This is a genomic window from Lysobacter sp. CA196 (assembly GCF_052078695.1).
In the GTDB taxonomy this organism is placed as follows: Bacteria; Pseudomonadota; Gammaproteobacteria; order Xanthomonadales; family Xanthomonadaceae; genus Lysobacter.
Genome location: NZ_JBQJIN010000007.1, coordinates 57,672 through 170,949, shown reverse-complemented (window position 1 = coordinate 170,949; position 113,278 = coordinate 57,672). Strand labels below are relative to the sequence as shown.

General features: G+C 67.7%; 101 protein-coding genes and 2 pseudogenes (2 of these 103 only partly in view). 37 read left to right on the top strand and 66 right to left on the bottom strand.

Annotated features, from left to right (window positions below; genetic code table 11):
• A protein-coding gene (locus ACTOWK_RS09270) for an MFS transporter (RefSeq protein ID WP_441329883.1) crosses the window boundary here: on the top strand, positions 1-607 show its 3' portion. 941 nt of this gene lie to the left of the window's left edge; the window shows 607 of its 1,548 coding nt (coding positions 942-1,548); its start codon lies off the left edge, out of view; it ends in the stop codon at positions 605-607.
• A gap of 169 nt (positions 608-776) precedes the next feature.
• On the opposite strand, the gene ACTOWK_RS09265 is transcribed toward ACTOWK_RS09270, so the two are convergent.
• Positions 777-1,700 carry a hypothetical protein gene (locus tag ACTOWK_RS09265; protein WP_441329882.1) on the bottom strand — a complete coding sequence of 308 codons (924 nt, stop codon included), beginning with the start codon at positions 1,698-1,700 and terminating at the stop codon, positions 777-779.
• A 282-nt stretch (positions 1,701-1,982) separates the two neighbouring features.
• Between ACTOWK_RS09265 and bla the strand changes: the two genes are divergently transcribed.
• The gene (gene bla / locus ACTOWK_RS09260; RefSeq protein ID WP_441329881.1) at positions 1,983-2,879 is read left to right on the top strand and encodes a class A beta-lactamase; all 897 of its coding nucleotides are present in this window, start codon (positions 1,983-1,985) and stop codon (positions 2,877-2,879) included.
• A gap of 72 nt (positions 2,880-2,951) precedes the next feature.
• Here bla and ACTOWK_RS09255 read toward each other — a convergent pair whose 3' ends face one another.
• The 5 genes from ACTOWK_RS09255 to ACTOWK_RS09235 form a co-directional block, all read right to left on the bottom strand.
• Entirely contained in the window at positions 2,952-3,818 is an 867-nt protein-coding gene (locus ACTOWK_RS09255; RefSeq protein ID WP_441329880.1) for an alpha/beta fold hydrolase, read from the bottom strand.
• Between the two features lie 2 nt (positions 3,819-3,820).
• On the bottom strand, positions 3,821-3,976 hold the full coding sequence (locus ACTOWK_RS09250) for a hypothetical protein (protein ID WP_169795662.1): 156 nt from the start codon (positions 3,974-3,976) through the stop codon (positions 3,821-3,823).
• 108 nt (positions 3,977-4,084) lie between these two features.
• Positions 4,085-4,915, bottom strand: a complete 831-nt coding sequence (locus tag ACTOWK_RS09245) for a helix-turn-helix transcriptional regulator (protein ID WP_441329879.1) — start codon at positions 4,913-4,915, stop codon at positions 4,085-4,087.
• 95 nt (positions 4,916-5,010) lie between these two features.
• Positions 5,011-6,153 carry a M23 family metallopeptidase gene (locus ACTOWK_RS09240; RefSeq protein WP_441329878.1) on the bottom strand — a complete coding sequence of 381 codons (1,143 nt, stop codon included), beginning with the start codon at positions 6,151-6,153 and terminating at the stop codon, positions 5,011-5,013.
• Between the two features lie 676 nt (positions 6,154-6,829).
• Positions 6,830-8,002, bottom strand: a complete 1,173-nt coding sequence (locus ACTOWK_RS09235) for a WD40/YVTN/BNR-like repeat-containing protein (RefSeq protein ID WP_441329877.1) — start codon at positions 8,000-8,002, stop codon at positions 6,830-6,832.
• Positions 8,003-8,386: 384 nt separating this feature from the next.
• Between ACTOWK_RS09235 and ACTOWK_RS09230 the strand changes: the two genes are divergently transcribed.
• The 3 genes from ACTOWK_RS09230 to ACTOWK_RS09220 all read left to right on the top strand — a co-directional run bounded on the left by ACTOWK_RS09230 (position 8,387) and on the right by ACTOWK_RS09220 (position 12,873).
• The gene (locus tag ACTOWK_RS09230; RefSeq protein WP_441329876.1) at positions 8,387-10,381 is read left to right on the top strand and encodes a sulfatase-like hydrolase/transferase; all 1,995 of its coding nucleotides are present in this window, start codon (positions 8,387-8,389) and stop codon (positions 10,379-10,381) included.
• 263 nt (positions 10,382-10,644) lie between these two features.
• Entirely contained in the window at positions 10,645-11,700 is a 1,056-nt protein-coding gene (gene glsA / locus ACTOWK_RS09225) for a glutaminase A (protein ID WP_441329875.1), read from the top strand.
• A gap of 366 nt (positions 11,701-12,066) precedes the next feature.
• On the top strand, positions 12,067-12,873 hold the full coding sequence (locus ACTOWK_RS09220) for a MipA/OmpV family protein (protein WP_441329874.1): 807 nt from the start codon (positions 12,067-12,069) through the stop codon (positions 12,871-12,873).
• A 177-nt stretch (positions 12,874-13,050) separates the two neighbouring features.
• Here the strand turns inward: ACTOWK_RS09220 and ACTOWK_RS09215 are convergent, their stop codons facing one another.
• Positions 13,051-13,590, bottom strand: a complete 540-nt coding sequence (locus ACTOWK_RS09215; protein ID WP_441329873.1) for a hypothetical protein — start codon at positions 13,588-13,590, stop codon at positions 13,051-13,053.
• Positions 13,591-13,895: 305 nt separating this feature from the next.
• Here ACTOWK_RS09215 and ACTOWK_RS09210 point away from each other — a divergent pair, with 305 nt between their 5' ends.
• Positions 13,896-14,402 carry a hypothetical protein gene (locus tag ACTOWK_RS09210; protein WP_441329872.1) on the top strand — a complete coding sequence of 169 codons (507 nt, stop codon included), beginning with the start codon at positions 13,896-13,898 and terminating at the stop codon, positions 14,400-14,402.
• A 179-nt stretch (positions 14,403-14,581) separates the two neighbouring features.
• Here the strand turns inward: ACTOWK_RS09210 and ACTOWK_RS09205 are convergent, their stop codons facing one another.
• The 12 genes from ACTOWK_RS09205 to ACTOWK_RS09150 form a co-directional block, all read right to left on the bottom strand.
• Entirely contained in the window at positions 14,582-15,394 is an 813-nt protein-coding gene (locus tag ACTOWK_RS09205) for a hypothetical protein (protein ID WP_441329871.1), read from the bottom strand.
• A gap of 247 nt (positions 15,395-15,641) precedes the next feature.
• Positions 15,642-16,454 (bottom strand): hypothetical protein, encoded by an 813-nt coding sequence (locus tag ACTOWK_RS09200; RefSeq protein ID WP_441329870.1) that lies wholly within the window; start codon positions 16,452-16,454, stop codon positions 15,642-15,644.
• Positions 16,455-16,694: 240 nt separating this feature from the next.
• Positions 16,695-17,318 (bottom strand): hypothetical protein, encoded by a 624-nt coding sequence (locus ACTOWK_RS09195; protein ID WP_441329869.1) that lies wholly within the window; start codon positions 17,316-17,318, stop codon positions 16,695-16,697.
• Positions 17,319-17,348: 30 nt separating this feature from the next.
• Positions 17,349-18,137 carry a DUF899 domain-containing protein gene (locus tag ACTOWK_RS09190; protein ID WP_441329868.1) on the bottom strand — a complete coding sequence of 263 codons (789 nt, stop codon included), beginning with the start codon at positions 18,135-18,137 and terminating at the stop codon, positions 17,349-17,351.
• 300 nt (positions 18,138-18,437) lie between these two features.
• Positions 18,438-19,118, bottom strand: a complete 681-nt coding sequence (locus tag ACTOWK_RS09185; RefSeq protein WP_441329867.1) for a Vgb family protein — start codon at positions 19,116-19,118, stop codon at positions 18,438-18,440.
• A 46-nt stretch (positions 19,119-19,164) separates the two neighbouring features.
• Positions 19,165-20,385: a helix-turn-helix domain-containing protein gene (locus ACTOWK_RS09180; protein WP_441329866.1), complete on the bottom strand. Its 1,221-nt coding sequence runs from the start codon at positions 20,383-20,385 to the stop codon at positions 19,165-19,167.
• Positions 20,386-20,507: 122 nt separating this feature from the next.
• Positions 20,508-20,876 carry a hypothetical protein gene (locus tag ACTOWK_RS09175; RefSeq protein WP_441329865.1) on the bottom strand — a complete coding sequence of 123 codons (369 nt, stop codon included), beginning with the start codon at positions 20,874-20,876 and terminating at the stop codon, positions 20,508-20,510.
• Between the two features lie 95 nt (positions 20,877-20,971).
• Entirely contained in the window at positions 20,972-21,874 is a 903-nt protein-coding gene (locus ACTOWK_RS09170) for a DUF6929 family protein (RefSeq protein WP_441329864.1), read from the bottom strand.
• 541 nt (positions 21,875-22,415) lie between these two features.
• Positions 22,416-23,684: a delta-60 repeat domain-containing protein gene (locus ACTOWK_RS09165; RefSeq protein WP_441329863.1), complete on the bottom strand. Its 1,269-nt coding sequence runs from the start codon at positions 23,682-23,684 to the stop codon at positions 22,416-22,418.
• Between the two features lie 588 nt (positions 23,685-24,272).
• Positions 24,273-25,061, bottom strand: a complete 789-nt coding sequence (locus ACTOWK_RS09160) for a TSCPD domain-containing protein (protein ID WP_441329862.1) — start codon at positions 25,059-25,061, stop codon at positions 24,273-24,275.
• 157 nt (positions 25,062-25,218) lie between these two features.
• On the bottom strand, positions 25,219-25,758 hold the full coding sequence (locus tag ACTOWK_RS09155) for a hypothetical protein (protein ID WP_441329861.1): 540 nt from the start codon (positions 25,756-25,758) through the stop codon (positions 25,219-25,221).
• Between the two features lie 269 nt (positions 25,759-26,027).
• The gene (locus tag ACTOWK_RS09150) at positions 26,028-28,181 is read right to left on the bottom strand and encodes an adenosylcobalamin-dependent ribonucleoside-diphosphate reductase (protein WP_441329860.1); all 2,154 of its coding nucleotides are present in this window, start codon (positions 28,179-28,181) and stop codon (positions 26,028-26,030) included.
• A gap of 832 nt (positions 28,182-29,013) precedes the next feature.
• On the opposite strand from ACTOWK_RS09150, the gene ACTOWK_RS09145 reads away from it, so the two are divergent.
• From ACTOWK_RS09145 to ACTOWK_RS09095, 11 genes are all read left to right on the top strand, one after another.
• Positions 29,014-30,450, top strand: coding sequence for a Do family serine endopeptidase (locus ACTOWK_RS09145; RefSeq protein ID WP_441329859.1), 1,437 nt, complete (start codon positions 29,014-29,016; stop codon positions 30,448-30,450).
• 166 nt (positions 30,451-30,616) lie between these two features.
• Positions 30,617-30,979, top strand: a complete 363-nt coding sequence (locus tag ACTOWK_RS09140) for a hypothetical protein (RefSeq protein WP_441329858.1) — start codon at positions 30,617-30,619, stop codon at positions 30,977-30,979.
• A gap of 2 nt (positions 30,980-30,981) precedes the next feature.
• Positions 30,982-31,539, top strand: a complete 558-nt coding sequence (locus tag ACTOWK_RS09135) for a phage holin family protein (RefSeq protein ID WP_441329857.1) — start codon at positions 30,982-30,984, stop codon at positions 31,537-31,539.
• Complete coding sequence (locus ACTOWK_RS09130) at positions 31,536-31,973, top strand: hypothetical protein (RefSeq protein WP_441329856.1); 438 nt, start codon at positions 31,536-31,538, stop codon at positions 31,971-31,973. Before ACTOWK_RS09135 ends, ACTOWK_RS09130 begins: the two co-directional genes overlap by 4 nt.
• On the top strand, positions 31,970-33,121 hold the full coding sequence (locus ACTOWK_RS09125) for an AI-2E family transporter (RefSeq protein WP_441329855.1): 1,152 nt from the start codon (positions 31,970-31,972) through the stop codon (positions 33,119-33,121). Before ACTOWK_RS09130 ends, ACTOWK_RS09125 begins: the two co-directional genes overlap by 4 nt.
• A gap of 151 nt (positions 33,122-33,272) precedes the next feature.
• Positions 33,273-33,989: an HAD family hydrolase gene (locus ACTOWK_RS09120; RefSeq protein WP_441329854.1), complete on the top strand. Its 717-nt coding sequence runs from the start codon at positions 33,273-33,275 to the stop codon at positions 33,987-33,989.
• Positions 33,986-35,371: a leucyl aminopeptidase family protein gene (locus ACTOWK_RS09115; RefSeq protein ID WP_441329853.1), complete on the top strand. Its 1,386-nt coding sequence runs from the start codon at positions 33,986-33,988 to the stop codon at positions 35,369-35,371. Before ACTOWK_RS09120 ends, ACTOWK_RS09115 begins: the two co-directional genes overlap by 4 nt.
• Positions 35,372-35,663: 292 nt before the next feature.
• Complete coding sequence (locus tag ACTOWK_RS09110; RefSeq protein ID WP_441329852.1) at positions 35,664-36,929, top strand: efflux RND transporter periplasmic adaptor subunit; 1,266 nt, start codon at positions 35,664-35,666, stop codon at positions 36,927-36,929.
• Positions 36,930-37,021: 92 nt separating this feature from the next.
• Positions 37,022-37,714: an ABC transporter ATP-binding protein gene (locus ACTOWK_RS09105; protein WP_441329851.1), complete on the top strand. Its 693-nt coding sequence runs from the start codon at positions 37,022-37,024 to the stop codon at positions 37,712-37,714.
• 16 nt (positions 37,715-37,730) lie between these two features.
• Positions 37,731-38,897 carry an ABC transporter permease gene (locus tag ACTOWK_RS09100; RefSeq protein WP_441329850.1) on the top strand — a complete coding sequence of 389 codons (1,167 nt, stop codon included), beginning with the start codon at positions 37,731-37,733 and terminating at the stop codon, positions 38,895-38,897.
• Positions 38,898-38,907: 10 nt separating this feature from the next.
• On the top strand, positions 38,908-40,233 hold the full coding sequence (locus ACTOWK_RS09095) for an ABC transporter permease (RefSeq protein ID WP_441329849.1): 1,326 nt from the start codon (positions 38,908-38,910) through the stop codon (positions 40,231-40,233).
• A gap of 334 nt (positions 40,234-40,567) precedes the next feature.
• Here ACTOWK_RS09095 and rarD read toward each other — a convergent pair whose 3' ends face one another.
• The 3 genes and pseudogenes from rarD to ACTOWK_RS09080 form a co-directional block, all read right to left on the bottom strand.
• Positions 40,568-41,470, bottom strand: a complete 903-nt coding sequence (rarD, locus tag ACTOWK_RS09090; RefSeq protein WP_441329848.1) for an EamA family transporter RarD — start codon at positions 41,468-41,470, stop codon at positions 40,568-40,570.
• 89 nt (positions 41,471-41,559) lie between these two features.
• A pseudogene (yedA, locus tag ACTOWK_RS09085) lies at positions 41,560-42,450 on the bottom strand (drug/metabolite exporter YedA); the annotation flags it as partial.
• A gap of 132 nt (positions 42,451-42,582) precedes the next feature.
• Positions 42,583-43,068 carry a GNAT family N-acetyltransferase gene (locus ACTOWK_RS09080; RefSeq protein WP_408952422.1) on the bottom strand — a complete coding sequence of 162 codons (486 nt, stop codon included), beginning with the start codon at positions 43,066-43,068 and terminating at the stop codon, positions 42,583-42,585.
• A 166-nt stretch (positions 43,069-43,234) separates the two neighbouring features.
• Between ACTOWK_RS09080 and ACTOWK_RS09075 the strand changes: the two genes are divergently transcribed.
• A complete protein-coding gene (locus ACTOWK_RS09075; protein WP_051884961.1) occupies positions 43,235-43,738 on the top strand; it encodes an Lrp/AsnC family transcriptional regulator in 504 nt (167 codons plus the stop codon).
• A gap of 227 nt (positions 43,739-43,965) precedes the next feature.
• On the opposite strand, the gene ACTOWK_RS09070 is transcribed toward ACTOWK_RS09075, so the two are convergent.
• From ACTOWK_RS09070 to ACTOWK_RS09050, 5 genes are all read right to left on the bottom strand, one after another.
• Entirely contained in the window at positions 43,966-44,793 is an 828-nt protein-coding gene (locus ACTOWK_RS09070; protein WP_441329847.1) for a bifunctional transcriptional activator/DNA repair enzyme AdaA, read from the bottom strand.
• A gap of 305 nt (positions 44,794-45,098) precedes the next feature.
• Positions 45,099-47,312 (bottom strand): carboxy terminal-processing peptidase, encoded by a 2,214-nt coding sequence (locus tag ACTOWK_RS09065; protein WP_441329846.1) that lies wholly within the window; start codon positions 47,310-47,312, stop codon positions 45,099-45,101.
• Between the two features lie 381 nt (positions 47,313-47,693).
• Positions 47,694-48,764 (bottom strand): lipoyl synthase, encoded by a 1,071-nt coding sequence (gene lipA / locus ACTOWK_RS09060; RefSeq protein ID WP_441329845.1) that lies wholly within the window; start codon positions 48,762-48,764, stop codon positions 47,694-47,696.
• A 126-nt stretch (positions 48,765-48,890) separates the two neighbouring features.
• A complete protein-coding gene (gene lipB, locus ACTOWK_RS09055) occupies positions 48,891-49,571 on the bottom strand; it encodes a lipoyl(octanoyl) transferase LipB (RefSeq protein WP_408953753.1) in 681 nt (226 codons plus the stop codon).
• Positions 49,571-49,849 (bottom strand): DUF493 family protein, encoded by a 279-nt coding sequence (locus ACTOWK_RS09050; protein ID WP_031372063.1) that lies wholly within the window; start codon positions 49,847-49,849, stop codon positions 49,571-49,573. The genes lipB and ACTOWK_RS09050 overlap by 1 nt, the downstream gene beginning before the upstream one ends.
• A gap of 484 nt (positions 49,850-50,333) precedes the next feature.
• Here ACTOWK_RS09050 and ACTOWK_RS09045 point away from each other — a divergent pair, with 484 nt between their 5' ends.
• Positions 50,334-51,263: a hypothetical protein gene (locus ACTOWK_RS09045; protein ID WP_441329844.1), complete on the top strand. Its 930-nt coding sequence runs from the start codon at positions 50,334-50,336 to the stop codon at positions 51,261-51,263.
• 315 nt (positions 51,264-51,578) lie between these two features.
• The gene (locus ACTOWK_RS09040) at positions 51,579-53,327 is read left to right on the top strand and encodes a hypothetical protein (RefSeq protein WP_441329843.1); all 1,749 of its coding nucleotides are present in this window, start codon (positions 51,579-51,581) and stop codon (positions 53,325-53,327) included.
• A gap of 107 nt (positions 53,328-53,434) precedes the next feature.
• Here the strand turns inward: ACTOWK_RS09040 and ACTOWK_RS09035 are convergent, their stop codons facing one another.
• The 6 genes and pseudogenes from ACTOWK_RS09035 to ACTOWK_RS09010 all read right to left on the bottom strand — a co-directional run bounded on the left by ACTOWK_RS09035 (position 53,435) and on the right by ACTOWK_RS09010 (position 60,024).
• Entirely contained in the window at positions 53,435-54,679 is a 1,245-nt protein-coding gene (locus tag ACTOWK_RS09035) for a D-alanyl-D-alanine carboxypeptidase family protein (protein WP_441329842.1), read from the bottom strand.
• A 188-nt stretch (positions 54,680-54,867) separates the two neighbouring features.
• Positions 54,868-56,490 (bottom strand): septal ring lytic transglycosylase RlpA family protein, encoded by a 1,623-nt coding sequence (locus ACTOWK_RS09030; RefSeq protein WP_441329841.1) that lies wholly within the window; start codon positions 56,488-56,490, stop codon positions 54,868-54,870.
• 143 nt (positions 56,491-56,633) lie between these two features.
• Positions 56,634-57,761: pseudogene (mltB, locus tag ACTOWK_RS09025) on the bottom strand (lytic murein transglycosylase B); the annotation flags it as partial.
• Between the two features lie 87 nt (positions 57,762-57,848).
• Positions 57,849-58,400, bottom strand: coding sequence for a hypothetical protein (locus ACTOWK_RS09020; RefSeq protein ID WP_441329840.1), 552 nt, complete (start codon positions 58,398-58,400; stop codon positions 57,849-57,851).
• A 120-nt stretch (positions 58,401-58,520) separates the two neighbouring features.
• Positions 58,521-59,345 carry an agmatinase gene (speB, locus tag ACTOWK_RS09015; RefSeq protein WP_441329839.1) on the bottom strand — a complete coding sequence of 275 codons (825 nt, stop codon included), beginning with the start codon at positions 59,343-59,345 and terminating at the stop codon, positions 58,521-58,523.
• A gap of 88 nt (positions 59,346-59,433) precedes the next feature.
• Positions 59,434-60,024, bottom strand: a complete 591-nt coding sequence (locus tag ACTOWK_RS09010) for a DUF1989 domain-containing protein (protein ID WP_441329838.1) — start codon at positions 60,022-60,024, stop codon at positions 59,434-59,436.
• A 105-nt stretch (positions 60,025-60,129) separates the two neighbouring features.
• Between ACTOWK_RS09010 and ACTOWK_RS09005 the strand changes: the two genes are divergently transcribed.
• A complete protein-coding gene (locus tag ACTOWK_RS09005; protein WP_441329837.1) occupies positions 60,130-61,035 on the top strand; it encodes a LysR family transcriptional regulator in 906 nt (301 codons plus the stop codon).
• 61 nt (positions 61,036-61,096) lie between these two features.
• On the opposite strand, the gene ACTOWK_RS09000 is transcribed toward ACTOWK_RS09005, so the two are convergent.
• Both ACTOWK_RS09000 and ACTOWK_RS08995 read right to left on the bottom strand, forming a co-directional pair.
• Positions 61,097-61,504, bottom strand: a complete 408-nt coding sequence (locus ACTOWK_RS09000) for a type II toxin-antitoxin system PemK/MazF family toxin (RefSeq protein ID WP_441329836.1) — start codon at positions 61,502-61,504, stop codon at positions 61,097-61,099.
• 87 nt (positions 61,505-61,591) lie between these two features.
• Complete coding sequence (locus tag ACTOWK_RS08995) at positions 61,592-62,065, bottom strand: hypothetical protein (RefSeq protein WP_441329835.1); 474 nt, start codon at positions 62,063-62,065, stop codon at positions 61,592-61,594.
• 310 nt (positions 62,066-62,375) lie between these two features.
• Here ACTOWK_RS08995 and ACTOWK_RS08990 point away from each other — a divergent pair, with 310 nt between their 5' ends.
• Both ACTOWK_RS08990 and ACTOWK_RS08985 read left to right on the top strand, forming a co-directional pair.
• A complete protein-coding gene (locus tag ACTOWK_RS08990) occupies positions 62,376-62,876 on the top strand; it encodes a hypothetical protein (protein ID WP_441329834.1) in 501 nt (166 codons plus the stop codon).
• Between the two features lie 117 nt (positions 62,877-62,993).
• The gene (locus ACTOWK_RS08985; RefSeq protein ID WP_441329833.1) at positions 62,994-63,803 is read left to right on the top strand and encodes a type I restriction enzyme HsdR N-terminal domain-containing protein; all 810 of its coding nucleotides are present in this window, start codon (positions 62,994-62,996) and stop codon (positions 63,801-63,803) included.
• 131 nt (positions 63,804-63,934) lie between these two features.
• Here the strand turns inward: ACTOWK_RS08985 and rodA are convergent, their stop codons facing one another.
• The 5 genes from rodA to ACTOWK_RS08960 all read right to left on the bottom strand — a co-directional run bounded on the left by rodA (position 63,935) and on the right by ACTOWK_RS08960 (position 70,104).
• Positions 63,935-65,050, bottom strand: a complete 1,116-nt coding sequence (rodA, locus tag ACTOWK_RS08980) for a rod shape-determining protein RodA (protein ID WP_441329832.1) — start codon at positions 65,048-65,050, stop codon at positions 63,935-63,937.
• Complete coding sequence (mrdA, locus tag ACTOWK_RS08975; protein ID WP_441329831.1) at positions 65,047-67,266, bottom strand: penicillin-binding protein 2; 2,220 nt, start codon at positions 67,264-67,266, stop codon at positions 65,047-65,049. The genes rodA and mrdA overlap by 4 nt, the downstream gene beginning before the upstream one ends.
• A complete protein-coding gene (gene mreD, locus ACTOWK_RS08970) occupies positions 67,266-67,751 on the bottom strand; it encodes a rod shape-determining protein MreD (protein WP_441329830.1) in 486 nt (161 codons plus the stop codon). Before mreD ends, mrdA begins: the two co-directional genes overlap by 1 nt.
• Positions 67,748-68,884, bottom strand: coding sequence for a rod shape-determining protein MreC (gene mreC, locus ACTOWK_RS08965; protein WP_441329829.1), 1,137 nt, complete (start codon positions 68,882-68,884; stop codon positions 67,748-67,750). Before mreC ends, mreD begins: the two co-directional genes overlap by 4 nt.
• A 173-nt stretch (positions 68,885-69,057) precedes the next feature.
• Complete coding sequence (locus ACTOWK_RS08960; protein ID WP_441329828.1) at positions 69,058-70,104, bottom strand: rod shape-determining protein; 1,047 nt, start codon at positions 70,102-70,104, stop codon at positions 69,058-69,060.
• 355 nt (positions 70,105-70,459) lie between these two features.
• Between ACTOWK_RS08960 and ACTOWK_RS08955 the strand changes: the two genes are divergently transcribed.
• Complete coding sequence (locus ACTOWK_RS08955; protein ID WP_441329827.1) at positions 70,460-71,392, top strand: carbohydrate kinase family protein; 933 nt, start codon at positions 70,460-70,462, stop codon at positions 71,390-71,392.
• 710 nt (positions 71,393-72,102) lie between these two features.
• Here the strand turns inward: ACTOWK_RS08955 and ACTOWK_RS08950 are convergent.
• From ACTOWK_RS08950 to ACTOWK_RS08930, 5 genes are read right to left on the bottom strand one after another with little or no spacing between them, the layout of a single operon-like run.
• The gene (locus ACTOWK_RS08950; RefSeq protein ID WP_441329826.1) at positions 72,103-72,831 is read right to left on the bottom strand and encodes a glycoside hydrolase family 25 protein; all 729 of its coding nucleotides are present in this window, start codon (positions 72,829-72,831) and stop codon (positions 72,103-72,105) included.
• Positions 72,832-72,857: 26 nt separating this feature from the next.
• Positions 72,858-73,589, bottom strand: a complete 732-nt coding sequence (locus tag ACTOWK_RS08945; RefSeq protein ID WP_441329825.1) for a hypothetical protein — start codon at positions 73,587-73,589, stop codon at positions 72,858-72,860.
• Positions 73,586-74,563 carry an alpha/beta fold hydrolase gene (locus ACTOWK_RS08940; RefSeq protein ID WP_441329824.1) on the bottom strand — a complete coding sequence of 326 codons (978 nt, stop codon included), beginning with the start codon at positions 74,561-74,563 and terminating at the stop codon, positions 73,586-73,588. Before ACTOWK_RS08940 ends, ACTOWK_RS08945 begins: the two co-directional genes overlap by 4 nt.
• A 10-nt stretch (positions 74,564-74,573) precedes the next feature.
• Positions 74,574-76,535, bottom strand: coding sequence for a M1 family metallopeptidase (locus tag ACTOWK_RS08935; protein ID WP_441329823.1), 1,962 nt, complete (start codon positions 76,533-76,535; stop codon positions 74,574-74,576).
• A 35-nt stretch (positions 76,536-76,570) separates the two neighbouring features.
• A complete protein-coding gene (locus ACTOWK_RS08930) occupies positions 76,571-76,774 on the bottom strand; it encodes a hypothetical protein (RefSeq protein WP_441329822.1) in 204 nt (67 codons plus the stop codon).
• Here ACTOWK_RS08930 and ACTOWK_RS08925 point away from each other — a divergent pair.
• The gene (locus tag ACTOWK_RS08925; RefSeq protein ID WP_441329821.1) at positions 76,773-77,513 is read left to right on the top strand and encodes an SDR family NAD(P)-dependent oxidoreductase; all 741 of its coding nucleotides are present in this window, start codon (positions 76,773-76,775) and stop codon (positions 77,511-77,513) included. The two genes, ACTOWK_RS08930 and ACTOWK_RS08925, sit on opposite strands and share 2 nt — an antisense overlap.
• A gap of 225 nt (positions 77,514-77,738) precedes the next feature.
• Here the strand turns inward: ACTOWK_RS08925 and ubiE are convergent, their stop codons facing one another.
• On the bottom strand, positions 77,739-78,500 hold the full coding sequence (gene ubiE / locus ACTOWK_RS08920) for a bifunctional demethylmenaquinone methyltransferase/2-methoxy-6-polyprenyl-1,4-benzoquinol methylase UbiE (RefSeq protein WP_057916687.1): 762 nt from the start codon (positions 78,498-78,500) through the stop codon (positions 77,739-77,741).
• A 163-nt stretch (positions 78,501-78,663) separates the two neighbouring features.
• Between ubiE and ACTOWK_RS08915 the strand changes: the two genes are divergently transcribed.
• From ACTOWK_RS08915 to ACTOWK_RS08905, 3 genes are all read left to right on the top strand, one after another.
• The gene (locus tag ACTOWK_RS08915; RefSeq protein WP_441329820.1) at positions 78,664-79,134 is read left to right on the top strand and encodes a GNAT family N-acetyltransferase; all 471 of its coding nucleotides are present in this window, start codon (positions 78,664-78,666) and stop codon (positions 79,132-79,134) included.
• Positions 79,135-79,223: 89 nt separating this feature from the next.
• Positions 79,224-79,679, top strand: coding sequence for a nucleoside deaminase (locus ACTOWK_RS08910; protein ID WP_441329819.1), 456 nt, complete (start codon positions 79,224-79,226; stop codon positions 79,677-79,679).
• Between the two features lie 83 nt (positions 79,680-79,762).
• Positions 79,763-80,233 carry a GNAT family N-acetyltransferase gene (locus tag ACTOWK_RS08905; protein ID WP_441329818.1) on the top strand — a complete coding sequence of 157 codons (471 nt, stop codon included), beginning with the start codon at positions 79,763-79,765 and terminating at the stop codon, positions 80,231-80,233.
• On the opposite strand, the gene ACTOWK_RS08900 is transcribed toward ACTOWK_RS08905, so the two are convergent.
• The 15 genes from ACTOWK_RS08900 to ACTOWK_RS08830 all read right to left on the bottom strand — a co-directional run bounded on the left by ACTOWK_RS08900 (position 80,234) and on the right by ACTOWK_RS08830 (position 95,903).
• The gene (locus tag ACTOWK_RS08900; protein ID WP_441329817.1) at positions 80,234-80,698 is read right to left on the bottom strand and encodes a DUF2269 family protein; all 465 of its coding nucleotides are present in this window, start codon (positions 80,696-80,698) and stop codon (positions 80,234-80,236) included.
• Positions 80,699-80,700: 2 nt separating this feature from the next.
• Entirely contained in the window at positions 80,701-81,987 is a 1,287-nt protein-coding gene (locus ACTOWK_RS08895; protein ID WP_441329816.1) for a DoxX-like family protein, read from the bottom strand.
• 144 nt (positions 81,988-82,131) lie between these two features.
• A complete protein-coding gene (hslU, locus tag ACTOWK_RS08890) occupies positions 82,132-83,478 on the bottom strand; it encodes an ATP-dependent protease ATPase subunit HslU (protein ID WP_441329815.1) in 1,347 nt (448 codons plus the stop codon).
• A gap of 144 nt (positions 83,479-83,622) precedes the next feature.
• Complete coding sequence (hslV, locus tag ACTOWK_RS08885; RefSeq protein ID WP_441329814.1) at positions 83,623-84,174, bottom strand: ATP-dependent protease subunit HslV; 552 nt, start codon at positions 84,172-84,174, stop codon at positions 83,623-83,625.
• 91 nt (positions 84,175-84,265) lie between these two features.
• Complete coding sequence (locus ACTOWK_RS08880; protein ID WP_441329813.1) at positions 84,266-84,793, bottom strand: hypothetical protein; 528 nt, start codon at positions 84,791-84,793, stop codon at positions 84,266-84,268.
• Between the two features lie 292 nt (positions 84,794-85,085).
• Complete coding sequence (xerC, locus tag ACTOWK_RS08875) at positions 85,086-85,976, bottom strand: tyrosine recombinase XerC (protein ID WP_441329812.1); 891 nt, start codon at positions 85,974-85,976, stop codon at positions 85,086-85,088.
• Between the two features lie 46 nt (positions 85,977-86,022).
• The gene (locus ACTOWK_RS08870) at positions 86,023-86,709 is read right to left on the bottom strand and encodes a DUF484 family protein (RefSeq protein WP_441329811.1); all 687 of its coding nucleotides are present in this window, start codon (positions 86,707-86,709) and stop codon (positions 86,023-86,025) included.
• Entirely contained in the window at positions 86,706-87,587 is an 882-nt protein-coding gene (gene dapF / locus ACTOWK_RS08865; protein ID WP_441329810.1) for a diaminopimelate epimerase, read from the bottom strand. Before dapF ends, ACTOWK_RS08870 begins: the two co-directional genes overlap by 4 nt.
• A complete protein-coding gene (lptM, locus tag ACTOWK_RS08860) occupies positions 87,580-87,909 on the bottom strand; it encodes an LPS translocon maturation chaperone LptM (protein WP_441329809.1) in 330 nt (109 codons plus the stop codon). Before lptM ends, dapF begins: the two co-directional genes overlap by 8 nt.
• A gap of 99 nt (positions 87,910-88,008) precedes the next feature.
• Entirely contained in the window at positions 88,009-88,473 is a 465-nt protein-coding gene (locus ACTOWK_RS08855; RefSeq protein WP_441329808.1) for a YbaN family protein, read from the bottom strand.
• Between the two features lie 141 nt (positions 88,474-88,614).
• Positions 88,615-90,780 carry a S9 family peptidase gene (locus ACTOWK_RS08850; RefSeq protein ID WP_441329807.1) on the bottom strand — a complete coding sequence of 722 codons (2,166 nt, stop codon included), beginning with the start codon at positions 90,778-90,780 and terminating at the stop codon, positions 88,615-88,617.
• A gap of 127 nt (positions 90,781-90,907) precedes the next feature.
• A complete protein-coding gene (locus tag ACTOWK_RS08845; protein ID WP_441329806.1) occupies positions 90,908-93,028 on the bottom strand; it encodes a prolyl oligopeptidase family serine peptidase in 2,121 nt (706 codons plus the stop codon).
• 265 nt (positions 93,029-93,293) lie between these two features.
• On the bottom strand, positions 93,294-93,629 hold the full coding sequence (locus ACTOWK_RS08840; RefSeq protein WP_441329805.1) for a hypothetical protein: 336 nt from the start codon (positions 93,627-93,629) through the stop codon (positions 93,294-93,296).
• Positions 93,630-94,008: 379 nt separating this feature from the next.
• Positions 94,009-94,935 carry a patatin-like phospholipase family protein gene (locus ACTOWK_RS08835; RefSeq protein ID WP_441329804.1) on the bottom strand — a complete coding sequence of 309 codons (927 nt, stop codon included), beginning with the start codon at positions 94,933-94,935 and terminating at the stop codon, positions 94,009-94,011.
• Positions 94,935-95,903, bottom strand: coding sequence for a helix-turn-helix transcriptional regulator (locus ACTOWK_RS08830; RefSeq protein ID WP_441329803.1), 969 nt, complete (start codon positions 95,901-95,903; stop codon positions 94,935-94,937). The genes ACTOWK_RS08835 and ACTOWK_RS08830 overlap by 1 nt, the downstream gene beginning before the upstream one ends.
• Positions 95,904-96,478: 575 nt before the next feature.
• On the opposite strand from ACTOWK_RS08830, the gene ACTOWK_RS08825 reads away from it, so the two are divergent.
• The 5 genes from ACTOWK_RS08825 to ACTOWK_RS08805 all read left to right on the top strand — a co-directional run bounded on the left by ACTOWK_RS08825 (position 96,479) and on the right by ACTOWK_RS08805 (position 102,341).
• Positions 96,479-99,412, top strand: coding sequence for a molybdopterin oxidoreductase family protein (locus tag ACTOWK_RS08825; protein WP_441329802.1), 2,934 nt, complete (start codon positions 96,479-96,481; stop codon positions 99,410-99,412).
• Positions 99,413-99,469: 57 nt separating this feature from the next.
• Positions 99,470-99,691, top strand: a complete 222-nt coding sequence (locus ACTOWK_RS08820; protein ID WP_441329801.1) for a hypothetical protein — start codon at positions 99,470-99,472, stop codon at positions 99,689-99,691.
• On the top strand, positions 99,688-100,506 hold the full coding sequence (locus ACTOWK_RS08815) for a 4Fe-4S dicluster domain-containing protein (RefSeq protein WP_441329800.1): 819 nt from the start codon (positions 99,688-99,690) through the stop codon (positions 100,504-100,506). Before ACTOWK_RS08820 ends, ACTOWK_RS08815 begins: the two co-directional genes overlap by 4 nt.
• Before the next feature lie 31 nt (positions 100,507-100,537).
• Entirely contained in the window at positions 100,538-101,482 is a 945-nt protein-coding gene (locus tag ACTOWK_RS08810; RefSeq protein ID WP_441329799.1) for a dimethyl sulfoxide reductase anchor subunit family protein, read from the top strand.
• Positions 101,483-101,708: 226 nt separating this feature from the next.
• On the top strand, positions 101,709-102,341 hold the full coding sequence (locus ACTOWK_RS08805) for a DUF481 domain-containing protein (protein WP_441329798.1): 633 nt from the start codon (positions 101,709-101,711) through the stop codon (positions 102,339-102,341).
• Positions 102,342-103,364: 1,023 nt separating this feature from the next.
• Here the strand turns inward: ACTOWK_RS08805 and hemC are convergent.
• The 5 genes from hemC to ACTOWK_RS08780 all read right to left on the bottom strand — a co-directional run bounded on the left by hemC (position 103,365) and on the right by ACTOWK_RS08780 (position 108,623).
• Entirely contained in the window at positions 103,365-104,300 is a 936-nt protein-coding gene (hemC, locus tag ACTOWK_RS08800; protein WP_441329929.1) for a hydroxymethylbilane synthase, read from the bottom strand.
• A 718-nt stretch (positions 104,301-105,018) separates the two neighbouring features.
• Positions 105,019-105,759 (bottom strand): LytR/AlgR family response regulator transcription factor, encoded by a 741-nt coding sequence (locus ACTOWK_RS08795; protein ID WP_441329797.1) that lies wholly within the window; start codon positions 105,757-105,759, stop codon positions 105,019-105,021.
• A 17-nt stretch (positions 105,760-105,776) separates the two neighbouring features.
• On the bottom strand, positions 105,777-106,832 hold the full coding sequence (locus ACTOWK_RS08790) for a sensor histidine kinase (RefSeq protein ID WP_441329796.1): 1,056 nt from the start codon (positions 106,830-106,832) through the stop codon (positions 105,777-105,779).
• A gap of 13 nt (positions 106,833-106,845) precedes the next feature.
• Positions 106,846-107,541: an alpha/beta hydrolase gene (locus tag ACTOWK_RS08785; RefSeq protein ID WP_441329795.1), complete on the bottom strand. Its 696-nt coding sequence runs from the start codon at positions 107,539-107,541 to the stop codon at positions 106,846-106,848.
• 122 nt (positions 107,542-107,663) lie between these two features.
• Complete coding sequence (locus ACTOWK_RS08780) at positions 107,664-108,623, bottom strand: TonB family protein (RefSeq protein ID WP_441329794.1); 960 nt, start codon at positions 108,621-108,623, stop codon at positions 107,664-107,666.
• 354 nt (positions 108,624-108,977) lie between these two features.
• Between ACTOWK_RS08780 and ACTOWK_RS08775 the strand changes: the two genes are divergently transcribed.
• From ACTOWK_RS08775 to ACTOWK_RS08760, 4 genes are all read left to right on the top strand, one after another.
• On the top strand, positions 108,978-109,337 hold the full coding sequence (locus ACTOWK_RS08775) for a hypothetical protein (protein WP_441329793.1): 360 nt from the start codon (positions 108,978-108,980) through the stop codon (positions 109,335-109,337).
• Between the two features lie 124 nt (positions 109,338-109,461).
• Positions 109,462-110,850, top strand: coding sequence for a TolC family protein (locus ACTOWK_RS08770; RefSeq protein ID WP_441329792.1), 1,389 nt, complete (start codon positions 109,462-109,464; stop codon positions 110,848-110,850).
• Positions 110,847-111,869, top strand: a complete 1,023-nt coding sequence (locus ACTOWK_RS08765) for an efflux RND transporter periplasmic adaptor subunit (RefSeq protein ID WP_441329791.1) — start codon at positions 110,847-110,849, stop codon at positions 111,867-111,869. Before ACTOWK_RS08770 ends, ACTOWK_RS08765 begins: the two co-directional genes overlap by 4 nt.
• Before the next feature lie 34 nt (positions 111,870-111,903).
• A protein-coding gene (locus tag ACTOWK_RS08760; RefSeq protein ID WP_441329928.1) for an efflux RND transporter permease subunit crosses the window boundary here: on the top strand, positions 111,904-113,278 show its 5' end (the start). The gene runs 1,850 nt beyond the window's last position; only the first 1,375 of its 3,225 coding nucleotides appear in the window; it begins with the start codon at positions 111,904-111,906; its stop codon lies off the right edge, out of view.

Below are 113,278 nucleotides of genomic sequence, written 5' to 3'. Positions count from 1 at the left end.
GGCGATGCCGCCCCTGGCCGAGCGCTGGTCGGCGCGTTATCGGCCGGGTCGGATCATCCCGCTGGGCCTGTTCGCGATCGGCCTGGGCTTCATCGCGATGCGTTACGGCAGCGCCGTGCCTGGGGCGAGCTGGATGACGATGCTGCCGGGCGCGCTGTTGGCCGGCTGCGGCCTGGGCCTGACCAACACGCCGGTCAGCAACACCACCACCGCGTCGGTGCCGGCGTCGCGCACCGGCATGGCCTCGGGCATCGACATGAGCGCGCGCTTGATTACCCTGGCGATCAACATCGCACTGATGGGTCTGATCCTGATCGCAGGCATCGCCGCGCATCTGCGCTCGGCGTATGGTGCCGCGCTCGATGGCGCGCAACTGCGGGCCCTGGCCGGACGCGTGGCGGCCGGCGACGTCGGCGCGCTGCACAGCGCTGCGCTGTCGGGCGATGCGCAGACGCTGGCGCGCGAGGCCCTGGTTCACGGCTTCGCTTGGGTGCTGTGGTACGGCGGCATCGGCGTGTGCGTGCTCGCCGCATTGAGCCTGATCATCTTCGCGCCCCTGCGCACAGCCGGCGCAGCAACGACGCCGGCCGAGGCCTGCCGCGGCTAGGCCGGCGAAGCCGGCCGTTGCAGACGTTAACCGGCGAAGCCGGCCGTTGCAGACGTTAACCGGCGAAGCCGGCCGTTGCAGGCGCTGACCGGCGAAGCCGGCCGGTGCAAGCGCTAACCGGCGAAGCCGGCCGGTGCTGCCGCTAGCCGGCGATGCGCAGTCGGTGCATTCAGAAGAACGCGATGCCCGGCCGCAACACCAGTTGGAAGATCAGCAACAAGGCCAGCACGGCGATCAGCGGCCCCCACGACGAACGCGGCGGTGCCACCACTTCGCGCAGACGATACGTCGTGCACCAGGCACTGGCCTGGATCCAGAACAAGCCGATCACGAACTCGGCGACCGGCACGATCGCGACCTGGCCGAGACTGCCGGGGACACGCATCGCGACGATCAGCGGCAAGGCGAGCAGCGCCGGCAAGGTGGCCATACGGAAGATGAAGCCGCTGCGCCGCCCGGGCGTGGCGATCTCGGCCGGCTCCTGCGCCAAGGCCAACAGGGGCGCGACGAAACCAATCGCGATGCCGGCGATGACGACCAGCGCGATCAGGCCGGCGACGAATTTACTGGTATCGGCCAACTGCAGATAGCCGAAGGCCATGCCGACGTCGTTCTGCGGCAGGACCGAGCCGACCACCACCTGCGGCAAGGACTGGAAGAAACCATGGAAGGCCATCCAGATCGCGAACAAACGCCAGGTCGCCGTGCGCGGCGGGCGCAGCCTGAGCCAGGCGACGAAGCCCAGCGCAGTCAGCAGGATCGCCAACGCACCGGTGCCCTGGAACAGATGGGCGAGCGGGTGGTCGCCTTCCCAGTTGTGATTGTTGTGGTACAGCGTCGCCTGTAAACCCGGAGTCAGCGCCTTGGGCACGACCAGGAACAGTTCCTGGATGAAGAAGATCAGACTGAAACAAAACGCGTACAACAGGCCGGAGTGCAGCGTACGCTGCCAGCGCCAAGGGCCGGCCGGACTTGCAGGCGCGCTCGAAGCCGCGGCGCGGCTGCGCCACAGGCCGATCAACCCCAGCAGGATCGGCGCGGCGATCGTGGTGACCAGGGAGGCGATGAAGATGGGTTGGGCGTAGGGGCTCATGCGATGGGTTCCGGTGCCAGCCGCTGTAGATACGGCCGATGCACGCCCGGTTGCAAATGAACGGGGCAACGCGCCACGACAGCACCTCACCGGGGTAGGAGCGGCGCAAGCCGCGACCACGCAGCCCCGGTCTCGCCGCGCGAAATGCTCACTCGCAGATCCGCGCACCGCGCCACGGCGCCGCCACCACTGTCGCAAGAAAATCTTGTACCAGCCCTTAGAAAACTTCGTTTGTCGGCACGGCCCAGGCTTTCAATAATCGGTGACCCACAGGAGACCCCCATGCATCGACGCGACTTCCTGCACTGCGCCAGCGGCGTGCTGCTGACCGCCGGCCTCGGCCCTCATCTGAACGCATTCGCCAAGACGGCGGTCACCGCTCCGACCAGTCGCTGGAGCGCGCAGTTGCGCGTACTGGAAAAGAACAGCGGTGGGCGCCTTGGCGTCGCCATGCTCGACACCGGCAGCGGCCAGCAGTTCGATTGGCGCGGCCGCGAACGCTTCCCGATGTGCAGCACCTTCAAGTTCCTGCTGGCCGCAGCGGTGCTGCGCGAGGTCGAGCGCGGCAAGTTCGACCTGCAGAAGAAAATACCCATCGCCCAGAGCGACCTGATCGCTTACTCGCCGGTGACCGAGCCGCTGGCAGGCTCCAGCGCCAGCCTCGCCCAGTTGTGCGAGGCGACCATGACCCTCAGCGACAACACCGCGGCGAATCTGTTGCTGCCGCTGGTCGGCGGCCCCGCCGGCCTGACCGCGTTCCTGCGCGGCATCGGCGATCCGACCACGCGCCTGGACCGCAAGGAGCCGGAACTCAACAGCGCCATCCCCGGCGACCTGCGCGACACCACCTCGCCGTTGGCGATGGTCGCGACCATGCGCAAACTGTTGTTGCAGGACGGCTTGAAACCGGCGTCGCGGCAACAGCTCACCGCCTGGCTGGTCGCCAACCGCACCGGCGACAAGCGCCTGCGCGCCGGCGTACCGAAGGACGCGCGAGTCGGCGACAAGACCGGTACCGCCGACACCACCAGCAACGATCTGGCGATCATTTGGTTGCCGGAACGCGCGCCGATCCTGCTCACCTGTTACCTCACCGGCTCGACCCTCGACGGCGCAGGGCGCGATGCGATCCACGCCTCGGTCGCACGCCTGGTATTCGGCCCGGTCGAGCCGCGGTAACCCGCCGGCGCGACCCGAGCGCCCGCCGTCGTGCCGTTCGGCGCGACGGCGGGCGACAACGGGCAGATAGGGTCAGGCGGCGGCCTGCCAATGCGCGCGCAGTTCTTCGTTGAACTCGGCCCAACGCTCTTCCGGGAAGAAGATCCGCGCGCCTTCGAACTCCACGCGCTTGCGGGTGCCGGGAATCGCATCGGCCAGCCACTGCGACCAGCGGGTCGGGAAAAACACGTCGTCGGTGCCCCAGGCGATCAGGGTCGGCGCCTGCAGACGCTTGAGCTGGCTCTCGATGGCGAGGGTATGCGCATTATCGAACGCAGCGAGGAAACGCTGCAGATCGCGGGTGCGCTGTTCGCTACGCAACAACGGGCGCAGATAGGTTTCGATGCTCTCGTCCGACAGGGATTGCGGGTCTTCATAGGCCAGGCCCAGGGCCTGCGGCGAACGGTAGACGCTTTTATCGGCGAGCATCGCCTTGAGCGCATCGCCGAGTCCGCCACCGGCCGCCATCGCCAGGAACGGTTTGAACGCTTCGGGCGGCCAGTTGTCGTGGGTATCGCAGTTGGTCAAGGCGAAGCTGCGCACCCGCTGCGGATGCAGGGCGGCGAAGATCTGGGCGATGCCGCCACCGCTGTCGTTGCCGACCAGATCGACCTGGTCGATGCCCAGGGCGTCGAGAAACTCGGCCAGCATCTGCGCATTCGCGGTGACCGACACATCTTGACCAGGCGCGATCTCGGTATCGCCGTGCGCCAGCAGGTCGACGGCGATGCAGCGGCGCCGGTCGGACAGATGCGCGAGCTGGTGCCGCCACAGATGGCCGTTGAGCAGCACGCCGTGGACGAACAGCGCGACCGGGCCGGTGCCTTGCTCGCGGTAGGCGATGCGGCCCGACGGCGTCTGCACGCTGGCCTGAATGGGGGAGGAAAGATCGCCGTCCATGCTCAACCCTGGCTCGGCGCAGCGGCGGAGCCGTAGGCTTCTTTGAGTTTGCGTGCGCAATCGTCGCAGCAGACTTCCACCGCTTTGCCGCCGATCTTGACCTGGTAGGAATTCTCGTCGAGCGGGCAGTCGCAGGCCGCGCAGGTTTTTTCCGTCATGACAGCTTCTCCGAATCGCCCGAACGCCGGGCACTGTCAGTAGGCCACGAGGGCCCGCCGGGGCGCTGTCAGAATCTTTAGCGACTTGCCGCGCCCGCCTGCGGAGCTTTAGCGCTGCAGGGCCGATTGGCGGAACTCGGTCGGGCTGCGGCCGTAGGCCTGTTGGAACGCCGCGCTGAAATGGCTGTGGCTGGAAAACCCCAGCTCCAGGCTCAGCTGGGTCAGATCGTCGTACTGCGCCAGCAGGTCCAGCGCACGCGCCAGGCGCAGGCGCAGTTGGTAGCGATACAGCGGCAAGCCTTCGACCTGCTTGAACACCTGGGTCAGATACACCGGCGACACCCCGACCTCGGCGGCGATCTCGTCCAGCGCCCAGCGTCGCGACAGATCGCTGGCGAGGACCAGCTTGGTGCGGTCGACCAGGCGCTGGCGTCCGAGACTCGCGCCGGCGGCGTGCGATGTGCGCGGCCCGAGCGAACGCTGCACCAAGGTCAGGGCCAGGCTTTCGGCCTCCAACGACTCGGCGATGTCCTCGCGCAGGCTGTGGCGCAGCAACGCCACCAGCGCCTGCGCGCGCGGGTCGATGCGCAGGCGCGGTTGCCGGAACGCCAGCGCCGCGCCTTCGCGCAACAAGGCCGGCGGCGCGAGCTCGCGCAGCATCTCTTCTTCGACCCACACCGCCAGGCTGGCGTCGCCGCCGGGCACCGGGTGGGCGATGCGGCCGTCCTCGCCGGCGTTGAAGAACAACACCTGCCCGGCCTCGGCCACCGCCGCATCGTCGCCGACCTGGCGCACGTACAGGCCGCGGTAGGGAAACATCAGATGAGTGACGCCGACGCAGCCCTCCGCATGCGCATGCTCGCCGCTGCCGGGACAGCACAAGTCCCAGACCGCGACGGTCGGCGTCTTCAGCAGCGGCGCTACGGTGAATTCAGACATGACTGCGTGGTCGTGGTCCCGGCCGGGGATCGATCCTGGCGCCTGGGCGCGGATCGAGGCCGGTCAGGATAACGCCCGCAGCGGGCGAACAGGCTTCAACGCGGAAACTCGACCACCGTGTTCGAGCCCGGCTGCTCGCCCTTGCGCTCGGCGGCGACGCCTTCGGCGAGCGGTTGCCAGGGCTCCTTGCCGAGCCGGTCGAGGCGCTCGTAGCGCCCGAGCAGGCGGAACCCGGTCAAGCCGTAGGGCAGGCCTTCCGAGGACAAGGGCGTGGTGCCGTCGGCGACGTGGAAGTGCAGGTGCGGCCCGGTCGAATCGCCGGTGAAGCCGAGCGCGGCGATGGTCTGGCCGCGGCGGACGCTATCGCCCACGCGTACTTTGAGGCTACCCGGCCGCAGGTGTTCGTAAGCGACGTGGCGGCCGTCGTCCAGCGCCAGCACCACGTAGTTGCCGGGCGCTTCGTCGAAATCGTGCTTGGGGTTGTCGGAAACGCGCGCAGCCTCGACCGCGTCGTCGCGTACCGCCGCGACCCGCGCATCGGCGACCGCAAGCACTTCGGCGCCGTAACCCAGACTGGTCGCCACCAGGTCGGGGTCGCCATCGATGGTTTTTCCGGACGGGTCGACCCGCACCCAATCGATCGCATGCCGGCCCGGCAGTCGCGCGCGTCCGTCCATGGTGTAGAACACCCGGCGGTGGCCACGCGGCCAATCGGGCGAATGGATCGCGACCCAAGGGCCGCCGCGCAGGGGCGGCCCGAGCAATACCGGCGCCGGCTGGCCGACCTCGACGCGCGCGCCTTCGACCGAGTTCGCCGCTGCCGCTGCGAGCCTGCGGAAGCCCAGCGCATGCCGCAGCGTGCGCGGCGCGCGCGTGCCGACGTCGAGTTCGAGGTAGATCACGCCGCGCTCGCCGGGCCGCAAGGCCGCCAGGCTGGCGCCGGCGCGACCGATGACCCGGGAGCGGTCTGTAAGGTCCTTGCCGGCGAAGCGCTGGATCACCGCGCCGCTGGCATCGTCGATCACCCGCAGTTCGTCCACCGCCAGCTCCGCCTCACTGAAGCTGCTCAGGTGCAGTTCGTAGTACAGCCGTTGCCGCCCGTCCTGCGTCACCGGTATCGGCGCCTGCGGAATGGTCAGGTCGAAGGAATCGACCAGGGCCGCATTCGCGGCACGCGCAGTCGCCGGCAGCGCCAGCAGGGAATACAGCGCAAGGCAAAGAGCGAGCGGTCGCAACATCGCAGGGAGTCCTGTCGAAAGCCTGGGCGGTAGCGCTCGCGCGGGCGGTGGCCGTCGACGCGGGCGCAGTGGTCGACGTCGCGACGCAGGTGGCTGTCCCGCATCCGTCGTGTCGCGTGACCGGCATCATCCCACGCCGGATCGGCCGGCATGGGCATGACTCTCGACCTAGATTTGTATGCGGTGTGTTCGCGCGAGGGCGATGGCCTCGGCCGGGAATACGCATCGCCGGTCGCATCCACCTCGCCTGCATCGCTTGCGCAGCACGCCGTGGTTCGCAGTCGCGGCTTGCGCCGCTCCTACCCAGGAGCCGCCGCGAAGCCGCCAGCCGCCAGCCGTTGCCGTTGCCGTTGCCGTTGCCGTGAAAGCTTGGCGCAGTACCGAACTCGCGAGAACGACCGTAGACCCGGAGGGCGGCGCACAGGACGTGCGCCGTTTTTCGATAGGACAAGGATGTCCTATCGAAAAATCCCGGCGACAGCTGCGAGCTCGCAAGGGAGCTTCGTCAAGGAAGGCCTTTTCTTTGGTTAGCTTTCTTTTGGGCCAGCAAAAGAAAGTAACCCGGCCGCGTTAGCGGACGGAAGCTTTGCTTTGGCTGTTGCCCATCAAGCTCTGCGGCAAGAAACGCCGCAACCGGACACAACGCGGTCGCGGCTTGCGCCGCTCCTACCCTGGTTCAGCGAGCAACTGCCGGCAGGTCGAGCTTGTAGACCTCCGGCCCAATCGCAAACACGCTAACGCCCTTCGCATCGCGCACGATGCGGAACTTGTTGCTGGTGGCGCCGAAGCGGCCGGGCGTCCAGGTCTTGCCGCCGTCGCGGGTCTCGAAACCGTTCGGCGTGGCACCGACCCAGCCGTGCAGTTCGTCGACGAAGCCGATGCCGAATTCGCGGACCTTGTGATCGGCGACCAACGGCAGCTCACTCCAGGTCTCGCCGCCGTCGACAGTCTTGGCCACGTGGCGCTGCACCACCGCGCTATCGGGGTCGTAATTCTGCACGGTGACGTAACCGACCTGCTCCGACGGAAACGACATCTTCCAGGTGACTTCGTACGGGCGCTGGCTCTCGTACACCGTGCGCCAGCTGCGTCCGCCGTCGCCGGTCTTGAGGATGCGCGCATGCGACTGGGCGACGTCGGAATGGCTGGCGCCGGCGATGAAACCGACCTGCTCGTTGACGAACTTGACGTCGAGGATCATCGCTGTGTGCGCGCTCATGTCGACCGAGGTCCAACTGCGGCCAAGGTCGCGCGAGGTGGCCAGGAACGCCGGCCCGCCGACACGGCCGCCGGCGCGCAGGGTCGTGCGCCGGTCGAGTACGCCGGCGTTGATGTACTCGCTGTGCAGGACGTCGATCGCGCAGATGCCGACCGGCGCCGGGCCGTCGATGCGCTCGACCGGTGTCCAGCTCGCGCCGCCGTCGGTGGTGCGATACAGCGGCAACGGATCGGTCGCGCCCGGGAACGAGTCCGGACCGATGTTGCCGAGAATGCCGACTTCGGAGTCGACGAAACCGAGCGCACGCACGAAGGTGCCGGGCCGCTCCCACTGTTTGCTCCAGGTCTCACCGCCGTCGACGGTCTTGTAGACCAGGCCCTTGCCGTTGCCGTACCAGCCGGTCGAACGATCAACGAAGTAGATATCGTCCTGCTTGCGCGAAAACGCTTCGGTGTTCAAACGCCGCCAGGTTAGGGCGGTGTCCGCGACGGTGCCCGATGCCGCCTTGGGCCGCGTTGCGCTGGGCGACGACTTCGGCGCCGGCGCGACCTCGGCCATGCCTTGGCAGGCGCTGAACAACAACGCAGCCGCCAACGCCGTGCGCAGGCGGGCGGTATCGATTCGGGACATCGCAATGATCCTGTTCGCTGAGTGGACGCACGCACTCCGGCGGCGTCGATCGCCCAGTCTATCGAGACCCCTGCGCGAGTCGAGCCCGGCGACGGCCGCGCCGTCCGGTCGCGGGCTCGCATGATCGCCCGCCGGCGCATCCGAAGCTGTAGCGAAACTGTTCGGGTGGCCCGCACAGACCGTGTCGTATCTCTGCATGGAGCCTGCCCGCCGAGGCGACGATGTTGTGACCGGCGCCACATTCCCCGGGGCGATAAAGCGCGCGATGGCCGCCGTGGACTGTGAGCCGCGTCTGTTGCTTATGTCGCCGCCGCAGCGCGACCGCTCGAATCGACCCGACCCGGGCGTCCCTCCCGCCATCCGCAAGTTCGCCACGAGGACGTCATGCCCCACTCGCCTACCCCGCCTACCCCGCCCGGCCAGCCGAACCTGCTCGTCATTCTCGTCGACCAGTTCCGCTTCCCACGCTTCGCCTATGGCCCCGACGGCGGCTTCGCGCCCGGCCTGAAGGAGATCGTCGGTTTCCAGGGCGAGCCCGGCGCCGACAATCCCTATCGCGAGTTCTTTCCCGGGCTGTGGTCGCTGCGCGAGCATTCGGTGGTGCTGCGCCGCCACACCATCGCCTCCTCGGCCTGTATCCCGAGCCGCACCGCGCTGATGACCGGCCAGTACGGCGCGCGCACCGGCGTGACCCAGACCGATGGTTTGTTCAAGAACGGCGATGCCGCCGAGTTTCCGTGGCTCGCCGCCGACGGCATTCCGACCCTCGGCCATTGGTTCCGCGGCGCCGGTTACAAGACCCATTACTTCGGCAAGTGGCACATCAGCAATCCGCCCGGCCACAGCCTGCAGGAATACGGCTTCGACGACTGGGAACTGTCGTGGCCCGAGCCTCACGGATCGAGCGTCAACAACCTCGGCGCCTATCGCGACATCGGCTTTTGCGATCTGGTCTGCGGCTTCCTGCGCGGCCAGGGCCTGGGCCTGCCGTACAACCGTAAACTCGCGCAACACGATCAAAGCCATCCGCTCGCGCCCGACCCGAGCACCGACCCGAAGCCCTGGCTCGCGGTCGCTTCGTTCGCCAATCCGCACGACATCGCGACCTATCCGGGTTTGCCGCGCGGGCTCGACCCGAACGCGCCGCCGCTCGGTCCGCTGCCGGTGCCTGCGCAAGGTACGCGCAGCAATCCGCCGACCGCCGGCAGCCTGCAGTTCGAACTCAATCCGCAGGGGTTTCCGCAGGACAATGCGAACCTGCCGCCGAGCCTGGACGAGGCGCTGCTCAACAAGCCGAGTTGCCAATTCGACTACGCCTACAAAATGGGGCTCGCGCTGGCGTCCAAGAGCGGACTGGCCGCGCAGGACCAAGCCGGCCTCGACGCGGTCAATGCCGCGCTGGCCGCGGGCATTCCGTTCCAGCTGACCCGCGACCCCGAGCTGGCCGCGCTGCGCTTCATCCAGTACTACGCCTGGCTGCAGCACCTGGTCGACGGACACATCAAGCGGGTGCTCGACGCGCTCGACGAATCCGGGCAGCGCGAGAACACCATCGTCGTGTTCCTGGCCGACCACGGCGAGTACGGCGCCGCGCATGGCTACATGATCGAGAAATGGCATACGGCCTATCAGGAAGCCCTGCACGTGCCGGTGGTGATCCACTCGCCGCGGGTCAATACGCAGGCCGACATGCGCCAGATCGACGCGCTGACCAGCCATGTCGACATCGTGCCGACCCTGCTCGGCCTGGCCGGGGTGCGCGAGCACGAGGTCGCGCAAATCCGCGAAACCCTGCGCCAGACGCGGCCGGTGCCGCCGTTCCCCGGCGTCGACCTGAGCCCGGTGATCCATGGCCGCGAAACCGTGCCGAAGGAACCCGACGGCCGTCCGCGTGAAGGCATCCTGTTCGCCACCGACGACGAGATCACCGAGCGCCTGCGCGGCCACCTCGACCCGCATCAGCTGCATTCCGACCGCGAGTTCAAGACCTTCCTCGAGATGGTCGAGGTGGTGCGCGACGGCAGCAGCCCCCTGCCCTACAACGGTCCGGTGCCGCAGCTCGCCCCGGGCCCGGTGCGCCAGCCCAACCATGTGCGCTGCGTGCGTTCGGGCGAGTGGAAGTTGGCGCGCTATTGGGACCCGAGCGGCGTCGAAGCCGATCAGTGGGAGCTCTACGATCTGGAACACGACGGTTGCGAGCTGACCAATCTGCTGGTCACCGATGCCAGTTTCCCGACCCCGATCCCGGCGCTGCCGCCGCCGTACACCGATGCGCAGATCGTCGACACCGCCGAGCGCCTGTACCGGCTGATGCAGCGCTACGAAAAGGAAATGTTGTCTACGCCGGAGCAGGACACCGTGGCCGCAGCGGTCGCCTGAGCGAACGGCCGGCAGCGCCCAGATCGCTCCGGTCCGGCGGACCGGAGCGGGAAGTCCGCAAACGCCGCTAACACGGCCAGGCTGCCGCACTCGATCGCCGGCCGATGCGCCGCGGCCGATCGGTTCGACTACCCTGTGCCCAGCCCGTGCGGCCGGGCCTGTGCCCGCAAGCGCAAGGCACCGCCATCCCGCACCTGCCGCGCATCGACCGAGCCCAGGCTTCGCGTTGCCGCGTTCCGATCGCTCAGCCCCAAGGAAGCCGCATGACCGCTTACGTTCGCCCCGCAACGCGCGCCCGTCGTATCCGCACCGCGCTCGTCTGCGCATTGGCCTTGCTGACCGGGCCGTGGTCGGCATACGCGGCATCCGATATTCCGTCGCAGGCGCGGATCAAGGCCGCGGTCGACAAGGCCTATGCGGCGGCCAAGGACAACACCGCGGGCAAGAACGCCGACTACATTCCGGCCCTCGCCGAAGTGCCCTCGGGCCTGTTCGGCATCGCCGTGGTCACGGTGGAAGGCAAGGTCTACACGATCGGCGACGCCGGCGTCGATTTCGCCATCGAATCGGTGTCCAAGCCGTTCGCCGCGTCGTGGGTGATCGAGAAGAAAGGCGAGCAGTGGCTCGAGGACAAGATCGGCGTCAACCAGACCGGCATGCCGTTCAACTCCATTCTGGCGCTGGAAACCCACGCCCAGACCAAGCCGGCGATGAACCCGCTGGTCAACGCCGGCGCGATCGCCATCGACAGCTGGATCGAACCGGCCGAACCGGCGGCGCGCTGGGCGACGATCTCGCAGCTGATGAACGACTACGCCGGCCGCACGCTCAGCCTCAACCAAGTCGTCTATGAATCCGAAGCCAGCAGCAACGAACACAACCGCGCGATCGCGCGCCTGTTGAAAGGCTACGGCACGCTCGACGGCGATCCGGAAGTCGCCCTCGACCTGTACACCCGCCAGTGTTCGATCAACGTCACCGCCCAGGACCTCGCGGTGATGGGCGCAACCCTGGCCAACGGCGGCAGCAACCCGGTCACCGGCAAGCGCATCGTCGCTTCGGACACCGCCGAGAGAACGCTCGCGGTGATGTCGACCACCGGCCTGTACGAAACCACCGGCGCCTGGACCTGGAACGTCGGCCTGCCGGCCAAGTCCGGCGTCGGCGGCGGTATCGTCGCAGTCGCGCCGGGCAAGTTCGCCATCGCCACCTTTGCCCCGCCGCTCGACGCCGCCGGCAACTCGGTCAAGGGCCAGCAGGCCATCGAATCCATCGTCCGCGACCTGATCGGCGCCGGCGTGTTCGAAACCGGGCATTGATCGCGACCATCGAACACTCCGTTCGGCAGTAACCGCCTCACCTCGCCAAGCACACGCGCATCCGGGCCGGCCCGATCCGTCATCGAACGGATCGGGCCGCCTGCACCTGAGCGGCCGCGACCGCGCAGCCATACGATCGACGACGGAACCCCCGCCTGCATGGCGCACCGTCGAAGGCCAACGCAGCGTTCGCCGTACACCGCCGCATCGCGACTCGCGCCTGAGCAATGCCTCCGCGCCCGCGACCCAGAGTGCACCGCATCCAGGCCGGCGCGCTTAAACAAGTCTTAACCCCGGGCCGCTACGGTTTCGGCGCTCGGCCTGTCGCGCCGCGCCCTCCCCCACGCCTCCCCAGGACTTCTCGTCATGCGCATCGCCCGGATCGCTTCGTCGCTCGTGCTGCTGCTTCCGTTCGGACTGTACGCCCAGGTATCCCAGGTCGACGGCGAACAACGCGCCGACGTACCGCCTTCGCGCTGGAGCGTCGGCATCGCCGCCGGCGTCCGCACCGAGGTCTACGCCGGCGAAGGCAATCACAGCCGGGTGGTGCCGTTCGCCGGCTATGAAGGCGAACGCTTTTACTGGCGCGGCCTCGACGCCGGCTACCACTTGCTCAAACGCGACGGCTTCGTGCTCGACGGTTTCATCGCCGGCCGCCTCGATGCGATGGACGCCGACGACTTCGGCGCCGCGGCGTTGGCGCGGCGCGGCATCGACCGCAACCTGCTCGAAGACCGCGACGACAGCATCGATGCCGGGCTCGCCGCCAGTTGGCGCGGCGCCGCGGGCGAGGTCACCCTGGCGTTGAAGGCCGACATCGCCGACAAAAGCGGCGGCTACGAAGCCGACCTCAGCTACAACTACCCATTCCAGGCCGGCGGCATGCTGTTCACGCCGAGCGTGGGCGTCTCGGTCTGGTCCAAGGACTTGGCCAACTACTACTACGGCACGCTCGATGAGGAAATCGCCCGCGGCGTGGTCAGCTACCGCCCCGGCAGCGTCGCGATTCCGCACGCCGGCATCATGCTCGCCAAGCCGTTCGCGAAGAAATGGCGATTCATCGCCAACCTGAGCTACCAGGTACTGCCCGACGAAATCCAGGACAGCCCGCTGGTCGAAGACGGCACCGAAGGCGTCGGCAGCGTGTTCATGGGCCTGTCGCGAAACTTCTGAGCGGCATCCGGCCGGACCGCTCTGCATCGGTGCGGGAGCGTTCGCCAGCGATCGCGCTTAGGGAACGTTCGATCTCAGGGCGCTACCGAAAAACGAAGGGCTCCCATGGGAGCCCTTCGCATGAGGAGTCGGGAGTCGGGAATCAAAAATCGACGACCGCTCTTCCGCGCCGACGACTTACTCGTCTGCCACCCTCGCCAGTTCCTTGAACACGCTCTCGCCGACCGAGGCAGAAAGGTGGTTGAGGCCCATGACGATATTGGCCGAGGTGTCGGAGACTTCGAACTCCTTGCCGCCGTGCCGCACCCGCAGGCCGAGCCGGTCGCGGCCTGCCATGACCCCGAACATCACCCGCACCCCGGGCGGACGCTGGCGGATGTCGACGATGGCGACCTCGGCCACGTCGGTCTTCGACACGCTCATCCAATGCTCGGCCGCCTGCTCGGCGTAGGCCTGCTCGATCAGTGGCGGCACTTTGTCGTTGTGCTCGCACTCGCCGCAGTCCCAGCGGATGTTCAACTTCGGAACGCTGGGATAGGACGCGGCGGCAGCGGCTTCGGCGGCGGCGATCGCGGCGTTCCTGGCCGACTCCGCGGCGGCGGCAGCCGCCGCGGCAGCCGCCGGGCCTTCGGTGTCGCTGCGGTCCTGCGCCATCGCGCAAGGCGACGCCGTCGCGGCGACGAACCACATCAAGGAAAACAGAACGTCCCTGCTCATACAGTCTCTCGTCTGAATAGTCCGGCCCGGGGCGGCCATGCTGCAGGCCGCACTCGCGCCCGTGCATCGACTTCCGAAGCGCCCGCACCCCCGCGCGGATCATAACAGCCGGTCTTGCGCCGCTGAGGCCGCGGCAAGTCCACGGGCGGGGCATCGCGAATGCCTCCCACGGGCATCGCGGCGAGCGATGGATTAGGCTCTCATCGACGCCGCCCGGCCTGCCAGCGGATACGGCGCCGCCTGCCTTCGCCCGCGTTCACGCACGAAGGCGTAAACAAGACGCCTGCTTCGATGGATGCCGCGCCATGCCCAGAAAATTAGCCTGCCTGTGCCTGCTCGCATTGTCGCTCGCGGCTTGCCGCACCGGCCCGGACGAACGCACGCCCGAGAAGACGCTGCCGATCGAGGCGCCCCTGCCGCCGAGCGTCACGACCGGCGAGTTCCTGATCGAGGCCGACAAGCTCGACACCTGGAACGCGCTCGGCCAGATCGCGGTTCGCACGCACGGCGTCGAGTACGAAGGCCGGGCGCAGATGATGGATCTCTACAGCCTGCGTTATCGCGGGGTCGCGTTCATGGCGCTGACCAAGTCGATGCTGTTGTCGGACACGATCAAACGCACCACCACCCGGGTCACCGCGACGACCCTCGACGGCAAGCCGATCGACAGCAAACCGGTGACGGAGTTTCTCGCCCTGCTGCAGCGCGAGCTGCCGGCGGAGATCGCAAGCGTGCGCGCCAAGCAGGCGGCGCAGAAGAAGGCCAAAGCCGCCAAAGGCAAGTCGAAGGCGAAGAAGAAAAAGAAGAAGTGAACGGCCGGGCCAAGCCCCGGCCGCACCTGGCCCAGCGACGCTCATTGCAGGCGCGCGCGCTGTGCGGCTCCATTCCGCCTTTAGCGTTGTAGGGCGATGCACGGCATGCCGCCGCCCGAGCCGTTGCCGCAATCGCAGACACCTGCGGCGCCACCGTCTACCCAGTCGCCCGCGCTTACTCAGTCCTGGTGGATCTCGATCTCGCCATCGAAGCCATTCGCCTGCGCAGCCGGGACGTTGCCCGGAAGCGCGCCGAGCACGGCGCCACCGGCCACCTTGCCTTGCGGCAACGCCCTTGCACCGTTCATGGCGGCAGGCAGTTCGGGCCGTAGGAAGCCCGGCGGAAACGACGGCACCGCGCTCATCGGATACGTACTCAGGTCGGCCGCTACCGATGCGGACGACACGTTGACCGGTTTCGTTATCCTCACCGCACGCCAGACAATGCGAACGAATTCGGGCGCGTACGAATACAGGTTCTGGTTGTTGGTCGCCGTCGCATTCGAGAACGGCTTCGCCGAGCTCTGCACGCAATAATAAATGCCATACCAAACATTGCTCTGGCCGCCCATTTCGAACCGATAGCTCGCGGCAAGAAAAGCGTCCATATAGCCTTCGACTGTCGCCCGATTCGCATACGCCGGCGAGATCAGCGGCACGAGGTTCTGCCAGGTATTGCCGGCGCCGCCCCAACGCCCGTTGATGAGGTGCGCGCGGATCCAGGCGCGCGTCGGGTCCTGCACGAAGGTCAGCGGCGGTCCGCCGGCGAGCAACTCACTCCACGGCGCACCGAGCGCCGTCGCGATGTTGTTGCCCTGTTGCCCGGGCATGATCAAATCGGGGCCGAGTATGGCCGTGGCCGATGAGGCACCGAAGTTGGTGGCTTGGCGGGTCGCTACCGGTCCGGTTAGATACTGGGTCGCGATGAAAATGGGCTGGTTGGTGGTCCAGTGTGGGTTGTTGGGCGCACCGGTAAAGACGATCCTGCTCATGGAGGCTTCCTGTCGGTCATGCACCCGGCATCGGCACCGGATATCACGAACGACACATTACTCCCACACTGGGCGAGTGTGCGCAGCGGAGGTCGTCCTCGCAGATGGACGCAAGGCCGTCGCGCGGCGACGGCCTGCCCGGATGCGCACGCATCGGGCGCGGTGTCCTGATTCGGCTGCGCCTTGCATTTACGTGATCGCCTCCGCAGGTGCACGGCGTGACCGCCGCCTTCGCACGCCGACGAACTCAGTTCTGGTGGATCTCGATGCCGCCGTCGAAGCCGTTCGCCTGCGCGGCCGGAAAGCCGGCCGGTATAGCGCCGAGCACCGCTCCGCCGGCGGCATTACCCGGAGGCAGCGTGGCATTGCCGTTCATCGCGTAAGGCAAGGCAGGCACCACGAATCCCCCCGGAAAGGCGGCCACCGCATTCATCGGATAGGCGCCGATATTCGCCGCCGCCGTCGCGGTCGACACGTTGACCGGTTTCACTATCCTTACGGCGCGCCAGAGGATGCGGATGAACTCGGGCGCATACGAATACAGGTTCTGATTGTTGGTCGTCGTCGGATCCGAGAACGGATTCGCCGAGCTCTGCACGCAGTAGTACAGGCCGTACCAAGCATCGCGCTGGCCGCTGGTCTCATACGCGTAACTCGCGGCGAGGAAGGCATCCATATAGCCTTCGACCGTCGCATGGTTGGCGTTCGCGGTGGCCGTGAGCGGCACCAGGTTCTGCCAGGTATTGCCCGGGCCGCCCCAGCGTCCATTGATCAGATGGCCGCGAATCCAGTTGTTGGTGTTGTCCTGGGTGAAGGTCAACGGCGGTCCGCCGACCAGCAACTGGTCCCAGGGCGCTCCGCCGGCGGTCGGCACGTTGTTGCCCTGCTGCCCCGGCATGATCAGGTCGGGCCCGAGCACGGCCGCAGCCGAAGAGGCACCGAAGTTGGCGATCTGCCGGACCGCCACCGGGCCGGCCTGATACTGCGCGCCCAGGAAGATGGGCTGGTTCGTGCTCCAGCGCGGATTGGCGGGCGCGCCGGTGTAGATGATTCTGCTCATGATGGGTACCTGTCGGGTCTGTGGAATCGGCGATCGAAACCGGATACCGCACAGGACACATCGCTCTCACGGTGCGCAGCGGTCCGAAGCGGCCGCCGTCGCACCGTCCCATCGCGGAGGGACTGGAATACGGAGTCGTACGACGGCACAGGCTCGTCCGGTAGAAACGCGGAGGCCGTCGCGTTGTGAAATCGACGCAGCGCAGCGGCTGCAGGCGAACCTGCAGCGCGCCTGCTCGAATCAACGCATCACGATCAACAACACGCCGGTGATCGCCATGACTGCGGTCCAGGCCCGGTTGGCCGCAGCACTGCCGAGCCGATGGGCTTGGCTCGCGACGCCGCGCGACACCGCGGCGGCAATGACACCGGTGGTGGCCAGGGTCGCCGCCATGTGCAGGGCGACAGCGGCGAACGCCAGGATCAACGAACCCGATGCGGTGATCTCACGCGCCGGGCTACCGGACAGACACATCGGCACCAACGCCGGCACCAGCATCAAGCCGCTGCCGTGCGTGGTCGCCATCAGGAACGACCAGCACGCAATGCCGACACGGCCCGCGTTCGCCCACTGCGGCGCGGGCCGTCTGTCGCCACGCAAACAACGGTACGAGGCCACGCAGACCAGCAAGGCGCCGGCGACGCCCTGGACTTGCGCACGGTCCATCTGCAGCCCCTGCGCGAACGCATAGGCCACGATCGCGATCGACACGACGTGGCCGATCGCGATCGGCAGCAGCGTGCGCCGGACCTGGGTCCTGTCGCGCACGCCGCAGGCGGCGGCGAACATCCAGCCGGTCGCCGGACTCAGCCCGTGCAGGGCACCGAGCCCGGCGACCACCATCCACGGCCACAGACTCGCCATGACGCCTCCCTCGAAGTGGAGCGGATCGGCTCAGTCGTGCGTCTGGCAGCACGAACCGGGCGCGGCCGCCGGCGTCGCCGCCGCTGCGGGCTCGTAGCGGTCGTGATGCCGCACCCATTCCATCGGATAGCTCAAGGCCTCTTCGTTGCGACCCTTGGGCGTGAGATCGATCAGCGGATACGCACCCATCATCACTTCCACGCCACGTCCGAATCGCGAATAGGTGTGGAAGACTTCCCCGGCCTCGTCCTTGTAGAACACGCTGACGCCGGGCGCTTCCACGTGCGGGAACGGCTGCACGGTGTAGTTGTAGGGCACCTCGCCGCTTGCGACTTCCTCGGCGGTGAAGCTGACGCCGAAATCATGATTGAAGTCGTTGCCGTGCGACGACACCCAAGGGAACTGCCAGCCCATGCGCTGGCGGAAGCGTTCGATATCGGCCAGCGGCGCGCGCGAGACGACCACCAGGGTGACGTCGCGCTGCGCGAGGTGCGGGTTCGCGCCGTCGTTGTGGTCGGCCATGTAGGAACAGCTCTTGCAGCCCTGCTCCCAGCCCGGCGCGAACATGAAATGCTGCACCAGCAACTGGCGGCGGCCGTCGAACAGTTCGGCGAGGCGGCGCGGGCCTTGCAGGGTATCGAAGACATAGTCCTTGTCGATGCGCACCCAGGGCAGCGCGCGTCGCGCGTTGGCGATCTCGTCGCCGAGGCGGGTCAGTTCCTTCTCGCGCGCCAGCAACTTCATGCGTTCGTCCATCCAGCGGTCCCTGGATACGACGGGATGATGGATTGCATTCAATTCGGCAGTGACGGTGTTCATGCTGTGCTCCCAGGCTCGAAGAGCCGTTGATTTCGGCCAATGCTCCGCCACACCGCGTGGCATGGCGGTTGCGTCCAATACTCGATCGTCGAGGCGAACCCGTCCATCGGCACAGGCGGGTTCGCCGGCTCGCGGAATTCGTTTCATTGGGTTCGCTTCGTTGAGTTCGTTTCGCTGAACTCGTTACGAAGGTTCGCTACGGCTATGGCTTGGCCGCTGTCGCGTATTCAAGACCGGCCAAGCGAGCGATGCCGCTTCGCGGTCCGCCGCCTGTGGCGACGGCGGATGAGCGGCCCGCGATCAGGCCGCGGCGCGTTTCGGGCGCCGCACGGCGCGGACTTTTCCGCTGCCTCCGCCGCCGCAATAGAACAGGTCGGCGCCATCGGATTCGAGCCCGCTGACGTTGATGCCCGGCGGCATCTCCAGTCGCTCCAGCACGGTGCCGTCGGCGGGGTCGATGCGGCGGAGCTCGCTGTCGTCGCCTTCCCAGGTGGCGTGCCACAGCTCGCCATCGACCCAGGTCACGCCGGTGACGAAGCGGTTGGACTCGATCGAACGAATCACCGCGCCGGTTTTCGGATCGACCTGGTGGATCTTGCGATCGCGGTACTGACCTACCCACAGGCTGCCCTCGGCCCAGGTGAGCCCCGAATCGCCGCCGTTGCCCGGCGCCGGAATCGAGGCCACGACCTTGCCGGTGGCAGGCTCGATCTTGTCGATGCGGGCCTCGGCGATCTGGTACAGGTAGGTGCCGTCGAAGGCCGTGCCGGCATCGCAGGCGACGTCGAGCGAGTCCATCGGCTCACCGCTCGCGGGGTCGAAGGCGACCAGTTTGGTGCCGGTGGCGGCCCAGACCCGACGGCCGTCGTGGGTCACGCCGCCTACGCGGTCGGAACCGCCGAACGGGCCGTACTCGCGCACGATCTCCGCCGTGCGCGTGCCGACCTTGGAGCTGTGCAGTGGTTGGGTCTTGCTGCTCATGGCTGACTCCTCGTGGCGCAACACGGATCGGCGCCGTGGAAAGACTCTATTCAATCGGCAACCCAGCAGGGAGTAACAAGATCGTCGTGAATCCGGCCAGGGGTGGCGCCAGCCAACGCTGGGCCCGCGCCCGGCCGATCGAGCGCACCCGTCCGGTGGCTTCGAGTTCGGCCAGCGCGCGCTGGACGGTGCGCTGACTGGCCCCCAACGCCAGCGACAGCGCCGAAGTCGACCAGGCCGCTCCGTCGGACAGCAACGCCACCAGCGAGGCCTGTTCGCCGTCGATCGGCGGCGCCAGCACCACGACCTCGCGCGCCTCAAGCGGCTTGAGGACGAAGCCGCGCGTCGTCGCCTCGATCTGCGCCAACGTCCCGAGCAAGGAACGCAGGCGGCCGATCTCGACCCGCAGCCGCGCGCGATGGGTTTCGTCGGGACGGCGGGTGTGGAAGGCCCGTTCGATCAGGACTTCCCGCTCGACATCGCCCGGCCAGGCCTCGGCGAGCGCGAGCGCCAAGGCGAACAATACCGGCCGCCGCGTCAGCGCTTGCCATGCGCCTGCGGCGCGAATGCCGCGGCGGCAGGCGTCGACCACCAGCGCATCCGATTGCAACAGCGCGGCGACTTCGTCGAGACGCAGCGCCTGCTCGCCGTCGGCGGAAAGCCGGCGAGCGGCGGGACGATCCAGCGCCCGCCTCGCTTCGGTTACTTCGGCCAACAAGGCCGGCACGCCGGCGCGAGCCGCGGCGGTCTGCGCGCGATCGAGTGCCGCGCGTGCGGTCTCGGTCTGCAGCGACCGCAGCGACAACTCGGCGGAAGTGAGTTCGGCCATGGCCACCAGCGAGGGCGGCAGCGGCTGCGCGTCGAGCTTGGCCAACGCAGCCGCGGCCTCATCGAGCCGGCCGAGCAACAACAGACGGCGCGCCGCGATCAACCACGCCTGCAAGGCATTGGCATGATCGGCGCGCGCTTCCAAGATTGCCGCCGCGGCCGTCAGCGCCCGCGGCGAACCGCCGAGATCGCGCATCGCCAGCGCCACCTCGGCCTCGGCCACCACGCAGCGCGCCCGCGCCAATTCCTCATGGCTGCCGAAACCGCGCACCGCGCGCCGCAACAGCTCACGGGCGCGAGGATGCTCCCCAAGCTGGGCCATGGCGATACCGCGCAGGGCCAAGGCCGGCGGATCCTCGCGCAACGCCACCCGCTTGAGCGCACCGAGCGCATCGCCGGCGGCGAGGGCGCGTGCGGAGGCGGCGATCAGGGAGTCCATGAGGACAGGCTACCTCGCCGCGGTCTCCGGCGTTTGTGACTGCTTCGGTGCGGGGAGCCGGCCGTTCGGAGTGGCCATATGATCCGCGACTAGCGAACCGCCAGGCCATCGACACCGATCCATCAGAAGCTACTGGCGAGCTTCGGCAGCACGAAGAACCCGACCGCCACGGCCCCGAGCAGGAAAACGCCAACGTGATAATTGACGATGGCGAGCGACGAAACCCAATACAGCTTCGACTCGCGCGACTTGGCGCGAAGCAAGGTCACCAGCGCCAGCGCGGCCGACATCAGCAGCGCGCCGAAACACAGCCACGCGCTGTTCTGCATCAGCGACACGGCCGTGACCGAGAACGCGGGCGCATGACTTCCGAGAGACGCCGGATAAGCCGAGCTATAGCTGGCCAGTACGCCGGACGCGATCGTGTGGGCCGCAAACAGGACGGCACAACTGGCGAGGTAGAAGAGCGTGGTGAGGGTTACCTTGAACATTCATTGCACCTCATGTCCGGGTCGAGTCGCGCATAGCGCCATCCTGCCAGGCGTTTGCGACCTCGTCGATCGAGCTGTCGATCGAGCTATCGCGCCTACAGGCAGTACCCGGGTGGGGGCCATCGCAGACGACGGAGTCCTGATGGCACGCCGGGGTCGTCGGCATCGGTCGTCAGCCAAAGCGTGCCTTGCTCATCGAAGGCGATTCCCTCCACCTTGAAGCCGCCATCCAGCTGTCCCGTCCATGCCACCTTGCCGCTCGGGTCGCAGGCCACCAACACAGCCCCAGCGCATCGGCCGTCGTCGTAGGCGCTCGAGGTATTTTCCGCCACGGCGCTGAGCAGCCAACCGCCGGCCTTGAGGAGCGTCGCATCGGTAATGCCGACAGGCACTTCGCCGATTCGGCCCAGACCGAGTTCGGTGAAACGCACCGGGGGCACCTCCACCGCGTCTTCATCGGCCAACAGGAAATTGATCGCCAGGCCCAGGTCGAGGCGAAAGCAGCCGTTTACCGGCACGCTCCGGTTTGCCCGGCTGAACAAGTACAAGTCATCGCCCCGGACGAGTCCGGCCTCGATGTTCAGCTCTCCGACGTGACTGCGCAGCACGTCGTGCAATCGCGTCAGGGAAACCGCTCGCGCGGCGCTGGCAAGGCTGCCGTTCGCGCTGAGATCGACGACATAAGCGAAGTCGCGTTGCGCACGCGAACCGGAGCCCCAGGCAACCAACATCGGCGGACGGTCCTCGTCCCCAGGCACGTGGACGAGCGCCTCCAGGTCTCTCTTCCGGCGCTTTCGCTCTGCGGGATCCGTCGGCAGCCGCGCCTCCAGGAGCGGCTGCATCCGCAACGCTCCGGCTTCCACATCGTTGCTTCGCAATGCGACCAGGTGATTCTCGTCGTCGGCGACGATATAGAACCAATCGCCCACGATCGTCAGGCCGCTGGCCGAGCTGATATGCGGCTGCCCCCGGGGATGCGAGGCCGGGTCGATGTCCAAGGAGCGAACTAGCGTCGAGAGGATCATTGCCGGAGGGAGTACGAGGTCTCGCATTATGTCCATTTGGGGTCGTGGACGGTGCTGGTTGGGCCAATGCCCTGTGTAACGGCCACGATACGTCGCTGCACCGACGCACCTGCTTCTCTCATCCAGGAGTGAGGAGGCTATGAAGACAGGCACCGTCGGTTCTGCGGAACGCCTCAGCCACGCTCAAGCATATGGGGATCTGATCAATCCGACATCGACTTCAGTTGGCGGGTCCGCTTCCGGCCGCCACCTCGAAGTCGAGGCGGATGATGCCTTCGACATGGCTGGACAAACCGGGGCTTGCGAGACTGCTCTTCAGTCGCAAGTCGTCTGCCGGAAGGGGAAATGGGGCTCCACAGAGCCCCATCTGGTTACCGACAACGGCCGTGCGCCCAATTAGCGCCTTCAGGGACCCACACAGAATGGGTTTTCCCAGGAGGCCCCCTCCCCCCGCTGTGGGCGAGAGGGAGCTTTGCCGATGCTGCCGTTGAGGCTGGCGATTTCGAGCGACAGCTTATTGGTAGCGCGCAACAACGAAGGTCACCGGCGAGTTGCCATAGCCCGCTACGACGACTTTGCCGTCGCCTTGTAGGGCGAGCCCTTGAACAGCGGCATTCGCGCTACCGACGGTGGTGGCGACAGGCCCGAAGCTGACGTCCTGGTTGCCGAACTGGTCGTAGCGATTCAAGGTCAACTGCCGGTAGCTGCTCGCAGTGGAGTAGCCGCCGATAATGATTCCTCCGTTGGCGTCGATGGCGACATCGCTACCGATCGCATCGCCGCTACCGATGGCGGTAAGGACCTTGCCGGTGCCGGATCCAAAGTAGCTGTCCAGCGCGCCGGTGCTCGTGTAACGAACGGCAGCAAATCGGTAGTAGCCTGCGCTCGTGCTTTTCGCGTAGCCAGCGGCGACGATGTTGCCATCGCTTTGAATCGCCAGCGAAGTGGCGATGGCGGAGTTGCCGGTGGAAGTGCCGCCCACATTGGTCAGAACTTTACCGCCGGCGCCGAACGTGGTGTCCAGCGCGCCATTCGTGGTGTAGCGCGTCAACGCGAATACAGTGCCGCCGCTCGACGCGTAGCCGGCCAACACGGGTTTGCCGTCCGCCTGGATGGCCAGGCTGTTGGCGAAGGCAGAGCCGGTGCCGACCGCCGAGGTCACGGTACCGGAACCGCTGCCGAAGCTGTAATCCAAGGTCCCGCCGCTGGTAAGGCGCGCCAGCGCAAAACCGGAACCGGCATAGCCCGCAACCCAGATCGAGCTGCCCTGTACGGCAACGGCATAGGCTTCCGAAGCCCCCGCGTAGAAATTGACGGTCGCCTTGCCCGAGCTGCCGAAGGCGGTGTCCAGCGAACCATCCGTGTTGTAGCGATACACGGTGAAGTTGCGGCTGGAGGTGAAGTTCGGACACGAGGTACCTGCAACGACGATCTTGCCATCCGCCTGCAGGGCGAGTGCGCGCGCCTGTCCCGAGCAGCTGCCGGACGGCGTGGTGGCGACCTTGCCGGTGCCATTGAAGCTCGTATCCAGCGCACCAGCGGTCGTATAGCGCGCCAGTGCGAAGTCGCCGAGGGCGTCCTGCCCGGCGGCGACGATCCGTCCGTCCGGTTGGATAACCACCCGCGCGGCGGCACCGTAATTGCCGAATGCGGTGGAGGTGGTGCCTGCCGAACCGAACGTGGGGTCCAGCGATGCGGCCTGTGCGGGCGTTGCAAATGCGCTGATGGCGCTGATGGCGCTGATGGCCATGCCAAACGATACCTTCATCGTGTTGCTGATCACTGCGGGCTCTCCTTGTTGAATGTGGTCGAATCCATTTGGGGTGTAGCGACGGTGTACTGAGTGCGCATGATTTTGAAGGCGGCTATGAGGGTCGCGTCCCTTGCCGGAGGTATCCGTGCCTGAGTACAGGTATCGCGCAAGTAGCCGGGCAGCGCGGCATGAAGTCGGTCTTAAGGTGCAGCGCTCAAAAGTAGCGCCACAATTCCATCCGCGGCATGTACTGGACCAGGGCCACCCACTGCCCTGTTTCTCGGTCCAGGACATGCTTATGTTTGCAATGGTGCGCAGGTTCCAGGTTCTGCGCGGACATTCAGCGGATACCCCCGTTGCCTAGTGTGCCCCAGGCAAATCTCCGTCGTTGAGACGTTCCGGAGACATGGGCTACCCAGCGCTTGAGAGCACCGAACCCAAGCTTTCGTAGCCGTCACGGTCCGCTTTGGGCAGCGTTTGTCAAAAAGAAAATGGGGCTCCGGAGAGCCCCACAGGTACTAACAGCTTCTGCCGTACTAGCGACTTCCGGGCGCCCAACTAGCGGTTTTAAGGCGCCCGCAACATCGGGCTATGCCGTTCGAAGCGCGAGGCGATGCCTCACCCGCACTTCGAATACCCGCAATTCAAGCAGGTCGCACAACCGTCCATCAGGACCAGGGCCTTGGTGCTGCACTTGTGGCACAGGGTCGCGGTCGGCGGGAACGAGGCGCCTTCGCCGGTTACCGCGACGTCTTCGCTGCGCGGTTCGACTGCGCCGAGCGAGGCGGCCGGGATTACCTCAGAGTTTTTTTTTGAGCCGCGCTGCTCGTAGGCGGCGCGCTTTTCGGCGATGAGGGCGCGCTGGGCGTCGCTCATTTCCGGGTCGTGGATCATGCCGATCGACTTGAGGTGGTCCTCGACGATGGCGCCCATCTCGGCGACGAGGGACGGCATGTAGACGCCGCCGGCCTTGAAGTAGCCGCCACGCGGGTCGAACACGGCCTTCATTTCGTCGACCAGGAAGGTGACGTCGCCGCCCTTGCGGAACACCGCGGACATGATGCGGGTCAGCGCGACGATCCACTGGAAGTGGTCCATGTTCTTCGAGTTGATGAAGATCTCGAAGGGACGGCGCGACTCGTGCTCGGTGCCGGCGTTGAGGACGATGTCGTTGATGGTCACGTACAAGGCGTGCTCGAACAGCGGCGATTTGATCTTGTAGGTGGAGCCGATCAGGATCTCGGGGCGCTCGATGCGCTCGTGCATCTGGATGACGTCGGCCACCGGCAGTTCGTCGGCCTTGGCGGCGGCGCTGGCTGCTGCGGAGGCCTTCGCGGCTTCCTTGGTCTTGTCTTCCAGGCTGACGACGCTGTAGCCCTTGATTTTCTTTTCGATCTTGACGGCCATGGGCCCGACTCCTGGTGCTTCGTGCTTGTTCTTGTGTGGTGGCGCTGAACGGGTGACGCGGATACCTACTCGGGGACCGGACCGTTCCGGCCGGCGGCCGTCGCCCCGACCCCCTCCCGCGGCGCGGGAGAGGGCGGAAACGCGAGGCGCCTATCGATCAACGCTTCTTCGCGGCTTTCTTCGCGGCTTTCTTCGCCGGCGCCTTCTTGGCGGCCTTCTTCACCGCGCCCTTCTTGGCGGGGGCTTTCTTGGCCGTCGCCTTCTTGGCTGCGGCCTTCTTCGCCGGAGCCTTCTTGGCGGTCGCCTTCTTGACGGCCTTGGCTGCCTTCTTCGCTACCTTCTTGACCGCCTTGGTCGCCTTCTTCGCGGCCTTCTTCACGGCTTTCTTGGCGGTAGCTTTCTTGGTCGCTTTCTTGGCGGCCTTCTTCGCCGCCTTCTTGGCCGGCTTCTTGCCGGTGGCCTTGGCCTTCAGCGCGGTCGCTTCCTTCTTGGCCTTGGCGCTGGCGGTCGCGAGCTTCTTCTTGGCCGTGCCGACGGCCTTCTTGGCGGCCTTGCGGGCCTTGGTCGCGGTCTTCTTGACCGAAGCCACGGCTTCCTCGGCGCGGTTGGCGATGGCGCTGCCGATGTTGGACGCCGTTTCTTTGACGTTCTCGGCGGCCTGGGTCAGGGTCGCCGTCACTCCATTACCGTTGCTCATGGTGCCCTCCTGGTGGGCGTTTTTTCTAATGGGCGGTACGTACGCGGTACGTGTAATCGGGGTCTTGCCGGAGCGATGCTATACCTGCTGCGCGGGCGTAGACAGGGGTCGGCTTTTCGCGCCCGAGGCCGTCGCGGCGAAACCTGGCGGAGGAACGCGGAATCGGCCTGAATTCCGCGTCCGGCGTAACGGCCGCCGTGCCCGTACTGCGTATCGTACCCACCTGCCGCGCGCGCCCGGCGGACCGGGCGGGCGCTCAAGTGCGCCGATCAGAACTTGCCGTAATAACCTTCCTTGAGCGCGTCGAACAGGTTCGCGGCGGTGTGCATCTCGCCGTCGTACTCGATCTGCTCGTTGCCCTTGACCTCGATCACGCTGCCGTCTTCGAGCTCGAAGCGGTAGGTGGTGTTTTCCAGGTCGGCTTCCTTGACCAGCACGCCCTGGAAGGCGGCCGGGTTGAAGCGGAAGGTGGTGCAGCCCTTGAGGCCCTGCTCGTGGGCGTAGCGGTAGATGTCCTTGAAGTCCTCGTACGGGTAGTCCGTGGGGACGTTCGCGGTCTTGGAAATCGAGCTGTCGACCCACTTCTGCGCGGCCGCCTGCACGTCCACGTGTTCCTTCGGGCTGATGTCGTCGGCGGAAATGAAGTAGTCGGGCAGCTTGGCCTCGGCTTCCTCGCTGAACGGCATCGCCTTGGTGTTGATCAGCTCGCGGTAGGCCAGCAGCTCGAAGGAATAGACGTCGACCTTTTCCTTGGACTTCTTGCCTTCGCGGATCACGTTGCGGCTGTAGTGGTGGGCGAACGAGGGTTCGATGCCGTTGGAGGCGTTGTTGGCCAGCGACAGCGAAATGGTCCCGGTCGGGGCGATCGAGCTGTGGTGGGTGAAGCGGGCGCCGATGTCGGCCAGTTCCTCGACCAGCTCCGGGGCCACGCCGGCCACCCGCTGCATGTAGCGCGAGTACTTGGCGTGCAGGACCTTGCCGGGGATCTCCTGGCCGATCTTCCAGCCGTCGGCCTTCATCTCCGGGCGCTTGCGCAGCATCTCGGCGGTGACGGCGAAGCGCTCTTCCATGATCGGGGCGGCGCCCTTCTCCTTGGACAGGGCCAGGCCCATTTCCCAGCCGGCCACGGCCATTTCGCGGGCGATGCGCTCGGTGAACTCGCAGGACTCGGCCGAGCCGTACTTCATGCGCAGCATGGTCACGGTGCTGCCCAGGCCGAGGAAACCCATGCCGTGGCGGCGCTTGCGCATGATCTCGGCGCGCTGCTGTTCCAGCGGCAGGCCGTTGACCTCGACCACGTTGTCGAGCATGCGGGTGAACACGCGCACGACTTCCTTGTATTCCTCCCAATCGAACTCGGCCCGCTCGGTGAAGGCGTTGCGGACGAACTTGGTCAGGTTGACCGAACCCAGCAGGCAGGCGCCGTACGGAGGCAGCGGCTGCTCGCCGCAGGGGTTGGTCGCGCGGATGGTCTCGCACCACCAGTTGTTGTTCATCTCGTTGACGCGGTCGATCAGGATGAACCCGGGCTCGGCGTAGTCGTACGTCGAGACCATGATCATGTCCCACAGGTGGCGGGCGCGGATGTGGCCGTAGATCTTGCACGCGACCAGGCCGTCCTCGCGGACCACGTAGTTGCGGGTGGTCGGCCAGTCGCGCCAGACCACCTGGTTCGGGTCTTCCAGGTCGACGTCGCCCTGTTCCTTGATGTTGACCGGGAACACCAGCGGCCAGTCGGCATCGGTCTTGACTGCGTCCATGAAGCCGTCGGTGATCAGCAGCGACAGGTTGAACTGGCGCAGGCGGCCGTCTTCGCGCTTGGCGCGGATGAAGTCCTTCACGTCCGGGTGGCTGACGTCGAAGGTGCCCATCTGGGCGCCGCGGCGGCCGCCGGCCGAGGACACGGTGAAACACATCTTGTCGTAGATATCCATGAAGGACATCGGACCGGAGGTGTAGGCGCCGGCGCCGGCGACGAAGGCGCCGCGCGGTCGCAGGGTGCTGAATTCGTAGCCGATGCCGCAGCCCGCCTTGAGGGTCAGGCCGGCTTCGTGGACCTTCTCCAGGATGCCGTCCATCGAGTCTTCGATGGTGCCCGAGACCGTGCAGTTGATCGTCGAGGTGGCGGGCTTGTGCTCCAGCGCGCCGGCGTTGGAGGTGATGCGTCCGGCCGGGATGGCGCCGCGGCGCAACGCCCAGACGAAGCGCTCGTACCAGTACTGCTGCTTCTCGGCGCTGGGCTCGGCATCGGCGAGGGCGCGTGCCACGCGCTGGTAGGTGGCGTCGATATCGCTATCGACTGCTTCGCCGCTCTTGGTCTTGAGGCGGTATTTCTTGTCCCAGATGTCCTGGGACGCGGGTTGCAGGGCGATGTCTTTATCTGCCACCGCGTTCTTGACCGCCTCGAGGCGCACCGTGCTCATGCCTGTTTCGTCTCCTGAATCTTGACGGCGGGCCGTTCGGTTGCGCCCGCCATCGGTGGTTTCTTATGTACGTGGTAACCGGGGTTTATCTAAAGCCGGTGTCTGTCTGGGGTCGTGCGTGTTGCGGGTGGAGCGGGTCTTCGTCGAGACCTGGGTCGAATCGGTAACCGGGGCATTGCGTTCGCTCTACTGCCGTCAGCTGATCCATGTAACGAGTCGCGCGTGTACAGCGTGTTGCGGGTACTGCCGCCTGGCGCCGGCGAACCGAAACCGGGGGTCGGAGCCGCCGCCAGCCCCCCGCCGACGGCGACGCACGCGTTCGCGTTGGTTACGCGCCACGTGCGGTATTTGGCTGGTCTTTGCGGTTCGCGCCTGTTCCCGTCATGCGCCCGCTCGCTATCAAGGCTACGCACCGACCGACCCAAGCTGAACCCCTACGCTTGGGCTCCTTCTACGAAGCCGACCACTAGATGTTGTGGCGTCGCAGAGACTTCAAGCTACGCCCGGTGTTTCTGGAAGTCAACGGCTTTTTGATGGCTATCACGCTTTGTCGGTGTCGGCGCGGTCACGCATTCCAATTTCGGCGCGATCGGATGCAGCGCCCCCGCGCAGCCCCCGTGCCAGCCGCGGCGAGGCGACGACGAGACGATACGCGCGGGTACTTCATCGGCTATTTATTCGCATTCTCCGACACTGGCCGCGACACTGAACGAGATCGCGACGCCGCGGTCCAAGCCCCGTGCCGGCGCGCAGGCTTGATCGTCCGCGCGACCGCCTCGATGTCTGTATTGCCCTCTCCTTCCCTTCCACCGTTGACCGGAACAGCGACTCGATGCGCCCCTTGCCGACCCTGCTGACCCTTGCCCTCGCCGCCGCCTTCGGCGGCTTCGCCGCCACCGCGATCCGCGAGGGGCTGCAAACGCCGGCCGAGGCCTCGCCGGCCGCGGCCGCCCTGCCGCTGCCGACCACCGGCGCATTGCCGGCCTCGGTCGGCGGCCAGCCGGTGCCGTCGCTGGCGCCGATGCTGCAACGGGTCACCCCGGCGGTGGTCAGCGTGCACACCAAGCAGACCGTGCGCATCCGCAACCCGTTCGCCAACGACCCGTTCTTCCGCCGCATGTTCCCGAACATCCCGCAGGAGCGGATCAACGAATCGCTGGGCTCGGGCGTGATCATCGACGCCAAGAACGGCTACGTGCTGACCAACCACCACGTCATCGAAGGCGCCGACGAGGTCTCGGTGACCCTGGCCGACGGCCGCACCATCAAGGCCGACTTCGTCGGCTCCGACCCCGACACCGACATCGCCCTGATGCGGGTGCAGGCGCAGAACCTCAGCGCGATCAGCCTGGCCGACTCGGACGCGCTGCGGGTCGGCGATTTCGTGGTCGCGGTCGGCAACCCCTTCGGCATCGGCCAGACCGTGACCTCGGGCATCGTCTCGGCGGTCGGCCGCAGCGGCCTGCGCGGCCTGGGCTACCAGAACTTCATCCAGACCGACGCCTCGATCAACCCGGGCAATTCGGGCGGCGCGCTGGTCAACCTCAACGGCGAGCTGATCGGCATCAACACCGCCAGCTTCAACCCGCAGGGCAGCATGGCCGGCAACATCGGCCTGGGCTTCGCGATCCCGGCCAACCTGGCGCGCAACATCAAGGACCAACTGATCGCCAACAACGGCGTCGTGCGCCGCGGCAGCCTGGGCCTGGAATCGCAGGACGTGACCCCGCAGCTCGCCACCGGCCTCAAGCTAGGCGAGCCGCGCGGCGCCCTGGTCTCGCGCGTGTTCGCCGGCAGCGCGGCGGCGGCGGCGGGCCTCAAGCCCGGCGACGTGATCCTGACCGCCAACGGCCAACGCGTCGACGGCCGCGACGCCCTGCGCAATTTCGAAGGCCTGCAGGCGATCGGCAGCAAGATCGCCCTGGACGTGCTGCGCGACGGCCAGCCGCTGCAGCTCACCGCCAGCCTGCGCGAACAAGCCAAGGCGGTGGCCGGCGGCGAACTCGATGCGCGCCTGGGCGGCGCTACTTTCGCCGAGTTGCCCGAACGCCTGCGCCAGTCCGGTTTCTCCGGCGTGGTGGTCGAAAGCGTGGCCCGCGGCAGCCGCGCCGAGAAGAACGACTTGCGCAAGGATGACGTCATCGTCGCCGCCACCAGCGGCCAGTTCGACGATCTTCCGGGTTTCCGCGCTAGCTTCACGCGGGCTCCGGCACAGTTGGTACTGCGAATCGTGCGCGGCAATCGTCGCGGCGATCTGCAGATGCAGTAACGTCGCGGGAGCATCCTGCGCCGTTGCCATCGGCATGAATGCGCGTCGCAACGCGGCGCGATCCGATCAATGCCGCCGAGGGCCGGGACAGCCCGGCACGTCGACGGCCCGCTAGAACCCTGGACTCGTTCAGCGGTTCATCCATGCAGCACGGAGGAACACCACGATGACCCCCACTTCGACCGACGCCATCAAGACCAATCTCGGCCAGGCCGGCACCCACCTCAAGCAGGCCGCCAGCGACGCAGGCGAAGCCATCCGCAGCGCCGCCGGCGTCGCGGGCGACGAGCTCAAGCTCGGCAAGGCCAATGTGAAGTCCGACCTCGCCGACAGCGCGCTGGCCGGCATCGCCGCCGCCGAACATGCCGGCGGCGCCGCGCGCGAACAGGTCGATGCGCTGATGGACAAAGGCCGCGACCTGATCGAAAGCGCCGCCGAACTCGTGCGCGAACGGCCGCTGGCTTCGTTCGGCGTCGCCTTCGCGGCCGGCTTCATCATCGCCAAACTCGCCCGCAGCGGCGACAAGTAAGCGTGAGCGATCCGAGCCGCAACGCTCCGGACCCCGCTTCAGGCGGCGACGACGGCCCCGACCCTGCCGGGCAGGGGCGGGGGCCGTCGATCGAGGACTCGTATCGCGAGATCCGCGACGCCGGTCGCGAAGGCCTGTCGGCGGCGATCGACACCGGCCGCGCCCTGCGCGGTCTGTTCATCGCCGACTTCGCCCTCGCCCGCAGCGCGCTCGGCCGCGCCCTGCTCTGGGTCAGCGTGGCGATCGTGTTCGGCGCCTCATCCTGGCTGCTGCTGATGGCCGCGCTGATCGCGCTGCTGCAGGGCGTGCTGGGCTGGTCGTGGCTGGCCTCGATGCTGGCCGCGGCCGGGCTGAGCCTGGTCGTGACCGCGCTCGGGGTGTGGCAAGCCATGCACTACTTCGAATTCACCCGCTTGCACGCGACCCGGCGCCAGTTGCGGCGCCTGGGCATGGGCGATCTCGACGACGAAGAACTGCAGGCGCATCTGGCCGCCGACGCGGGGCACTCCGCCCGCTATCACGGCAAGGACCACCCGAAGGATCACGAGAACGCGCCATGAGCCGGTTCGAACGACTGCAACGACGCGTGCACAAACGCGAGCACCTGCTCGAAGGCCGCTACGAGCAGGCGCTCGAACGCAAGGCGATGCTGAAGGCGCGTTGGCACGAGGCCTGGACGCCGGGCCGGATCGTCATCGCCGGTTTGGTCAGCGGTTTCCTGATGGGCCGCGCCGAGCCGGTCAAGATCGCGGCCAAGAGCAGCAACCTGATGCAGATCATCACCATGCTGTCGGGGCTGTTCGCCGGCAGCAGTGCGCAGAGCGCGGCCGACCAGGCGGGCCGTGCCGCCGGCGAGGCCGGACAGGCCGCCGACAACGCCGAGGCCGTCGCCGAAGCCAGCGGCTCGGTCGCGCCCGGGCTGACGACAGTGGCGCCGCCGCGGACGACGGCGCACAGTGCGCGCAACGACCGCACAGAATCGATCGAGCCTTGAGCGCCTCCGCACCGCCGCAACCGCCCACTTCGCCGGACTCGGCCGAACCTCCGCCGGGCGAGGCCGAACCCGAGCCCGCCCCTGCGGCGGCGCCCGCCCCTGCACCGCGGCCGAAGGCGCCGGTGCCGCTGTATGTACTCGCCGTGCTCGCGGTCGGCTTCACCCTGTGGGCCGCCCAGGAACTGATCCTGCCGATCCTGCTGGCAGCGTTCTTCGCCTTGGTCGGCAACCCGATCCTGCGCCTGCTGCAGCGGCTCTATCTGCCGCGGGTGATCGGCGCGGTGGCGGTGATCGTCGGCGGGCTGGCGATTTCCGGCGTGCTCGCCCTGCAACTGGTCGAGCCGGCCAGCGAGTGGGTGCGCCAGGTGCCGCGCGAGATGAAACAGCTGGCGCCGAAATTGCGCGAGATGACCAAGCCGATGCAGGAAGCCAACCGCGCCGCGCAGAACATCGCGCGCGCCGCCGGCGGCGAAAGCACCAGCAAGCCGGTGCAGGTGATCAAGACCGAACTCAACGATCCCTACCGCGCGCTGACCTCGACGCCGAAATACGTCGCCCAGGTGCTGGCGGTGGTGCTGCTGACCTTCTTCTTCATGGTCTATGGCGAGTCCCTGCAACGCAATGCGATCGCGCTGCTGCCGGGACCGCAGCAGAAAAAACTGACCATCGACATCCTGCATTCGATCGAGCGCGAGATCTCGCGCTACGTGCTCACCATCAGCCTGATCAACACCGGCCTCGGCCTGGCCCTGGCCGGCGCGTTGTACGCGCTCGGGGTGCCGCTGCAGGAGTCGTTGCTGTGGGGCACGATGGCGGCGATCCTCAACTTCGCCCCGTTCGCCGGCCCGCTGATCGGCATGCTGATCATGCTGATGACCGGCCTGGTCGCGTTCGACGAATTGCTGCCGTCGCTGCTGCCGGCCGGCGTCTATCTGCTGTTGCACGCGATCGAGTCGCAGGCGGTCACCCCGATCGTGCTGGGCCGCAGCATGCGGCTGTCGCCACTGGTGCTGATCCTGGCGCTGATGTTCTTCGGTTGGCTGTGGGGGATCATCGGCCTGCTGCTTGCCGTGCCGATGCTGGTCTGCGTGAAACTGGTGCTGGCGCGCATCGAGGGCCTCGAAGGCTGGTCGAAGCTGCTGGAGTGATGCTTCCGCGGTCCATTCGATCCGTAGATGGGCTTTCCTGAGTGCTGTGGGCCCGCAGCGGCCGCCCACAGCACATTCCCTCGCCCGCCCGATCGGCGTTTCCTGCGCGGCATCGCCCAAACCCCGTGCCGCGGCGCGCTAAAATGGCGGCATGAGCTTTCCCGTACGCGCCATCACCCTCGACCTCGACGACACCGTCTGGCCGATCGCTCCGGTCATGATCCGGGCGGAAAACATCCTCGGCGACTGGTTGCGCGAACACGCGCCGCTCACCGCCGAGCGCTACCCGGCCCAGGCCATGCGCGAGCTGCGCGACCGCATCGCCGCCGAGCGCCCGGACCTGGCCCACGATTTCACCCAGCAGCGCCGGCTGACCCTGGAGCACATGCTGCGCGAGGCCGGCGAAGACATCGCCCTGGTCGCACCGGCCTTCGACGTGTTCTTCGCCGCGCGCTGCGAGGTCGAGCACTACGCCGACAGCGAGCAAGCGCTCGCGCGCATGGCCGCGCGCGTACCCCTGGCCGCGCTCAGCAACGGCAACGCCGACCTGCAGCGCATCGGCCTGATGCCGCTGTTCCGCTTCCAGCTCGGCGCACGCGAACACGGCCGCGCCAAGCCCGACGCCAGCATCTTCCACGCCGCCTGCGCCCGCCTCGACGTCGAACCGGCGCAGGTGCTGCACGTCGGCGACGACATCGAGATGGACATCGTCGGCGGCGCCCGCGCCGGCCTGCGCACCTGCTGGATCAACCGCGAAGGCCGCAGTTGGCCGCACGCCCAGCTGCGCCCCGACCTGGAATTCACCACCCTAGCCGCACTGGCCGACTGGCTGGACACGGCGCATCGCACGGATACCGCTGCCGCATGACTTTGCCCCTGGGTTTCACCGACGACGCCAGCGACGCTCTGCCGCTGGTCCTGGTCAGCCGCGCCTCGCTCAAGACCTGGCGCGAAACGCTGGCCGATTCGGCCGTGGCCTGGCTCGACGCGCAAGGCTTCGACGGCACGCCCGGCAGCGCGGTGATCGTGCCCGGCGGCGACGGCCGCATCGCCGCGGGCGTGCTCGGGGTCGGCGATCCGCTCGATCCGTATTCCTACGGCCATGCGCCGTTCGGACTGCCGGCGCGCACCTGGCGCGTCGAAGGCCAGCACGACGCCGCCACCCTGGACGCGCTGCGCCTGGGTTGGGGCATCGGCAGCTATCGCTTCAGCCGCTACAAGGCGCCGCCGCGCGTGCCGGCGCAGTTGCTGGTCGACGCGACCCCGGAAGGCGGCGACGAGGTCTTCGACCTGATCGCCGCGAGCTGGCGTGTGCGCGATCTGATCAACACCCCGACCGAGCACATGGGCCCGGCCGAGCTCGAAGCGGTCGCGCGCGAGATCGCCGCGCGCCATGGCGCCGCCATCGAGGTCGTGACCGGCGATGAGCTGATCGCGCAGAACTTCCCGGCGATCCACGCGGTCGGCCGCGCCTCGCACCGCGCGCCGCGTTTGATCGCGCTGCGCTGGGGCGACCAGGCGCATCCGCACATCGCCCTGGTCGGCAAGGGCGTGTGCTTCGACACCGGCGGCCTCGACCTCAAGCCGGCCGAGGGCATGCGCTGGATGAAGAAGGACATGGGCGGCGCGGCGCACGCGATCGCCCTGGCCGAGCTGATCATGGCGCGCAAGCTGCCGCTGCGGATCACCCTGCTGGTGCCGGCGGTCGAGAACGCGGTCGGCCCGGACGCGTTCCGCCCCGGCGAAGTCATCGCCACGCGTCAAGGCGTCAGCGTGGAGATCGACAACACCGACGCCGAAGGCCGGGTGATCCTGTGCGACGCCCTCACCTATGCCGGCGAGCAAGCGCCGGAACTGCTGCTGGATTTCGCCACCCTGACCGGCGCGGCGCGCATCGCGCTCGGCCCGGACCTGCCGGCGCTGTTCGCCAATCGCGACGAAGTCGCGGCCGAATGGCTCGATGCCGGCATCCAGCAACGCGACCCGCTGTGGCGCATGCCGCTGTGGCGCCCTTACCTGCGTTACCTGACCAGCCACATCGCCGACCTCGCCAACGGCGGCCCGTCGAAGATGGCCGGCTCGGTCACGGCCGCGCTGTACCTCGAACGTTTCGTCCCGGCCGAGCTGCCGTGGGCGCATCTGGACGTCTACAGCTGGAACGATGCCGACCGCCCCGGTCGCCCGGCCGGCGGCGAAGCCCAGGGCCTGCGCGCGGCCTACGCCATGCTCAAGGCGCGCTCGGCGCGCTGAGGCTGCAGCGAATGCGGCGGCCGCCTCCCTCCGCATTCGCATCCCGCCCATTCGCATCCCGATCTCGGGATCGACGCTCGTCCCGACGCGAATCCGCAAGCCTTGCACAACACGCATCGGTGCCGGAGCCGCGCCGGAATTCGCGCACTGCAACACCCGCAAAGCCCGAAAGCATGACGTTTGTCATGAAAAACCGCCGACACCGGCGCTGACAAAAACTGACTTTCTGCACGTTGGCGTGCAAGGGCTACCACGGTCACACTAGCCATTATCTGGTGTCTTGGTTGTGACCATGAGTGCATCCGCTGATCTGCTGAAAGAACTCCGTATCGATCGCAATCGCCCGCCCGAGCGCTCCGGCCCGGGTCGTGGCCTGTTCATCGGCATCGCCGTATTGGTTCTCGCGCTGCTCGGCGTCGGCGCGTGGTTCCTGTTGGGCCGCAACGCGGGCCCACGTGTGGAAACCGCCACGGTCACCGCGATCGGCGGCGGCAACGGCGCCGGCGCCTCGGTGCTCGACGCTTCCGGCTACGTGGTCGCACGGCGCATGGCCACGGTCTCGGCCAAGATCACCGGCAAGGTCCGCGAGGTCATGATCGAGGAAGGCCAGCGCGTCGAGGCAGGCCAGATCATGGCCACGCTCGATCCGATCGACGCCAACGCCCAGCGCGAACTCAGCGCCGCTCAGCTCGGCGCGGCGCAGAGCGAGACCGCGCGCGTGCAGGCGCAGCTCACCGAAGCCGAGGCCAACGCCCGGCGCTTGTCGACCCTCGCCGGCCAGCAGCTCGTGTCCAGGTCGCAGTACGACCAGGCCGTGGCCACGCGCGATGCCTTGCGTGCGCAGTTGCTGACCGCGCAGCGCAACGTCAAGGTCTCCGGCGACGGCTTGCGCATCGCCGACATCGGCGTCGACAACACCATCGTGCGCGCGCCGTTCTCCGGCGTGGTCACCGCCAAGGCCGCCCAGCCCGGCGAAATCGTATCGCCGCTGTCGGCCGGCGGCGGCTTCACCCGCACCGGCATCGGCACCATCGTCGACATGGATTCGCTGGAGATCGAGGTCGATGTCGGCGAAGCCTTCATCGGCCGCGTGCAGCCCAAGATGCCGGTCGAGGCGGTGCTCAACGCCTACCCGGACTGGAAGATCCCGGCCGAGGTGATCGCGATCATCCCGACCGCCGACCGCGGCAAGGCCACGGTCAAGGTGCGCGTGGCGATCAAGAACCGCGACCCGCGCATCGTCCCGGACATGGGCGTGCGAGTGAGCTTCCTGGAGGCGGCCAAGCCGGCCCAGGCCGCCGCGCGCAAACCCAGCGCGATGGTGCCGGCCGCGGCCATCGTCCAGCGCGACGGCAAGGACAGCGTGTTCGTGGTCGCCGACGGCAAGGCCGCGCAAACCGCGGTGACCCTGGGCCGCAAGCTCGGCGACGACCAGGAAGTGACCCAGGGCCTGAGCGGCGGCGAGACCGTCGTGCTCGCCCCGCCCGATTCGCTCGCCGACGGCGGCCCGGTGCGTGTCGAAAACGACGCCGCTGGTTCGTCGGATAGCAAAGACTGAGCGAGCGCGAGCCGCTCGCCTGCCAAACCCGCGAGCCGCGCCGCCTCCGGCGCCCTCGCTCCTTCACCGATCCACGTTCGAGGAAGTCGAAGATGGACACCCTGGTTTCGATCAACCACCTCACCAAGACCTATCAGCGCGGCCCGGAAAAGGTCGAAGTGCTGCACGGCATCAACCTGGACATCGCCAAGGGCGATTTCGTCGCCCTGATGGGACCCTCGGGTTCGGGCAAGACCACCTTGCTCAATCTCATCGGCGGCCTCGACAACCCCAGCGGCGGCGAGATCTCGATCGAAGGCGAGCGCATCGACCGCATGAGCTCCGGCCAGTTGTCGCAATGGCGCAGCCGCCACGTCGGCTTCGTGTTCCAGTTCTATAACCTGATGCCGGCCTTGAGCGCGCAGAAGAACGTCGAACTGCCGCTGCTGCTGACCCCGCTGAGCGGCGCTCAGCGCAAGCGCAACGCCGAGATCGCCCTGACCCTGGTCGGCCTGGCCGACCGCGGCAAGCATCGCCCGAACGAATTGTCCGGCGGCCAGCAGCAGCGCGTGGCGATCGCACGCGCGATCGTTTCCGACCCGACCTTGTTGATCTGCGACGAACCGACCGGCGATCTCGACCGCCATTCGGCCGAGGAGATCCTCAACCTGCTGCAACTGCTCAACCGCGAGCACGGCAAGACCATCGTGATGGTGACCCACGATCCGAAGGCGGCCGAGTACGCCACCCACACGCTGCATCTCGACAAGGGCACCCTGGTCGAGCAGCAGTCGCACGCGGCCTGAGCCGGGAGCGGCCCTCATGAAATATTTCCATCTGATCTGGGCGGAGCTGATGCGTCGCAAGACGCGCACGCTGCTGACCCTGCTGTCGATCATCGCCGCGTTCCTGCTGTTCGGCCTGCTCGACGGCGTGCGCGAGAGTTTCGAGCAGGCCGGCAACAGCGCCAACGGCGCCAAGCGCCTGCAGACCGGCTCGCGCCTGTCCTTCATCCAACCGCTGCCGATGTCGCTCAACGACCGCATCGGCCTGGTGCCGGGCGTCAGCCAGGTGTCGTACGCGAACTGGTTCGGCGGCGCCTACCAGGACCCGCACAACCAGATCTTCAGCTTCGCGGTGGCGCCGAATTACCTGGACCTGTACCCGGAAATCGCCGTCGACAAAGCCCAGCGCAAAGCCTTCGAGGCCACCCGCACCGGCGTGCTGGTCGGCGAAGGCCTGATGAAGCGCTTCAACTGGAAGGTCGGGCAGAAACTGCCGCTGCAATCGACGATCTTTCCGAACCGCGACGGCAGCAAGAACTGGATTTTCGACATCTCCGGGGTGATCTCGGCCACCGACAAGAAATCCGGGGCCTGGTTCGACCAGATGATCCTGCTGCACTGGAAGTACTTCGACGATTCCACGCCCTACAACACCGGCCAGGTCGGCTGGTACGTCACCGAGGTCAAGGACGTGAACCAGGCCGACCGCATCGCCAAGGCCATCGACGCGATCTCGGCCAACTCCGACCACGAGTCCAAGACCCAGACCGAAGCGGCGGCCTCGGCCAGCTGGATGAAGCAGATGGCCGACATCGGCCTGATCGTCGGTTCGATCATGGGCGCGGTGTTCTTCACCTTGGTCCTGCTGACCGGCAACACCATGGCCCAGGCGGTGCGCGAGCGTACCTCGGAGCTGGCAGTGTTGAAGACGATCGGCTTTTCCAGCCACAGCGTGCTGTGGCTGGTGTTGGCCGAATCGGTGCTGCTGATGTTGATCGGCGGCGTCATCGGCGTGGCCATCGCCGGCGTGCTCGGCCCGATCGTCAGCACCGCCAGCGGCGGCGCGATCAGCGTGCCGCCGATCGGCCTCAACAGTTGGTCGCTGGGCCTTGGCCTGATGATCGCCATCGGCCTGCTGGTCGGCGCCTTGCCGGCGATCCGGGCGATGCGCCTGAACATCGTCGATGCATTGGCCGGACGCTGAGGAGAATGCAATGAAGAGACTCAAATCGTTCGCGCGCGGCCTGGCCGTATTCGTGGCCCTGGTCGCCGGCCTCGTCGCCTGGTCGATGCTGCCGTGGCCGGCCCTGCTCGGCCTGGCCGCGCTGTTCGCACTGTGGATGTTCCTCGCTCGCAGCGGCCGCCAGGCCGCCTCGGTGGCCGGCGTCGGCATCAGCACCCTGAGCCAGCGCCTGGGCTCGTCGTCGGTGGTGGTGATCGGCATCGCCGGCGTGGTTGCGGTGCTGGTGGCGATGCTGTCGATGGCCGAGGGCTATCAGCAAACGCTGCGCCGCACCGGCAGCGACGACAGCGTCATCGTCCTGCGCGGTGCGTCCGCGGCCGAGGTCATGTCGACCCTGAGCCTGGACAGCATCAACGTCATCCAACAAGCGCCGGGCATCGCCCGCAGCGCCGACGGCCGTCCGCTGGCCTCGGCCGAGACGGTGGTCGCGGCGAACCTGCCGATCAAGGGCGGCGCGCCCGACGAGGACGGCAGCGTGCAGTTGCGCGGCGTCGGCGACCGCGCCTTCGACGTGCGCCCGCAGCTCAAGATCGTGGAAGGCCGCAAGTTCGAATCCGGCAAACGCGAAGTCGTGGTCGGCAGCGGCGCGGTGCGCCAGTTCAACGGCATGCAGGTCGGCAAGCAGATCCGCCTCGGCAGCGAACTGTGGACCGTGGTCGGCGTGTTCCGTTCCGGCGATGCGATGGACTCGGAGCTGTGGGCCGACGCGGAGATGGTCGCGTCGACCTACCGTCGCGGCGCTTCGCGCAACTCGGTCATCGCCAAGCTCAGCGACGCCAAGCAGTTCAAGAGCTTCAAGGCGGCCCTGGCCGGCGACCCGCGCCTGCAGGTCGACACCACCACCACCGCCGAGTATTTCGCCAAGCAGTCCGAAACCATGACCAAGGTGATCCGGGTGATCGGCATCGTGGTCGGCTCGATCATGGCGATCGGCGCGGTGTTCGGCGCGCTCAACACCATGTTCGCCACGGTGGCGACGCGCGCGAGAGAGATCGCGACCCTGCGCGCGATCGGCTTTCGCGGCGTCCCGGTGGTGGTGGCGGTGATGCTGGAAACGATGTTGCTGGCCTTGCTCGGCGGAGTGATCGGCGGCGCCTTGGCGTGGCTGATCTTCAACGGCTACACCGCCTCGACCATCGCCGGCGGCGTCGGCCAGCTGACCTTCGACTTCCGTGTCACCGGCGAACTGCTGTGGAGCGGCCTGAAGTGGGCGCTGGCGATCGGCTTCGTCGGCGGCTTGTTCCCGGCGTTGCGCGCAGCCAATCTGCCGGTGACCTCGGCTTTACGCGCGCTGTAGGTTTCGCGCCATCGTTTGGCGAAGACCAAGCCCCCTTCTCGCGAAGGGGGCTTTTTGTTGGTGCTGGTTCGTTGGTGAGGGTTCGATCGCTGGCGAGCGAGAGCAAATCCCCCCTGCCCCCCTTCCAAAGGGGGGAATGCTTCGGTCGGTTTCGTGGAGTCGTGGCGTTTCGATAGCCGATGGCTGCCCAGAAGCAGCACCCTTGAAGCACTCCGTTACTTCGAGGTGGAGCCCCCCCTTTGAAAAAGGGGGGATGGGGGATGTGCTCTTAAGCGAAAAAGATTCGCCCTTGAGCGAAATCGCCCTTCGCGACATCAAACCGCCCAGCCAGCCCTCAAGCCGTAGCCACCGCCACCCGCCGCGAACGCAGCACGCCTTCGCCGGCGAAGATCATCAGGCCGACCCAGATGATGACGAAGCCGATCGCGCGCTCGGCGTTGAACGGTTCGCGCAGGATCAACACGCCGATCAGGAACTGCAGGGTCGGGGCGACGTATTGCAGCAGGCCGATCGCGGTCAGCGACACGCGCCGTACCGCATAGGCGAAACCGATCAGCGGCAGCGCGGTCAGCGCGCCCGCAGTCACCAGCAGCAACGCGGTACCGAGCCCCCAGCCGCCGATGAAGCTGCCCTGGCCGTGGGTTTCGCCCCACAGCATCAAGGCCAGGGCCGGAACGAACAGATAGACGTTCTCCACGCCGAGGCCGGTCACCGCCTCGACCGCGACCAGCTTGCGGATCAGCCCGTACAAGGCGAACGACACCGCCAGGCCGATGGCGATCAACGGCGGCCGGCCGTAATCGAAGGTCAGCCAGGCCACGCCGGCGAAGGCGAAGACGATCGCAATCCATTGCGCGGTGCGCAGGCGCTCGCCGAGAAAGACCACGCCGAGCATCACGCTGACCAGCGGGCCGATGAAATAGCCCAGGCTGGTCTCGATCACATGCCCGGCGTTGACCGCCCAGATGTAGAGGCCCCAATTGAAGGCGATCAAGGCGCCGCTGACCCCGAGCATGGCGGCCTTGCGCGGCTGGCGCAGGACCTCGCGCAGCCAATGCCGGCCGAGGGTCCAGCCCAGCCAGGCAGCGACCAGCAAGGTGCTCCAGACGACACGGTGGGCGACGATCTGCAGCGACGGCACCGCCTTGAGCAGATGCCAGTACAACGGCATCAGGCCCCACAGGACGAACGAGGCGACCGCGATCCAGAGCCCGCGGCGGTCGGTGGCGGCATTCATGCGCGTACTTCCTTTTCTGTCGCGGCGATCGGTTCGACAGGATCCGGCGGGCCGATCGCCTCGGCCGCCGCCGCAACCGGCTTGGCCGTGCGCGCGCGGGCCAGGGTAATGATGACGACGCCGACCAGGATCACCGCCATCGCGCCGAGGTCGTGCGAGGTGAAACGCTCGCCGCCGAGCAAGGCGCCGAACAACACCGCGATCGGCGGATTGACGTAGGCATAGCTGGTCGCCAGCACCGGGCGCACGTGGTGCAGCAGCCAGATGTAGGCGGTGAAACCGAAGATCGAACCGGCGACGACCAGGTACAGCATCGCGCTGGTCGCGGCCCAGGTCGGCATGGTGGTGATGCGCTCGCCGGTCACCACCGCGGCGCCGAGCATCCACAGGCTGCCGGTCAGCATCTGCGCACTCGCGGCCATGAACGGCGACGGCAGGTCCTGGTCGCGGCTCCAGATCGAGCCCCAGGCCCAGGCGATCGGTGCGACGGTCAGGCAGACCAGGCCGAGGGTCGAGGCCGACAGCTTGCTGCCGGCGTTGAGCCAGATCACCCCGAGAAATCCGATCGCCAGGCCGACCCATTCGATCCTCGAAGGATGGCGCCCGCGCAGCATCGCGAACACGCCGGCGAACAACGGCATCGAGGCGACGGCGATCGCCGCGAGGCCGGAATCGACCTCGGTCTCGGCCAGGTTCACCAGGCCGTTGGACAGCAGCACCATCCAGATCGACAGCAGGCCCAACGTGCGCCATTGCTTGCGGCTCGGCGACGGCACTGCGCGCCAGCGCAGCACCACGTACATGATCGCGCCGGCGAGGAACATGCGCGCGGCGCCGAGCAGGAACGGCGGATAGCTTTCGAGTGCGAAGCGGATCGCCAGGAAGGTCGATCCCCACAGGACATAGACCGACCCCAGGGCGAGGGCGACCGCGAGGGCGCCAGGGGCCAGTCGTTCAACGGTCGGTGACACGGCGCTCATGACGCGGATTCCGGGGGGAAAGAGCAACAGCGAAGGGACGGACGACGCGGGTCGGCCGGTGGTGGGGTACGTTCGGGTCGGTACGAGGAACGGCGAACACCGGCGTCGCGATCGCAACCGCGCCGCCGTCGATCAGGGATGCGGCCCGTAACGCGACACCGCCGTCCTGCGGCTGCCGACGTCGCGGCGACGCGGATCGTCGAACACGTCGATCACCACGAAGCCGGCCTTGCGCATCATTCCGGCCGAACCTTGGTTTTCCTCGTGGCGCTCGACGTAGATCTCGATCAAACCCATCTGCAACAGGCGCGAGACCGCCGCCTTCAACAATCGAGTGCCGAGTCCTTGGCCGCGGTGACCGCGGTGCACTACGACTTCGCCGACATGACCCTGCCATTCGATCTCGCGACCGGAGGGCTGGTAGCGATGAAAGGCATCGCTCGGCTCAAATGTGACGACGGCCACAATTTCTCCGTCGTGCAAAGCGACGACCGCCTGCGTTCTTCCTCGCCGGATCGCCGACAAATGCGCGGCGAGCTCGACGTCGGGCAGGAAATTCCAGGGATTGGGGCCGTGTTCGCGGATCAGCGCGAGAATCTCGCCAACCTGCTCGGGCATTGCAGCTTGCATCACGTACCGGGACATCCCGGGGGCGTCCGTATCGAATAGGTCGGGGGAGCGATCGCGCACATAAAAATTCCTCATGCGACGGGATCGTGAATAGCGTATCGATGTCAGTCAAATTGCGGTTGAATATTTGCCCGCATCAACGCAAAAATCTTGCATGAGCACCCCACCCCTGGTTTTGGACGAGTTCGACCACAAGCTGCTCGAACTGCTGCAGCGCGACGCCTCGGCGACCCTGAGCGAGCTCGGCGACGCCATCGGGCTGTCGCCGAGCGCGGTCCAGCGGCGCATGACCCGCTACCGCCAGGAAGGCCTGATGCGCCAGGTCGCGGTGCTGGACCCGCTGTCGCTCGGCAGCACCCTGGCCGCGGTCTGGGTGACGATGGAGCGCGAATCGGCCGAACGCCACGCGGCCTTCCATGCCCGCGTGCGCGCCGCGCCCGAGGTGCAGCAGTGCTACACCCTCGCCGGCGAGTGGGATTACCTGGTGATCCTGGCCACGACCGGGGTCTCGCATTGCCGCCAGGTGGTCGACCGGTTGTTCCTCGACGAGGGCAACATCAAGCGCTACGACACCCACCTGGTATTCGACGTGGTCAAGCACGGCCTGGAGCTGCCGACCCGCGATGCGCCGCGAGCGGCGCGCAAGCGCAGGGGGTGAGCTCTGGCCGGGACTCGGGACTCGGGACTCGGGACTGGGGACTCGGCTTGTCGGGACTCGGCTTGTCGGGACTTGGGTTTCGGGACTCGGCTTGTCGGGACTTGGGTTTCGGGACTTGGGACTCGTAAAAGCAGGAGCGAGCACCACCTCGGCTTGGACGCGGCTGCTCTTGCGAGTCCCGAGTCCCGAGTCCCGGCTCTTAGGTCCCGAAACCCGAGTCCCGGCTCTTAGGCCGCCCGCTCGCGCTGCAACAGGCGCTCCTTGAGCGGCAGGCCCCAGCGGTAGCCGCCCAGCGAACCGTCGCCGCGCACCACGCGATGGCAGGGCACGACCACGGCAACGCGGTTGTTGGCGCAGGCCTGCGCCACCGCGCGCGCGCCACGCGGCGCACCGACCTGTTCGGCGATCTGCGCATAGCTGCGGGTCTGTCCGGCCGGAATCCTCATCAGCGCGTCCCAGACCTTCTTCTGGAAGGCGGTACCGATCAGGTCCAGCGGCACGGCATGGCCCTGCCCGCCCAGGGTATCGGCGACTGCTCGCAGACGCGGGGCGAGGAATTCGTCGCGGCCGGCATCGACGCGCTCCAGCAGCGCCTGCGGGAACTCGCTGCGCAACTTGGCCTCCAGCGCCTGCGGGTCATCGCCGAGCTCGACCATGCAGATGCCGCGCGCGGTGGTGGCGACCAGCGCGGTGCCGATCGCGGTCGGCGCCAGGCTCCAGCGGATCTGCTCGCCGGCGCCGCCGGCGCGGTAGCGTCCCGGGGTCATGCCGAGCTTGGCCGCGCCGCTTTCGTAGACCCGCGACGGCGAGCCGTAGCCGGCGTCGTACAACGCCGCGCTGACGTCGTGGCCTTCGCGCAACGCCGAACGCAGGCTGCCGAGCTTGCGCTGAGCCAGGTATTCGGCCGGGCTGAGGCCGAAGCGCGCGCTGAAACGCCGTTGCAGGTGCGAAGGGCTGAGGCCGACTTGCTCGGCCAGTTCGCTCAGGGAAGGTTCGCCGCCATCGAGCAGCGCACGGGCCTGTTCGAGTTTGTCGTTGTGGGGTTTGCTGTTCATAGCCGACAGACTAGGCCCGCGGTCGGGGCCTCGCTATCCGGATCTTGCACGATGCGGGGTCGGATTTTCGGCCGCGATTCATAAGGGACGCCGACCGCGATCCATCGGGATAGTACGGGCCGCGCCGGGCGAACCGACCGGCGCGGCGAGCTGGGAATTGCGCGGTAGCGACCGATGCTCCAAAGCGATCCCCGCGGCGCCCCGCGCCCCTTCTGCGTTGCTCGAAACGCCGCCATGGGGTCACCGCGACGCAAAAAAAAGCGCGCCACCCGGGCGCGCTTTTCGTCTTGCGATGTCTAACCGGCTCAGTCGGCCCAGTGTCCCGGCATGGTCGCGGTCGGCAGCACCTGCGCCGACAGCTGACGGTCGTTGTTGAGCAGGCGCACCGCGTCGGCGAGGATCGAGGCCGACTCGCGCAGCAACGGATCCGGACGCTTCTCGGCCAGCTTTTCGCGCGCCGCGTCCTTGGCGATGTCGCGCTCGGCGGCGGCGAGGCCGTCGTCGTTGGCATCGTCGGCCAGCGGATCGAGCTCCAGGCCCAGTTGCTTGCGTTCGGCCTGGCGCTGCTTGCGCTTGACGTCGTCGCGATCGCGCTCGGCGCGGCGCTCGGCCTCGTTAAGCGAGATCCACTTCTTGGCGCGCTCTTCGCGGAACTGAGCGACGTCCTGCGACCACCACTGGAACTCCTTGTCGCCGGCGATACGGCTGCTGTGCAGCGTCTCCAGCTTGGGCAGCAGCGGTGCGAAGTTGCCGTAGCTCGTATGCGGCACGGCGGCGATCTTGGTCCACGGCAGGGCGTTGTCGTAGGTGCTCTCGCCGTACTCGGTGGCGTCGACCGACACCGGGAACGCCAGATCGGGCACTACGCCCTTGTTCTGGGTCGAGCCGCCGCTGACGCGGAAGAACTGGGCGATGGTCAGCTTGACCTGGCCGAAGCGCGGGCCTTCGTTGGCCGGCCAGCGGTCGAGATCGACCAGGTTCTGCACCGTGCCCTTGCCGAAGGTGGTCTCGCCGATGACCAGGCCGCGGCCGTAGTCCTGGATCGCGCCGGCGAAGATCTCCGAGGCCGAGGCCGAGCCGCGGTTGATCAGCACCGCGAGTGGGCCTTCCCAGGCGATGCCGGTGTCGCTGTCGCCTTCGACGCTGACTCGGCCACCGGATTCGCGCACCTGCACGACCGGGCCGCGGTCGATGAACAGACCGGTGAGCTCGATGGCTTCGTTGAGCGAGCCGCCGCCGTTGTTGCGCAGGTCGAGGACCACGCCGTCGACCTTGTCGGCGCGCAGCTTGGTCAGCAGCTTGGCGACGTCGCGGGTGGCCGAGGCGTAGTCGTTGGCGTTCTTGCGGCGGCCTTCGAAGTCCTGATAGAAGCCCGGCAGCTTGATCACGCCGATGCGCTTGGCCGGCGCGTCGCCGGCGGCGGGAATGTCGATGACCTCGGACTTGGCGGCCTGGTCTTCCAGGCGCACCTTGTCGCGCACCAGCACGATGCGGTTCGGTTTGCTGTCCAGGCCCGATTCGGCCGGCACCACGTCCAGGCGCACCTTGGTGCCCTTGGAGCCGCGGATCTTGGCGACCACGTCGTCGATGCGCCAGCCGATCACGTCTTCCATCGCGCCGCTGTCGCCCTGGCCCACGCCGACGATGCGGTCGCCGGCCTTGAGCAGGTTGCTGCGCGCGGCCGGGCCGCCCGGGATCACTTCGCGGATCGCGACCACGTCGTCCTGCTTCTGCAACTGCGCGCCGATGCCGTCGAGCGACAGCGACATGGTCATGTTGAAGTTGTCGGCCGACTTAGGCGTCAGGTAGTCGGTATGCGGGTCGATCGCATTGGCGTAGCTGTTGACGAAGGTCTGGAAGACGTCCTCGCCCTTGAGCTCGGCGATGCCCTTGGCCATGTTGGCGTAGCGCTTGTCGAGGGTCTTGGCGATGTCTTCGGGCTTCTTGCCGGCCAGCTTCAGGCGCAGCCAGTCGTTGCGCACCGACTGCTTCCACAGCGCGTCGAGCGCGGCGGTGTCGGCGACCCAGGGCGCGTCCTTGCGGTCGTAGTCGTAGCGGTCGTTGCCGGTGAACTCGAAACCGGCGGGCTGCTTGAGCAGGCCGCGCGCGTAGGCGACGCGTTCGTCGACGCGTTGCTTGTAGGTGGCGAAGATGGCGTAGGCCGGCGACAGATCGCCGCTCTTGATCGCGTCGTCGAGCTTGTTCTTGCTGGCGTCGAAGCGGGCGATGTCGACCGCGCTGAAGAACTGCTTGCCGCCGTCCAGCGATTCGAGATAACGCTTGTACATGTCGGCCGACAGCGCATCGTCGAGCGCGCGCGGCCGGTAGGCGTAGCGGCTGTCGGACAACAGGCCGTAGACGAGTTTCGCCGCCGTGGTCTGATCCGCGGTCGGCGCACTCGGCAATGCCGTCGAGGCTTTGGGAGAGGTGACCGCATCGGGCCGCGCGAGCAGCGCCAGCGGAGCGGTCAGCAGGAAGCCTGCTAGCAGGGTAACGGCACGCTTGTTCTTGAGGGTCATCGCGAAGTCTTCTCGGCCAAGAGGGCCGATGTCTAGGATGTAGCGGCTTTGGACAAGACCACAGTGCCGAAAGTTGCCGGCCCTGTCACGCCCGTAACGCGCGAATCGCCGTTATCGGCGTGAAAGCGGTTCAGTTTGACCGTGATCGGCGTTAGCGAGTCGTTATCGCGGCCGGCAAACGCCTGTTTCGGCGTTCGTGCCGGGCCGTCCCGGCCGTCGCGACGGGACCAGACTGTGCCACTGGAGCGATGTTGCGCGAAGGCACGGCGCCGGTCGCTGCGACCGGCGACCCGCTGTCGGCGACATCCGCCGGCCGGCGTTGCGCGGGCCGGCATTCGAGGCGGCCCCGGCCGCCGTGCGGCTCGGACGAGCCGCGCAGGATCAGACCGCGGCGCGGTCGGTCCAGTCGTTCGAGGTTTCGGCGAAGCCGGCTTCGATCGCCTGGCGGTCGGCGTGGTACGAGGAACGCACCAGCGGGCCGGAAGCGACGTGGGTGAAGCCCAGCGACAGGCCGTACACCTCGAGTTCCTTGAACTCTTCCGGGGTCCAGTAACGCAGCACCGGGTGGTGGTGCGCGGTCGGCTGCAGGTACTGGCCGATGGTGATCATGTCGACGTCGTGCGCGCGCAGGTCGCGCAGGGTCGCCTGGACCTGTTCCATGGTCTCGCCGAGGCCGAGCATGATCCCGGACTTGGTCGCGACCTGCGGGTGCTGGGCCTTGAACTTCTGCAGCAGGGTCAGCGACCACTGGTAGTCGGCGCCGGGGCGGACGTTGGTGTACAGGTCCGGCACCGTCTCGACGTTGTGGTTGAACACGTCCGGCGGATTGCTGTTGAGGATCTCCAGCGCGCGCTCCATCCGGCCCTTGCCGCGGAAGTCAGGGGTGAGGATCTCGATCTTGGTGCGCGGGCTTTCGCTGCGGACCGCGGCGATGCAGTCGACGAAATGCTGGGCGCCGCCGTCGCGCAGGTCGTCGCGGTCGACGCTGGTGATGACCACGTACTTCAGGCCCATGTCGGCGACGGTGCGGGCCAGGTTGGCCGGCTCGCTCGCATCCGGCGGCTTGGGCCGGCCGTGGGCGACGTCGCAGAACGAGCAACGGCGCGTGCAGACCTCGCCGAGGATCATGAAAGTCGCGGTGCCGTGGCTGAAGCACTCGTGGATGTTCGGGCAGCTGGCTTCTTCGCAGACGGTGACCAGGCGGTTCTCGCGCAGCTTCGCCTTGAGCTGGGCGACCGAGTTGCCCGAGGGGATGCGCACCCGGATCCACGACGGCTTGCGCAGCGCCGGCACGTCGGCGAACTGCACCGGCGAGCGGCTGATCTTGTCGCTGCCGATCTGCTTGGCGCCGGGCGTCATGGTGGTCGACTCCAGCACCGCCGGCACGAGCGCCTCGGGCGCGCCGCCGCTGACGACGGTGAGCGGGATGGACTTGGAGACGGGGTTGGTCATGACGTTGCTTCGACTCTTGGCGGTTGGCTCCCTCCCCCGCGAGCGGGAGAGGGCTGGGGTGAGGGCATGGCTACCGCGAGTCGCGGCAGCTGGCGGATATGCGCGCCCTCATCCGCCCTGCGGAAATCAAAAGCTCAACGGCGCCGCATCCTCGACCGTCAGTCCGAACTGGCGCGCAAGCTGCGCGACCAGCACCGGCTTGACCTGATCCAGGCCCGAGGGGCCGCCCAAGTCTACCACCGAGGTCACCTGCAACCCCTGGTAACCACAGGGATTGATGCGCCGATACGGCTCCAGGTCCATGGCGATATTGAAGGCCAGACCGTGGAAAGTGCAGCCGCGGCGGACCCGGATGCCCAGGGCCATGACCTTGGCCCCGGCCACGTAGACGCCGGGGGCGCCGTCGCGGCGGGCGCCCTCGATGTTCCACTCGGCCAGGGTGTCGATCACCGCCTGCTCGATGCGGTCGACGTACTCGCGCACGCCGACCTTGAGCCGGCGCAGGTCCAGCAGCGGGTACAGCACGATCTGGCCGGGGCCGTGATAGGTCACCTGGCCGCCGCGATCGACGTGGATCACCGGGATATCGCCCGGCATCAGCACGTGCTCGTCCTTGCCGGCCTGGCCAAGAGTGAACACCGGATCGTGCTCGACCAGCCACAGCTCGTCGGGGGTGTCGGCGTCGCGGGCGTCGGTGAAGGCCTGCATCGCGCGCCAGACCGGCTCGTACGGTTGCCGGCCGAGGTCGCGCAACTGCGCGCGCGGCGGCGCGCTGACGCCGCCGAGCACGGCGGCGACGGCGTCGATTACAGCGTCCACTTCACTTCCGGGTGCTCGCGCAAGACCTGGTGGGCCAGGTCGTACTGCTCGCGGTTCTCGGCGCGGAAGCTCAACCGTACCGACACGTATTTGCCGGTCGAGGAATGCTTCCACTGGATGGTTTCGGTTTCCACGCTGATCCCGGCCTGGAACAGCAGCTGCGGCAGTTCGCGCTCCAAGCCGGCGTCGGCCGCTCCCATCGCGCTGAGCTCGAACGAGCCCGGGAACTGGAAGCCGTGGTCGGGGTTGTCGGAATGAATGTCCATGCCGCCATTATGGGTCTCGTGGCGGGGCAACCCAAGCGCAGGGATGGGACGGCGGCGTGCCGGGGGTGGAACGGACCGAAACCGCGATTCAGCCCCTGTCCGGGTCGAAACGGCGCGCGCTGATGGGCACCGCTGATGTTCGGTAAAGCCGAGGTTCCGCGCCTGAACCCACGGAACGCGGCAAGCGGAAGGTACGCGGTCGCGGCTTGCGCCGCTCCTATGCAGGCATGGACACGGTATCGCAATGAAACATTGCGTCGCATCGACCCGGGGTAGGAGCGGCGCAAGCCGCGACTATGCCGATTGGCAGTCGGCGCTCCTGCCAGTCTGTTCGTATAACTGAAATCTGAATCCGGCACCGCTCCCAACGCGCGTATTCAGCGCCAAAACTGGCCTTGCGCCGGCAGCGCTGCCGTTCTCAACGAATGAGTCGAACAGGCGGTATTTTTACCCACGGTCCACCGCCCGCTCACAAGGAACGACCATGCCCGCCAGCCAATCCGTCGCCCTGCCCTTGCGCGGTCAGTTCCGCAATCTCTACACCTCGCTCAAGCGCGCTCGTCTGTTGGAACGCACGCCGGTGATCTTTTGTGAAGGCGATTCGTGGTTCTCCACGCCGCTGGCGATGAACCTGCTCGACTGGATCGTCTCGCCGGCGCCCGAGGACGAGGAGCGCGGCATTCCGCTGCTCGGCCGGGGCGGCCTGTTCTTCCGCGCCGAACATAGCGGCGACCACGCCTCGCGCAACGAGGACCATCCCAAGCGTTCGATGTTCGTGCCCGAGAACATCGAGGACATCATCGGCTGGTACGGCAAGTTCGAGTTCGACCTGATCCTGCTCAGCGCCGGCGGCAACGACTTCGTCGACCAGTTCCTCAAGCGCACCTTCGCCGGCCAGCAGAACCTGTCGGCCGAAGCCGCCTTCCAGCGCGTGCTCGACACTGGCAAGTACGAGCGCGTGCGCCAGGCCTATGCGCTGTTTCTACAGGCGGCGCTGGCGGCCAGGCCGAGCGCGCCGATCCTCGCCCACAGCTACGACTACCCGCAATTGATCGGGCGGCCCGGCGCGCTGACGCCGGGCAATATCGGCGTCGCCGCGCTGCTGAAGAAAAGCGTCGGGCCGTGGATCGGGCCGCACATCAACGCCGTCGTACACGCCGACCCGGCCAAGACCCCGGACGAACGGCGGCGCTTCGGGCGCATGCTGATCGACGGCTTCGAGCGCCACGTGCTGCGCGAGCTCAAACACGATGCGCGCTTCGCCGGGCGCTTCGACTACGTCGACCTGCGCGGCACCCTGACCGCGGAAAACCAGTGGTTCGACGAGATGCACCCGACCGAGGCGGGCTTCCACGCCCTGGCGACGAAGGTCCGCGCCGCGGTGATCGCCAAGTTGCCGCTCGCAAAGCGGTAGCGCGCGATCGAGCGCCGCACGGCGGCGCCAATACCCGCGACGCGGTTCCGCCGCGGGTTGGTCGCAACCCTTCGGCCATCGCGCCGCGGCTTCGCCATCGACAGGCACGGGCCGCGCGGCCTCATCCCGATCACCGTGGATGACGCGACCGCTGCCGAGCATGGCCGGCGCGCGCAGCCGCGCGGCTTCACAAATTCCCCTGCGAAACGCTTAACACGGGTGCCGCACCGGCATCGGCCGGTGCATGCGTCCCGTGTGGCGAGGGCCGGACGACTCGCCTCGACGTCCTCCGCTACGTTCGCAGGAAACCCGCTCATGAAGAATGTGTTCTTTGGCCTCGGTCTCGAGTACGAAAAAGGCATCCACGCCCGTGTCGCCCTGGGTCGCGACGGACGCATCATCGAAGTCCACGAATCGGCGGACGACAACGACCTGAATTACCGCACCGGCCATCTGCGGCAGATGGCGATCGAATGGGACGACAGCGTCGCCTATGGCGAAGGCGCGGAACCGGGCGTCGCCATCGACGGCCGCCGGGTGGTCGAGGTGCACCGCTCCGATACCGGCCCCGACCTGTATTGCCGCGTCGGCGTCTGGGAGGACGACGGCATCGTGTTCGGCGACGCCGTCAAATACGCCAGCGGCGAAGCCCCGTGCGTGGCGATGAATCGGCAAGCCGTCGTCGAGGTTCACGAATCGCGCTGGAATTCCAAGATCTGGTACAACCTGGGCGGCTTCGACGAGGACGGCGGCGCGATCGTCTGGCTGGGCAACACCTATCTGGATGTCGGCACCCAGCCGAGCATCGCGATCAACGCCCAGAACGACGTGGTGATGGTGCGCGGCAACGAATCGAACTCCGACTTGCACTATCGCATCGGCAAACTCGGCCTCGACGGCATCGCCTGGGGGCCGCCGACCCGGTTCGACAGCGGCAGCCGCGCTTCGGTCGCGCTGACCGCGGAAGGCGAGGTCCTCGCCGTCTACGAATCCACCGACAAGAAGACCTTGCTGCAACGTTTCGGCAAGATCCGCGGCAAGAGCATCGACTGGGCCGCCGAAGCGGTGCACTTCGACGACGGCGTGCGGCCTTGCGTCGCCTGCAGCGGCGGCATGGCGATCCAGGTGCACGAATCGGAAAACTTCAACGCGCTGTGGGCGTCGACTTCGCGCATCGTCGACCGTTCGCGCTGGATGCAGGATCACCTGCGGGTGCTTGGCGATCTCACTCTGCCGCGACTGACCACCGGCGCCTCGCACGACGCCGGCATGTACCAGCACGGTGTGCTGATGTCGCTCGGCAAGACCCAGAATCTCGACTTGTATCAACAGCTCGGCAACGGCATCCGCTACTTCGACCTACGCCCCAAATGGGACGGCAGCGCGCTGTACGTCAGCCACGGGCCGATCACCGGGCCGGCCTTGGCGGAGATCGTCGGCGACGTCGAGCGCTTCATGAAGGAAGGCCATCGCGAGCTGGTCGTGCTGAAGTTCTCGCACTATGCCAAGTTCACCGACGGCGTTTACGAACAACTCGTCGAACTGCTGCAGGACAAGCTCGGTCGCTGGTTGTTCATGCACCTGCCGCAGGACGCGCGCCTGTCGGACATTCCCCTGGGCGAATTCCTGCGCCATTCCGGCGTGGTCCTGGTGGTGTGCGACGACGACTATCCCGTGCGCATCCCGGCCGCGGGCATCTGGGTCTATCGCGACTCCAACTCGCCCACGGCCGAACTCGGCGATCTTCGCGTCTACGACCAGTACTCGAACACGACCAGCTACGACACCATGAGCACCGACCAGATCGCCAAGTTCCGGGCCTACGACGGCTTCTGCGTCGACCAGCGCGAACTGCCCTGCGACCAGTTCCTGTTGTCGTGGACGCTGACCCCGCCGACCGGGGTGTGGCTGATCTCGAAAGAAGCCAACCGCAACCTCGGCGCGGAGATGGCCGTGTTGCCGCGCGACAACGACAACGGCTGCGTGATCAACCAGCTCTACGTCGACTACGAAGAGTACTCGCGCGCCACCGACGTGGCGATGTCGATGAACGGGATTCCGTGATCGGCCCGTTGCTGGCCGGCGCGCGCTGCGCAGGGCCCTGAAACGCAACGAGCCGGCAATGCCGGCTCGTTGCGTTTACTGTTTGTGGCATCGCCGCAGGCGATCGGTCACTCCGACTCCCACCACATCCAGAACTCGTCCCACAGGCGCTTGAAGAAACCGCCTTCCTCGACCGCGGCGATGGCGACCAGCGGACGCTGGGCCACGACCTTGCCGTCGAGCATGACCTTGACCGTGCCGATGGCCTGGCCCTTCTTGATCGGTGCGACCAGGGTCTTGGGCACGTCGATGCTCGGCTTGAGCTGGGCGTACTTGCCGCGCGGCACGCTGACCAGCATCGGCTCGGCGACGCCGAACTGCACTTCGTCGGCCTGGCCCTTCCAGACCTTCTGCTTGGCGATCACCTTGCCGGTGTCGTAGAGCTTGTGGGTCTCGTAGAACCGGAAACCCCAGTTGAGCAGCGCCTGGCTGTCGGTCGCGCGCTGGGCTTCGGAGGTCGAGCCCATCACCACCGAGATCAGGCGCTGGTCGCCGCGCTGGGCCGAGGCCATCAGGCAGTAGCCGGCCTTGGAGTGGTGGCCGGTCTTGATGCCGTCGACCGTGGAATCGCGCCACAGCAGCAGGTTGCGGTTGGGCTGGGTGATCGGCCCGACCTTGAGTTCCTTGATCTTGTTGTACGAATACGCGACCGGGAAATCGTGGATCAGGGCGCGACCGAGCAGGGCCAGGTCGTGCGCGGTCGAATAATGGTTCGGGTCCGACAGCCCGTGCGGATTGACGAAGTGCGAGCCCTTCAGGCCGATGCGCGCGGCGTACTGGTTCATCAGCGCGGCGAAGGCGTCTTCGCTGCCGGCGACGTGCTCGGCCAGGGCGATCGCGGCGTCGTTGCCGGACTGCACCACCATGCCCTTTTCCATGTCGACCAGGGCCGCGGTCTTGTTGACCTCGAAGCCGGAGTAGCTGCCGTCGGTGGCCGCGCCGCCCTTGCGCCAGGCGTTCTCGGTCATCATCACCTGGTCGGTGTCCTTGACCTTGCCGCCGGCCATTTCGGCGGCGATCACGTAGCTGGTCATGACCTTGGTGATGCTGGCCGGCTCGACCCGCACGTCGGCGTCCTTGCTGGCCAGGATGTTGCCGCTGGCGGCATCCATCAGCACCCAGGCGGAGCCCTGGATGGTCGGCGGCGGCGGCACCGGCAAGGCGTCGCTGGCCGGTCGCGCGGCGGCCGGCGCGGCGGTCGCGGCGGCGGGCGTCTGCGCCCAGGCCGAGGCGACGCCGGCGACGGTGGTGACCAGGAAGGCCGAGGTCAGCGCGGCGAAGGCGGCGGCGCGCGGGGTGAAACGGGCTTTCATCGTTGAACTACTCCGGGAGCCGGCGCTGCGCCGGCCAAGGTGTTGGGTGATATCCGGCGCGGCCGTCCTGGCGCGCGCCGCTGAAATTGCCGGACCGGGCGATCCTTCCCGTTCCGCGAAACCGTGCATCCTGCCTCAGATGCGCGGCCGCTGCAGCCGCTGGCGGCGCCGGGGGCGGCATGAATCGATCAATCGCGCACGCGCTGCGGCTGTCCGAACCCCAGACCGACGATACGCGCCGCGAGTTCCGGCGCGGCCGAGGCCTGCAGCGGGCCGACCCGCAAACGCCAGACTTTCTGGCCGTTGGAGGCGTTGCCGTCGAGCAGGCGAGCGTCGCCGATACCGGCCCCGCGCAGCATCGACAGGGCCCGGTCGGCATTGCTGCGCGCCGAGAAACTGGCGACCTGCAGGGTCACGTCGCTACCGCTGGGCGCGGCATTGCCTTCGACCGCGGCGGCGACCACGGCCGCGGCCTTGGACGGGCTCGGCGGCGGCGGCGCGGCGGCCGGCACAGGCAGGGTCGCGGCCGATGCGGCGGCGACGGCGGTCGCGGGCGGAAGCTTGCCGGCCTTTTTGGCCGCTTTCTGCGCGGCGGCCAGGGCGCGGGCCTGCTCTTTCTGCTGCTTGGCCATGGCGCGCTGTTCGGCCCGGGTCAGCGGCTTCGGCGGGGCGATCTCGGCGCCCTTGCCGGTGGCGACACGGACCTGGCGCGACTTCATCCAGGTGTCGAACTCGTCGGCCGTCATCGACTTGCCGTTCTGCATCATGTCGAAGCGGTAGTCGTTGCCCGGCAACAGCTTGCCGCCCGAACCGGCCGATGGCTTGGCCGCAGCGACCGTCGTCGCCGGCTTGACTGCGGCAGCGGAAGCGGCCGGCTTGCCGGTCGCGACCGTGGTCTTGACCGCAGCTGCGGCCGGCGCCGAGGCCAGGGTGGCCGGCTTGCCGGTGGCGATGCGCACGCCCGGCGGCAGTTCGCCGGCGTTGGCGCTGGCGATCGGCATGGCCGAGACCAACCGGTCGATCGCCGACGGCGAGCTCGGCTTGGCCACGGCCGGCGGCGGGTTGTTGGCGGCGCTGGCATAGACCGGCGGCGCCGCGTCGCCCGGATGCAGGGCGCGCACCTCGACCCGGCCGGTGCCGCGCTGGGTGATGCCGAGCTTGACCGCGGCGGCGTAGCTGAGATCGATCACACGGCCGTCGTGGAACGGGCCGCGATCGTTGACGCGCACGGTCACCGACTTGCCGTTGTCGAGGTTGGTGACGCGGGCGAAGCTCGGCAGCGGCAGCGACTTGTGCGCGGCGGTGAAGGCGTACATGTCGTACACCTCCAGGTTGGAGGTGCGCCGGCCGTGGAACTTCTGGCCGTAATAAGACGCCGTGCCGCGCTCGAGATAGTCCTCGTGCGAATCGAGCACCTTGTAGCTCTTGCCGAGCACCTTGTACGGCGAGCGGTTGCCGAACTGCGAGCGCGCCTCGGCGACGACTTCGGGTTCGGGAATCGCGTCGACGTCGGGAATGTAGTCCGGGGTGGTGTCGGACACGCCCGGCGCGTACAAGCCGCCGGCTTTGTAGTTGCCGCGTTTGCTCAGGTCTTCCTGGGCCGCCGCGTACGGCGATTTCTTGCGCCCGCCCTGCGAGTGCGCCGACGGCAGGCCGCTGGCGTGGACGCGATCGCGTTCCGGCAGGGCCAGGGCTTCGGAGGAGCCCTTCTTCGGTGCGCTGGCGCAGGCGGCCAGGGCCAATGGCAGGAAGGCGGCGGCCAGCCGCCCGATCGACACGATCGGCGGCCGCTTCGTGCCCGACCCGCTCATGCCCGGCCTGTCCATGCATGCGGCGCCTTGGCTGCGGGGGCTTTGGCTGCGGGAGCGTTGCCTGCAGGAACATTGCCTGCAGGCGCGTTCCCTGCAGAACCGGCGGGCTGGGCCAGCGCGGCGGGCGGAGTGGCGATATCGGTGGCCAAGGGATTCTCCCGTCCGGCGATCGCCTCGGCCAGCTGGTACACCGCCATCGCGTAATGCTTGGAGATGTTGTAGCGGGTGATCGCGTAGAAATTGCGGAAACCGAGCCAATATTCGGGACCGTTGACGCCGTCGAGGTTCAGCAGCGTCGCGGTCTCGGTCGGCGCCACCGTGCTCAGCGGACGGTAGCCGCGCGCGGCCAGGTCGCTGAGCGAATACACCGGGTCCATGCTTTCGGGTGCGAAGTCCTGCGCGGTCGCGTCGCGATTGGCGCGCACCGTCACCGGGCCGCCGCGCACCCAGCCGCCCTTCTTGACGAAGTAGTTGGCGACCGAGAAGAACACGTCGTCGAGATCGGTGAACAGATTGCGCTTGCCGTCGGCATTGCCGTCGACCGCGAACTCGCGATAGCTCGACGGCATGAACTGGCCCCAGCCCATCGCCCCGGCGTAGCTGCCGGTCAGGGTGGTGACGTCGATCTGCTCTTCCTTGCCGAGCGCGAACAACTGCGCCAGCTCGCCGCGGAAGAAGGCCTCGCGGCGGTTCTCGCGATCGGCCTTGGCCGGGTCGCCGCTGCGCGGATAGGCGAACGCCAGGGTGTAGAGCGCGTCGACCACCGAGTACTTGCCGGTGTTTTTGCCGAAGCTGGTTTCCACGCCGATGATCGAGACGATGATCTCGGCCGGCACGCCGGTCGCGGCTTCGACCCGCGCCAGTTGCGCACGATGCTCGCCCAGGAAGGCCTGGCCGCCGTCGATGCGGGCCTGGGTGATGAAGATCGGGCGATAGTCCCGCCACGGCTTGGCCTCGGCCGGGCGCGACATCGCCGCGACGATGCCCTCGCGGATCTGCGCCTTGGCCAGCACCGATTCGATATAGACCGGATCGACGCCGTAGCGGCTGGCGGTATCGCGCACGAACTCGGCGCGCGCCTGCTCCAGCGGCATCGGCTTGACCGGGTCGGGCAGCGCGGGCGTGCCGACGACGGGCGTCGGCGCGGCGACCGGGGCCGCCGGTTTCGGCGCCGGGGCGGCCGCAAGGGTAGACGTGGGGATCGGCGGCGTCTGCGTGGCGCAGGCAGCCAGGGCGATCGTGAGTGCGCAAAACAAGGCGCGACGGGCAATTTGGCGTCGGGTCATCGCGGCGAGGTTAGCACGCGAAAGCGGGGCAAAAAACCTTGGGTTTGCGGGACTTAACCGATTTTATTCATGTCAGGTTGTCGAATCGGAGGCGGCGGCGCGAGGCGGCGGCGACGCCCGCATCGTCATGCTCAACATGAACAGCGCTCCTCGCAACCGCCGTCGCAAGCCGAGCCGGTCGCTCACCCCGCCCCGTCCGAGCAGGGCGTTGCCGATGGTGAGGTGCAGCGCCGGTTGCGGCTCGCGCGCCAGACCGAGTTCCTCGCGCAGATCGAGCAACGCGGGGCAACGCACCGGGCACCAGACATAGCCCTGGGCCTGCTGTGCATCGGGGTCGTAATCGAACGCCAACCTCGCGCCGTCGAGGCGTTTCCAGGCCACCGGCTTCGGTGGCGTCTCGCCGCGGACGACCGAGATATGCGTCCCCCACAACGGCGCCTGCAGGCTGCGCGTGCGGCGATGGCCGATCCAGAACTGGTGGCGCAGATAGCGGCCGAGTTCGAGATCGCCCTCCACGATCAGCCACCACAAGGTGCTGCCGCCGTCGCGGCGGGTGTGGCCGCCGCGGCCCAGCGGCGGGCCGTAGCGCAGAGTGCCGGTGGAAGGGAGCCAGATCGACGACATGCAGAAGTCCGCGGAGACCGCATCAAGTTCGCCCGATTCCGCCCGGCGATCAACCGCCTTGCAATGCCGCTCCACGACAAGACGGTTTGCACGACTGGTACGGCACTGAACAAGCTTCGGCTACGCCGTGGCCCGCTCGCCGCCGACAGCGGTCTTGATCATCATCCCGCCGAGTTCCTTGAGCAACTTCGCCGCCACCAACGCGGTGAGATTGGAGATGTCGCAGGTCGGGTTGTACTCGACGATGTCGCCGGCCACGATCGGTTGCCGGATGCCGTGCAGCAGATCGATCACCTGCCGCGGCGAGGCCCCGCCCGGCTCGCGGTGCGACACGCCCGGCGCATAGGCCGGGTCCAGCCCGTCCAGGTCGATCGACACGTAGACCGGCGTGTCCAGGTCCAGGCGCAGGCCGTCGCGCCAGTCCGCCGCTTCGATCACCTCCACGCCGAAACGCTTGAATTGCGCGCGATGCTCGTCGTTGATGGTGCGCAGCCCGATCTGGATCAGCCGGTCCGCCAGGCCTTCTTCCATGATCCGCGCGAACGGCGAGGCATGCGAACGCGGGTTGCCCTGATAGGCGTCGTACAGATCCGCATGCGCATCGATGTGCACGATGGTCAATCGCGGCTGCCGACGCCGCACCGCACGCAGGATCGGATGGGTGATGGCGTGATCGCCGCCCAGGCACAACAGCGGACCACCGCCGGCCAGCGCGGCGTCGACGCCCTGCTCGATCACCTCCCAGGCATCGGCATCGCCGTCGAAACGCAGATCGCCACGGTCGATCAGCCGGCCGGCCTCGCCGAAATCGATGCCGGTTTCGCTGCGGATGCTGTAGGCATCGCAATGCAGCTCGCGGCGGATCAGCGGCGGCGCCAAGGCCGTGCCTTTCAGATACGAGGAGTTGTCGTCGTTGGGAATGCCGAGCAGCGAAAGCGCGATCATGTCGGTGTACTCGCGATAGGAAGACGGAACGGCCCGTCGCGATGCGCGGCGGCCGGATGCGATGAAGAGGGGGCCCGAAGCGGCGGCCTCAGCCGTCGAGCACTTCGTAGGCCAGCGCGCGCGCCGGGGCGCCGCCGTTGGCCGCCGATGCCGGGCATGAGGACAACGCGATCGCCAGATCCATTTCCGCGCGCAACACGATCGAGTCGCCGGCGCGCGAGCGCGGCGGCACGACGCGCAGGCGCCCGTCGGCCTCGATTTCGACGTTCATGAACACATTGAACGGCGTCGGCAACGGCTCCGGCGCCAACCCGAGCGAACGCAAGGCCGCGCACAGATTGTCGTGGCAATTGCGATGATCGCCGACCGCTCCGTATTGCATGCGGTACATCGGTGCGCTGCAGGCCGCGTACAGAAAATCGTGGCGGCCGACATCGTCCTCGACGATGCTCAGCATCGGCCGGCTCAGGTCCGACCACAGCACCGCGCCGGCCGACAACCGCAGGCTGCCGCCGTAATCGAAGCTGCGCCCGTTCGACAGGCGCTCGCTGCCGTCCGCGGAGTACGCGACCAGATCGCCGCTCTGCCCGCCTTCGCTGTCGACGATACGTAGGGCTTGGCCGCGCTTCAGGCGCAGGCCGACGCCGCTCGCCGCCGCGATCCGTTGCCGTTCGATCATGCCGCGCCTCCGCCGACCGGCCCCGCCGATCGCTGACGCGACGTTAGCCCGGGCATTTGCGCAGGTCCACTTCGCAAAACTCAAGATAGTTGTTAGATTTTCTTTATGTTCGACCTGACCCGACTGCGCCTGCTGCGCGAGCTCGCCCACCGCGGGACCATGACCGCGGTCGCGCAGGCCTGCGGCATGACGTCCTCGGCGGTGTCGCAGCAACTGGCGACCTTGGAACGGGAAGCGCGGGTCGCCTTGTTCGAACCGATCGGCCGACGCGTGCAACTGACCGCCGAAGGCGAGCGGCTGGCCGCCCATGCCGAGCTGATCCTGCAAGCGGTCGAAGCGGCCGCTCTGGACCTGCGCGGCGCCGACCAGCGCCCGCAAGGCGAATTGCAGGTCGCCTGCTTCGCCAGCTACGCCAAGCGCCACCTGTTGCCGGCGATCGTGCGCGCCCGCGAACGCTACCCGGACCTGCGCGTGGTGGTGCGCGAACTCGAATCGCCCGACGCGATCGCAGCGGTGCGCGACGGCCGCTGTCACCTCGCCCTGACCTTCGCCTACAACCTGGTGCCGCGGCCCGACCTCGCCGGCCTGAGCGCGCATGCACTGTTGGAAGAACCGGTGCTGCTGGCGCTGCCGCCGCACTGGCGACGCAGCCGCGGCCCGGTCGCGCTGCAACGGCTGGCGCAGGAAGATTGGATCGTCGGCTCGCGCCAGAGCGACGATGGCCTGCTCGCCGAACGCGCCTGCGCCGCAGCAGGCTTCGCCCCGCGAATCAGCCACACCGTCGACGACTACGACTTGATGCTGCGGATGGTCGCCGCGGGCCTGGGGATCGGCTTCGTCCCGCAACTGGGCCTGGATTTCCCCAGCGCCGACGCGGTGGCGGTGCGCACCGCCGCCGGCGCACCGCTCAGCCGGAAAATCCAGGCATTGACCCGCCCGACCTTGACCGCGACGCCGAGCGTGCGCGCGTTGCTGGCGGAGCTCGCGGCTGGGGCGACGGCGAGCGCTTGAAGGCTGTGCGCCGCAGATCGCTCAGGCACGTACGCGTCCCGAAAACGATCGACTGCCGGCATCAACCACGATTGAAGAACGAGGCCTGCAGGAAGCGCATTCCCGCCAACACTTGAGCCACGCGTTCCTCCGACAGGGCTCCGATGCGTTCGCCCAACCGCGCCTTGTAAATCGACGACACCTGCGAAACGATCACCACGCTCTGCTTGAGCAGACCGCCTTCGCCGAGTTCGAGCAATACGTTGCCGGGCTCGCTGATACGACCGATATTGGAGCTCAAGGCGCACACGACGACGGTGCTGATTCGCGAGTGATTGAACAGATCGTCTTGCACCACCAGATGCGGATGCGCGACACCCGGCACGGAGCCTCGGGACGGGTCCGGCGGCACCCAGAACAGGTCTCCGCGGTTCACGGTCCCGCGAAAAACGCTGCGGCAGGCCTGCTCTTCTCTATCCATCGGATGCATCGCTCGGCATGCCTGCGGTTCGCTTCTCGCTCGTCAGCGGGTCGGGCCGAGAAACAGACCAGCCCAGTTTCCGCCCGATCAGGCAGATCACCTGGACTGCCTGACGAAACGCCAGCCAAGCATGCCGGTGCAAACCGAGAATACGACGAAAAGCCAGAACGCTATCTTCCCGTTGCTCAGGCGCGCTCGATGGGCCGCGTTCGGCTGCACGATCGCGCGCTCGTTGACGGTGAGGGCCCAGACCTCGGAGGGATCGGCCGGCGAAAAGCCGACCGTTGCCGTATTGCCTGGTTTGAGCAGGCTGCGCGCGAGCGTGGTCTCCGGCAGGATGCTCGGATAGTCGAATTCTCGCCCGGCAACGAAGAACTCGACACCATAGCGGCGCACTTCCGCACTGGAAATCACGCCCGTCAAATACTCGAAGTGCGTCGGCATCGGCTCCAGCGACGCTCGCCAGCCGCACAACGCAGCCAGCGATACCGCGACGCCTAGGGCAACGTGATACCAGGCAGTCCGCTCCGCCTTGCTGCGGAATGCCGATTTGCCAGTCCTGATGATCATCGAACTTGCCGACTTAACGAGCTCGACAGTCTAGCCGCTTCGCTATCGAACCTGCGTCATGCGAGGCGGGCAGCCATCGATCCTATCCCCAGCCAATCGCCAAACGCCCGCCGCACTGCCCCATGCATCCGCCATCGCTGCACGCACCGTCGTTGAAGATCCGGGCAGCGCAGGGCGCCATCTGACGGAGACTGGCCGCCCAGCTACTTCAACGACCGAAACTGCCCTAGACTTTGGACTGGCAGCCACATCGTTCAGCTGCCGCGTGTTCGAGCCAAGACCTGCCGCTACCCACCGAGGAAGCAAGCGCATGATTGATGGCAACCGACTCGTCGATCTGCTCGGACACTCCTCCGCCCAGGCCAGCCTGGCCAGGTACCTCACCGATGCCGGCATGATCGAGCGGCCGCAAGGCCCGGACGTCGTTCAGTACCTCGATTTCGACGACCTCGGTCTGGCCTTGATCTTCACCGTGGCCGACGTCTACCGCGAGGAGATCGGAGAACCGCGCGACGATGGGCACTGGATCCTCAGCGGCATCCATTTCTACAACCGGCATCAGAACGGCCAGAACGACAAGTTCGCCGGGGTATTGCCGTACGAACTGAGCTTCGACTTCAATCGGGCCCGGACCGTTTCCGTCCTGGGCACGCCGATCGTCGACGAAGAAGACGACGGCTACGTCATGAACACCTTCAGGGCCGACAACGAGATCGTCGTCACCACCTCAACCGCCGTCGCTCACGGCGAGGCGCTCTGGTTCAAGGTCGAGAAGATCGACAAATTCCACAGGGTACGAGGCGACGTTTGATGGCCCAGGCATCCCAGGCTTTGGCAATCGCCCGGGAAAATTCAGAAAACAGTGTCCGATCCTGCCATGAACTCGCGTTCCGCCTGTTAGGCCCTCCCTCGGCCTCAGGAGCTTCGAATGGCAACGGTACCGAAGAAAGTCGCTGAACGACTCGTCGCCGGACTCAAGCGTTATCAACCGATATTGGCGGCCGCTCGGGCGCGCGATGTCGGGGAGGCCGATACGGTAACGATCATCAAGGACATGCTGGCCGACGTTTTCGGATACGACAAATATTCGGACGTGACGTCGGAGCATTCGATCCGCGGTACGTTCTGCGACCTTGCGATCAAGATCGACAATCAGCTTCAGACCTTGATCGAGGTCAAGGCCATCGGCCTCGACTTGAAAGATCAACACGTCAAACAAGCCATCGACTACGCCGCGAACCAGGGCGTTGATTGGGTGTTGCTCACCAACGGCATTACCTGGCGCGTCTACCGGCTTACGTTCTCCAAGCCGATCGATCAGGAGCTCGTCCTGGAAATCGACTTCTGCGCACTGAATCCGCGGACCGAGCGGGATATAGAACTGCTGCATCTTTGGTGCAAGGAGGGCTGGCAACGTTCGGTGCTAGGCGAGTACCACACGCAGCGCCAAGCGCTGTCCCGTTTCTTCGTGGGTGCGATGCTCCAGGCCGACAGCGTTCTCGACGTGATACGGCGCGAGTTGCGCCGGCTGTCGCCGGACGTGCGCATCGACTCGGAACAGATCAAGGCGGTGTTGGTCAACGAAGTCATCAAGCGGGAGGTCCTCGAAGGCGAGAAAGCCGACGAAGCCCGGAAGAAGATAGCGAAAGCGGCGAAAACAGCGCTCCGCGCAACTCCCGCCAAACCGGCAAAGATCAACCAGACCATCGAAAACAGCGATGTCGCGATCAGCGAGTGATCACCGCCGTACAAGGATGATTCGGGAAGGCCTCACCTTCTCGACACGCCGCCTCGGAATCGTCCAAGGCGGTGGTACGGCAGCGGAACACCACGATTCGCGCGACCGTCCCCGGCCATCCTTAGTCGAACTCACCGCCCGCCATGCACCGGCCGGTGCGCGCGCACCGCCATCACCACGCCGAGGCCGGCGAGCAGGGAGACCGCCGAGGTGCCGCCGTAGCTCAGCAGCGGCATCGGCACGCCGACCACCGGCAGCAGGCCGGAGATCATGCCGCCGTTGACGATGACGTAGACGAAGAAGGCCAAACCCAAGGCACCTGCAATCAATCGCGAATAGCCGTCGCGGGCGTCGGCGGCGATCCACAGGCAGCGGCCGACCACGAACAGGTACAGGGCCAGCACCACGATCACGCCGGCCCAGCCGAACTCTTCGCTGAGCACGGCGAAAATGAAGTCGGTGGTGTGTTCGGGCAGGTAGTTGAGGTGCGACTGCGAACCTTGCAGCCAGCCCTTGCCGGTCATGCCGCCGGCGCCGATCGCGATCTTCGACTGGATGATGTTCCAGCCGGTGCCGAGCGGGTCGGTTTCGGGGTTGAGGAAGGTCAGGATGCGGTCTTTCTGGTACGGCCGCAGCAGCCAGAACCAGGCCACCGGCGCGGTCGCCGCGACGGCGCCGAACGCGGCGCCGAACCACCACCACGGCAGGCCGGCCAGGTACAGGGCGAAGGCGCCGCTGATGCCGACCAGCATCGCGGTGCCGAAGTCGGGCTGGAGCAGGATCAGCGCGGTCGGCGCGCCGATCAACACCGCGGCGACCAGCACGGTCTTGAGCTTCGGCGGCAGCGCTTCGCGGTTGAGATACCACGCCACCATCATCGGCAGGCTCAGCTTGAGCAACTCGGCCGGCTGGAAATAGAACACCTTGAGGTCGATCCAGTGCCGGCCATGCTTGCCGGTGCCGACCACCAACACCAGCAGCAGGGGAATCATCGACAGCGCATAGACCGACGGCGTCCAGTTGCGCAGTTGCGACGGCGGCATGCGCGACAGGCCCCACATCGCCAGCAGGCCGACGCCGAAGCGCGAACCCTGCGCGATCACCATGCGCATGGAGTGTTCGCCGGCGCTGTACAGCACCGCCAGGCCGATCGCCATCAGCGCCAGCAAGGCGGCCAACATCATCAGGTCGAGCGTGCGGGTGAAGCGCTGCAGCAGGTCCCACAGGTAACGCAGGATCACTCTCATCGCCGCGGCTCCGCCGCCGGCGCGACCGTCGGCGCCGGCTCGGGTGCGATGGGCGCGTCCTCGGGCTCGCCGGAGGCGTCGTCGGCCGCGTCCGGCGCAGCCTCGGCCGGCGCAGCGGCGTCCGGCAGATGCGGGCGCAGCAGCGGCCGGCGTTCCAACGCCTGCGGCGCGCGGCCCGGTTGTGCGGCGACCACGGCGTTCGCCGCGGCCACGCTTTCGGCCCAGGCGCCGTTGACCGCGACCGGCACGATCCTGGGCTCGCTTTCGGCCGCGGCGGCTTGCTCGGCCTGCGCCTTGGCGTCGGCGGCGGCCAGCTTCGGCACCGCCGGCGGGTCGTTCTTGCCCGGCAGGGGCTCGGGCATCTTGCCGAGCAGCCAGGCATCGAAGATCTTGCGCGCGATCGGCGCGGCGGTGCTGCCGCCGTAGCCGCCGTGCTCGACCACCACCGCCACCGCGATGGTCGGGTTTTCGGCCGGCGCATAGCCGACGAACAAGGCCTGATGGCGCAGGTGCAGCGGCAGCGAATGCGGGTTCATGCTGACGTTGCCCTTGCGGCTGATCTTCTGCGCGGTGCCGGTCTTGCCGGCCATGCGGTACGGCGCGCCGCGCTCCATCACCCGCGCGGTGCCGCGCGAGCCGTGGATGGTCGAGATCATGCCTTCCTGCACCGCACGCAGGTGCGCGGGGTTGTCGGTGATCAGGGTCGGCGCGGCGACTTGCTTGGGCAACCACGGCGCTTCGTAGCCGATGCGGCTTTCGCGCACCAGGTGCAGTTGCTGCAGGTGGCCGCCGTTGGCGATCGCGGCGGTGCCGCGCGCGAGCTGCAGCGCGGTCACCACCCAATAGCCCTGGCCGATGCCGGCGATGACGGTCTCGCCCGGGTACCAGCCTTCCTTGCTGCGCTTGGCCTTCCACTGCGGCGACGGCAGGATGCCGATGTTCTCGCCGGCCAGGTCGATGCCGGTCTTCTGACCGAAGCCGTAGCGCGTCATGTACTGGTCGAAACGGGCGATGCCCATCTCCAGCGCGAGCTTGTAGTAGTAGGTGTTGACCGACTGGGCGATCGACTCGCGCACGTCGACCCAACCGTGGCCGCCGCCGTGCGAATCGCGGTAGCCGCGCTTCTGCCCGGGGATGTGGAACTCGCCGGTCGACAAGGTGCGGTCTTCGGGGCGGCGCAGGCCGCTGTCGAGGCCGGCCAAGGCGACGAAGGGCTTCATGGTCGAGCCCGGCGGGCCGCCGCCGAGCACGTTGCGGTTGAACTGCGGCCGTGACGGATTGCTCGACAGCGCCTTGTAATCGGCGGTGGAAATGCCGTTGACGAACAGATTGGTGTCGTAGCTCGGCAGGCTGACCATCGCCAGCACTTCGCCGGTGCGCGGGTCGACCGCGACCGCCGAACCGTCCATGTCGCCGAACGCGGTGATCATGGCCTGCTGCAGGTCCATGTCGATGCTCAGGCGCAGGTCGGCGCCGGGCTTGGCCGGGACATAACCGACCTGGCGGATCGGTCGGCCGTCGACGTTGGTCTCGATCTGCTCGTAGCCGATCTGGCCGCGCAATTGCTCGTCGTAGAACCGCTCCAGGCCGGTCTTGCCGGTGTGGGTCAGCACGCCGGCGTTCTGGCCCATCGCCTCCTCGTCCTTGGTGTCGATGCGCCCGACGTAACCGATCACGTGCGCGAACAGCGCGCCGTAGGGATAGCGGCGGTTGAGGTAGGACACCAGCTCGACGCCGGGGAAGCGCCAGCGATCGACCGCGAACGCGGCGACCTCTTCGTCGCTGACCCGCAGCTTCAGCACGATCGGCTTGAAGCCGCGGGTGGCCTTGCGCTCGCTCTCGAACCGGGCGATCTCCTCGGGCGTCAGCGCCACCACCTGGGCCAGCTGCGGCAGCCAATCCTTGCTGTCGCCGGCTTCGCTGGGGGTGACCTCGATGCGGAACGCCGGCACGTTGTCGGCGAGGATGCGGCCCTGGCGGTCGTAGATCAGCCCGCGTCCCGGCACCACCGGGCGCAGCTTGACCCGGTTGGCCTCCGAGCGCATGGCGTAGTCGTCGTGCTGCCAGACCTGCAGGCGGAAGTACCAGAAGCCCAGGCCGATCACCCCGAGCAGGACGAAGGCGAAGGCGATCGCGGCGCGGGCGCGGAACTGGTCCGCCTCGGCCGCGGCGTTCTTGAGCACGCGTTTCTTGATCGGGCTGCGGCGCGGGCCCATCAACGTCTCCGCCAACTGCCCAGGCGCAGGGCGTCGAGCAGCAGGAAGATCAGCGGCCACAGCAGCATGCCGGTCAACGGCGACAGCCAGAAGGCCGTCGGCAGCGCCGGCTCGCGCAGCACCACGTGGATCGCCGAGGTGACGATGCGGTCGTTGAGCATCAGGCCGCCGACCGCGAGCGCTTGCTGCGACAGCGGGAAGAACCGCAACCGGGCGCGGAAGCGCTGCAGGATGAAGGCCATGACCACCAGGCGCAGGGCCTGTTCGCCGAGCAGGCCGTCCGAGACCAGGTCGCCGGCCAGACCGACCAGGAAGGCGAAGCCGAGGCCGACCCGGTCTGGGTCTTCGATCACCCAATAGGCCAGGACCAGGCCGAGCCAGTACGGCCGCAGCGGCAGCAGCAGTTGCGGCAAGGGCAGCAGGCTCAGCGCCAGCGCCGCGATCAGGCTGACCGGCAGCACCCAGTGGTGGCGGGCGCGGGTCATCGATCGTCTCCGGCGGCAGGCGTGGACGGGGTGCTGGACGGCGGCGCGCGGCCGCTGGCGGCGGCCGGGGCACGCGTGGCGGGCCTCTGCGTGGGCGCGCGGGCCGCCGACGCCGGCGGGGTATTGGCGTTACGGGGCGCGCCATTGCTGCCGGCGGGAGTTTTCGCAGCGTTGCCGGCATTCGGCGGCGGCGTGCCGGCGGAGGCGGCAGCGGCAGCGGCGGTAGCGGATGCCGTGCCGGTCGCCGGCATCGCCGGCTGGGTATCGAATTGGCTGGCGTCGGCCGGCGGAGGCGGCAACGACAACAGCACCAGCACTTCGCGGCCGCGGTCGAGCTGCGCGGCCGGGCGCACCTCGCCGACCAGGAAGGCGCGGCTGTCGTCGGGGCGCAGCGCGGTGATGGTGCCGACCGGGAAGCCCGAGGGGAAACGCCCGCCCAGGCCCGAGGTCACCAGTACGTCGCCGACCCGGACGTCGCTCGACAGCGGCACGCTGCGCAGGGTCAGGCTGTCGCTGCGGCCTTCGCCGTAGACGACCAGGCGCACGCCGTTGCGCGCCACAGCCACCGGCACCGCATGCGAGGCGTCGGTGATCAGCAGCACGCTGGCGTGCAACGGGGTGATGCCGGTGATCTGGCCCAGCAGGCCGCCGGCGTCGATCACGCTCTGGCCGACCCGCACCCGCTCGCGACTGCCGGCGTCGAGCACCAGCCGTTGCCGGGTGGGGTCGAGGTCGATATCGAGGATCGGCGCTAGTACCACATCCAGGTTGCCGCGCTCGGCCGCTTCGAGCAGGCCGCGCAGGCGCTGGTTGTCGGCCGCGACCGACTGCAGCCGCGCCATCCGGGCCTGGTTGACCAGGGCTTCGTTGCGCAGGCGCCGGTTTTCGTCGGTGAGCTGGCTCATGGTGCCGGCGTCGTCGCTGACGCGCTCGACCAGCCGCCCGGGCCATCCGGCGACCGCCCACAACGGCGCGACGAACAGCGCGGTCTGCTTGCGCGCCTGGTTGAGCCAACCGCCGCGGTGATCGAGCACGATCAGGACCAGCGCCAGAGCCAGGTACGCCAGCAGGCGCAGCGTGTCGGCGACTTCGCCGCTACGGGCTACGGTGGGTGGACCGGCGTATGGAGGCATTGGCGGCCGGGACTCGGGGCTCGGGACTCAGGACTCGGAAGTGCGGCTGCCGCGATCGGCCGCTACGCATACCGAGCGTTCAATGGCAGCCATCGCAGACAAACCAACCAACGGGAGAGGCAACGAGTCAGCGGGCCTTGCGAATCCCGAGCCCCGAACCCCAAGTCCCGGCTTCACTCGGGCGCGAAGAACTCGTTGCCGTGCATGTCGACCAGCTCCAGGGCGCGGCCGCCACCACGGGCGACGCAAGTCAGCGGATCGTCGGCAACCTGCACGTGCAAGCCGGTTTCCTCGCTGATCAGACGGTCCAGGTCGCGCAGCAGGGCGCCGCCGCCGGTCAGGACGATGCCGCGCTCGGCGACGTCGGCGCACAGTTCCGGCGGGGTCTGCTCCAGCGCCAGGCGGATCGCCGAGACGATGCCGGCCAGCGGCTCGCGCAGCGCTTCCAGCACTTCGTTGGAGTTGATCTTGATCATCTTCGGCACGCCCTCGGCGAGGTTGCGGCCGGAGACCTCGATGGTGGCGGCGCGTTCCTGCGGGTAGGCGCAGCCGATCTCGAGCTTGATGCGCTCGGCGGTGGCTTCGCCGATCAGGGTGCCGTAGGTGCGGCGCACGTAGTTGATGATCGACTCGTCGAAGCGGTCGCCGCCGATGCGGACCGACGCCGAGTAGACGATGCCGTTGAGCGCGATCACCGCCACTTCGGTGGTGCCGCCGCCGACGTCGACCACCATCGAACCGCGCGCCTCGGTCACCGGCATGCCGGCGCCGATCGCCGCAGCCATCGGTTCCTCGATCAGGTAAACCTCGCGGGCGCCGGCCTCTTCGGCCGATTCCTTGATCGCGCGGCGCTCGACCTGGGTCGAGCCGCAGGGCACGCAGACCAGCACGCGCGGGCTCGGGCGCAGGAAGCGCGACTTGTGCACTTTGCGGATGAAATGCTTGAGCATTTCCTCGGTGTAGGTGAAGTCGGCGATGACGCCGTCCTTCATCGGCCGGATCGTGGTGATGTGCCCCGGGGTGCGGCCGAGCATCTGCTTGGCCTCGCCGCCGACCGCCGCCACCGTCCGATTTCCGCCGATCAGCCGGTCCTGGCGCACTGCGACCACGGACGGCTCGTTCAGGACAATCCCTTGCCCGCGCACATAAATAAGTGTGTTGGCCGTGCCCAGGTCGATGGACAGGTCATTGGAGAACATGCCGCGAAACTTCTTGAACATCGGGGGATTGGGCCGTCAAAAGTAGGGGCGGAGTGGGGGCATTAGCCTAGCAACCGCCCCCCCTGCGAGCAAGGAAAATCAACGGTTTCGAGCGAACTGGGCCGTTCAGGAGCGGCGGTGGATACCCTGGGGATAACCCTGGGTCGGGGTGCCGGTGGACCCTGCCGACCACCCCGGACCGACCCGGTCGAGACCCGCCCGGGCCCCGTCCGACCCTCGACCCGGTCACCGATCGAGTGGGCTGCACGCCCCCGCAAAGCACATTGGGAACTGGCCGCGCGAAGCCTCAGCCGCTACCCTACGCCGCCGGCCGGTGATGGACCGCCGCGCTTTTCTATTTCTTATTGGGGTGAACATGTCTGCGCTGATCTGCGGCTCACTGGCTTACGACACCATCATGGTGTTTCCGGACCAGTTCAAGAACCACATCCTGCCGGACAAGGTTCATATCTTGAACGTGTCGTTCCTGGTGCCGCGCATGCGCCGCGAGTTCGGCGGTTGCGCGGGCAACATCGCCTACAACCTCAAGCTGCTCGGCGGCGATCCGATCCCGATGGCGACCGTCGGCCAGGACTTCGGTCCGTATCGCGAATGGTTCGTCGATCAGAAGATCCGCCTCGATCACGTCAAGGAAATCCCGGAGTTGTTCACGCCGCAGGCGTTCATCACCACCGACCACGACAACAACCAGATCACCGCCTTCCACCCCGGCGCGATGATGCGTTCCTACGAGAACCACGTGCGCGACGTGAAGGACGTGAGCTTCGGCATCGTCAGCCCCGACGGCCGCGAAGGCATGTTGCAGAACGCGACCGAATTCGCCGAAGCCAACATCCCCTTCATCTTCGATCCCGGCCAGGCGATGCCGTTGTTCAACGGCGAAGAACTGCGTCATTTCATCGAGCAGGCCGACTACGTCACCGTCAACGACTACGAGTCCAACCTGCTGCAGGAACGCACCGGCTGGAGCGAGAAAGACATCGTTTCCCGGGTCAAGGCCTACATCACCACCCGCGGCCCGCACGGCTCGCAGATCCACACGCCGGAAAAGAGCTACGACGTTCCGCCGGCGCACGAGCGCCGCGTGACCGACCCGACCGGCTGCGGCGACGCCTTCCGCGCCGGCCTGATCTTCGGCATCGAGAAGGGTTACGACTGGCTGACCATCGGCCGCATGAGCAACCTGATGGGCGCGCTGAAGGTCGAACACCCCGGCACCCAGAACCAGCGCTTCGACTACGACGAATTCGCCGAGCAGTTCCGCCAGCAGTTCGGGTATGCGCTTTAAGGGCTGGGACTCGGGACTCGGGACTCGGGACTCGGGATTCGGGATTCGGGATTCGGGATTCGGGATTCGGGATTCGGGATTCGGGATTCAAGAATTGTTGAGCGGTTCGCCGCGACCTGATCCAACCTAGCTGCATTCGACACGAAAAATCCCGGCCCAGGCCGGGATTTTTCGTTTCTGCGCCCATCCCCTCCGCACGCATCCCCGCTTGTGCAGGAGCGACGTAAGTCGCGACCCAAGATCGCCGCACACCCCACAGGGTAGGAGCGGCGCAAGCCGCGACACGCAGCCGCAGCAACGACGCCAATGCGATGTCGCAATCGCGACTCACCTCGCTCCTGCAAGGGCAGCGGCGCAAGCTCAAGCATCTCGTTCGATGCCCCTCCCCGGCTTGTGCAGGAGCGATGTAAGTCGCGACCCAAGATCGCCGCACACCCCACAGGGTAGGAGCGGCGCAAGCCGCGACACGCAGCCGCAGCAACGACGCCAATGCGATGTCGCAGTCGCGACTCACCTCGCTCCTGCAAGGGCAGCGGCGCAAGCTCAAGCATCTCGTTCGATGCCCCTCCCCGGCTTGTGCAGGAGCGACGTAAGTCGCGACCCAAGATCGCCGCACACCCCACAGGGTAGGAGCGGCGCAAGCCGCGACACGTAGCCGCAGCAACGACGCCATTGCGATGTCGCGGTCGCGACTTGCGTCGCTCCTACCCTCAGGGCGGCGGCGCGGGTTGGTTGCGCCAACGCTCGAACGCGATCTTGTCGCCGGCGTACACATTCAAATCCACCGGCCCGACGATACCCTCGACACGGGCGCGGTTGTGGTATTGCCACAATGCCCAGGCCGCACGCGTGTCGGGCGCGCGCAAGATCGAACGACGCCACAACGCACGTTGCGGCAGCGACTCACGATAAGCGTCGAAGAACTCCGGGGTGACGTACAACAACGCCGGCTTCGCATAGGCGCCTTCGACCGCGGCGAGAAAGGCGTCGAGTTCGACCCGCATCGTCGCGCCATCGGGCCGTGCGCCGCAGTTGCCGCCGAACTCCAGGTCGACCGCGGGCGGCAAGGCATCGGCCTCGACCGGCACGGCCGCGATGAAGTTGCGCGCCTGCTCGGCGCCGCTGCGGCAGAAGGTGAAGAAATGATAGGCACCCGTCGCGATCCCGGCCGCTCGCGCCGCGCGCCAGTTCGTCGCGAACAAACGGTCGCGATGGTCGCCGCCCTCGCTGGCTTTGAGGTAGGCGAATGCGACGTCGTCGCGCGCCATCGCCGTCCAATCGATCGCGCCCTGATGATGCGACACGTCGATGCCGCGCAAGGGATAACGCCCGCGGTCCGGCTGCCAATGCAGAAAGCCCCACCACGCCAGTGCGATCACGGCAGCGGCGAGCAATGCCAAAACCCACAACCAGACGAGCAGTTTCTTGAGACGCCTCATGCGGGTGCTTGCGATCGGACCACTGACTACTTCCAGCCCGGCAACTTGTCCTGCTTCAATCCGCCCACATCGAAGCTCGCCGTGCGGGTGCCGCCGGCCTTGACCGGGAATTCGATGGTCAGCTCCTTGGCCTGGCCGACGCCGCGCCACAGGGCGCGCTCGTCTTCGACGAACATGGCGATGGCTTCGTCAGTCTTGGGCCGGCTGCCGGCCATGGTCTTGACCTTGCCGTCGAAGCCGATCTTGAGCTTGCAGCCACCGTAGCAGTTGAAGTCGCCGACCTGCAGCACGAGGTAACTGCTGCGGCCCCAATCCGGGTGGTCGCGGAAAATCAGTTGCACCGGACGCGGCGTCTTGCCGTCGGTCTCGACATTGGCGCGGGCGTAGATCGAGGCCGACAACTGCGTGCCGGCCTTGCCCTTCGCGGTCTTGACCGGCGTGCTCATGTACGACCACAGCGATTCGACGCGGCGCTGCTCGCGCACTTCCTTGGCCTTGGCTTGCGCCTCTTCGTACAACGGTCGTACGCGGTCGGCGGTCGGCGTGCCCGGGTATTTCGAGGTCACGATCTCGCCGTGGGCCGCGGCCATTTCCCAGTTCTTCTGCCCGTAGGCGGTATCGAATTCCTTCGCGGCGGTGGCGGCGGCCTGTTCCTGCTGCGCGGCCTTGGCCGCTTCGGCGATCTTCGGATCGGGCTGTTTGCAGGCGGCCAGCGCGATCGCGGCGGCGAGGAGAATGGTGGCGTTGCGAAGCGTCATCGCGGCGTTCCCTTGGCTATCAGTTGATCCACGGCCTCGGCGACGGCGTCGGGCTGTTCCATCACCGACATGTGGCCGCAACCGTCCAGCAATACCCGCTGCCCCTGCGGCAACTTCGCCGCGAACAGCTCCAGGGCGCTGGCATCGATGACCGCGTCCTGCCGGCACCATAGCAGCAGCGCGGGCTGGCGAATGCCGGTGGCTTCGTCGCCGGGCAGGAAGCGTTCGTCGCCGCGGCCGATCTTGTCGAGCACGGATTGCTCGAACGCCGCGTCGCGTTTGCGCCGCTCGATGTAGATGCCGTCGGCCGGCCACGGAATGATCGGCTTGGCCCGTTCGTCGTAGAACAGGATGCCGAGGTAATGCTTGAGGCTGGCGGCATCGCTGACCGCGAACGGGTTCTTGCCTTCGAGCACTTCGCGGCCGAAGACGTTGTCCTTGAAGCGCACGCCGGCCGAATTGAACAGGGCCACGCGATCGACGTCCGCGGGGTGGCGCGCGGCGGTCAGCGCAACGATAGCGCCGCCCATCGAATGACCGAGCAACACCACCGGGCTGCCCGGTTTGCGCGCGACCTGCTCGATGAAACGGGCGACGCGCTCGTTCTGAGCGACGAAGCCATAGTCGGCGCCGCGCTTGCGTTCGCTTTCGCCCCACCCCGGCAGGTCCGGAACGAATAGGCGATAACGGCCACGCAGGCGCTGCGCGAGCGGATACCAGTTTTCCTTGCTGCCGGTGAAGCCGTGCACCATCACCACGGTCGGCGCGTCCGCCGGCGCTTCGTCGTTATAGGCGTAGACCCAGCGGTGATCGTCGATCTGCGCGGCGTTGCGACCCAGCCCGGCGACGATGCGCTGGCGCGCGTAATCGCCGAGCACTACGCGATAGGGGTCGCGCCACAGCCAGAACAACAGCGCGCACAGCAAGACGGCCGCCACCAGGGCGACCGTCTTGAGCATGCGACGCAGGATCATGCGCTCGCGCTTACTTCGCCGCGGCCTGCGGCGCGGACTTGGCCTTGGCGATCACCGCGTCGACCGAAGCGGTCGTGATCGGGTGATAACCGGGCTTGGCCTTGGCGAAGGTGTCCTCGGCCAGTTTCAGGCCTCCGGGCGTTTTCACCAGCTCGCCGTAGGTCGGCATGATCAGCTTGCGACGGCCGATCTTCTGCAGGAACGCGGCGATCGCCGCATCGGCCTGGCGATAGCCGCTGCGCACCGCGAGCGGATACCAGCGCTGGGCGATCTCGCCGTTCGGGGTGCCGGTGAAGTGGTAGGCGGCATCGAGCGCGCTGAGCTGTTCGACCTTGAGCGTTTCCGGCATGCCCTCGATGAAGTGCACCCATTCCTGCGTGCTCCACTTCGCGGTCAGCGCCTTGTCCGGCAAGGTGCCGGCCTCGGTCCAGGCCTTGCGCGCGGCGTCGACCGCGTCGAAGCGCGGCGACTGCGTGGCCGGCGCCGACTTCGGGATGCCCGGGCCGTAGATCCATTCCTCCAGCTCGGCTTCGCTGACCTTGCCCGGATGCTTGGCGAGCAGGTTGGCCTTGGCGTATTCGACGAACTTGCTGGTCGGAATGCTCTGGAACGCGAAATGGTCGAAGTAACCGCGCAGGAAGGGATCGAACGCTTCGCGGCCGTAGCGCTGTTCGAGGAACTGCAGGAACCAGGCGCCCTTGGTGTAGACGGTGGCGCTGCTGGCCTCGTCCGGGTCCTTCAGCGTGCCCGGCTTCAGCGCCAACGCCTGCAGCTTGGGATCGATGGTCTTGAACTCGGCGGCGAGCTCGTTGCGGCCGATCACGTTCTCCATGTCGGAACGCTCTTTGCCGTACAGCGCCTCGACGATGCGGTTCTCGACGTAGCTGGTGAAGCCTTCGTTGAGCCAGCCGTCCTTGCTGCTGGAGAAGGTCACCAGGTTGCCCGACCAGCTGTGCGCGAGCTCATGCGCGACCAGCGACACCAGCGACTTGTCGCCGACGATCACGGTCGGGGTGGCGAAGGTCAGGCGCGGGTTCTCCATGCCGCCGTACGGGAACGACGGCGGCAGCACCAGGATGTCGTAGCGCTCCCAACGGTAGGGGCCGTACAACTGCTCGGTGGTCTCCATCATCTTTTCGGTGTCGGCGAACTCGGTCGCCGCCTTCTTCACCATCGCCGGCTCGGCCCAGACGCCGGCGCGGTTGGAGATCGGCTGGAACACCAGGTCGCCGGCCGCGATCGCGAGCAGGTACGACGGAATCTTCTGCGGCATCTTGAAGCTGTAGTCGCCGTCGCGCGGGGCTTTGGGATCGTTGTCGGCGCTCATCAGCACCATCGCGTCCTTCGGCCCGGTGACGTGGGCGGTGTAGGTGAAGCGCACGCTCGGCGTGTCCTGCAACGGCACCCACGAACGCGCGTGGATTTGCTGCGACTGGCTGAACATGAAGGGCGTCTTCTTGCCCTCGGTCATCGACGGTTCGAGCCACTGCAGGCCCGATGCGTTCGGCGAGGTGACATAGCTGACGCGCACGCGCTTGCTGCGTTCCGGCACCTCGATGGTGAGCTTGCTGCCGAGGGTCTTGTCGGCATCGGCCAGGGCGAACTTGAGGTCGACCCACTTGCCGTCGCTGCGCTCGCCGACGACTTTTTCGATCTTCAGCTCGCGGCTGTCGAGCACCAACTGGGTGGCCTTGGGATCGGTCCAGTCGAGGGTGTAGGTGGCGCTGCCGGTCAGGGTCTTGCTGGCGAAGTCGACCGCCAGCTGCAAGGCCAGATCGTCGATGCGGACCAGATCGGGCTGGGCGTAGGAGTGCTCGTCGCGGTCGGCCGCGGCAGCGGTGTCGTTCACTTTGGCCTCCGGCGTCGTCGCGGGCGGGGTGGAGTCGGCAGCGGGGGTCGCGGCATCGCGCGAGCAGCCGGCGGCGGCGGTCAGGGCCGCGACAAGGCAAACGGTCAGGATCGAAGAACGCATGAAAGGTCCACGGACGACGGGTCGAGCGCCCGAGTTTAGCGCCTCGCCCGCGGCCCGGCATGGTGCACCGCATCGCCGCCCTTGGCGGTTGGCGGCGCCTCGGCCGGTGGCAGCGGCGCAACGCTGCTTTCCGCGACCGGCCGCACGCAACGATGCTTCCCACCGCGGCCGTAGGCGCGCGCGGGGCCGCCTGCCACGATCGACGCCATACCCTCCTCTTCTTCAAGGAACACCGACATGACGCTTCTCGCAGGCAAAATAGCCCTGGTCACCGGCGGCAGCCGCGGCATCGGCGCGGCGATCGCCCGCCGCCTGGCCGCCGACGGCGCCGACGTCGTGCTGACTTACGCACGCGCGGCCGAACAGGCCCAGGCGGTCGTCGCCGACATCCAGGCCGGTGGCCGCCGCGCCCTCGCCATCGCTGCCGACAGCGCCGACCCGCAGGCGGTGACCGCCGCAGTCGAACGCACGGTCGCCGAATTCGGCCGTCTCGACATCGTCGTCAACAACGCCGGCGTGTTCGCCTACGGCCCGTTCGAGGACGAAAGCGCCGAGTCCTACGAGCGGGTCATGGCGATCCACGTGCGTGCGCCGTTCGTGGCCGCGCAGGCCGCCTCCAGGCACCTGCCGCGCGGCGGCCGCATCATCACCATCGGCAGTTGCCTGGGCGAACGAGTCGGCGCGCCGAACATGACCCTGTACTCGATGAGCAAGGCCGCGGTGATCGGCATGAGCAAGGGCCTGGCGCAGGACCTCGGCAAACGCGGCATCACCGTCAACGTGGTCCAGCCGGGCCCGGTCGATACCGACATGAACCCGGCCGACGGCGAAGGCGCCGACGCGCAGCGCGCCGGCCTGCCGCTCGGCGAATACGGCCGTCCCGAGGACGTCGCCGCGACCGTCGCCCACCTCGCCGGCCCCGGCGGCAACTTCATCACCGGCACGGCGATTTCGGTGGATGGCGGGTTTTCGGCTTGAGTGCGAACACGCTCAGCCGTCATCTCCGCGAAGGTGGGTGAATGGATGCGTTTGCGAGCCACTGGCTCGCGCATCCCTGAACGCCAGGGCGCCATGCGCCCTGGCCGGGCCGCAGAGACTTCAGCGCCATGCATCCATAAAACCCGGTAGCCGAAGCGCCAACGAAAACGCCGGGAGTTTCGTCCCGGCGTTTTTTGTTATTCACGCTGCGCCGAACGCCTCGCCTCAGACCTTGTAGCCGGTGTGGATCGCGCAGATGCCGGCGCTGAGGTTCTTGTAGTCGACGCGGGCGAAGCCGGCTTCGACCATCATCTGTTTGAGCTCGTCCTGCGGCGGGTGCTTGCGGATGCTCTCGGCCAGATAGCGATAGCTCTCGCTGTCGTTGGCGAACAGCTTGCCGAGCTTCGGCAGCACGTTGAACGAGTGGAAGTCGTAGATCGGCTTGAACCAGTCGGCCTTCACTTCCGAGAACTCGAGCACGCGCGCCTGGCCGCCGACCTTGAGCACGCGCAGCATCTCGCGCAGCGCGGCGTCCTTGTCGGTGACGTTGCGCAGGCCGAAGGCGATGGTGACCAGGTCGAAGCTCGCGTCCGGGAACGGCAGCGACTCGGCGTTGCACTGCACGTACTCGAAACCGGAGATACGGCCCTGGTCGGTCATGCGGTCGCGGCCGACCCGCAGCATCTCGCGATTGATGTCGCCCAGCACGATGGTGCCGCTGTCGCCGACGCGGTCGCGCAGCAACGCGGCGATATCGCCGGTGCCGCCGGCCAGGTCGAGCACGCGGTCGCCGCGGCGGACCTGCGCGGTCGCGGTGAAATAGCGCTTCCAGACCCGGTGGATGCCCAGGCTCATCAGGTCGTTCATCAGGTCGTAGCTGCCGGCGACCGAGGAAAACACTTCGCCGACCAGCTTGCGCTTCTCGCCCTTGGGGACGTCGCGGAAACCGAAGTGGGTGGTGTCGGGCTTGGGGGTCTGTTCGCTCATGCCGGGATTATCGCATGCCCGCCGGCCGGGCTTGGTTGCGCAACCGGGCTGCGCGGTGACGTCGGCCGGGCCGCCAAGGCCCACCCAGCCCCGCTATCGGCCAACTCGGGCCAGCCTCGCCCGCGCCGTGCCAAGCGCCGTCGGGCTCTGCCAGAATCCGGCCATGAGCCCCCTGTTGAGCTGGCACGCCAAACCCTTCCGCGAACTGAGCGCCGACGAGCTCTACGAGCTGCTGCGCCTGCGTTCGGAGGTGTTCGTGATCGAACAGAATTGCGTCTACCTCGATCCCGACGGCAAGGACCGCGACCCCGATGCGATCCACCTGCTCGGCCGCGCGCCCGATGGCGCGCTGGCGGCTTATCTGCGCATCCTGCCGGCCGGGCTGAGCTATCCGCAGGTCAGCTTCGGCCGCGTCCTCACCGCTCCGGCGCACCGCGGCCAGGGCCATGGCGGGCCGATGATCGAGGCCGCGCTGATCGAGATCGAACGGCGCTGGCCCGGCGCCGACGTGCAGATCGGCGCGCAGGCGCATCTGCAGGGCTATTACGGCCGCTACGGCTTCGAGCCCTCGTCCGAGCCCTACGTCGAAGACGGCATCCCGCACATCGACCTGCTGCGGCGCGGGCACCGTTAAGACCCTGCAACGCGGGACGAATCGCAGGCTGCGACTCGACCGGGCCGCGCCGCCGCGCCAGACTGGACGCCATCGAACCGGAGCCTTCCATGATCGCCACGCCCGACTACCGCGCCCTGCTCAAGACCGCCGTCGCCGAAGCCCGCCAGGGCCTCGCCGAGGGCGGCATCCCGATCGGCGCCGCGCTGTATCACAACGACGGCCGCCTGCTCGGCTGCGGCCACAACCGCCGCATCCAGGAGAACGACCCCTCGGTGCACGGCGAAACCGACGCCTTCCGCAAGGCCGGCCGCCAACGCCGTTACCGCGACACCATCATGGTCACCACCCTGGCGCCGTGCTGGTACTGCAGCGGCCTGGTGCGCCAATTCAATATCGGCACCGTCGTGGTCGGCGAGTCGGTCAACTTCAGCGGCGGCGTCGACTGGCTGCGCGAGAACGGCGTCAACGTGATCGACCTGGCCGACCCGGAATGCATCGAGATGCTCGGCGGCTACATCGCCGCGCATCCGGACGCATGGAACGAAGACATCGGCGAGGACTGAGTCGCGCGCAACGTGTGCGGCCGCTCGCGTTGCCGCACACGCACTCGTGCAAGCCCACGGCGGCGGGTGCAGAATCCTTCGCAATGCGCCTACCGCCGACCGACGCCAGCATCCGCCCCTACCTGTTGAGCGACTGGCCGCGTCTGTGCGAAATCCACGATCGCGCGCGCCTGGACGAACTGCGGCTCAGCGCCGACGTCGCCGCCTTCCGCAGCCTGGCGCGCACCGCGCACAGCGAGGGTTTATTCGACGGCCGCCTCGACGTGGCCTCGATCGACACCCTCGTGCAAGGCTTCGTCGCCTTCAAACGCAATTCCTTGAACTGGCTGTACGTGCACCCGGACTGCTACGGCCGCGGCGTCGGCCGCCGCCTGCTGCGGCACGCACTCGCCGAGGCCGGTCCGGTGGTGACGACATTGGCGCTGGCCGGCAACGAACCGGCCCTGCGCCTGTATCGCTCGGAAGGTTTCGTCGAGATCGAACGCCGCCCCGGCTGGCTCGCCGGCAGCGAACAATTCCCGAGCGTCGGCGTGTTGCTCGAACTGCGCCGCTGATCAGACCGGCTTGATCACCATCAGCCAGAAGATCGTCATCACGCTGAGAAAAGCCGGCCAACCGAGCCAGAACCACCAGCGCATGGTGCGCCGGTAGGCTTCCGACAAGGGCGCGCCCAGCGCCGCGGCCTCGACCGCCAGGCGCCGCGCCCGCGCTTGCAGCCACAGCACCGGCAACCAGCAGGCGCCGACCACGAAGAACAGCAGCAGCGCGGTCTTCAGCCAGAACACCGAGAACGGAATGCCGAGCCGCCAAGTCAGCCACATGCCGCTGACGAACTGCACGATCACCGCCGGCGCGGTGAAGCAGGCGTCGGCGATCACCACCGTGCGCGCGGTCTCGGCGATGACCTTGGGATCGCCGCGCCGATGCGCGATCCAGAAGAAGAATGCGATGCCCAGGCCGGTGCCGAACAGCAGGGTCGACGACAGGATATGGATCCACTTCACCCACAGGTAGTCCATGCTCATCTCCGGTCCGCGAGCACCCAGGCCACCGCGAGCGCCGGCAGCACGAGCAGATTCTTCGCCAGCCCGCCGAGCGGGTCCAGCCATTGCGCCGGCAGCAACAGGCCGAAAGCGAGCGTGTAGGCGAGCACGCTGAGCCCCATCAGGCCGAGCACCGGACGCGGACGCCAACCGATCAGCAAGGCCAAGGCGAGCAGCGCGTCGAGCGAGGCGGTCGCGCGCGCCAACAGCACCGGCTGCCAATGCTGCATCGGCGAACCCGCGGCCAGCGCTTCGATCGTCGCCGCCGGGGTCAGCCATCCGGCCACGGCCGAGATCAGCCACAGCGCGACGATGGCGATGCGCAGGGTCGGCGCGAGGAAATACAGCTGCGCCTGCCAACGGTCCTGGACCTGGCTCGGCGTCGCCGCGAGCGCGGTTTCGAGATCGCGCGGCATGTGGCCGAACTCGGCCTGCAGGCGCTCGGGCGCATCGGCGGCGGTGACGTTGCCGCGCCGGAGCATGCGCCACATGGTCTCGCCGACCGGGCCGCGGCCGAGCCGCTCGCCGATGCCGACCTGCAGCGACACCAACGCTTCCGGCACCGCGATCGCGGCCTCGCCATCGATACGCAGCCAGCGCCGCCAGGTCGCCTGGTACTCGCGCAGCGTCATCGGCTGCGGCGCGCCGACGTCGAAGATGCCGCGCCGCTCGCCTTCGACGGCGAGCGCGGCGAGCGTGCCGAGGTCCTCGGCCGACACCGGCTGGATCGCCCAACGCCCGTCGCCGGGCAGCAGATGCCAACCCGGAAACGCCGCCAGCGCGCGCAGCAACGAAGTGCCGCCGTAGGAACCCGACACGGCATAGACGATCGACGGCCGCAGCACCACCGCGTTCAACGGCAGGGCCAGCAAGGCCTCATCGAAACGGTGCTTGGAAGCGATGAAGGCACCGTCCTCGGGCTCGCCGAGCGCGGAGATCTGCACGAAACGCAGACCGTCGGCGGCGACGCAGGCTTGGGCGAGCGCCAGCGGCCCGTCGATGTGGATGGCCTGGAAGGTCTCGCTGCCGGTCTCGCGCAGGATGCCGGCGACATTGACCACCGCATCGACCCCGCGCAGGGTGTCGCGCCAGGCCTCGGGCGTGGTCATCCGGGTCAGGTCGGCTTCGCGCTCGTCGGCGCGCAGGGCGCGGCCGCTCGCACGCACCCCGCGCAACACCCGCCAGCCGCGCTCACGCAGCGAGGCGATGATGTAACCGGCGAGAAACCCGTTGGCGCCGAGCACCAGGGCGGTGCCTGGGCTCATGGCGCGCGATGCTTCGGTCCCTGATGCGGGTGCGGTGTCGTCCATGGGGCGACACGTTAGCAGAGCGTGCGCGATACCAGATCGCGACGTGTCCGAAGCCCTCGACCTCAATCCCTCTCCCGTCAACGGGAGAGGGGCTCGGCTTCAGAGAATGTAACGGCTCAAATCCGGGTCCTGCACCAACTCGCCCAGGTGTTCGTCGACATAGGCGCGGTCGATGCTCACCGCCTGGCCGCCGCGGTCCGGCGCTTCATAGCTCAAGGTATCGAGCAGGCGTTCGAGCACGGTGTGCAGACGACGCGCGCCGATGTTCTCCTGGCGTTCGTTGACCTGCGCGGCGATCTCGGCCAGGCGATCCACCGCATCGGCGGTGAACTGCAGGTCCACGCCCTCGGTCTTGAGCAACTCGATGTACTGGGTCGTCAGCGAGGCCTTGGGCTCGGTGAGGATGCGGACGAAATCGTCCTTGCTCAGCGCGCCGAGTTCGACCCGGATCGGGAAACGTCCCTGCAGTTCGGGGATCAGGTCGCTCGGCTTGGCCAGATGGAACGCGCCCGAGGCGATGAACAGGATGTGGTCGGTCTTGACCGAGCCGTACTTGGTGCTGACCGTCGATCCTTCGACCAGCGGCAGCAGGTCGCGCTGCACGCCTTCGCGGCTGACGTCGCCGCCGCTCATGCCGGCTTCGCTGCGCTTGGCGACCTTGTCGATCTCGTCGATGAAAACGATGCCGTGCTGTTCGCAGGCCTCGATCGCCGCGGCGCGCACGTCGTCTTCGTTGACCAGCTTGGCCGCTTCCTCTTCGATCAGCTGCGGACGCGCGGCCTTGATCGGCAGGTGCTTCTTGTGGGTCTTGCCGCCGGACACCTGCGAGAACATCTGCCGCAGCTGCTGGCCCATTTCTTCCATGCCGGGCGGCGCCATGATGTCGACGCCGACGTTGACCGCGGTTTCGATCTCGATCTCGCGCTCGTCGAGTTCGCCGGCGCGCAACTGCTTACGCAGTTTGGCGCGGGTGTCGCTGTCGGGCGAGCTGGTGTCCTGCGCCGGGGTCTCGGAACCGAAGCCGAAACCGCCCGGCACGCGCTTGGGCAGCAGCGCATCGAGGATGCGGTCTTCGGCGCGGTCCTCGGCCTGGGTGCGCACGCGCACCTTGGCCTGTTCGCGGTACAACTTGACCGCAGTGTCGGCGAGATCGCGGACGATCTGCTCGACGTCCTTGCCGACATAGCCGACTTCGGTGAAGCGGGTGGCCTCGACCTTGACGAACGGCGCGTTGGCGAGCGTCGCCAGGCGACGCGCGATCTCGGTCTTGCCGACGCCGGTCGGGCCGATCATCAGGATGTTCTTGGGCATGACCTCGTTGCGCAGGTCGCCGTCGAGCTGCATGCGGCGCCAACGGTTGCGCAACGCGATCGCGACCGCGCGCTTGGCCGCGTGCTGGCCGATGATGTGACGGTCGAGCTCCTGCACGATTTCGCGCGGCGTCATGGTGGCGTGACTGTTGTCGGGTTTCATAGAGGTAAGAAGTGAGTTGAGAGGAGTGAGGAGTGAGCGGATGCGCTACGAACGAAAGAGACGAAGAGGAACGGTTCTACTCACTCCTCACTTCTCTCCACTCGTTGCTACTGGTTGCTACAGTTCCTCGACCACCACATTGCGATTCGTATAAATGCAGACGTCGCCGGCGATGTTGATCGCCTCGGTGGCGATGGTGCGGGCGTCGAGCTGGGTGTGCGCGATCAATGCGCGCGCGGCCGACAGGGCGTACATGCCGCCGGAACCGATGGCGATGATGCCGTCTTCGGGCTCGATGACGTCGCCGGTGCCGCTGATGATCAGCGAGGTTTCCTTGTCGGCGACGGCGAGCAACGCTTCGAGCTTGCCGAGGCGGCGCTCGGTGCGCCAATCCTTGGCCAGTTCGACTGCGGCGCGGGTCAGTTGGCCATGCTTCTCGAGCTTGGCTTCGAACAGTTCGAACAAGGTGAACGCGTCGGCCGCCGCACCGGCGAAGCCGGCCAATACCTGGCCATCGCGGCCGAGGCGGCGCACCTTGCGCGCGTTGGATTTCATGACGGTGTGACCGAGCGTCACCTGGCCGTCACCGGCGACGGCGACGCGACCGTCGCGGCGGACCGAAACGACGGTGGTGGCGTGAAAAACAGTGGGGTTTTGACTGGGATCCATGTGGGGCTCCGAGGTAACCCTGACGAAGTGGGGCTATCGCCGGCCGGTTCAAGCCCCAGGCCGGGAGCGGCGGCGCCGCTCCCGGTTGCGTTCACTCAGCGTAGTCCTGTTCCCGACACTCCGATGGGCCACCGGGTTCGAGTCCGTATTCCAACCAGAAATAGCTCTGCCACAGACGCGCGCTGCGCAGCGGTTTGCCCTTCCAGGCGGTGAAGTGAATGCCTTCCATGCTGCCGCAGGCGCGCAAGGAGCCGGGCGCCACGTCGTCGAATGCGATCATGCCGCTCCACACGCCCTCCGATGCCTTGTCCAGGCGCACGGCGTAGGCTTTCGCAGCCGGCTCGTCAGGGCCGACCGAAGCGTTCTCAAGGCGCTCGCAGGGTTTGGACAGGGCCGAGACCAACTGCCCGCGCAATCGCGTCGATTCCTCATAGACCGGACCCGGCCTGACGATGGTCACCGGGACCGGAAAGCGGGCGATCTTGCGATGGGTCATGACGCAACCGACATTTTCGCGGCCGCCGGCCAAGCCGTAACTTTCGCGCGCGGGCGCCTGCTTCGCCACCGGGGTACTCGCCGCTGCGCCCACCGCCAGCAGAATCGTCAGTACTGACTGCATTACCGTTCCTTGGTTGTAAGAGGAGCGAGATGTTAGTCCGACGGCACGCGCGTTCCCGCACAGCGCAATGGCGAATCGGTCACGCTTGTACAGATGCTGCGAGGGGTGGCGCGGGGCTCGGCCGGGGCAAAGCCAAGAGCAAATCCCCCCTGCCCCCCTTTTCCAAAGGAGGGAACTCTTCGGGAAGGCTCACTACGAATTCTGGCTCGTGCTCTTGGTGAGAAACGCGGGCGAGTTGCGGGTATCCCGAAGCAGCGACAGCGTCATTCGCTCACTCCTCACTCCTCTCCATTCACTTCTCGCCGCCAGGCTTGCGTTTGGCCCGCGGATGCGCGGCGTCGTAGACCTTGGCCAGGTGCTGGAAATCCAGGTGGGTGTAGATCTGGGTGGTGGCGATGTCGGCATGGCCGAGCAGTTCCTGCACGCCGCGCAGGTCGCCCGAGGATTCGAGGATGTGGCTGGCAAAGGAATGCCGCAGCAAATGCGGATGCACGCGCTTGAACAAACCCTGGCGCTGGGCGAGTTGGCGGATGCGCAACTGCACCGCGCGCGGCGTGATCGGCCCGCCGCCGCGTCCCGGAAACACCTGCGCTTCGTTGGCCGCGCCGGTCGATGCTCGCCACTCCCGCAAGGCCGCGCGCGCGTGCGAGCCCAGCGGCACGCTGCGTTGCTTGCTGCCCTTGCCGAGCACAGTGACCAGGCCGTCGTCGAGATCGAGGTCGCGCCAACGCAAGGCGCACAGCTCGCTCAAGCGCAGGCCGGAGGAATAGAACAGTTCGAGCAGCGCGCGGTCGCGCAAACCCAGCGGCACGTCGGTCGGCACTTCGACCAAGGCCTTGGCCTCGTCGGGATCGAGCACTTGCGGCAATTTTCGCGGCGCCTTCGGTGCGCGGATCGCCGCCGCCGGACTCGCGGCCAGCACGCCCTGCTTGACCTGCCAAGCGTAGAAACTACGGCACGCCGATAAACGGCGCTGCAGGCTCTTGGGCGTAAGGCCGCGCCGATGCTCGGCGGCGATGAAGGCGCGCAGATCTTCCGCGTTCAACCGCAACGGCTCGCCGCGACCGCTGTGCTCGCACCATTGCGCCAGGGCATCCAGATCGCGCCGATAGGCATCCAGGGTATGCGCCGACATGCGGCGCTCGACGCGCAGATGATCGAGAAAGGCGTGGGGGGTGCTCATGGCGAAACGGCGGCGTGTCGGCGCGGATCGCGCCCGCGCGCTCGCCTCAGTCGAAGCGCCTGAGCGCGACCGCCAGCGATTCGCCCATCATGCGCAGGAACAAGGTGCCCATGCCGGGGAAGAAGCGGTTGGCGTCGCGGCTGCCGACCGCGATCAGGCCGGTGCCGGGCAGCGGCAGCAACGCGCTGGATTGCACTTCTTCCGCGCGCTCGCCGTACAGCACGATGTGCTTTTCCGGCTGCAGGCGGCCGCACAGCGGTTCGCCGTCGCTCAAGGCGTCGCGGAACGGCTGCAGGCGCGCATCGCCCTCGGCGACGATCTGCAGCCAGTCGCTGTCGCCCAGGCCGTCGATCGGCGTGAACACGACCAGGCGCACCAGGTCGCCGTTGAAACCCTCGGCCAGGCTCGCGGCCATCGCACGCAAGGTGTCGGCCGCGCTGACCTGGCGCAGCAGCGCCAGGGTCAGTTGATGGGTGCGCACCGCCAGGCGCTCGTTCTCCTGGGCATTGCCGAACAGTTCCTGCAGGCGCCGCGACAGTTCGCGGTTCTTGTCGCGCAAGACTTCCAACTGGTAGCTCGCCAGCGACGCCGCCGAGCCTTCCTCGCGCGGCACCACCAGGCTCATCGACAGATCGGGAAACTGCTGCAGGAAACGCGGATGACGACGCAGCCAGTTGGCGACTTCGTGGGCGCTGTACTTGTCGCTCGCTTGCTCGCTGTACTTGTCGGTCATCGGTTCCACTCTCCTTCGAACACGAAAGCCGCCGGGCCCGCCATCGACAGCGTCGCCGCGTCGTCGGGCCAGGCGATACGCAACTCGCCGCCGGGCAATTGCACGGCCACGTCGCGGTCGATCAGGCCGCGTCGGATCAGCACCGCCACCGCGGCGCAGGCACCGCTGCCGCAGGCCAGGGTCTCGCCGACGCCGCGCTCGTACACGCGCAGACGGATGCGATCGCGGGCGATCACCTGGGCGAAGCCGACGTTGGCCGACTCCGGAAACGCATTGCTCGACTGCAACAGCGGGGCAATGCTGTCGAGCGGTGCCGCCTCGACGTCGTCGACTTCGATCACCGCGTGCGGATTGCCCATCGACACCGCACCGAAACCGATCACGGTGTCGTGGATGTCGACCACGTATTGGTCCTGGTAGGCGGTGTAGCCGCGCATCGGGATGCGGGCCGGCTCGAAATCGGGCCGGCCCATGTCGATGCGGTAACGGCCGTCGCCGAGCGGCCACACCGCATGGCGGCCGGCCGGGCTGTCGACGGCGAAACTGCCGTCGCCGGCGCTGGCGCTGGCGCTGGCTGTTGCACCGTCGCGGACCAGCCAGGCGGCGATGCAACGCGCGCCGTTGCCGCATTGTTGCGAGCCCGAACCGTCGGCGTTCCAGATCCGATAGGACGCGACCGAACCCTCGCTGAGCGGGTCTTCGACGGTCAGGATCTGGTCGCAGCCGACGCCGAAGTGGCGGTCGGCCAGGGCACGGCACAATTCGGCGCCCGGCTGGGGCGCGCCGCCGCGCAGATCGAGCACGACGAAATCGTTGCCGGCGCCGTGCATCTTGCTGAAGCGCAGCGGCCCGGTCACGGCGGTCGCGGGCTCAGCCATCGCCCTGCGGCACCGGCTCGGCGGGCTTGGGGTCGGGCTTGCCGTCGCCGTCCTTGTCCTGCGCATCCTTCGCGCCTTCGGCGGCCGGCTGCACGGTATCCATCGGCGGCAGGGTCGGCAGCGAGGTCTTGGCGGCCGGATCGGTGGCGACCGGCGGATTGTTGGCGGTGGAAATGGTCACCGGCACTTCGCCCGGCTTGGCCACGGGCGCTTCCTGCGGCGCGGGCTCGGTCGGCAGGACCAGCGGGCCCTTGTTGCCGCAAGCGGTCAGGGCGAGGGTCAGCGCGGTCAAAACGAGAGGCGTTGCGATGCGTGCATTCATGGGCGAAGTGTAGCCCGCAGCCGGCGTCGAAACGAACCCGCCCGGGGCCACGGCAACCGGCGCGGGTTCAGGCGGGACCGGGGCCCGCGACCGTCGCGCTCAGGTCCGCGGCGGTTCGGGCCGCCTCCACAACCAGACCGCGACGACGGTCATGATTGCGGTGCCGGTCATCGCCATCCACAGCTTCGGCGAGGTCAGGAACATGATGACGGCGCAGACCGACATCATCGACACCGCCAGCCATTTGGAGCGCCGGCTGACCGCACCGTGCTTTTCCCAGTCGCGGATGATCGGCCCGAACTGGCGGTGGCCGAGCAACCAGGCATGCAGGCGCTCGGAGCCCCGCCCGGCGGCGAAGGCCGACAGCAGCACGAAAGGTACGGTCGGCAGGCCCGGCACGACGATGCCGATCACGCCCAGGGCCAGGCTGGCATAGGCCAGCAGCTTCCAGGCCCAGCGGAACCGCACCGTGCGGCCCTTCGACGATGCGGGCCGGCCCTCACCCACGTCCGCGGCGGGCGCGGTCGGCGGCTCGGGGTCGACAGGCGGTGGCGGAAACGGCATGGCGGAAGTATGCGGCGGTCGTGAAGCGTTTGTGGTGGACATGGTGGGTGCGGCCGCGGCTTTCAATCCGCGCCGGCGGCGCAAACGACGACGGCACCGGGGCGGTTGCCGCCGGTGCCGTCGAACGCGGAGCGCGGACGCTTACTTCAGCGAGGGCGCGCTGCCGACCTGAAGTTGGTCGAGCATGAACGCGTACATCTCCGACTGCTCGCGGAAGCGGCGGAAACGGCCCGACTTGCCGCCGTGGCCGGCCTCCATGTTGGTGCGGAACAGCAGCGGCTGCTTGTCGCCGCTCTTGTCGGACGACTGGATCTCGCGCAGACGGGCGACGTACTTGGCCGGCTCCCAGTACTGCACCTGCGAATCCCACAGGCCGGTGCCGACGAACATCGCCGGATAGGCCTGGGCCTTGAGGTTGTCGTAGGGCGAATAGCTGAGCATGTAGTCGTAGTAATCCTTCTTCTCCGGATTACCCCACTCGTCGTACTCGTTGGTGGTCAGCGGGATGCTCGGATCGAGCATGGTGGTGACCACGTCGACGAACGGCACCTGCGACAGGATCACCCGGTACTGCTGCGGCGCCATGTTGGCGATCGCGCCCATCAACAGGCCGCCGGCGCTGCCGCCGTAGGCCGCGACGCGGTCGGGCGCGGCATAACCGGCCTTGACCAACTCGGCGCTGACGTCGATGAAGTCGGTGAAGGTGTTCTTCTTGTTGAACAGCTTGCCGTCGTCGTACCACTTGCGGCCGAGTTCCTGGCCGCCGCGGATGTGGGCGATCGCATAGACCATGCCGCGGTCGAGCAGGCTCACCACGGTGCTGTTGAAGCCCGGGTCGGTCGAAGAGCCGTAGCTGCCGTAGGCGTACTGCAGCATCGCCGCCTTGCCGTTCTTCTCGAAGCCCTTCTTGTAGACCAGCGACACCGGCACCTTGACGCCGTCGCGCGCGGTCGCCCAGAAGCGCTCGGTCACGTACTTCTCGGAGTCGTAGCCGATCACCGGCTGCTGCTTGAGCAGCTTGCGCTCGCCGGTCCGGGTGTTGAGCTCGTAGGTCGTCGCCGGCGTGGTCATCGAGGTGTAGGTGTAGCGCAGCCACGGCGTGTCGTGCTCGGAGTTGGTCGACAGGCCCATCGAGAACGCGGGCTCGTCGGCCTTGACGAATTCTTCCTTGCCGTCCTTGCCGATCAGGCGCAGGCGTTCGAGCGCGTTGGAACGCTCGGCGACCGCGGTGAAGCCGTCGAACAGCTCGAAGCCTTCGATGAAGACGTCGTCGCGGTGCGCGATCCAATCCTTCCATTGCTTGCGCGAACGGGCCCCGTCGGCGGCGGTCACCAGACGGAAGTTCGGCGCTGGCTTGCCGTCGGCGCCGGGCGCGTTGGTGCGGATCACCCAACGGCCGTCGAGATGGTCGGCGTCGTACTCGACGTCGCGCTCGCGCGGTGCCAGCACCACGAATTCCTTCGGGTCGGCGGCCGGCGCGCAGCGCGCTTCGCTCGACACGGTGCTGTGCAGACTGATGCAGATGTAGGCGTCGTCGCGGCTGCGGCCGATGCCCATGTAGAAGCTATCGTCCTTTTCTTCGTACACCAGGACGTCGGCCGAGGCCGGCGTGCCCAGCACGTGCTTCTTGACCCGCACCGTCAGCAGGGTCTCGGGATCGTTCTCGACGTAGAACAGGGTCTTGTTGTCGTCGGCCCAGACCAGGTTCGGCGACACGTCGTCGATGACGTCGGGATAGACCTCGCCGGTGGCCAGGTTCTTGAAGCGGATCTTGTACTGGCGGCGGCCGACGGCGTCGTCGGCCCAGGCCAGGATCCGGTTGTCCTGGCTGACCTCGTAGTCGCCGACGTTGAAGTACTGCTGGTCCTTGGCCATCGCGTTGACGTCGAGCAGGATCTCCTCGGCGCCGTCCATGCTGCCCTTGCGGCGGGCCTGGATCGGATAGTCCTGGCCGGTCTCGAAGCGGGTGTAGTACCAGTAGCCGCGTTCGCGGTACGGCACCGAGCTGTCGTCCTGTTTGATGCGGCCGACGATCTCGTTGTACAGGGTGTCCTCGAGCGGCTTGAGCGGCGCCATGGCCGCGTCGACGTAGGCGTTTTCGGCCTTGAGATAGGCCAGCATCTCGGGGTTCTTGCGCTTGTCGTCGCGCAGCCAGTAGTACTCGTCGCCGCGCTCGGCGCCGTGCGGGGCCTTGACCTGGTGCGGCTTCTTGGCCGCATCGGGCGGCGCGGGCAGGATGGCTGCGGTGGCGGAAAGGGTCGTGGTCATCAGGAGCGTGGCCGCAAGCGTGAGTAGGGTCGGTTTCATATTGGGTCCGATATCGGGATGCGCAACCGCAGGGGCGTGAAGATTCAGCCGGCCCATTCGGGCAGAGCCGTGGCGCAGACGACGACGGGCGCCTGGGCGCCCGTCGGTTCACGCGTCGGCCGGCCCGTCACTGGGCCAGTTGTTCCCACAGGAAGGTGAAGGCCAGCGCGTTCATGTGCGCCTGCTGGGCGTTGTTGGCCGCGCCGCCGTGGCCGCCCTCGATGTTCTCGTAGTAGCGCACGTTCTTGCCGGCATCGAGCATTTTCGCCGCCATCTTGCGCGCATGGCCCGGATGGACGCGGTCGTCCTTGGTCGAGGTCATGAAGATCACCGGCGGGTATTCGCGCTTGGCGTCGAACAGGTGGTACGGCGAGAAGCCCTGGATGAACGACCAGTCGGCGGTGTCCGGATCGCCGTACTCGGCCATCCACGATGCGCCGGCCAGCAGGTGGCTGTAGCGCTTCATGTCGAGCAGCGGCACCTGCACCACGATCGCGCCGAACAGGTCCGGGTACTGGGTCAGCATGTTGCCGGTGAGCAGGCCGCCGTTGCTGCCGCCCTGCACGCCCAGGTGCGGGGTGCTGGTGATCTTGCGCTCGATCAGGTCCTGGCCGACTGCGGCGAAGTCCTCGTAGGCCTTGTGGCGATTGGCCTTGAGCGCGGCCTGGTGCCAACGCGGGCCGTACTCGCCGCCGCCGCGGATGTTGGCGACCGCATACACGCCGCCCTTCTCCAGCCAGCCCTTGCCGATGCCGCCGGAATAGCTCGGGGTCAGCGAGATCTCGAAGCCGCCGTAGCCGTACAGCAGGGTCGGCGCGCTGCCGTCGAGCTTGAGGTCCTTCGGCCGCACCAGGAAGTACGGCACGCGGGTGCCGTCCTTGCTCTTGGCGAAGTGCTGCTCGATCGTGTTCTTGGACGCGTCGAAGAAGGTCGGCATGGTCTTCAACACTTCAGGCGCCTTGGCGCCCTTGCCGACTTCGCCCAGGGCCAGGGTGCTCGGGGTCAGGTAGTCGCTGGCGCTGAGCCAGACCGCGTCGCTTTCGTCGGAGTCGACCGCGCCGACCATGACCGTGCCGAACGCCGGCGCGCCGGCGAAGGCCTCGCGCTTCCACTCGCCCTCGCCCGGGGTCAGCACGCTGAGCTTGTACTTGACGTCGTCGAGCACGTTCAGGATCAGGTGATGACGGGTCCACACCGCATTCGCCAGCGAGGTGGTTTCGGTCGGGGTGAACAAACGGGTGAAGTCGCGCTTGCCGGCCTGGAAGTCGTCGAACTTGATCGCGATCAGGCTGCCGGACACGTATTTCTTGCCGCCGGCCTCATAGGGATCGCGCAGCTCGGCGATCAGCCATTCGCGGTGGACGTATTTGTTGGCCGAGTTCGGCAGGTCGATCTTGCCGAGCTTGCCGTCGGCGCTGCGCAGGTACAGCTCGTCGTTATAGAAAGCGAGGGTGCGCTGGACGAAATCGCGCTCGAAGCCCGGGGTCTGATCGTGTACGGCGCCGACCGCCATGTCGGTCGGTTGGCCTTCGTAGACCAGACTGGCCGAGGCCATCGGCGTGCCGCGCTTCCACAGCTTGACCACGCGCGCATAGCCCGAGGTGGTCATCGAGCCGGGGCCGAAATCGGTGGCGACGTAGACGTGGTCGCGGTCGATCCAGTTCAGGCTGCCCTTGGCTTCGGGACGGACGAAGCCGTCCTTGACCCAGGCCTTGGTGGTGAGGTCGAACTCGCGGGTAACGTCGGCATCGGAGCCGCCGCGCGACAGCGCGACCAGGCAGCGCTGATAGTCCGGACGCAGACAGTCGGCGCCGTGCCACACCCACTGTTCGTTCTCTTCGCGGTTGAGCGCGTCGAGGTCGATCACGGTCTCCCACTTCGGCTGGTCCTTGCGATATTCCTCGAGCGTGGTGCGGCGCCACAGGCCGCGCTGATGCTGCGCGTCCTTCCAGAAGTTGTAGTAGTAGGCGCCGATCTTTTCGACGCCGGGGATCTTGGCGTTGGAATCGAGGATCGCGCGGATGTCGGACTCGAGCTGCTTGAACTGCGGCGTCGCCGCGAGTTCGGCCTCGGTCTTGGCGTTGCGCGCCTGCACCCATTCGAGCGAGCGCTTGCCCTCGACCTCTTCGAGCCAGGCGTAGGAATCGTTCATGGCGGCCTCCTTGGCGGGTGCGGCACCGGAGGCCGAGGCGGCGGCGATACCTGCTGCGAACAGCAAGGATTGACAGGTCTGCGACATCGAGGACATGGCTCATCCGGTGCAAAGGAAGGCCGCCACGCTAGCACAGGGCCGCGCGGCCGCTGCCCTGCCCAAGGTCATGTAGGGAGTTGCCGGGTTTGGCGCGTTGCGGGGCCACGGCCGGACTCGAACCGCGCCGCGGCGGCGCCCCGGGGCAGACGCCCGGGGCGGGCGCTCAGGACCGCCGTTGAACGCCGGCGGGCGGAGCGCTTGGGGCGCGGATTCGGGGAGCCGATTGGGTCGTCGGTCTGGGCCGCCGGCTCCGGCCCGAGGTTCAGGCGGCGCGCGGCAGCGGGCGCGCGACCACCGCCGGGCGGCCGCGGCGGCGGGCCTGGACCGCGCCGCGACGGCGCCGGCGCGGCGCCAAGGCGGCTTCGGCGTCCTGGGCCTGGCCCCAGGACGGCAGGCGGAACCGGTGCAGGGCCCACCAGGCCACGGCCGGCATCGCCACCAGCCACAGCGGCAGCCAGCCGATCGCGCCATGGCTGCCGCGCGCGGCCGGCAGCATCAGCACCAACAGGCTGCCGATGGCCAGGGCGTAACGCAGGGCGGTGTCGAGGTCCGCGCGGACGGCATCGGCGGAACGGTCGGAAGGCGTGCTGACGGTCATGTCCAGGCTCCGGAAAGCGGGCGTAAGTGTCGGTGAGCCCACCATCTCGCCGGCCCGTCTCAGAGGCTGCGATCTTCATACCGCTCATCGGTGCCGCTCATCGGCGCGTCGTCTGTGCGGCACGTCGGCTTTGCGCTGTGCCGGGTCTGGCGGCTGGCCGGCGAATGGCCCGGAGCCACGAACCGAGACCATGGAGGTTCGCTCACGGCCATGGCGGAAGGGCCCCGGCCTCACCCGGCGCAGCACGAGCGTCACGAAAGTGAAGGTCGACCGCGACCGCGCCGCCCGGTTGGATCACGGTCGCGGCTCGCGCCGTTCCTGCCCAAGAGCGGCGGCTCGCGCCGCTCCTGCCCTAGAGCGATCGCGCCCTGACCGAAGCTCAGTAACCGGCCTTGTCGAGCGCCTTCTCGGCTTCTTCGCGGCCCAGCGCGATCAGTTCCTTGGCCCGCCAGAATTCGTAGAACTGGCAGGCGTCGCGCGGAATCCGGATGACCAGTTCCGGCGGGTCCAGGGCCAACTGCACGCGCGCAATCTGCGCCTGCATCATGTCGAGCGAACGCGCCATCAGTTCGCTGAAGCCCAACTCGTGCGGCGGCTGTTCGCCGTTCTGGGCCTCGACGGCGCCGCGCCGGAACCAGCGCATCAGCATCGACGGCTTCGACTCCGCGACCTCGCTGCCCGGCGCCCTGGCGCCGTTCTGCAGCGCCAGCGCGCCAGGCGGCCGCTCCGGCCAGCCGTGCATGTCGACCGCGATCAGGCGGTGCGCATCGGACAGACGCGTGGCCGCGATCGGCAGCGGCGCCAACAGGCCGCCGTCGACGAGTTCGCGACCGTGCAATTCATAAGGCGGGAACACGCCCGGGATGGCGATCGACGCGCGTACCGCGTCCCATAGGTCGCCTTCGCGCAGCCAGACTTCGCGTTGGCGGATCAGGTCGACCGCGACCGCGGTGAACTCGATCTCCAGGTCTTCGATGCGCGGCTCGCCGGTCAGTTCCCGCAGCGCGTGCATCAGGCGCTCGCCGCGGAACAGGCCGGGCTGCCCCAGGCCGGGGTCGAGCAGGCGCAGCATCGCGGTGCGGCTCATGCCGTACAGCCAGTCGCGGTAGACCTCGAGCTTGCCGGCGGCGAACAGGCCGCCGACCAGGGCGCCGCTGGACGAGCCGGCGACCGCGACGATGCGCATCGAACGCGCCTGCAGGGCCTCGATCACCCCGATCTGCGCCAGCCCGCGGGCACCGCCCGCACCGAGCACCAGGGCGACCGGTTCGTCGCGGGAAATATGCGGTGCGTCGGCGCCGGGCATCAGCTGCCGTAGTTGCTCAATGCCAGTTCCAGCATCGACTTGGCCTGCTCGCGCAGCACCACCGGCTCGACGATTTCGGCGTCGCTGCCGTAATGCATCACGTCCATGAGCAATTCGCGCCCGGCGCTGTACGGCACCTTCAGCTCGTAACGCCCGTCGGGCAGGAAACGGCCCTGCTGCTGCGAATGCCAGTGCTCGTCGGCGACCCAGCGCGCGGCCTTGGCGCTGAAGACGATGGTCGCCCAGCCCTTCGGCGCGCCGGAGAAGATGCCGTAGCTCGACGCCAGGTGCTGGTCGAGCTCCTCGTCGGCGACGTCGCGCGCGGCGTCTTCGCCGATCTTGGCCGCGCTGATGCGGTCGACCGAGAAACTGCGCAGCGCATCGCGCTCGTGATCCCAGGCGTCGAGGTACCAGTTTTCGCGGTAATGAGTGAGGCGCTGCGGCGACACGCTGCGGCGGGTGCGCTGGTCGGTCGAGCGCGCCCGGTATTCGAAGGTCAGTTGCTTGCGATCGAGCACCGCGGTGGCGACCGCGCGGAATGCGGTTTCGTCGAGGCGCCGGGTGCGGTGCGGAATCACCCGCACGCGCTCGACCGGCAGGCGGCGACCGCCGGCATGTTCGTCGAGCAGCTTCTCGATGCGCTGCTGCAACGGCGCGAGCGCGTTCGACAACACGCCGCCGCCGCTGCGCATCAGCAATTGCTGCGCGGCCAACAGCGAATGCAGCTCTTCCGAACTCAGCCACAGGCCGGGCAACTCGAAGCGGTCGCCTTCGCTGGTGTCGTAGCGGAAGCCGGCCTCGCCGTTGCCGACCACCGGCGCCATCAGGTAGTCGCGCAGGTAGGCCAGGTCGCGATAGACCGTCGCGCGCGAACACTCCAGATCCTCTTGGAGGCGCTGGACCGTGACCGGATACCGGGCTGCGGTGAGAATCCGGTGCAGTGCGTGGATGCGTTCGATACGTTCCATGTCGGCGATGTCTAGTGGATTCGGTGGGGTCGCAACTAGCATGGCACCGGCCGCTGTCCGGCCGCCACCATCGAACTTGGGGATCGTACGTGATCGAGCCCGCAATATCCGCAACGCCGCCCCCGGCGCCGCGTTTACCCGCGGGCGCCCGGCAGGCCGGAGCACCGCCGGAGCGGGCCACCCAGGCCGCGGCCGGATTCGCCTCGCGCCATCGCGTCTTCACGCCGACATGGGGCCTGCGCACAGTTGCGCGGACGAGGACCCAGCGTCGACAGCTTCGAATGGTCGCCGGCCGGCAGCACCGGCAGCGACTCCCCTCGACCGAATGAGGTTGCGACGACGCCGGTATGGCAACCCGTTGTCGGGACCAGTATCTGGATCGGAGCTCCGGCGGAGTAGTGACATTAGACACCCATGCGGTCGCAACGACTGCGACTGCGCGAGCCCGCCGACAGCCGCGGCCGCAAGCCCGATCACAAGACCTGCACAATGTTGCAGTGCGATGGCGCTACGACGCACAAGCCCGGATTTCGCGCAAGCTCGCGGCGACACGCCCAGGTAGGCACAATGCCGCCATGCGAAAGCACGCTCCCCAAGAGCCAGCCATCGACTTGTCGCCCTCGCCCGGCGACGAGGTCAAGACCACGACCTGTTATATGTGCGCATGCCGTTGCGGCATCAAGGTCTGGCTCAGCGACGGCCGGATCCGTTACATCCAGGGCAACCCCGATCACCCGGTCAACCAGGGCGTGCTGTGCGCCAAGGGTTCGGCCGGCATCATGCAGCACTACTCGCCGGCGCGGCTCGACAAGCCGCTGCTGCGCGTGGGCGAACGCGGCAAGGGCGAGTTCCGCGAGATCGAATGGGACGAGGCGCTGCGCATCGCCGCCGACTGGCTCGCGCCGATCCGCGAACGCAACCCCGACGAATTGGCCTTCTTCACCGGCCGCGACCAGTCGCAGGCGCTGACCGGTTGGTGGGCGCAGCAGTTCGGCACGGTCAACTATGCCGCGCACGGCGGTTTCTGCTCGGTCAACATGGCCGCCGGCGGTCTCTACACCCTGGGCGGTTCGTTCTGGGAGTTCGGCGAGCCCGACTGGGAGCATTCGCGCTATCTGATGCTGTGGGGCGTGGCCGAAGACCACGACTCCAACCCGATCAAGCTCGGGCTCGGCAAACTCAAGGCCAGCGGCGCCAAGATCGTCGCGGTGAACCCGGTGCGCAGCGGCTACGGCGCGATCGCCGACGAATGGATCGGCATCCGCCCCGGCACCGACGGCCTGTTCGCGTTCGCCCTGATCCACGAACTGCTCAAGGCCGACCGCATCGACCTGGACTACCTGGTGCGCTACACCAACGCGCACTGGCTGGTGATCCGCAATCCCGGCGGCGCCGACGATGGCCTGTTCGCGCGCGACGGCGAAGGGCGTGCGCTGTGTTGGGCGCGTGGTTTGCCCGACGCCGCGAGCCAAGGCCGCGCCCTCCCCGCCGACGCGATCGACATCGCGCCGGCCGTGGTCGGCGAATACAGCCTGGCCGACGGCCGCCGCGCAGTGCCGGTGTTCCATCTGGTCGCCGAACGCTACCTCGACCCGCAATACGCACCCGATGCCGTCAGCGAACGTTGCGGGGTTCCCGCCGACACCATCCGCCGTATCGCCCGCGAACTCGCCGAGGCCGCATTCGAACAAGCCATCACCCTGCCGATCGCCTGGACCGACGCCTACGGCCGCCAGCACGCCGAAATGACCGGCCGCCCGGTCAGCATGCACGCCATGCGCGGCATCAGCGCGCACAGCAACGGCTTCCACACCTGCCGCGCGCTGCATGTGCTGCAGTTGCTGCTCGGCGCAGTCGATACGCCGGGCTCGTTCCGCTATCAACCGCCGTTTCCGAAACCGATCCCGCCGCCGAACCGGCCTGGCAAGACGCGCCAGCCCAACGGCGCGCTCGATGCCGCCCCGCTCGGCTTCGTCCACAGCCCCGAGGACCTGGTCGTCGATGCGGACGGCCAGCCGCGCCGTATCGACCACGCGTTTTCCTGGGCCTATCCGCTGTCGGCGCACGGCATGATGCATACCGTGATCCGCAACGCCTGGGCCGGCGATCCCTACAAGATCGACACGCTGATGATGTTCATGGCCAACATGAGCTGGAACTCGGCGATGAACACCGGCGAGACCATCGGTTGGCTCACCGACCGCGGCGAAGACGGCGAGTACCGCATCCCGCGCATCATCTACGCCGATGCCTACGCCTCGGAGATGACCGCCTACGCCGACCTGGTCCTGCCCGACACCACCTATCTGGAGCGCTTCGACGCGATCAGCCTGCTCGACCGGCCGATTTCCGATGCCGACTCGGCCTGCGACGCTATCCGCCATCCCATCGTCGACTCGGCGACTCAGCACCTGGGCAGCGACAAGAAGCCGCGCGACGTGCGCGGCTTCCAATCGGTACTGCTGGAACTCGGCGCGCGCCTGGGCCTGCCCGGCATGGTCCACGACGACGGCAGCCCGCGTTACCGCGACTACGCCGACTACATCGTCCGCCACGAGCGCGCGCCCGGCGTCGGCCTGCTCGCCGGCTGGCGCGGCGAACACGGCGAACTCGAAGCCAAGGGCCCGCCGAACCCGCAGCAGTTGCAGCGCTACATCGATAACGGCGGCTTCTGGCGCAGCCATGTGCCGGAGTCGGCGCGCTACTACAAGATGGCCAATCGCGGCTATCTGGATTGGGCGCAGAAGATGGGCTTCATCGGCCATGCCGACCCGATCGTGCTGCAGTTGTATTCGGAGACGATCCAGAAGTTCCGTCTCGCCGCGCAAGGCCACGGCGCGCAGCAACCGCCGCCGGAGCATCGCGAACGCGTCGCGACCTATTTCGACCCGCTGCCGATCTGGTACGAGCCCTTCGAGGGTGCCCAGGTCGATCAGGTCGACACGAAATTCCCGCTCAGCGCGGTGACCCAGCGGCCGATGTTCATGTACCACGCCTGGGGTTCGCAGAACGCCTGGCTGCGTCAGATCGTCGCTCGCAATTACCTGTATCTGCATCCGGACACCGGCGCGCGCCACGGCATCGCCGACGCCGACTGGATCACCATGGAGTCGCACCACGGCCGCATCACCGTGCAGGCGCGTTTCGCCGCCAACGTCCAGGCCGATACGGTCTGGACCTGGAACGCGATCGGCAAGCGCCGCGGCGCCTGGCGGCTGGACAAGGACGCCCCGGAAGGCCGCAAGGGCTTCCTGATGAACCACCTGATCTCCGACATCACCCCGAAGGGCGACTACGCCAACGCCGACCCGGTGACCGGGCAGGCGGCCTGGTTCGACCTGCGCGTGTCGATCCGCAAGGCCGATGCGGAGCAGAACGCGCGCGGCGAGTCCGAACCGCAGTTCGCTCCGCTGGCGTTCGCCGAAGCCGAACCCGGCCCCCTGCGCTACGGCGCCGAATTCCGTGCACGCCGCGCTCGCCGCGCAGGAGGCGAGCATGAGCAGGATTGAATCGGCGACACGTCGCTGCCGCGTAAACGGCTTCGAAGACATCGTGGAGCATCGCCGATGAGAACCGCGCGCGTGTTCGCCGGCTGGTTGTGCATCGCGCTCGGCTTCGGCTTGGTCGTCCTGCTCGGGCTCGGCGTGCTGGATCCGACTCGCGACGCCGCCGCGCACGCGACCTCGGCCACACCCGTGCTGATCGCGCTGATGCCTAGCGTGGCGATCGGTTTGACCGTATTCGCGCTGGGCCTGTGGTTGCTCGCTACCGGAAACAAGAAACGATGACCGATCTGCCGCCGCCCTCGAAGAAGAAGCTCGGCCTGGTCATCGACCTGGACACCTGCGTCGGCTGCCATGCCTGCGCGGTGAGCTGCAAGGAATGGAATGCCGGCGGTTTCGCTGCGCCGCTGACCGACGAGCGTCCCTACGGCAAGGACCCGTCCGGCATCTGGTTCAACCGCGTGCACAGTTACGAGGTGGCCGCGAGCGAGGCCGCGCCGGCGAGCGCGCGCACCGAGGCGATGGCGTTGGCCGACCCGGTACGCGGCTGCGGCGAAGTCGCGGCGCCGCAACCGGCGATGACCTTGCACTTCCCGCGTTCGTGCCTGCATTGCGAACAGCCCGCCTGCGTGACCGTGTGCCCGACCGGCGCCAGTTACAAGCGCGCCGAAGACGGCATCGTGCTGGTCGACGAAGACAAATGCATCGGCTGCAAGTTGTGCTCCTGGGCCTGCCCCTACGGCGCGCGCGAGTACAGTCCGGTCGAAGGCGTGATGAAGAAATGCACCCTGTGCATCGACCGCATCTACAACGAAAACCTCGACGAGTCCGAACGCCAGCCGGCCTGCGTGCAGGCCTGCCCGACCCGGGCGCGGCATTTCGGCGACCTCGGCGATCCCGAGTCCAAGGTCTCCAAGCTCGTCGCCGAACGCGGCGGCGTCGACCTGATGGCGCAACTGGGCTATCAGCCGACCAACAAATACCTGCCGCCGCGTCCGCGCCGCGCGGCGCCCGCCGAGGCCGCGCCGCCGGCGGAATCCCTGGACACCCAACAGCTGCCGCCGGTGCTGCGTTGGCTGGACCGGATGCTGTCGCGATGACGCCCGCCCTGCCGTACCGGAGCCGGACCTGATGCATCCCGCATTTTCGGTCATTTTCTTCACCACCTTGTCGGGCGCCGGCTACGGCCTGATGGCCTGGCTCGCCGCGGTCGTGCTGATCCAGTTCGGCGGCGGCGATGCGATGCCGCCGCGCACGCTGGCCGTGGCCTTGGCGCTGGCGGTGATCCTGGTCAGCATCGGCCTGCTCAGTTCGACCCTGCACCTGGGCAAGCCGATGCGCGCCTGGCGTGCGTTCTCGCAATGGCGCAGCTCGTGGCTGTCGCGCGAGGGCGTGATGGCGGTGGCGACCTATGTGCCGGCGCTGGTCTTGTTGGCCTGGGCGTTCGCGACGAGCGCACACGCCGGGATCGGTGCAGTCTGGCCGGCTGTCGCTGCGCTCGCCTTGCTGGTCGGTGCAGCGCTCACCGTCGTCTGCACCGCGATGATCTACGCCTCGCTGAAACCCATTCCGGCCTGGCGCCATCGACTGGTGGTACCGGCGTATCTCGCCTTCGCCCTGCTCGCCGGCGCCGCCCTGCTGGCGGCCTTGCCCGGTGCTGCCGGTATCGCCCGCCTCGCGACCTTCGCGCTGATTCCGCTCGCGCTGGTCGCCGCCGCGATCAAGCTCGCGTATTGGCGCGACATCGACCGCACCCCGCTCACCGTCACCCGCGGCGATGCGGTCGGCCTGCCGCAACGCGAACTCGACGTGTTCGAGCGGCCGCATACCGAAGACAACTACCTCACCCGCGAGATGGGCTACGTGCTGGCGCGCAAGCACGGGCGCAAACTGCGCCGGATCGCGCTGGTCTTGTTCGCTGCCGTGCCGGTCGTGCTGGGCCTGATCGCGCTGGCGGCGCCGGCGGCCGCCGCGATCGCGCTGCCGCTCGCGGCCTTGTCGCTGCTGCTCGGGACCTTGGTCGAACGCTGGTTGTTCTTCGCCGAGGCCCGGCACCTGGTGACGTTGTATTACTGAGGCACGGCCGCTCGCGCCCGAAACCCGCCGCGATTCTTCGCAAAGCCCCGCCAGACGGGGCTTTCGCGGCCCTGCAAGCGTTCGCCGACGGGTGAATCGAAGCTATCCCGAGGTGTTCGCGGTCTCGTGCCTGTAACCGGTTTCATGGCATCATCGCAGCCTTCTCAGGCCCCTATCCAAGACGATGCTCGGTGCAATCGGGCTCGCCCTCCTCGGCGCGCCCCTGGTGACATTGCCGACCCCCGCCTTCGGCGGCGACCCGACGCTGATCGCCATTGCGAGCGATCCGGCGCAGATGCGCCTGTACTGTTTTTCGACCCGCTGCGGCGATGAGGAATGGCGGCTCGCCACCTCCGGGCGCGCCAAAGGCCCGGAGATCGACCCGCTCGACCTGCCGCCGCTGCGTACCGTGCTGCTGCCCGGCTCGCAACGCCACGTCGGCGGCGTCAGGGCGCCGGCGACCTCGCGCACCAGCCGCGCCATGTATTCCAACGACTACCGCATCGGCACCCGTTACGGCGTGCAGGCCTTGCGCGACGGCCCAACGCAGGTCGGCCTGAGCTTCGGCGCCGGCTACCGCCTCGCCCCGCTCTACGACGACGGCATCAACCGCCCGGGCACGGTGTTCCGCGGTGAGGTCAGCATCGGCCAGCGCATCGGCGAGCGCGCGCGCTGGAGCCAGCGCGTGCAATTCGAGAGCGGCCACGGCGACACCTTCGTCAAGCAGTCGGTGCGGCTGGACGTGGATTTGTGGCCGTACTGGAAACTCGAAACCGACTTCGCGATTCGCCATGATTCCAATGGTGGGGGCGGTAGTGAGAGTGCGGAGAGTTCGATCGAGTTGATTCGGCGGTTTTGATCTGCGCTCAGTGAATCTTTCGATTGGGCACTAAAGCAAGAGCAGAGCTTCCGTCCACTGACGCGGCCGGGTTACTTTCTTTTGCTGGCCCAAAAGAAAGTTAACCAAAGAAAGGGCCTTCCTTGACGAAGCTCCCCTGCGAGTACGCAGCTGGCACCGGGATTTTTCGATAGGACATCCTTGTCCTATCGAGTCATTCGGTCTAAACGCTGGGCGCACGTCCTGTGCGCCGCCCTCCGGGTCTACGATCGCATCGCGAGTTCGAAACTGCGCCAAGCTTTCACGGCAACGACCGGGGTGGGTCGTCGCTGCTCTTGGGTAGGAGCGGCGCAAGCCGCGACCGCGCGATGACGGTAATGACGCGGCAATCTGGGCAGGTGTTGGTCGCGACTCACGTCGCTCCTGCAGGGATGGCGCCGCCGCAATCTGATTCGTGGCTGTGGCTGTGGCTGTGCGTCGCCTCGCTCTAGCGAAGGCAAAAGAAGACCCGGAGGGCGGCGCGCAGGGATGCGCGCCGCTTTTCATCGGGACAGGGATGTCCCGTATGAAAAATCCCTGCGGAGGCGACGCTCGTGCGGGCTGGTGATTCAAAACAAAGCATTTTTCTTTGGTTTGCACTGACCAGGACCAAGTGCATCACTCTTCATCTGATGACCCGCTTTTTCCTAGGCGGACGGCAAATCAGAAATTCTCGACTGATCAAAGGCTTACTCTGAATCAAGGCCGGTTTACCAGGAAGGAGGTTTAAGCCTTTGATCCGCTTGGGTGATGCACTTGTACCTTGAGAGTGCAGTTACCTTTCTTTTGTTGCTTATGACAAAAGAAAGTAACCCGCCGCTTTAGTGGCGGAAGCTCTTAGCGTTTGATCTTGACCTTGCTTGAGCGAAACGCCGCAAACCCGTTGCAACGCGGTCGCGGCTTGCGCCGCTCCTACTCCAAAACAACGGCGATCGCATTCGATGGGCGTAAAGATCCAACGACAGTCCGTAGCTCCACGGACGTTTCGTAGCTCAACGCCCCGAATCAATCCGCGTCGATGTCCACCAGCGAATCAGCGATGAATTCGCCTGCGCCCTGCTCCAGCAGGCGTTGTGCGACCTCGATGCCGAGGCAGTCGGGGGCGTCGCCTCGGCCTTCGCCGTGGGCGCGCACGGCGCGGCCGTCGCGGGCCGAACCGACTTGGCCGTCGAGGCGCAGGTGTTCGCCGTCCAGGCGCGCATAGGCGGCGACCGGTACGTGGCAGCTGCCGTGCAGGGCGCGGTTCATCGCCCGCTCGGCTTCGACGCAGGTGCGCGTGGCGGCGTGGTCCAGCGCGGCGCAGAACGTGCGCGCGGCGACGTCGTCCTCGCGGCATTCGATCGCGATCGCGCCTTGCGCCGGCGCCGGCAGCCAATACGGCGATTCGAGGCGGGCGCGGATGCGCGCATCGAAACCCAGGCGCTGCAAACCGGCGCAGGCCAGGACGATGGCGTCGTAATCGCCGGCATCGAGCCGGGCCAGTCGGGTATTGACGTTGCCGCGCAGGTCGAGCAATTGCAGGTCCGGACGCAGTGCCCGCAACTGCGCCTGCCGGCGCAACGACGAGGTGCCGACGCGGGCGCCGAGCGGAAGGCCGTCGATGCCGTCGTGGTGGTTGCTGACGAAGGCGTCGGCGTAGTCGGCGCGCTCCAGGATCGCCGGCAGGGCGAAGCCCGGCTCCAGCTCCATCGGCACGTCCTTGAGCGAGTGCACCGCGCAGTCGGCTTCGCCGCGCAGCATCGCCAGTTCCAGCTCCTTGAGGAACAGGCCCTTGCCGCCGATCGCAGCCAGGGAGCGGTCGAGCACCTCGTCGCCGCGGGTGCTCATCGGCACCAGGCTCACCTCGAGCCCCGGATGCGCGGCGCGCAGGCGGTCGGCGACGTGCTCGCTCTGCCACAGGGCAAGCGGGCTCTTACGGGTGGCGATGCGCAGGGTCTTCATCCCGGCATTATCGCCGCTGACGGGGGTCGGCATCAAAAGCCGCCAGGACCACCGCCAGGGCCGGATCGGTTGCGGAATCCGCAACGGGTGGGGCCGGGGGGGGGAAGGCCGTGGCGGCCAGTGATCGAAGGAAGGCCGCCCCTATCCCATCCCAAGCGCCACGACGCAGCCTGCGGTTGCTGTTGCTGTTGCCTTTGCTGTTGCCTTTGCCCTTGCCCTTGCCGTTGCCGTTGCCGTTGCCGTTGCCGTTGCCGTTGCCGTGATGAGCTTGGCGCAGTACCGAACTCGCGAGAACGACCGTGGACCCGGAGGGCGGCGCACAGGACGTGCGCCGTTTTTCGATAGGACAAGGATGTCCTATCGAAAAATCCCGGCGACAGCTGCGTACTCGCAGGGGAGCTTCGTCAAGGAAGGCCTTTTCTTTGGTTAGCTTTCTTTTGGGCCAGCAAAAGAAAGTAACCCGGCCGCGTTAGCGGACGGAAGCTTTAGATGTTGCTTTACCGCCCTGCGGTTAGAGACGCGGCAGCGGACAGCGGCGCGGTCGCGGCTTGCGCCGCTCCTACTCTAAGAGCGCAGCACAACCGAATCCCGAGTCCCTAATCCCTAATCCCTAATCCCTAATCCCTAATCCCTAATCCCGAATCCCGAATCCCGAATCCCGAATCCCGAATCCCGAGTCCCGAGTCCCGAGTCCCGAGTCCCGAGTCCCGAGAAAGCATCACAAATGCTTGAGCGTCTCGCGCAACGCCGCCACGCAGCGGCGACTGACTTCCAGCGGTTGCTTGCCGTGACGCAGCACGGCCTGCACGTGGCCTTCGGAGTCGCGCTTGAGTTCGACGATCTCGTGGCGCGCGACCAGGCAGTTGCGGTGGATGCGCACGAAGCGCTCGCCGAATTCGTCTTCCAGCGACTTCAGCGATTCCTCGATCAGGTCTTCGCCGCGCGCGTGATGGACGATCACGTATTTCTCTTCGGCGTGCAGGTAGTGCACGTCCTCGATCGGGATCAGGCGCAGGCTGCCGCGCAGGCGCGCGCACAGGTGGCTGCGGCTTTGCCCAGGCGCAGTCTCGGTGCCTCCGCCGACATGGCGCTCGCGGCCGGCGGCGAAGGTGCGCACGCGTTCGAGCGCGGCGTCGAGACGCTCGGCCCGCACCGGCTTGACCAGGTAGTCGATCGCCTCGGCCTCGAACGCCGATAACGCGTGGGCGTCGTAGGCGGTGCAGAACACCACCGCCGGGCGCGGCTCGAACGCGGCCAGGTGGCGCGCGGCCTCGAGGCCGTCGATGCCGGGCATGGCGATATCGAGCAGGACCAAGTCCGGCTTGTGCTCGGCGCAGGCGTGCAAGGCATGCTGGCCGTCGGCCGCTTCGGCGACGACCTCCACGTCGTCGCGCTCGGCCAACAGACTGCGCAAGCGCTCGCGCGCCAACGGTTCGTCATCCGCGATCACCACTCTCATGGCCGCCCTCGTCGCTTTCATCGGCTATGCGCCTCCACCCCGGTCGGCACGTGCAGTTCGCACAGATAGTAGCCTTCGTTCCAGCCCGCGGTCATCCGCACCGTCGGCCCGTAGGCATAACGCAGGCGCTGACCGATGCTGCTGTGGGCATGGCGGGCCCCGCTGCGGCCGTCGGCCGGGGGCGGGGCCGGGTTGCGGATGCGCAGCAGCAGCTCGTCGGCGAGCTCGGTCAGCTCGATTTCGATCTCGCCGCCACCCGGCAGCCGGGAGATGCCGTGCAGCACGGCGTTCTCGACCAGGGGCTGCAGGACCAGGCGCGGCAGCGGCATCCGCCACGGCAGCGGCTCGCGCTTGCGCCAGACTACCCGCAGGCGCTCGCCCAGGCGCAGTTGCTCGATCGCCAGGTAGCGCTCGGCCAGCTCGACCTCCTCGGCCAGGCTGGAATCGGACTTGGACGCGCCCAGCGCGGCCCGGAACAGATCCGACAGGTCCAAGACCGCGCGTTCGGCGACCACCGGGTCGCTGCGCACCAGGCCGGCGATGGTGTTCATGCTGTTGAAAAGGAAGTGCGGCTTGATCCGCGCCTGCAGCGCGTCGACCTCGGCGCGGGCGTTGGCGCGGACCTGGGCCTTCCAGCTGTCGTTGACGTAGAGGTAGCGCAAGACCACGCCGACCGCGAGGATCGCCACCGCGGCAGTGCCGCCGACGAAGCGCTGGAACGAGATGCCCGGCGGCACCAGGCCGATGCCGGTGACGCTGTCGATGATGTGGGTGATCGCCGCGACCGCCGCGGCGATCGCCGCCGCCGTCGCGGTGGCGATGAAGCCGCCGAGGCCGGGCGGCAGGCGCGACAGGTGGCGCCGCGACACGCACAGCAGCACCGAGATCGCCAGCGCCAGCCACAGCGCGAAGGCGCTGGAGGAAACGAAGCGGCCGAGGTCCCAGCGGGTGCCGTCGGGCGCCAGCGCCAGCACGATCACGATCAGCTCGGCCATGCTCAGCATGACCACCAGCCGCGGCAGACGGCACAAGTCCGGCAGCCACGGTTCGTGTTCGCCGGCGGACTCGAGCATGGTCAGGGCCGGCTCATGCCGTGGCGGCGAACCGTTGCGACATCCAGTCGCCGAGCGCAGCGATCTCCTCGGCGCAGACCTGGTGCGCCATCGGATAAGCGTGCCAGTCGACCTGGAAACCCAGGCCACGCAGGCGCGCCGCGGCGTGTTCGCCGCCGGCGTAGGGCACCATCGGGTCGTACTGGCCGTGGGCCATGAAGGCCGGTTGGCTCGGCGCGACCGGGGTCGCTTCGGCGACCAGGCGCTCGGGCATCGGCAAATAGCTCGACAGGGCGATCAGTCCGCCCAGCGCTTGCCTGCGCCGCAATGCGGTCGCCAGGGTGATCGCGCCGCCCTGGGAAAAGCCGGCCAGCAGGATGCGCGAGGACGGCACGCCGCGTTCGATCTCGCGCTCGATCAGCGCATCGACCTGCTGCACCGACTCGTCGACGCCGGCCTCGTCGGCGCGCTGGGCCAGATCGCTGATGTCGCGGATGTCGTACCAGGCGCGCATGCGTGCGCCGTTGTTGATCGTCACCGGGCGCACCGGCGCGTGCGGAAACACGAAGCGCAGCGCCGGCCAGTCGCGGCGCAGCAGTTCGGGCACGATCGGGGCGAAGTCGTGGCCGTCGGCGCCGAGGCCGTGCAGCCACAACACGCTCCAGCTCGGCGACGGGCCGGTCTCGCGTTCGACGGTTTCGAGTAAAGCGGGGGGGGCGGAAGTCTCCATCGCCGCATTGTGGCGGCACAGCGCGCGGCCCGCCAAGTTCCCGCCCCGGCGGACGTGTCCGCCGTCGCAATCGCTCGTCGCCGCCGGCCGTGGAATGGCCGGCGGGCCCGCCGCGGCGGGCTTCAGCGCGAAGGCAGGCGGAAGTTGAGGGTGCGGCGGGCCGTGTGCGACTGGCCGCTGGCCTCGAAACGCAGGCGCGCCACCGCCGCCAGCGCGGCGGCGTCGAACACCCCGGCCGGTTCCGAAGACACCAGCCTGGGGGCGCCGACGCGGCCGTCGGGCAGGATCGTGAAGCTGATCTCGACGCTGCCCTCGATCTTGCGGTTCAAGGCCGGCAAGGGATAACGCGGGCTGGCATCGGCGAGCAGGCGCGGCATCGCCGGCGGGCCGGCGTTCGCCGAAGTCGTCGCCGGCAACGCGGCCGGGGTCGCGGCCGAAGCCGCCACCGGCTGCGCCGCCGACACGCTGCCGGTTTTCGCCGCGGCGGCATCGGCGGCGAGCGCGCTGGCGGCCGCATCGGCCTTCATCGCCGCGTTCGCCAACGCCGTATTGGCGGTGCGCGCCGCCTCCCGGCGCGCGGTCAGCACGGTCGCCGCGTCGGTACGCTCGGCCATCAGGCGTTCGGTTTCCTCGCGGGTCTTGCGCTCGCGGGTCGCCTCGGCGACGCGCAGGCCTTCGCGCATGCGCGGCAGCGCCGGCGCCTGCGGGTCCATGCGCGCCAGCAGGTCCAGCAAGCGGCGCGATTCGGCCAGGTCGTCGTCGAGCAAGGCCTGCTCGCCGGCGATCACCACATAGGGCTGCAACTCGTCGAGCGCACCGATCACGTCGATCTGGCCCGGCTCCTTGTCGCGCAAGGCCAGGTAATAGTCGACCGCGCTGTCGCCGGCCGGGGTGTGGATGCGTTGCTCGCGCAGGGCCTGGGCGGCGCGCGCACGCAAACCTTCGATATCGAGCTCGTCCAGCGGCGCCGGCAACTCCAGCGCGGCATCGGCGACCGGTGCCGGCGACGCGGCGCTATGGGGAACTTCGGAACCGCAACCGCCCAGGGCGACGCCCAGGGCCAGACCGGCGATGACGCGCACACCGGCTTTCGACCAACGACCGGCGGGGAACCCACACACCGGTTTCACAACAACCTTCACTGCCAAACCCCCTGTACCGCCACCACCGAATACGTGCGCAGACTAGGCAAACGATATGACGACGCCGAGGCACCGTCATTGCCGATCCTGTCCGGACAACTGCCTGGGTGTCCCTGCCCGTGGTTCCGCAGGTCCGTTGCGCGGCGCGATTATCGCCGCAATCGGCTGCCGCCGCAGAACCGCCCCGGGGCCGCGGCGGCCGGCATTCAGTGGCGGTGCGCTACGGCCGCACATGAACGGCGGCGCCGGGCCTGAAATTGTATAGCGGGCTCGGCGGCTCCTAAGATGCCCGCCATGCCCGGCCCCTCCGCCATCGCAATCGCGTTCCGCTATCTCGTCTTCGGCGTGCTCATCGCCGTGATGCTGGTCAAGCCGACGCTGACCTTCGCGACCGAGATCGGCGAACTCGCCGGGCCGGTCGCGGCGCTGGCGCACGAGCATGCCGCCGCCAGCGGCGACGACGGCGCCGACCCGGACGGCTGCGGCGACGCCCGCTGGCACCTGAGCCACTGCTGCGCCCTGCAAGCGGCGTTGCTGCCGCGCTTCGAGGTCGGTCTGCGCGTGGCCGACCCGGCCGGCCCGGTACCGGCGGTCTCGATCGCATTCGTGCCGACTCCGACCGCAGTCCCGTTCCGCCCACCGATTTTCGCCTGATCCCGATGCCGGCCTGAGCCGGCCGCACGCGTGCGCCCCTGCGGCGCCGCGTCGGCCTGCGCGGGTCTTCGTCGCCGTGCGCTGCGTTCGCCACGGCGTCTTTCGAGATTCAGGAGAACTCCCCATGCGTTTGCGTCCGGCGGCCCTGGCCGTCCTGACGGCCGCGCTGTGCTTTTCGGCACAGGCGCGGCCTCCCCTGGCCGCGGCTTCAAGCCAATCGGCTTCAAGTCAATCCGCTTCGAGCCTGTCCACTTCAAGCCCGTCCGCTCCCAGCCCCGCCGCTTCCAACCCCGCCGGCACCGCACGCGCGGCCTCGGTGTTCACCCTCGACGACGCCTTCGCGCGGATCGGCGACGCCCACCCCGACCTGCGCCTGTTCGGCCGCCAGCGTTCGGTGCTCGAAGCCGAGCGCGACCTCGCCGCGCAGCGGCCGGCCCGGGTCGCCGGCGCCGCGGTCGACAACGTCTTCGGCAGCGGCGCGGTCAGCGGAGTCAAAGGCGCCGAGATCACCCTCAGCCTGGCTTCGGTGTTCGAACGCGGCGGCAAGCTCGACGCGCGCCGCGCCTTCGCCCAGAGCCGCATCGATGCGCTCGCGGTCGATCGCGAGAGCCGCCGTCTCGACCTGTTGGCCGAAACCGCGCGGCGTTACCTCGGCATCGTCGCTGCACAACGCCGGATCGAACTGGCGCAGTTCGACATCGGCCAGCGCAAACGCACCGTCGCCGCCGCGCGCCAGCGCCTGGTCGCCGGCGCGTCGCCGGAGTCGGGCCTGCTGACCGCGCAGGCGGCGCTAGCGCGCGCCGAACTCGATCGCGCACGCAGCGAACAAAGCCTGCTCGCCGCGCGCCAACACCTGGCCGCGCTGTGGGGCGAACGCGACCCGGGTTTCGCCGGGGTCGCCGGCGATCCGTACGCCTTGCCGAAGATCGAAGAAGCCACCGCCTTGGCAGGCTTGCTCGACCGCAGCCCGGAGCTGACCCGGTTCGTCGACGCGCGCCGGATCGGCGAAGCGCGCGTGCGCCTGGCGCAAAGCCAGGCCACGGCCGACATCGATTGGCAGATCGGCATGCGCCGCTTGCAGGACGGCGGCGATACCGCGCTGATCGGCAGCGTGTCGATGCCGCTCGGTGCGCGCAGCCGCGCCGAGCCCGGCATCCGCGGCGCCCAGGCCGAACTGGCGGTGCTCGAAACCGAGCGGGAGGCCAAGGGCTTGTCGTTGTATTCGACCCTGGTCGAAGCGCACGGCCGCTATCGGGTCGGCGCGCTCGAAGTCGTGCGCCTCAAGGACGAGGTCCTGCCGCGCATGAGCCGGGCCGAAAACGCCGCCGAATACGCCTACCGCGCCGGCGCGATCAGCTACCTCGAACTGGCGCTGTTGCAGGCCGACAGCGTGGCCGTGCGCAAACAGCGCCTGGACACCGCGCTCGACGCGCAGTTGGCGCTGATCGAGATCCAGCGCCTCACCGGCGAGTCCTTCGTCGCCCCATCCGCCCCCGCAGGAGCCACCCCATGAAGCCCGAACTGTTGATCGCCGCGGGCCTGTTGGCTCTGACCCTGAGCGCTTGCGGCGGTTCCGCCGAAGCTCCGTCGGCCGATGCCGGCAAGGCCGGCGCCGCCAAACCCGAGGGCACGCATGCCGACGAAGCCGGCGATGCGCACCGCCACGGCGAAGGCGAAGCCGGCCATGGCGAGAAAGGCGAGGCCGAAGAGGAAGCCGAAAGCACGGCGATCCCGGCCGCGATCGCCCAGCGCTCCGGCATCGTCGTCGCCGCCGCCGGCCCCGGCACCATCGCCGACGAACACGAAGTGCAGGGCCTGGTCACGCCGCTGGAAGGCCGCATCGCCAACATCACCGCGCGCTATCCCGGCCCGGTGCGTTCGCTCCGCGCCAACGTCGGCGACCGCGTCAAGGCCGGCCAGACTTTGGCCACGGTCGACAGCAACCTCAGCCTGACCACTTACGCCATCGCCTCGCCGATCACCGGCGTGGTGCTGGCGCGCAACGCCTCGGTCGGCGAAGTCGCGGTCGAAGGCACCACCTTGTTCGAGGTCGCCGACCTGTCGACCCTGTGGGTCGATCTGCACGTGTTCGGCGCCGACGCCTCGCATCTGCGCCCTGGGGTGCCGGTCACGGTCATGCGCATGGGCGAGGAACAAGGCGTGGAAACCACGCTCGACCGCATCCTGCCCGGCACCGCTACCGCCAGCCAGAGCACCGTCGCGCGCGCCTCGATCGCCAACGCCGATGGCCTGTGGCGGCCCGGTTCGGCGGTGCGCGCAAGAGTCACCGTCGAACAGCAACCGGTGTCGCTGGCGGTGCCGCTGACCGCGCTGCAACGCATGGACGAACGCGACGTAGTGTTCGTGCGCGAAGGCGAGCGCTATACCGCCAAACCCGTTCGTGTCGGCCGCCGCGACGCGCGCCGCATGGAAGTGCTGTCCGGCCTGCGTGCCGGCGAACAAGTGGTGGTCGAGCAGAGTTTCCTGATCAAGGCCGACATCGAAAAATCGGGAGCCTCGCATGAGCACTGACACGACGAGCGGGTCGGCGCCGGCGCGCTCGGGCCTGCTCGAACGCATCCTGCGTTTCGCCATCGGCCACCGCTGGCTGATGCTGGCGCTCACCGGCGCGCTGATCGCGATCGGCGTGTGGAGCTTCCGGCAACTGCCGATCGACGCCACCCCCGACATCACCAACGTGCAAGTGCAGATCAACACCCAGGCGCCGGGTTACTCGCCGCTGGAATCCGAACAACGGGTGACCTTTCCGATCGAGACCGCGCTCGCCGGCCTGCCGAAACTCGACTACACCCGTTCGCTGTCGCGCTACGGCCTGTCGCAGGTGACCGTGGTGTTCAAGGACGGCACCGACCTGTACTTCGCCCGGCAACAGGTCGCCGAGCGCCTGCAGCAGGTGAAGTCGCAGATCCCGGCCGGCCTGGAACCCGAACTCGGCCCGACCGCGACCGGCCTCGGCGAGATTTTCATGTACACCGTCGACGCCGAGCCGAAGGCGCGCAAGGCCGACGGCACGCCGTACAACCCCACCGACCTGCGCACCCTGCAGGACTGGGTGATCCGCCCGCAGTTGCGCAACACGCCCGGGGTCACCGAGGTCAACACCATCGGCGGCTACGCGCGGCAGATCCACATCACGCCGGATCCGGCGCGGCTGGTGGCCTTGAACCTGACCCAGCGCGACGTGGTCGCCGCGCTCGCCGCCAACAACCAGAACGTCGGCGCCGGCTATATCGAGCGCAACGGCGAGCAGTTCCTGGTGCGCGTGCCGGGGCAGATCGTCGGCATCGAGGCGATCGGCGACATCGTCCTCGACCGCCGCGACGGCGTGCCGATCCGGGTGCGCGATGTCGCCACGGTCGGCGAAGGCCCCGAGCTGCGCAGCGGCGCGGCCACCCAGAACGGCCACGAAGTCGTGCTCGGCACGGTGTTCATGCTGGTCGGCTCCAACAGCCGCGACGTCTCACAGGCGGCGGCGGCGAAGCTGCAACAAGCCAACGCCAGCCTGCCTAAGGGCGTCAGCGCCAACCCGGTGTACGACCGCACCTCGCTGGTCGACCGCACTATCGCCACGGTGTCGAAGAACCTGGTCGAAGGCGCGCTGCTGGTGGTGGTGGTGCTGTTCCTGCTGCTCGGCAATTTCCGCGCCGCACTGATCACCGCCTTGGTGATCCCGCTGGCGATGCTGTTCACCATCACCGGCATGGTCCGCGGCGGCGTGTCCGGCAATCTGATGAGCCTGGGTGCGCTCGACTTCGGCCTGATCGTCGACGGCGCGGTGATCATCATCGAGAACTGCCTGCGCCGTTTCGGCGAAGCCCAGCACCGGCTCGGCCGGCAGATGAGCGACGAGGAACGCCACGACCTGACCGCCTCGGCCACCGCCGAGGTGATCCGTCCGAGCCTGTTCGGCCTGGGCATCA

Excerpts from the sequence above, each read along its gene's own strand:
- ACTOWK_RS09265 (WP_441329882.1), bottom strand. The coding sequence starts at position 1,700 with ATGAGCCCCTACGCCCAACCCATCTTCATCGCCTCCCTGGTCACCACG.
- bla (WP_441329881.1), top strand. The coding sequence starts at position 1,983 with ATGCATCGACGCGACTTCCTGCACTGCGCCAGCGGCGTGCTGCTGACC.
- ACTOWK_RS09255 (WP_441329880.1), bottom strand. The coding sequence starts at position 3,818 with ATGGACGGCGATCTTTCCTCCCCCATTCAGGCCAGCGTGCAGACGCCG.
- ACTOWK_RS09250 (WP_169795662.1), bottom strand. The coding sequence starts at position 3,976 with ATGACGGAAAAAACCTGCGCGGCCTGCGACTGCCCGCTCGACGAGAAT.
- ACTOWK_RS09245 (WP_441329879.1), bottom strand. The coding sequence starts at position 4,915 with ATGTCTGAATTCACCGTAGCGCCGCTGCTGAAGACGCCGACCGTCGCG.
- ACTOWK_RS09240 (WP_441329878.1), bottom strand. The coding sequence starts at position 6,153 with ATGTTGCGACCGCTCGCTCTTTGCCTTGCGCTGTATTCCCTGCTGGCG.
- ACTOWK_RS09235 (WP_441329877.1), bottom strand. The coding sequence starts at position 8,002 with ATGTCCCGAATCGATACCGCCCGCCTGCGCACGGCGTTGGCGGCTGCG.
- ACTOWK_RS09230 (WP_441329876.1), top strand. The coding sequence starts at position 8,387 with ATGCCCCACTCGCCTACCCCGCCTACCCCGCCCGGCCAGCCGAACCTG.
- glsA (WP_441329875.1), top strand. The coding sequence starts at position 10,645 with ATGACCGCTTACGTTCGCCCCGCAACGCGCGCCCGTCGTATCCGCACC.
- ACTOWK_RS09220 (WP_441329874.1), top strand. The coding sequence starts at position 12,067 with ATGCGCATCGCCCGGATCGCTTCGTCGCTCGTGCTGCTGCTTCCGTTC.
- ACTOWK_RS09215 (WP_441329873.1), bottom strand. The coding sequence starts at position 13,590 with ATGAGCAGGGACGTTCTGTTTTCCTTGATGTGGTTCGTCGCCGCGACG.
- ACTOWK_RS09210 (WP_441329872.1), top strand. The coding sequence starts at position 13,896 with ATGCCCAGAAAATTAGCCTGCCTGTGCCTGCTCGCATTGTCGCTCGCG.
- ACTOWK_RS09205 (WP_441329871.1), bottom strand. The coding sequence starts at position 15,394 with ATGAGCAGGATCGTCTTTACCGGTGCGCCCAACAACCCACACTGGACC.
- ACTOWK_RS09200 (WP_441329870.1), bottom strand. The coding sequence starts at position 16,454 with ATGAGCAGAATCATCTACACCGGCGCGCCCGCCAATCCGCGCTGGAGC.
- ACTOWK_RS09195 (WP_441329869.1), bottom strand. The coding sequence starts at position 17,318 with ATGGCGAGTCTGTGGCCGTGGATGGTGGTCGCCGGGCTCGGTGCCCTG.
- ACTOWK_RS09190 (WP_441329868.1), bottom strand. The coding sequence starts at position 18,137 with ATGAACACCGTCACTGCCGAATTGAATGCAATCCATCATCCCGTCGTA.
- ACTOWK_RS09185 (WP_441329867.1), bottom strand. The coding sequence starts at position 19,118 with ATGAGCAGCAAGACCCAACCACTGCACAGCTCCAAGGTCGGCACGCGC.
- ACTOWK_RS09180 (WP_441329866.1), bottom strand. The coding sequence starts at position 20,385 with ATGGACTCCCTGATCGCCGCCTCCGCACGCGCCCTCGCCGCCGGCGAT.
- ACTOWK_RS09175 (WP_441329865.1), bottom strand. The coding sequence starts at position 20,876 with ATGTTCAAGGTAACCCTCACCACGCTCTTCTACCTCGCCAGTTGTGCC.
- ACTOWK_RS09160 (WP_441329862.1), bottom strand. The coding sequence starts at position 25,061 with ATGGCCGTCAAGATCGAAAAGAAAATCAAGGGCTACAGCGTCGTCAGC.
- ACTOWK_RS09155 (WP_441329861.1), bottom strand. The coding sequence starts at position 25,758 with ATGAGCAACGGTAATGGAGTGACGGCGACCCTGACCCAGGCCGCCGAG.
- ACTOWK_RS09150 (WP_441329860.1), bottom strand. The coding sequence starts at position 28,181 with ATGAGCACGGTGCGCCTCGAGGCGGTCAAGAACGCGGTGGCAGATAAA.
- ACTOWK_RS09145 (WP_441329859.1), top strand. The coding sequence starts at position 29,014 with ATGCGCCCCTTGCCGACCCTGCTGACCCTTGCCCTCGCCGCCGCCTTC.
- ACTOWK_RS09140 (WP_441329858.1), top strand. The coding sequence starts at position 30,617 with ATGACCCCCACTTCGACCGACGCCATCAAGACCAATCTCGGCCAGGCC.
- ACTOWK_RS09130 (WP_441329856.1), top strand. The coding sequence starts at position 31,536 with ATGAGCCGGTTCGAACGACTGCAACGACGCGTGCACAAACGCGAGCAC.
- ACTOWK_RS09120 (WP_441329854.1), top strand. The coding sequence starts at position 33,273 with ATGAGCTTTCCCGTACGCGCCATCACCCTCGACCTCGACGACACCGTC.
- ACTOWK_RS09115 (WP_441329853.1), top strand. The coding sequence starts at position 33,986 with ATGACTTTGCCCCTGGGTTTCACCGACGACGCCAGCGACGCTCTGCCG.
- ACTOWK_RS09110 (WP_441329852.1), top strand. The coding sequence starts at position 35,664 with ATGAGTGCATCCGCTGATCTGCTGAAAGAACTCCGTATCGATCGCAAT.
- ACTOWK_RS09105 (WP_441329851.1), top strand. The coding sequence starts at position 37,022 with ATGGACACCCTGGTTTCGATCAACCACCTCACCAAGACCTATCAGCGC.
- ACTOWK_RS09100 (WP_441329850.1), top strand. The coding sequence starts at position 37,731 with ATGAAATATTTCCATCTGATCTGGGCGGAGCTGATGCGTCGCAAGACG.
- ACTOWK_RS09095 (WP_441329849.1), top strand. The coding sequence starts at position 38,908 with ATGAAGAGACTCAAATCGTTCGCGCGCGGCCTGGCCGTATTCGTGGCC.
- rarD (WP_441329848.1), bottom strand. The coding sequence starts at position 41,470 with ATGAATGCCGCCACCGACCGCCGCGGGCTCTGGATCGCGGTCGCCTCG.
- ACTOWK_RS09080 (WP_408952422.1), bottom strand. The coding sequence starts at position 43,068 with ATGCCCGAGCAGGTTGGCGAGATTCTCGCGCTGATCCGCGAACACGGC.
- ACTOWK_RS09075 (WP_051884961.1), top strand. The coding sequence starts at position 43,235 with ATGAGCACCCCACCCCTGGTTTTGGACGAGTTCGACCACAAGCTGCTC.
- ACTOWK_RS09070 (WP_441329847.1), bottom strand. The coding sequence starts at position 44,793 with ATGAACAGCAAACCCCACAACGACAAACTCGAACAGGCCCGTGCGCTG.
- ACTOWK_RS09065 (WP_441329846.1), bottom strand. The coding sequence starts at position 47,312 with ATGACCCTCAAGAACAAGCGTGCCGTTACCCTGCTAGCAGGCTTCCTG.
- lipA (WP_441329845.1), bottom strand. The coding sequence starts at position 48,764 with ATGACCAACCCCGTCTCCAAGTCCATCCCGCTCACCGTCGTCAGCGGC.
- ACTOWK_RS09050 (WP_031372063.1), bottom strand. The coding sequence starts at position 49,849 with ATGGACATTCATTCCGACAACCCCGACCACGGCTTCCAGTTCCCGGGC.
- ACTOWK_RS09045 (WP_441329844.1), top strand. The coding sequence starts at position 50,334 with ATGCCCGCCAGCCAATCCGTCGCCCTGCCCTTGCGCGGTCAGTTCCGC.
- ACTOWK_RS09040 (WP_441329843.1), top strand. The coding sequence starts at position 51,579 with ATGAAGAATGTGTTCTTTGGCCTCGGTCTCGAGTACGAAAAAGGCATC.
- ACTOWK_RS09035 (WP_441329842.1), bottom strand. The coding sequence starts at position 54,679 with ATGAAAGCCCGTTTCACCCCGCGCGCCGCCGCCTTCGCCGCGCTGACC.
- ACTOWK_RS09030 (WP_441329841.1), bottom strand. The coding sequence starts at position 56,490 with ATGAGCGGGTCGGGCACGAAGCGGCCGCCGATCGTGTCGATCGGGCGG.
- ACTOWK_RS09020 (WP_441329840.1), bottom strand. The coding sequence starts at position 58,400 with ATGTCGTCGATCTGGCTCCCTTCCACCGGCACTCTGCGCTACGGCCCG.
- speB (WP_441329839.1), bottom strand. The coding sequence starts at position 59,345 with ATGATCGCGCTTTCGCTGCTCGGCATTCCCAACGACGACAACTCCTCG.
- ACTOWK_RS09010 (WP_441329838.1), bottom strand. The coding sequence starts at position 60,024 with ATGATCGAACGGCAACGGATCGCGGCGGCGAGCGGCGTCGGCCTGCGC.
- ACTOWK_RS09005 (WP_441329837.1), top strand. The coding sequence starts at position 60,130 with ATGTTCGACCTGACCCGACTGCGCCTGCTGCGCGAGCTCGCCCACCGC.
- ACTOWK_RS09000 (WP_441329836.1), bottom strand. The coding sequence starts at position 61,504 with ATGCATCCGATGGATAGAGAAGAGCAGGCCTGCCGCAGCGTTTTTCGC.
- ACTOWK_RS08995 (WP_441329835.1), bottom strand. The coding sequence starts at position 62,065 with ATGATCATCAGGACTGGCAAATCGGCATTCCGCAGCAAGGCGGAGCGG.
- ACTOWK_RS08990 (WP_441329834.1), top strand. The coding sequence starts at position 62,376 with ATGATTGATGGCAACCGACTCGTCGATCTGCTCGGACACTCCTCCGCC.
- ACTOWK_RS08985 (WP_441329833.1), top strand. The coding sequence starts at position 62,994 with ATGGCAACGGTACCGAAGAAAGTCGCTGAACGACTCGTCGCCGGACTC.
- rodA (WP_441329832.1), bottom strand. The coding sequence starts at position 65,050 with ATGAGAGTGATCCTGCGTTACCTGTGGGACCTGCTGCAGCGCTTCACC.
- mrdA (WP_441329831.1), bottom strand. The coding sequence starts at position 67,266 with ATGGGCCCGCGCCGCAGCCCGATCAAGAAACGCGTGCTCAAGAACGCC.
- mreD (WP_441329830.1), bottom strand. The coding sequence starts at position 67,751 with ATGACCCGCGCCCGCCACCACTGGGTGCTGCCGGTCAGCCTGATCGCG.
- mreC (WP_441329829.1), bottom strand. The coding sequence starts at position 68,884 with ATGCCTCCATACGCCGGTCCACCCACCGTAGCCCGTAGCGGCGAAGTC.
- ACTOWK_RS08960 (WP_441329828.1), bottom strand. The coding sequence starts at position 70,104 with ATGTTCAAGAAGTTTCGCGGCATGTTCTCCAATGACCTGTCCATCGAC.
- ACTOWK_RS08955 (WP_441329827.1), top strand. The coding sequence starts at position 70,460 with ATGTCTGCGCTGATCTGCGGCTCACTGGCTTACGACACCATCATGGTG.
- ACTOWK_RS08950 (WP_441329826.1), bottom strand. The coding sequence starts at position 72,831 with ATGAGGCGTCTCAAGAAACTGCTCGTCTGGTTGTGGGTTTTGGCATTG.
- ACTOWK_RS08945 (WP_441329825.1), bottom strand. The coding sequence starts at position 73,589 with ATGACGCTTCGCAACGCCACCATTCTCCTCGCCGCCGCGATCGCGCTG.
- ACTOWK_RS08940 (WP_441329824.1), bottom strand. The coding sequence starts at position 74,563 with ATGATCCTGCGTCGCATGCTCAAGACGGTCGCCCTGGTGGCGGCCGTC.
- ACTOWK_RS08935 (WP_441329823.1), bottom strand. The coding sequence starts at position 76,535 with ATGCGTTCTTCGATCCTGACCGTTTGCCTTGTCGCGGCCCTGACCGCC.
- ACTOWK_RS08925 (WP_441329821.1), top strand. The coding sequence starts at position 76,773 with ATGACGCTTCTCGCAGGCAAAATAGCCCTGGTCACCGGCGGCAGCCGC.
- ACTOWK_RS08930 (WP_441329822.1), bottom strand. The coding sequence starts at position 76,774 with ATGTCGGTGTTCCTTGAAGAAGAGGAGGGTATGGCGTCGATCGTGGCA.
- ubiE (WP_057916687.1), bottom strand. The coding sequence starts at position 78,500 with ATGAGCGAACAGACCCCCAAGCCCGACACCACCCACTTCGGTTTCCGC.
- ACTOWK_RS08915 (WP_441329820.1), top strand. The coding sequence starts at position 78,664 with ATGAGCCCCCTGTTGAGCTGGCACGCCAAACCCTTCCGCGAACTGAGC.
- ACTOWK_RS08910 (WP_441329819.1), top strand. The coding sequence starts at position 79,224 with ATGATCGCCACGCCCGACTACCGCGCCCTGCTCAAGACCGCCGTCGCC.
- ACTOWK_RS08905 (WP_441329818.1), top strand. The coding sequence starts at position 79,763 with ATGCGCCTACCGCCGACCGACGCCAGCATCCGCCCCTACCTGTTGAGC.
- ACTOWK_RS08900 (WP_441329817.1), bottom strand. The coding sequence starts at position 80,698 with ATGGACTACCTGTGGGTGAAGTGGATCCATATCCTGTCGTCGACCCTG.
- ACTOWK_RS08895 (WP_441329816.1), bottom strand. The coding sequence starts at position 81,987 with ATGAGCCCAGGCACCGCCCTGGTGCTCGGCGCCAACGGGTTTCTCGCC.
- hslU (WP_441329815.1), bottom strand. The coding sequence starts at position 83,478 with ATGACGCCGCGCGAAATCGTGCAGGAGCTCGACCGTCACATCATCGGC.
- hslV (WP_441329814.1), bottom strand. The coding sequence starts at position 84,174 with ATGGATCCCAGTCAAAACCCCACTGTTTTTCACGCCACCACCGTCGTT.
- ACTOWK_RS08880 (WP_441329813.1), bottom strand. The coding sequence starts at position 84,793 with ATGCAGTCAGTACTGACGATTCTGCTGGCGGTGGGCGCAGCGGCGAGT.
- xerC (WP_441329812.1), bottom strand. The coding sequence starts at position 85,976 with ATGAGCACCCCCCACGCCTTTCTCGATCATCTGCGCGTCGAGCGCCGC.
- ACTOWK_RS08870 (WP_441329811.1), bottom strand. The coding sequence starts at position 86,709 with ATGACCGACAAGTACAGCGAGCAAGCGAGCGACAAGTACAGCGCCCAC.
- dapF (WP_441329810.1), bottom strand. The coding sequence starts at position 87,587 with ATGGCTGAGCCCGCGACCGCCGTGACCGGGCCGCTGCGCTTCAGCAAG.
- lptM (WP_441329809.1), bottom strand. The coding sequence starts at position 87,909 with ATGAATGCACGCATCGCAACGCCTCTCGTTTTGACCGCGCTGACCCTC.
- ACTOWK_RS08855 (WP_441329808.1), bottom strand. The coding sequence starts at position 88,473 with ATGCCGTTTCCGCCACCGCCTGTCGACCCCGAGCCGCCGACCGCGCCC.
- ACTOWK_RS08850 (WP_441329807.1), bottom strand. The coding sequence starts at position 90,780 with ATGAAACCGACCCTACTCACGCTTGCGGCCACGCTCCTGATGACCACG.
- ACTOWK_RS08845 (WP_441329806.1), bottom strand. The coding sequence starts at position 93,028 with ATGTCCTCGATGTCGCAGACCTGTCAATCCTTGCTGTTCGCAGCAGGT.
- ACTOWK_RS08840 (WP_441329805.1), bottom strand. The coding sequence starts at position 93,629 with ATGACCGTCAGCACGCCTTCCGACCGTTCCGCCGATGCCGTCCGCGCG.
- ACTOWK_RS08835 (WP_441329804.1), bottom strand. The coding sequence starts at position 94,935 with ATGCCCGGCGCCGACGCACCGCATATTTCCCGCGACGAACCGGTCGCC.
- ACTOWK_RS08830 (WP_441329803.1), bottom strand. The coding sequence starts at position 95,903 with ATGGAACGTATCGAACGCATCCACGCACTGCACCGGATTCTCACCGCA.
- ACTOWK_RS08825 (WP_441329802.1), top strand. The coding sequence starts at position 96,479 with ATGCGAAAGCACGCTCCCCAAGAGCCAGCCATCGACTTGTCGCCCTCG.
- ACTOWK_RS08820 (WP_441329801.1), top strand. The coding sequence starts at position 99,470 with ATGAGAACCGCGCGCGTGTTCGCCGGCTGGTTGTGCATCGCGCTCGGC.
- ACTOWK_RS08815 (WP_441329800.1), top strand. The coding sequence starts at position 99,688 with ATGACCGATCTGCCGCCGCCCTCGAAGAAGAAGCTCGGCCTGGTCATC.
- ACTOWK_RS08810 (WP_441329799.1), top strand. The coding sequence starts at position 100,538 with ATGCATCCCGCATTTTCGGTCATTTTCTTCACCACCTTGTCGGGCGCC.
- hemC (WP_441329929.1), bottom strand. The coding sequence starts at position 104,300 with ATGAAGACCCTGCGCATCGCCACCCGTAAGAGCCCGCTTGCCCTGTGG.
- ACTOWK_RS08795 (WP_441329797.1), bottom strand. The coding sequence starts at position 105,759 with ATGAGAGTGGTGATCGCGGATGACGAACCGTTGGCGCGCGAGCGCTTG.
- ACTOWK_RS08790 (WP_441329796.1), bottom strand. The coding sequence starts at position 106,832 with ATGCTCGAGTCCGCCGGCGAACACGAACCGTGGCTGCCGGACTTGTGC.
- ACTOWK_RS08785 (WP_441329795.1), bottom strand. The coding sequence starts at position 107,541 with ATGGAGACTTCCGCCCCCCCCGCTTTACTCGAAACCGTCGAACGCGAG.
- ACTOWK_RS08775 (WP_441329793.1), top strand. The coding sequence starts at position 108,978 with ATGCCCGGCCCCTCCGCCATCGCAATCGCGTTCCGCTATCTCGTCTTC.
- ACTOWK_RS08770 (WP_441329792.1), top strand. The coding sequence starts at position 109,462 with ATGCGTTTGCGTCCGGCGGCCCTGGCCGTCCTGACGGCCGCGCTGTGC.
- ACTOWK_RS08765 (WP_441329791.1), top strand. The coding sequence starts at position 110,847 with ATGAAGCCCGAACTGTTGATCGCCGCGGGCCTGTTGGCTCTGACCCTG.